Source organism: Ruegeria sp. G10, assembly GCF_056533645.1.
The window spans coordinates 55,767-166,825 of record NZ_JBQFOQ010000003.1 but is presented as its reverse complement, the minus strand read 5'-3'; the positions used below and the strand labels follow the sequence as shown (position 1 = coordinate 166,825).

At 61.1% G+C, this 111,059-nt stretch carries 116 protein-coding genes, 1 tRNA gene and 1 pseudogene (2 of these 118 cut by a window edge); 47 read left to right on the top strand and 71 right to left on the bottom strand.

What is annotated here, in order from left to right:
* A protein-coding gene (locus ACR0KM_RS07685) for an L-threonylcarbamoyladenylate synthase (protein WP_480860141.1) crosses the window boundary here: on the top strand, positions 1 to 513 show its 3' portion. 435 nt of this gene lie to the left of the window's left edge; the window shows 513 of its 948 coding nt (coding positions 436–948); its start codon lies beyond the left edge, outside the window; the stop codon is at positions 511 to 513.
* Here the strand turns inward: ACR0KM_RS07685 and ACR0KM_RS07680 are convergent.
* Positions 510 to 1,064 (bottom strand): YqgE/AlgH family protein, encoded by a 555-nt coding sequence (locus ACR0KM_RS07680; RefSeq protein WP_480860139.1) that lies wholly within the window; start codon positions 1,062 to 1,064, stop codon positions 510 to 512. The two genes, ACR0KM_RS07685 and ACR0KM_RS07680, sit on opposite strands and share 4 nt — an antisense overlap.
* Before the next feature lie 148 nt (positions 1,065 to 1,212).
* Between ACR0KM_RS07680 and ACR0KM_RS07675 the strand changes: the two genes are divergently transcribed.
* Entirely contained in the window at positions 1,213 to 2,025 is an 813-nt protein-coding gene (locus ACR0KM_RS07675; protein WP_480860137.1) for a protein-disulfide reductase DsbD domain-containing protein, read from the top strand.
* 5 nt (positions 2,026 to 2,030) lie between these two features.
* Positions 2,031 to 2,465 (top strand): NUDIX hydrolase, encoded by a 435-nt coding sequence (locus ACR0KM_RS07670; RefSeq protein WP_480860135.1) that lies wholly within the window; start codon positions 2,031 to 2,033, stop codon positions 2,463 to 2,465.
* Here the strand turns inward: ACR0KM_RS07670 and ACR0KM_RS07665 are convergent.
* The 6 genes from ACR0KM_RS07665 to ACR0KM_RS07640 all read right to left on the bottom strand — a co-directional run bounded on the left by ACR0KM_RS07665 (position 2,445) and on the right by ACR0KM_RS07640 (position 9,937).
* Positions 2,445 to 5,846: an efflux RND transporter permease subunit gene (locus ACR0KM_RS07665; protein WP_480860133.1), complete on the bottom strand. Its 3,402-nt coding sequence runs from the start codon at positions 5,844 to 5,846 to the stop codon at positions 2,445 to 2,447. The genes ACR0KM_RS07670 and ACR0KM_RS07665 overlap by 21 nt on opposite strands.
* Positions 5,847 to 5,851: 5 nt before the next feature.
* A complete protein-coding gene (locus tag ACR0KM_RS07660; RefSeq protein ID WP_480860132.1) occupies positions 5,852 to 7,303 on the bottom strand; it encodes an efflux RND transporter periplasmic adaptor subunit in 1,452 nt (483 codons plus the stop codon).
* A gap of 104 nt (positions 7,304 to 7,407) precedes the next feature.
* Entirely contained in the window at positions 7,408 to 7,950 is a 543-nt protein-coding gene (gene moaB / locus ACR0KM_RS07655) for a molybdenum cofactor biosynthesis protein B (RefSeq protein ID WP_480860130.1), read from the bottom strand.
* Positions 7,951 to 7,956: 6 nt separating this feature from the next.
* Positions 7,957 to 8,577, bottom strand: a complete 621-nt coding sequence (locus tag ACR0KM_RS07650; protein WP_480860128.1) for a LysE family translocator — start codon at positions 8,575 to 8,577, stop codon at positions 7,957 to 7,959.
* Positions 8,574 to 9,173 carry a metallophosphoesterase family protein gene (locus ACR0KM_RS07645; protein WP_480860127.1) on the bottom strand — a complete coding sequence of 200 codons (600 nt, stop codon included), beginning with the start codon at positions 9,171 to 9,173 and terminating at the stop codon, positions 8,574 to 8,576. The genes ACR0KM_RS07650 and ACR0KM_RS07645 overlap by 4 nt, the downstream gene beginning before the upstream one ends.
* A complete protein-coding gene (locus ACR0KM_RS07640; RefSeq protein WP_480860304.1) occupies positions 9,170 to 9,937 on the bottom strand; it encodes a uracil-DNA glycosylase in 768 nt (255 codons plus the stop codon). Before ACR0KM_RS07640 ends, ACR0KM_RS07645 begins: the two co-directional genes overlap by 4 nt.
* A 91-nt stretch (positions 9,938 to 10,028) precedes the next feature.
* Here ACR0KM_RS07640 and ACR0KM_RS07635 point away from each other — a divergent pair, with 91 nt between their 5' ends.
* The 9 genes from ACR0KM_RS07635 (at position 10,029) to ACR0KM_RS07595 (ending at position 16,114) form a co-directional block, all read left to right on the top strand.
* Positions 10,029 to 10,637, top strand: coding sequence for a scavenger receptor class F, member 2 (locus tag ACR0KM_RS07635; protein ID WP_480860126.1), 609 nt, complete (start codon positions 10,029 to 10,031; stop codon positions 10,635 to 10,637).
* A gap of 59 nt (positions 10,638 to 10,696) precedes the next feature.
* Positions 10,697 to 11,632: an aspartate carbamoyltransferase catalytic subunit gene (locus ACR0KM_RS07630; RefSeq protein WP_480860124.1), complete on the top strand. Its 936-nt coding sequence runs from the start codon at positions 10,697 to 10,699 to the stop codon at positions 11,630 to 11,632.
* On the top strand, positions 11,629 to 12,147 hold the full coding sequence (locus ACR0KM_RS07625) for a hypothetical protein (protein ID WP_480860121.1): 519 nt from the start codon (positions 11,629 to 11,631) through the stop codon (positions 12,145 to 12,147). Before ACR0KM_RS07630 ends, ACR0KM_RS07625 begins: the two co-directional genes overlap by 4 nt.
* Positions 12,132 to 12,518, top strand: coding sequence for a hypothetical protein (locus tag ACR0KM_RS07620; RefSeq protein WP_480860119.1), 387 nt, complete (start codon positions 12,132 to 12,134; stop codon positions 12,516 to 12,518). Before ACR0KM_RS07625 ends, ACR0KM_RS07620 begins: the two co-directional genes overlap by 16 nt.
* Positions 12,515 to 13,795, top strand: a complete 1,281-nt coding sequence (gene pyrC / locus ACR0KM_RS07615) for a dihydroorotase (RefSeq protein WP_480860117.1) — start codon at positions 12,515 to 12,517, stop codon at positions 13,793 to 13,795. Before ACR0KM_RS07620 ends, pyrC begins: the two co-directional genes overlap by 4 nt.
* Complete coding sequence (gene plsY, locus ACR0KM_RS07610; protein WP_480860114.1) at positions 13,795 to 14,400, top strand: glycerol-3-phosphate 1-O-acyltransferase PlsY; 606 nt, start codon at positions 13,795 to 13,797, stop codon at positions 14,398 to 14,400. The genes pyrC and plsY overlap by 1 nt, the downstream gene beginning before the upstream one ends.
* A complete protein-coding gene (locus ACR0KM_RS07605; protein ID WP_480823438.1) occupies positions 14,397 to 14,672 on the top strand; it encodes a hypothetical protein in 276 nt (91 codons plus the stop codon). The genes plsY and ACR0KM_RS07605 overlap by 4 nt, the downstream gene beginning before the upstream one ends.
* Positions 14,673 to 14,844: 172 nt before the next feature.
* The gene (locus tag ACR0KM_RS07600) at positions 14,845 to 15,321 is read left to right on the top strand and encodes a YHS domain-containing (seleno)protein (RefSeq protein ID WP_480823436.1); all 477 of its coding nucleotides are present in this window, start codon (positions 14,845 to 14,847) and stop codon (positions 15,319 to 15,321) included.
* Positions 15,322 to 15,580: 259 nt separating this feature from the next.
* Positions 15,581 to 16,114, top strand: coding sequence for an outer membrane protein (locus ACR0KM_RS07595; protein ID WP_480860112.1), 534 nt, complete (start codon positions 15,581 to 15,583; stop codon positions 16,112 to 16,114).
* Positions 16,115 to 16,153: 39 nt separating this feature from the next.
* Here the strand turns inward: ACR0KM_RS07595 and ACR0KM_RS07590 are convergent, their stop codons facing one another.
* Entirely contained in the window at positions 16,154 to 17,137 is a 984-nt protein-coding gene (locus ACR0KM_RS07590) for a quinone oxidoreductase family protein (RefSeq protein WP_480860110.1), read from the bottom strand.
* A 195-nt stretch (positions 17,138 to 17,332) separates the two neighbouring features.
* Here ACR0KM_RS07590 and ACR0KM_RS07585 point away from each other — a divergent pair, with 195 nt between their 5' ends.
* Complete coding sequence (locus tag ACR0KM_RS07585) at positions 17,333 to 18,190, top strand: DUF2189 domain-containing protein (RefSeq protein ID WP_480860302.1); 858 nt, start codon at positions 17,333 to 17,335, stop codon at positions 18,188 to 18,190.
* A 15-nt stretch (positions 18,191 to 18,205) separates the two neighbouring features.
* On the opposite strand, the gene ACR0KM_RS07580 is transcribed toward ACR0KM_RS07585, so the two are convergent.
* Both ACR0KM_RS07580 and ACR0KM_RS07575 read right to left on the bottom strand, forming a co-directional pair.
* Positions 18,206 to 19,192, bottom strand: a complete 987-nt coding sequence (locus ACR0KM_RS07580; protein ID WP_480860108.1) for an NAD(P)H-quinone oxidoreductase — start codon at positions 19,190 to 19,192, stop codon at positions 18,206 to 18,208.
* Between the two features lie 72 nt (positions 19,193 to 19,264).
* Complete coding sequence (locus ACR0KM_RS07575) at positions 19,265 to 19,957, bottom strand: COQ9 family protein (RefSeq protein WP_480860106.1); 693 nt, start codon at positions 19,955 to 19,957, stop codon at positions 19,265 to 19,267.
* 111 nt (positions 19,958 to 20,068) lie between these two features.
* On the opposite strand from ACR0KM_RS07575, the gene rpsU reads away from it, so the two are divergent.
* Together rpsU and ACR0KM_RS07565 are read left to right on the top strand one after the other, a co-directional pair.
* On the top strand, positions 20,069 to 20,275 hold the full coding sequence (gene rpsU, locus ACR0KM_RS07570) for a 30S ribosomal protein S21 (protein WP_005614280.1): 207 nt from the start codon (positions 20,069 to 20,071) through the stop codon (positions 20,273 to 20,275).
* 290 nt (positions 20,276 to 20,565) lie between these two features.
* Positions 20,566 to 21,780, top strand: a complete 1,215-nt coding sequence (locus ACR0KM_RS07565; RefSeq protein WP_480860104.1) for a CAP domain-containing protein — start codon at positions 20,566 to 20,568, stop codon at positions 21,778 to 21,780.
* 53 nt (positions 21,781 to 21,833) lie between these two features.
* Here ACR0KM_RS07565 and ppk2 read toward each other — a convergent pair whose 3' ends face one another.
* Both ppk2 and ACR0KM_RS07555 read right to left on the bottom strand, forming a co-directional pair.
* Entirely contained in the window at positions 21,834 to 22,751 is a 918-nt protein-coding gene (gene ppk2, locus ACR0KM_RS07560) for a polyphosphate kinase 2 (RefSeq protein WP_480823424.1), read from the bottom strand.
* Between the two features lie 454 nt (positions 22,752 to 23,205).
* A complete protein-coding gene (locus ACR0KM_RS07555; protein WP_480860102.1) occupies positions 23,206 to 23,664 on the bottom strand; it encodes an Lrp/AsnC family transcriptional regulator in 459 nt (152 codons plus the stop codon).
* A 137-nt stretch (positions 23,665 to 23,801) separates the two neighbouring features.
* Here ACR0KM_RS07555 and ald point away from each other — a divergent pair, with 137 nt between their 5' ends.
* Positions 23,802 to 24,920, top strand: coding sequence for an alanine dehydrogenase (gene ald / locus ACR0KM_RS07550; RefSeq protein WP_480860100.1), 1,119 nt, complete (start codon positions 23,802 to 23,804; stop codon positions 24,918 to 24,920).
* A 189-nt stretch (positions 24,921 to 25,109) separates the two neighbouring features.
* Here ald and ACR0KM_RS07545 read toward each other — a convergent pair whose 3' ends face one another.
* Positions 25,110 to 25,871: a mechanosensitive ion channel family protein gene (locus ACR0KM_RS07545; protein ID WP_480823680.1), complete on the bottom strand. Its 762-nt coding sequence runs from the start codon at positions 25,869 to 25,871 to the stop codon at positions 25,110 to 25,112.
* 267 nt (positions 25,872 to 26,138) lie between these two features.
* Between ACR0KM_RS07545 and ACR0KM_RS07540 the strand changes: the two genes are divergently transcribed.
* The gene (locus ACR0KM_RS07540; RefSeq protein WP_480860099.1) at positions 26,139 to 26,837 is read left to right on the top strand and encodes a glutathione S-transferase family protein; all 699 of its coding nucleotides are present in this window, start codon (positions 26,139 to 26,141) and stop codon (positions 26,835 to 26,837) included.
* A 45-nt stretch (positions 26,838 to 26,882) separates the two neighbouring features.
* Here the strand turns inward: ACR0KM_RS07540 and ACR0KM_RS07535 are convergent, their stop codons facing one another.
* The 10 genes from ACR0KM_RS07535 to ACR0KM_RS07490 all read right to left on the bottom strand — a co-directional run bounded on the left by ACR0KM_RS07535 (position 26,883) and on the right by ACR0KM_RS07490 (position 37,243).
* On the bottom strand, positions 26,883 to 27,329 hold the full coding sequence (locus tag ACR0KM_RS07535) for a YtoQ family protein (protein WP_480860097.1): 447 nt from the start codon (positions 27,327 to 27,329) through the stop codon (positions 26,883 to 26,885).
* An 81-nt stretch (positions 27,330 to 27,410) separates the two neighbouring features.
* The gene (gene pheT, locus ACR0KM_RS07530; RefSeq protein ID WP_480860095.1) at positions 27,411 to 29,807 is read right to left on the bottom strand and encodes a phenylalanine--tRNA ligase subunit beta; all 2,397 of its coding nucleotides are present in this window, start codon (positions 29,805 to 29,807) and stop codon (positions 27,411 to 27,413) included.
* 78 nt (positions 29,808 to 29,885) lie between these two features.
* A complete protein-coding gene (locus tag ACR0KM_RS07525) occupies positions 29,886 to 30,689 on the bottom strand; it encodes a CE1 family esterase (protein WP_480860094.1) in 804 nt (267 codons plus the stop codon).
* 241 nt (positions 30,690 to 30,930) lie between these two features.
* Positions 30,931 to 31,365: a hypothetical protein gene (locus tag ACR0KM_RS07520; protein ID WP_480860092.1), complete on the bottom strand. Its 435-nt coding sequence runs from the start codon at positions 31,363 to 31,365 to the stop codon at positions 30,931 to 30,933.
* Complete coding sequence (gene pheS / locus ACR0KM_RS07515; RefSeq protein ID WP_480860090.1) at positions 31,362 to 32,435, bottom strand: phenylalanine--tRNA ligase subunit alpha; 1,074 nt, start codon at positions 32,433 to 32,435, stop codon at positions 31,362 to 31,364. Before pheS ends, ACR0KM_RS07520 begins: the two co-directional genes overlap by 4 nt.
* Before the next feature lie 84 nt (positions 32,436 to 32,519).
* Positions 32,520 to 33,587 carry a Hint domain-containing protein gene (locus tag ACR0KM_RS07510; protein WP_480860088.1) on the bottom strand — a complete coding sequence of 356 codons (1,068 nt, stop codon included), beginning with the start codon at positions 33,585 to 33,587 and terminating at the stop codon, positions 32,520 to 32,522.
* Positions 33,588 to 33,713: 126 nt separating this feature from the next.
* The gene (locus ACR0KM_RS07505; RefSeq protein WP_480860086.1) at positions 33,714 to 35,084 is read right to left on the bottom strand and encodes a glutamate--cysteine ligase; all 1,371 of its coding nucleotides are present in this window, start codon (positions 35,082 to 35,084) and stop codon (positions 33,714 to 33,716) included.
* Between the two features lie 64 nt (positions 35,085 to 35,148).
* The gene (locus ACR0KM_RS07500; protein WP_480860085.1) at positions 35,149 to 35,676 is read right to left on the bottom strand and encodes a hypothetical protein; all 528 of its coding nucleotides are present in this window, start codon (positions 35,674 to 35,676) and stop codon (positions 35,149 to 35,151) included.
* Positions 35,673 to 36,521 (bottom strand): GNAT family N-acetyltransferase, encoded by an 849-nt coding sequence (locus ACR0KM_RS07495; protein WP_480860084.1) that lies wholly within the window; start codon positions 36,519 to 36,521, stop codon positions 35,673 to 35,675. Before ACR0KM_RS07495 ends, ACR0KM_RS07500 begins: the two co-directional genes overlap by 4 nt.
* A complete protein-coding gene (locus ACR0KM_RS07490; protein ID WP_480860083.1) occupies positions 36,518 to 37,243 on the bottom strand; it encodes a 16S rRNA (uracil(1498)-N(3))-methyltransferase in 726 nt (241 codons plus the stop codon). The genes ACR0KM_RS07495 and ACR0KM_RS07490 overlap by 4 nt, the downstream gene beginning before the upstream one ends.
* Positions 37,244 to 37,255: 12 nt before the next feature.
* Between ACR0KM_RS07490 and ubiA the strand changes: the two genes are divergently transcribed.
* The 3 genes from ubiA (at position 37,256) to ACR0KM_RS07475 (ending at position 40,512) form a co-directional block, all read left to right on the top strand.
* A complete protein-coding gene (ubiA, locus tag ACR0KM_RS07485; protein WP_480860080.1) occupies positions 37,256 to 38,218 on the top strand; it encodes a 4-hydroxybenzoate octaprenyltransferase in 963 nt (320 codons plus the stop codon).
* Between the two features lie 67 nt (positions 38,219 to 38,285).
* Entirely contained in the window at positions 38,286 to 40,190 is a 1,905-nt protein-coding gene (locus ACR0KM_RS07480; protein ID WP_480860079.1) for an OmpA family protein, read from the top strand.
* 1 nt (position 40,191) lies between these two features.
* Positions 40,192 to 40,512 (top strand): hypothetical protein, encoded by a 321-nt coding sequence (locus ACR0KM_RS07475; protein WP_480531758.1) that lies wholly within the window; start codon positions 40,192 to 40,194, stop codon positions 40,510 to 40,512.
* A 13-nt stretch (positions 40,513 to 40,525) separates the two neighbouring features.
* On the opposite strand, the gene ACR0KM_RS07470 is transcribed toward ACR0KM_RS07475, so the two are convergent.
* Genes ACR0KM_RS07470 through pgsA form a run of 3 tightly spaced genes read right to left on the bottom strand, consistent with a single transcriptional unit; the run spans position 40,526 to position 41,888 of the window.
* Complete coding sequence (locus ACR0KM_RS07470) at positions 40,526 to 40,969, bottom strand: molybdenum cofactor biosynthesis protein MoaE (protein WP_480860077.1); 444 nt, start codon at positions 40,967 to 40,969, stop codon at positions 40,526 to 40,528.
* A 1-nt stretch (position 40,970) separates the two neighbouring features.
* Positions 40,971 to 41,216 (bottom strand): molybdopterin converting factor subunit 1, encoded by a 246-nt coding sequence (moaD, locus tag ACR0KM_RS07465; protein ID WP_480823394.1) that lies wholly within the window; start codon positions 41,214 to 41,216, stop codon positions 40,971 to 40,973.
* 3 nt (positions 41,217 to 41,219) lie between these two features.
* Positions 41,220 to 41,888, bottom strand: coding sequence for a CDP-diacylglycerol--glycerol-3-phosphate 3-phosphatidyltransferase (gene pgsA, locus ACR0KM_RS07460; RefSeq protein ID WP_480860075.1), 669 nt, complete (start codon positions 41,886 to 41,888; stop codon positions 41,220 to 41,222).
* Between the two features lie 146 nt (positions 41,889 to 42,034).
* On the opposite strand from pgsA, the gene ACR0KM_RS07455 reads away from it, so the two are divergent.
* Entirely contained in the window at positions 42,035 to 42,919 is an 885-nt protein-coding gene (locus tag ACR0KM_RS07455; RefSeq protein WP_480860073.1) for a DMT family transporter, read from the top strand.
* On the opposite strand, the gene uvrC is transcribed toward ACR0KM_RS07455, so the two are convergent.
* The 7 genes from uvrC to ACR0KM_RS07420 form a co-directional block, all read right to left on the bottom strand.
* Positions 42,916 to 44,790, bottom strand: a complete 1,875-nt coding sequence (gene uvrC / locus ACR0KM_RS07450) for an excinuclease ABC subunit UvrC (protein ID WP_480860068.1) — start codon at positions 44,788 to 44,790, stop codon at positions 42,916 to 42,918. The two genes, ACR0KM_RS07455 and uvrC, sit on opposite strands and share 4 nt — an antisense overlap.
* Positions 44,791 to 45,080: 290 nt before the next feature.
* Positions 45,081 to 45,860 (bottom strand): SDR family oxidoreductase, encoded by a 780-nt coding sequence (locus tag ACR0KM_RS07445; protein ID WP_480823386.1) that lies wholly within the window; start codon positions 45,858 to 45,860, stop codon positions 45,081 to 45,083.
* Positions 45,861 to 45,881: 21 nt separating this feature from the next.
* Entirely contained in the window at positions 45,882 to 46,844 is a 963-nt protein-coding gene (locus ACR0KM_RS07440; protein ID WP_480823384.1) for a calcium/sodium antiporter, read from the bottom strand.
* Complete coding sequence (locus tag ACR0KM_RS07435) at positions 46,841 to 47,011, bottom strand: hypothetical protein (protein WP_480823382.1); 171 nt, start codon at positions 47,009 to 47,011, stop codon at positions 46,841 to 46,843. The genes ACR0KM_RS07440 and ACR0KM_RS07435 overlap by 4 nt, the downstream gene beginning before the upstream one ends.
* 1 nt (position 47,012) lies before the next feature.
* Positions 47,013 to 47,810: a S49 family peptidase gene (locus ACR0KM_RS07430; RefSeq protein WP_480823380.1), complete on the bottom strand. Its 798-nt coding sequence runs from the start codon at positions 47,808 to 47,810 to the stop codon at positions 47,013 to 47,015.
* 104 nt (positions 47,811 to 47,914) lie between these two features.
* Positions 47,915 to 48,676 carry an ABC transporter permease gene (locus ACR0KM_RS07425; RefSeq protein ID WP_480860067.1) on the bottom strand — a complete coding sequence of 254 codons (762 nt, stop codon included), beginning with the start codon at positions 48,674 to 48,676 and terminating at the stop codon, positions 47,915 to 47,917.
* Positions 48,673 to 49,602, bottom strand: coding sequence for an ABC transporter ATP-binding protein (locus tag ACR0KM_RS07420; RefSeq protein WP_480531736.1), 930 nt, complete (start codon positions 49,600 to 49,602; stop codon positions 48,673 to 48,675). Before ACR0KM_RS07420 ends, ACR0KM_RS07425 begins: the two co-directional genes overlap by 4 nt.
* Positions 49,603 to 49,756: 154 nt before the next feature.
* Here ACR0KM_RS07420 and ACR0KM_RS07415 point away from each other — a divergent pair, with 154 nt between their 5' ends.
* Entirely contained in the window at positions 49,757 to 50,851 is a 1,095-nt protein-coding gene (locus ACR0KM_RS07415) for a CaiB/BaiF CoA transferase family protein (protein ID WP_480865472.1), read from the top strand.
* A gap of 58 nt (positions 50,852 to 50,909) precedes the next feature.
* On the opposite strand, the gene hemE is transcribed toward ACR0KM_RS07415, so the two are convergent.
* Positions 50,910 to 51,944 (bottom strand): uroporphyrinogen decarboxylase, encoded by a 1,035-nt coding sequence (gene hemE / locus ACR0KM_RS07410; protein ID WP_480860768.1) that lies wholly within the window; start codon positions 51,942 to 51,944, stop codon positions 50,910 to 50,912.
* Between the two features lie 107 nt (positions 51,945 to 52,051).
* Here hemE and hemC point away from each other — a divergent pair, with 107 nt between their 5' ends.
* Positions 52,052 to 53,008, top strand: coding sequence for a hydroxymethylbilane synthase (gene hemC, locus ACR0KM_RS07405; protein ID WP_480823371.1), 957 nt, complete (start codon positions 52,052 to 52,054; stop codon positions 53,006 to 53,008).
* A 211-nt stretch (positions 53,009 to 53,219) separates the two neighbouring features.
* Here hemC and ACR0KM_RS07400 read toward each other — a convergent pair whose 3' ends face one another.
* Complete coding sequence (locus ACR0KM_RS07400; RefSeq protein WP_480860765.1) at positions 53,220 to 55,454, bottom strand: CHASE2 domain-containing protein; 2,235 nt, start codon at positions 55,452 to 55,454, stop codon at positions 53,220 to 53,222.
* Positions 55,455 to 55,494: 40 nt separating this feature from the next.
* Positions 55,495 to 56,358: a FecR family protein gene (locus ACR0KM_RS07395; RefSeq protein ID WP_480823367.1), complete on the bottom strand. Its 864-nt coding sequence runs from the start codon at positions 56,356 to 56,358 to the stop codon at positions 55,495 to 55,497.
* Positions 56,359 to 56,745: 387 nt separating this feature from the next.
* Between ACR0KM_RS07395 and ACR0KM_RS07390 the strand changes: the two genes are divergently transcribed.
* A tRNA-Ser gene (locus tag ACR0KM_RS07390) sits at positions 56,746 to 56,835 on the top strand.
* A gap of 30 nt (positions 56,836 to 56,865) precedes the next feature.
* Here the strand turns inward: ACR0KM_RS07390 and ACR0KM_RS07385 are convergent.
* Positions 56,866 to 57,756: a LysR family transcriptional regulator gene (locus tag ACR0KM_RS07385; protein ID WP_480823335.1), complete on the bottom strand. Its 891-nt coding sequence runs from the start codon at positions 57,754 to 57,756 to the stop codon at positions 56,866 to 56,868.
* Between the two features lie 110 nt (positions 57,757 to 57,866).
* Between ACR0KM_RS07385 and ACR0KM_RS07380 the strand changes: the two genes are divergently transcribed.
* Positions 57,867 to 59,417, top strand: coding sequence for a proton-conducting transporter transmembrane domain-containing protein (locus ACR0KM_RS07380; RefSeq protein ID WP_480860762.1), 1,551 nt, complete (start codon positions 57,867 to 57,869; stop codon positions 59,415 to 59,417).
* A gap of 14 nt (positions 59,418 to 59,431) precedes the next feature.
* Positions 59,432 to 61,840: a YbcC family protein gene (locus ACR0KM_RS07375; RefSeq protein ID WP_480860760.1), complete on the top strand. Its 2,409-nt coding sequence runs from the start codon at positions 59,432 to 59,434 to the stop codon at positions 61,838 to 61,840.
* Between the two features lie 165 nt (positions 61,841 to 62,005).
* Here the strand turns inward: ACR0KM_RS07375 and gyrB are convergent, their stop codons facing one another.
* Positions 62,006 to 64,423: a DNA topoisomerase (ATP-hydrolyzing) subunit B gene (gyrB, locus tag ACR0KM_RS07370; protein WP_480823329.1), complete on the bottom strand. Its 2,418-nt coding sequence runs from the start codon at positions 64,421 to 64,423 to the stop codon at positions 62,006 to 62,008.
* 102 nt (positions 64,424 to 64,525) lie between these two features.
* Positions 64,526 to 65,098: a TetR/AcrR family transcriptional regulator gene (locus tag ACR0KM_RS07365; RefSeq protein ID WP_480860758.1), complete on the bottom strand. Its 573-nt coding sequence runs from the start codon at positions 65,096 to 65,098 to the stop codon at positions 64,526 to 64,528.
* 101 nt (positions 65,099 to 65,199) lie between these two features.
* On the opposite strand from ACR0KM_RS07365, the gene ACR0KM_RS07360 reads away from it, so the two are divergent.
* Positions 65,200 to 65,766: a carboxymuconolactone decarboxylase family protein gene (locus ACR0KM_RS07360; RefSeq protein ID WP_480860754.1), complete on the top strand. Its 567-nt coding sequence runs from the start codon at positions 65,200 to 65,202 to the stop codon at positions 65,764 to 65,766.
* Here ACR0KM_RS07360 and recF read toward each other — a convergent pair.
* From recF to mutM, 6 genes are all read right to left on the bottom strand, one after another.
* On the bottom strand, positions 65,763 to 66,860 hold the full coding sequence (gene recF / locus ACR0KM_RS07355; protein WP_480860752.1) for a DNA replication/repair protein RecF: 1,098 nt from the start codon (positions 66,858 to 66,860) through the stop codon (positions 65,763 to 65,765). The genes ACR0KM_RS07360 and recF overlap by 4 nt on opposite strands.
* Positions 66,861 to 66,919: 59 nt before the next feature.
* The gene (gene dnaN / locus ACR0KM_RS07350) at positions 66,920 to 68,041 is read right to left on the bottom strand and encodes a DNA polymerase III subunit beta (protein WP_480860750.1); all 1,122 of its coding nucleotides are present in this window, start codon (positions 68,039 to 68,041) and stop codon (positions 66,920 to 66,922) included.
* A 226-nt stretch (positions 68,042 to 68,267) separates the two neighbouring features.
* Positions 68,268 to 69,647 (bottom strand): chromosomal replication initiator protein DnaA, encoded by a 1,380-nt coding sequence (dnaA, locus tag ACR0KM_RS07345; protein WP_480823319.1) that lies wholly within the window; start codon positions 69,645 to 69,647, stop codon positions 68,268 to 68,270.
* A 539-nt stretch (positions 69,648 to 70,186) separates the two neighbouring features.
* Positions 70,187 to 70,450 (bottom strand): 30S ribosomal protein S20, encoded by a 264-nt coding sequence (rpsT, locus tag ACR0KM_RS07340; protein ID WP_142638226.1) that lies wholly within the window; start codon positions 70,448 to 70,450, stop codon positions 70,187 to 70,189.
* A 228-nt stretch (positions 70,451 to 70,678) separates the two neighbouring features.
* The gene (locus tag ACR0KM_RS07335; RefSeq protein ID WP_480823317.1) at positions 70,679 to 71,455 is read right to left on the bottom strand and encodes an enoyl-CoA hydratase; all 777 of its coding nucleotides are present in this window, start codon (positions 71,453 to 71,455) and stop codon (positions 70,679 to 70,681) included.
* 66 nt (positions 71,456 to 71,521) lie between these two features.
* Positions 71,522 to 72,373, bottom strand: a complete 852-nt coding sequence (gene mutM / locus ACR0KM_RS07330; protein WP_480860748.1) for a bifunctional DNA-formamidopyrimidine glycosylase/DNA-(apurinic or apyrimidinic site) lyase — start codon at positions 72,371 to 72,373, stop codon at positions 71,522 to 71,524.
* 86 nt (positions 72,374 to 72,459) lie between these two features.
* Between mutM and ubiE the strand changes: the two genes are divergently transcribed.
* Both ubiE and ubiB read left to right on the top strand, forming a co-directional pair.
* The gene (gene ubiE / locus ACR0KM_RS07325) at positions 72,460 to 73,212 is read left to right on the top strand and encodes a bifunctional demethylmenaquinone methyltransferase/2-methoxy-6-polyprenyl-1,4-benzoquinol methylase UbiE (protein WP_480860746.1); all 753 of its coding nucleotides are present in this window, start codon (positions 72,460 to 72,462) and stop codon (positions 73,210 to 73,212) included.
* Positions 73,213 to 74,742 carry a 2-polyprenylphenol 6-hydroxylase gene (gene ubiB / locus ACR0KM_RS07320; protein WP_480860744.1) on the top strand — a complete coding sequence of 510 codons (1,530 nt, stop codon included), beginning with the start codon at positions 73,213 to 73,215 and terminating at the stop codon, positions 74,740 to 74,742.
* A gap of 98 nt (positions 74,743 to 74,840) precedes the next feature.
* Here ubiB and ACR0KM_RS07315 read toward each other — a convergent pair whose 3' ends face one another.
* Positions 74,841 to 76,016 carry an acetyl-CoA C-acyltransferase family protein gene (locus ACR0KM_RS07315; protein WP_480860742.1) on the bottom strand — a complete coding sequence of 392 codons (1,176 nt, stop codon included), beginning with the start codon at positions 76,014 to 76,016 and terminating at the stop codon, positions 74,841 to 74,843.
* Positions 76,017 to 76,128: 112 nt separating this feature from the next.
* Here ACR0KM_RS07315 and ACR0KM_RS07310 point away from each other — a divergent pair, with 112 nt between their 5' ends.
* The 6 genes from ACR0KM_RS07310 to ACR0KM_RS07285 all read left to right on the top strand — a co-directional run bounded on the left by ACR0KM_RS07310 (position 76,129) and on the right by ACR0KM_RS07285 (position 81,756).
* Positions 76,129 to 76,692: a helix-turn-helix domain-containing protein gene (locus ACR0KM_RS07310; protein WP_480860741.1), complete on the top strand. Its 564-nt coding sequence runs from the start codon at positions 76,129 to 76,131 to the stop codon at positions 76,690 to 76,692.
* A 109-nt stretch (positions 76,693 to 76,801) separates the two neighbouring features.
* Positions 76,802 to 77,989 carry a glycine C-acetyltransferase gene (locus tag ACR0KM_RS07305; RefSeq protein ID WP_480860739.1) on the top strand — a complete coding sequence of 396 codons (1,188 nt, stop codon included), beginning with the start codon at positions 76,802 to 76,804 and terminating at the stop codon, positions 77,987 to 77,989.
* Positions 77,986 to 78,936 carry a PLP-dependent cysteine synthase family protein gene (locus ACR0KM_RS07300; RefSeq protein WP_480860737.1) on the top strand — a complete coding sequence of 317 codons (951 nt, stop codon included), beginning with the start codon at positions 77,986 to 77,988 and terminating at the stop codon, positions 78,934 to 78,936. The genes ACR0KM_RS07305 and ACR0KM_RS07300 overlap by 4 nt, the downstream gene beginning before the upstream one ends.
* A 19-nt stretch (positions 78,937 to 78,955) precedes the next feature.
* A complete protein-coding gene (tdh, locus tag ACR0KM_RS07295) occupies positions 78,956 to 79,984 on the top strand; it encodes an L-threonine 3-dehydrogenase (protein WP_480860772.1) in 1,029 nt (342 codons plus the stop codon).
* 63 nt (positions 79,985 to 80,047) lie between these two features.
* Positions 80,048 to 80,926: a tryptophan 2,3-dioxygenase gene (locus tag ACR0KM_RS07290; RefSeq protein ID WP_480860735.1), complete on the top strand. Its 879-nt coding sequence runs from the start codon at positions 80,048 to 80,050 to the stop codon at positions 80,924 to 80,926.
* Positions 80,926 to 81,756, top strand: coding sequence for an alpha/beta hydrolase (locus ACR0KM_RS07285; RefSeq protein ID WP_480860732.1), 831 nt, complete (start codon positions 80,926 to 80,928; stop codon positions 81,754 to 81,756). Before ACR0KM_RS07290 ends, ACR0KM_RS07285 begins: the two co-directional genes overlap by 1 nt.
* A gap of 63 nt (positions 81,757 to 81,819) precedes the next feature.
* Here ACR0KM_RS07285 and infB read toward each other — a convergent pair whose 3' ends face one another.
* From infB to pip, 6 genes are all read right to left on the bottom strand, one after another.
* On the bottom strand, positions 81,820 to 84,294 hold the full coding sequence (gene infB, locus ACR0KM_RS07280; RefSeq protein WP_480823299.1) for a translation initiation factor IF-2: 2,475 nt from the start codon (positions 84,292 to 84,294) through the stop codon (positions 81,820 to 81,822).
* Between the two features lie 8 nt (positions 84,295 to 84,302).
* The gene (locus ACR0KM_RS07275; RefSeq protein ID WP_480860731.1) at positions 84,303 to 84,926 is read right to left on the bottom strand and encodes an RNA-binding protein; all 624 of its coding nucleotides are present in this window, start codon (positions 84,924 to 84,926) and stop codon (positions 84,303 to 84,305) included.
* A gap of 22 nt (positions 84,927 to 84,948) precedes the next feature.
* A complete protein-coding gene (gene nusA / locus ACR0KM_RS07270) occupies positions 84,949 to 86,562 on the bottom strand; it encodes a transcription termination factor NusA (RefSeq protein ID WP_480823295.1) in 1,614 nt (537 codons plus the stop codon).
* The gene (gene rimP, locus ACR0KM_RS07265) at positions 86,562 to 87,152 is read right to left on the bottom strand and encodes a ribosome maturation factor RimP (protein ID WP_152459779.1); all 591 of its coding nucleotides are present in this window, start codon (positions 87,150 to 87,152) and stop codon (positions 86,562 to 86,564) included. The genes nusA and rimP overlap by 1 nt, the downstream gene beginning before the upstream one ends.
* Positions 87,153 to 87,311: 159 nt before the next feature.
* The gene (locus ACR0KM_RS07260) at positions 87,312 to 88,124 is read right to left on the bottom strand and encodes an ABC transporter substrate-binding protein (RefSeq protein ID WP_480860728.1); all 813 of its coding nucleotides are present in this window, start codon (positions 88,122 to 88,124) and stop codon (positions 87,312 to 87,314) included.
* Positions 88,121 to 89,098 (bottom strand): prolyl aminopeptidase, encoded by a 978-nt coding sequence (gene pip, locus ACR0KM_RS07255; protein ID WP_480860725.1) that lies wholly within the window; start codon positions 89,096 to 89,098, stop codon positions 88,121 to 88,123. The genes ACR0KM_RS07260 and pip overlap by 4 nt, the downstream gene beginning before the upstream one ends.
* Positions 89,099 to 89,146: 48 nt before the next feature.
* On the opposite strand from pip, the gene ubiG reads away from it, so the two are divergent.
* Positions 89,147 to 89,893 (top strand): bifunctional 2-polyprenyl-6-hydroxyphenol methylase/3-demethylubiquinol 3-O-methyltransferase UbiG, encoded by a 747-nt coding sequence (ubiG, locus tag ACR0KM_RS07250; protein ID WP_480860723.1) that lies wholly within the window; start codon positions 89,147 to 89,149, stop codon positions 89,891 to 89,893.
* Positions 89,894 to 89,974: 81 nt separating this feature from the next.
* Here the strand turns inward: ubiG and ACR0KM_RS07245 are convergent, their stop codons facing one another.
* From ACR0KM_RS07245 to ACR0KM_RS07225, 5 genes are read right to left on the bottom strand one after another with little or no spacing between them, the layout of a single operon-like run.
* The gene (locus ACR0KM_RS07245) at positions 89,975 to 90,664 is read right to left on the bottom strand and encodes a hypothetical protein (RefSeq protein ID WP_480860721.1); all 690 of its coding nucleotides are present in this window, start codon (positions 90,662 to 90,664) and stop codon (positions 89,975 to 89,977) included.
* 36 nt (positions 90,665 to 90,700) lie between these two features.
* Positions 90,701 to 91,141, bottom strand: a complete 441-nt coding sequence (locus ACR0KM_RS07240; protein WP_480732813.1) for a MarR family winged helix-turn-helix transcriptional regulator — start codon at positions 91,139 to 91,141, stop codon at positions 90,701 to 90,703.
* A 15-nt stretch (positions 91,142 to 91,156) separates the two neighbouring features.
* Positions 91,157 to 91,987: a carbon-nitrogen hydrolase family protein gene (locus ACR0KM_RS07235; protein ID WP_480860719.1), complete on the bottom strand. Its 831-nt coding sequence runs from the start codon at positions 91,985 to 91,987 to the stop codon at positions 91,157 to 91,159.
* Positions 91,987 to 92,244, bottom strand: a complete 258-nt coding sequence (grxC, locus tag ACR0KM_RS07230; RefSeq protein WP_050605571.1) for a glutaredoxin 3 — start codon at positions 92,242 to 92,244, stop codon at positions 91,987 to 91,989. Before grxC ends, ACR0KM_RS07235 begins: the two co-directional genes overlap by 1 nt.
* A 37-nt stretch (positions 92,245 to 92,281) precedes the next feature.
* Positions 92,282 to 93,010, bottom strand: coding sequence for a ComF family protein (locus tag ACR0KM_RS07225; RefSeq protein WP_480860717.1), 729 nt, complete (start codon positions 93,008 to 93,010; stop codon positions 92,282 to 92,284).
* Positions 93,011 to 93,026: 16 nt separating this feature from the next.
* Here ACR0KM_RS07225 and ACR0KM_RS07220 point away from each other — a divergent pair, with 16 nt between their 5' ends.
* Both ACR0KM_RS07220 and hemH read left to right on the top strand, forming a co-directional pair.
* A complete protein-coding gene (locus ACR0KM_RS07220; RefSeq protein ID WP_480860715.1) occupies positions 93,027 to 93,857 on the top strand; it encodes a methyltransferase domain-containing protein in 831 nt (276 codons plus the stop codon).
* 56 nt (positions 93,858 to 93,913) lie between these two features.
* Positions 93,914 to 94,963, top strand: a complete 1,050-nt coding sequence (hemH, locus tag ACR0KM_RS07215; protein WP_480860713.1) for a ferrochelatase — start codon at positions 93,914 to 93,916, stop codon at positions 94,961 to 94,963.
* Positions 94,964 to 95,045: 82 nt separating this feature from the next.
* On the opposite strand, the gene ACR0KM_RS07210 is transcribed toward hemH, so the two are convergent.
* Positions 95,046 to 95,228 (bottom strand): hypothetical protein, encoded by a 183-nt coding sequence (locus ACR0KM_RS07210; RefSeq protein ID WP_480823278.1) that lies wholly within the window; start codon positions 95,226 to 95,228, stop codon positions 95,046 to 95,048.
* A 139-nt stretch (positions 95,229 to 95,367) separates the two neighbouring features.
* Positions 95,368 to 95,967: a L,D-transpeptidase gene (locus ACR0KM_RS07205; protein ID WP_480860711.1), complete on the bottom strand. Its 600-nt coding sequence runs from the start codon at positions 95,965 to 95,967 to the stop codon at positions 95,368 to 95,370.
* Between the two features lie 168 nt (positions 95,968 to 96,135).
* On the opposite strand from ACR0KM_RS07205, the gene dalA reads away from it, so the two are divergent.
* Positions 96,136 to 96,651: a divisome-associated lipoprotein DalA gene (dalA, locus tag ACR0KM_RS07200; RefSeq protein WP_480823274.1), complete on the top strand. Its 516-nt coding sequence runs from the start codon at positions 96,136 to 96,138 to the stop codon at positions 96,649 to 96,651.
* Between the two features lie 68 nt (positions 96,652 to 96,719).
* Here the strand turns inward: dalA and ACR0KM_RS07195 are convergent, their stop codons facing one another.
* The 8 genes and pseudogenes from ACR0KM_RS07195 to ACR0KM_RS07160 form a co-directional block, all read right to left on the bottom strand.
* Positions 96,720 to 97,184 (bottom strand): PTS sugar transporter subunit IIA, encoded by a 465-nt coding sequence (locus ACR0KM_RS07195; protein WP_480823272.1) that lies wholly within the window; start codon positions 97,182 to 97,184, stop codon positions 96,720 to 96,722.
* Between the two features lie 57 nt (positions 97,185 to 97,241).
* The gene (hpf, locus tag ACR0KM_RS07190) at positions 97,242 to 97,805 is read right to left on the bottom strand and encodes a ribosome hibernation-promoting factor, HPF/YfiA family (protein ID WP_039541074.1); all 564 of its coding nucleotides are present in this window, start codon (positions 97,803 to 97,805) and stop codon (positions 97,242 to 97,244) included.
* A gap of 252 nt (positions 97,806 to 98,057) precedes the next feature.
* Complete coding sequence (lptB, locus tag ACR0KM_RS07185; protein WP_480823268.1) at positions 98,058 to 98,816, bottom strand: LPS export ABC transporter ATP-binding protein; 759 nt, start codon at positions 98,814 to 98,816, stop codon at positions 98,058 to 98,060.
* The gene (locus ACR0KM_RS07180) at positions 98,816 to 99,307 is read right to left on the bottom strand and encodes an LptA/OstA family protein (protein ID WP_480860708.1); all 492 of its coding nucleotides are present in this window, start codon (positions 99,305 to 99,307) and stop codon (positions 98,816 to 98,818) included. The genes lptB and ACR0KM_RS07180 overlap by 1 nt, the downstream gene beginning before the upstream one ends.
* Positions 99,308 to 99,310: 3 nt before the next feature.
* Entirely contained in the window at positions 99,311 to 99,910 is a 600-nt protein-coding gene (gene lptC / locus ACR0KM_RS07175; protein WP_480860706.1) for an LPS export ABC transporter periplasmic protein LptC, read from the bottom strand.
* 12 nt (positions 99,911 to 99,922) lie between these two features.
* Positions 99,923 to 100,885, bottom strand: a complete 963-nt coding sequence (locus tag ACR0KM_RS07170) for a KpsF/GutQ family sugar-phosphate isomerase (RefSeq protein WP_480823262.1) — start codon at positions 100,883 to 100,885, stop codon at positions 99,923 to 99,925.
* Positions 100,833 to 101,057 (bottom strand): hypothetical protein, encoded by a 225-nt coding sequence (locus tag ACR0KM_RS07165; protein WP_480860770.1) that lies wholly within the window; start codon positions 101,055 to 101,057, stop codon positions 100,833 to 100,835. Before ACR0KM_RS07165 ends, ACR0KM_RS07170 begins: the two co-directional genes overlap by 53 nt.
* Positions 101,005 to 101,439, bottom strand: a pseudogene (locus ACR0KM_RS07160) (ribonuclease D); the annotation flags it as partial. The gene ACR0KM_RS07165 and the pseudogene ACR0KM_RS07160, both read right to left, overlap by 53 nt.
* A 190-nt stretch (positions 101,440 to 101,629) precedes the next feature.
* Here ACR0KM_RS07160 and ACR0KM_RS07155 point away from each other — a divergent pair.
* From ACR0KM_RS07155 to ACR0KM_RS07120, 8 genes are all read left to right on the top strand, one after another.
* On the top strand, positions 101,630 to 101,887 hold the full coding sequence (locus ACR0KM_RS07155) for a metal-sensing transcriptional repressor (RefSeq protein WP_480860704.1): 258 nt from the start codon (positions 101,630 to 101,632) through the stop codon (positions 101,885 to 101,887).
* A gap of 3 nt (positions 101,888 to 101,890) precedes the next feature.
* On the top strand, positions 101,891 to 103,210 hold the full coding sequence (locus tag ACR0KM_RS07150) for an MFS transporter (RefSeq protein ID WP_480860703.1): 1,320 nt from the start codon (positions 101,891 to 101,893) through the stop codon (positions 103,208 to 103,210).
* A 57-nt stretch (positions 103,211 to 103,267) separates the two neighbouring features.
* The gene (locus tag ACR0KM_RS07145; protein ID WP_480823258.1) at positions 103,268 to 103,696 is read left to right on the top strand and encodes an Lrp/AsnC family transcriptional regulator; all 429 of its coding nucleotides are present in this window, start codon (positions 103,268 to 103,270) and stop codon (positions 103,694 to 103,696) included.
* Between the two features lie 72 nt (positions 103,697 to 103,768).
* Positions 103,769 to 104,449: a lytic transglycosylase domain-containing protein gene (locus tag ACR0KM_RS07140; protein ID WP_480860700.1), complete on the top strand. Its 681-nt coding sequence runs from the start codon at positions 103,769 to 103,771 to the stop codon at positions 104,447 to 104,449.
* 9 nt (positions 104,450 to 104,458) lie between these two features.
* The gene (gene flhA, locus ACR0KM_RS07135) at positions 104,459 to 106,543 is read left to right on the top strand and encodes a flagellar biosynthesis protein FlhA (RefSeq protein ID WP_480860699.1); all 2,085 of its coding nucleotides are present in this window, start codon (positions 104,459 to 104,461) and stop codon (positions 106,541 to 106,543) included.
* On the top strand, positions 106,540 to 107,313 hold the full coding sequence (locus ACR0KM_RS07130; protein WP_480860697.1) for a flagellar biosynthetic protein FliR: 774 nt from the start codon (positions 106,540 to 106,542) through the stop codon (positions 107,311 to 107,313). Before flhA ends, ACR0KM_RS07130 begins: the two co-directional genes overlap by 4 nt.
* A complete protein-coding gene (gene flhB / locus ACR0KM_RS07125) occupies positions 107,310 to 108,398 on the top strand; it encodes a flagellar type III secretion system protein FlhB (RefSeq protein WP_480860695.1) in 1,089 nt (362 codons plus the stop codon). Before ACR0KM_RS07130 ends, flhB begins: the two co-directional genes overlap by 4 nt.
* Positions 108,398 to 108,757 (top strand): hypothetical protein, encoded by a 360-nt coding sequence (locus tag ACR0KM_RS07120; protein WP_480860693.1) that lies wholly within the window; start codon positions 108,398 to 108,400, stop codon positions 108,755 to 108,757. Before flhB ends, ACR0KM_RS07120 begins: the two co-directional genes overlap by 1 nt.
* A 14-nt stretch (positions 108,758 to 108,771) precedes the next feature.
* Here ACR0KM_RS07120 and ACR0KM_RS07115 read toward each other — a convergent pair whose 3' ends face one another.
* The 4 genes in view from ACR0KM_RS07115 to flgG are tightly spaced (at most 9 nt apart) and all read right to left on the bottom strand, a layout consistent with a single transcriptional unit that may run on beyond the window.
* Positions 108,772 to 109,287, bottom strand: coding sequence for a flagellar basal body-associated protein FliL (locus ACR0KM_RS07115; RefSeq protein ID WP_480860691.1), 516 nt, complete (start codon positions 109,285 to 109,287; stop codon positions 108,772 to 108,774).
* A gap of 9 nt (positions 109,288 to 109,296) precedes the next feature.
* Entirely contained in the window at positions 109,297 to 110,028 is a 732-nt protein-coding gene (gene flgH, locus ACR0KM_RS07110) for a flagellar basal body L-ring protein FlgH (RefSeq protein ID WP_480860689.1), read from the bottom strand.
* Entirely contained in the window at positions 110,028 to 110,441 is a 414-nt protein-coding gene (gene flgA / locus ACR0KM_RS07105) for a flagellar basal body P-ring formation chaperone FlgA (protein ID WP_480860687.1), read from the bottom strand. Before flgA ends, flgH begins: the two co-directional genes overlap by 1 nt.
* On the bottom strand, positions 110,441 to 111,059 hold the 3' portion of the coding sequence (gene flgG, locus ACR0KM_RS07100; RefSeq protein WP_480823240.1) for a flagellar basal-body rod protein FlgG. The gene runs 167 nt beyond the window's last position; 619 of the gene's 786 nt are visible here — the last part of the coding sequence; the start codon falls outside the window, past its right edge; the stop codon is at positions 110,441 to 110,443. The genes flgA and flgG overlap by 1 nt, the downstream gene beginning before the upstream one ends.

Sequence of the window (111,059 nt, the reverse complement as noted above, 5' to 3'; positions counted from 1 at the left end):
AATCCGTCGGGCCAGATCAGCCCCACCACCGCGGCCCATGTCCGGACAGGACTGGATGGGCGCATTGCCGCCATTCTGGATGATGGCCCCTGCGGCGTCGGGCTTGAATCCACCATCGTCGGACTGGCCGGTGCCCCTGCCCTGCTGCGCCCGGGTGGTGTTGCGCTGGAACAGATCGAGGACGTTCTGCAGACGGAACTGCATCACCACCAGCCCGGAGACCTGCTGACTGCGCCGGGGCAGTTGCAATCCCACTATGCGCCGGATGCGCCCGTGCGTCTGAACGCCGAATCGCGCCAAGGGGATGAAGTTCTGCTGGGCTTTGGTCCTGTTGCCTGCGATCTGAACCTGTCCGAAACGGCCAGTCTGCCCGAAGCCGCCGCCAATCTATTCGCAGCCTTGCATAAACTGAACGAAACTTGTCGCCCGATTGCTGTGTCTCCGATTCCCGATCACGGGCTGGGCGCAGCCATCAACGACCGCCTGCGCCGCGCCGCCGCGCCGCGCGACTAGGCGCGCCCTGCGCTGGCGGACAGCGTCAGCGGATCGACCCCGAGGGTCGCCAAAGCCGCCTCCCATTTCTCATCATCGGGCACGTCGAAGACCAATTTCGACGACGCCTCGGTCGTCAGCCAGCCATTCATCGCGATCTCATCCTCAAGCTGATCCGGCCCCCAGCCAGAATAGCCCAGCGTCAGCATCGAATTCAGCGGACCCTTGCCTGAGGCCAGATCCTCGAGCACATCCAGCGTCGCGGTCATACTAAAATCATCTGTGATCTGCATCGAATGCAGGTTCGCATCGTAATCCGAGCTGTGCAGGACAAAACCGCGCGACATCTCGACAGGACCGCCGAACTGCACCAGCCGTTCCCCAACGACAGGGATGGTGCAGGCAATATTGAGCTGTTCCAGCAGCGTCTTGATCCGCAGGTCCGAGGGCTTGTTCACGATCAGTCCCATCGCGCCATCGTCACCATGACTGCAGATATAGACGACCGAATGCTCGAATCGCGGGTCGCCCATGCCGGGCATCGCAATCAACAGTTTTCCCGTAAGGTCCATCAGCAGACATCTCTTGCGTTCTGGGTTGACCCTAGAATGACCCTGCGGAACCGGGAATGGCAAGAGATCAGCCCGCATTTCCGTGCATTTCAGCCGGGTGACCGGAACGTGACTTGGCATTCACCCTCGGAATGCGCATGTTCTGGCTATGAAAACGCTTTGCAAACCCGCCGCAGCGGCCCTTGCCGCCAGTCTTTGTCTTGGAGCCCCTGCCCTTGCGCAAGGGGTTGGCAATCTGGTGCAGCTTGAGGTGCTGGATGGCGGCAAGACCGCCAATGGCACCTATCAGGGGGCCTTGCGCCTGACGCTGAAAGACGGGTGGAAAACCTATTGGCGTGCCCCGGGCGATGCGGGCATTCCGCCGCAGTTTGACTGGAACGGGTCCGGCAATGTCGCCGATATCGCGATCACATGGCCCGCGCCCAGCGTGTTTGATCAGAACGGGCTGCGGTCAATCGGGTATGAGGATCAACTGGTTCTGCCGGTCGAGATCACGCCCAAGAACCCCGCCAAGCCCGTGCGCCTGCGCGGCGAGATGGATCTGGGCGTCTGCAAAGATGTCTGCGTGCCCGGTCAGCTGGATTTCGATCATACGCTGGACGCCAACGCCGGGCGCAACCCGGCCATTGCCGCAGCCCTCGCCCAGCGCCCGTTTTCCGAGCGTGAGGCCGGCGTGGCGAACGCAACCTGCCATCTGACGCCAACAGCCGACGGAATGCAGATCGAGGCGCATATCACCATGCCCTCGGCAGGTGGGGCCGAGTTCGCCGTGATCGAGCCGGGCAATCCGACGCTCTGGGCATCGCAGCCCGAGACGCATCGTCAGGGCAACACATTGGTTGCCAGCTCCGAAGTCATCAGCGCCTCGGGCGGGCCCTTTGCGCTGGATCGGTCCGAGGTGCGGATCACGGTTCTGGGCGCGAACCACGCGGTCGACATTCAGGGGTGCAGCGCAGGCTGACCGGGATGAACCAGACCCCAAAGATTGGTGCTTTGGCCGTTGTCCTTCACGACGGCCAAGTGCTGTTGGTTCAGCGTAACAAGCAACCCGATGCGGGGCTGTGGGGGTTTCCCGGCGGCCATGTGGAATGGGGTGAAACCGTTCTGGACGCCGCCGCCCGCGAGCTGCGGGAAGAGACCGGTGTGATTGCCGATCCTGTGACCTATCTCGACAATCTCGACCTGCTGCTGCGGGGGGAGGATGGGCAGGTACGGGCGCATTACCTGCTTGTGGGCGTCGCCTGCCGTTATGTCTCGGGCACACCGATTGCGGCGGATGACGCGCGGGATGCGCGGTGGTTTCCGGTGGATCAGATCATCACCGGCAGTCTTCCGATGAGCGACCGGGTGCCCGACCTGCTGCGGCTTGCGATCACCCGGTCAGGCCTCGGCCCGACCTGACAGGCGCGCATAGAGCAGGCTGGACAGCAGCACACCCAGCAGCAGGACCACGGTTGCCCCGGCGGCGAAAACGCCAAAACCCATCTGCAAAATACTCGGACCTTCGGCGGCTGGGTAAAAGCCGGAAAGCACTGCCAAGGGTGCCCCGGTCACAGCCGGCCACAGCATCGTCGCCGCCAGCCAGACCGCCAGCGCCGCAGCCATCGCGCGCACGGCATTGCGCACCACCCGATCCGGCGCGCGCAGGGCACGCCGCATCGACGTCATCGGGCGCGAGACATCATTCAGGATACCCAGCAACGCGGGCACCAGCAGCAGGATCAGGGCCATGCCAAAGCCCAGCCCATAGACCAGAGTGATCACCGTCGGCTTCAGAAACTGCGCCTGTTGCGAGCTTTCATACATAAGCGGCGTCAGCCCCAGCACGGTGGTCAGCGTCGTCAGCATCACGGGCCGCAACCGATCTGCCGTGCCCTCGACAATCGACGGCACCAGCCCGCGTTCCTGTTGGTATCCGTCGATGGTCGTCACCAGAACAATCGAGTCGTTGATGATGATCCCCGTCATGCCCAGCAGGCCAACAACGGTGAACATGCTCAGCGGCACACCCCAAAGGTAATGCCCCCAGATCGCCCCCACGAGGCCAAAGGGTATAATCGCCATGACCACCAAGGGCCGCGTCCAACTTGCGAAGACCCATGCCAGCACCAGATAGATACCGGTCAGACACAGGATCAGACCGGTACGGGCCTCGGTCAGGAATTCATCCTCTTGTTCGCTCAGACCTGCCATGCGCCATTCGACCTGACGTTCGGCAGCGATGTTGGGCAGGATTTCTTCCCGCATGGCACGAGCGATCTCGGCAGCCTGTGCCGGATCATCCTCGGAGATATCGCCATTTACCGAGATCACCCGCAGGCCATTTTCGCGCCGCACGGTCGAAAAGCCCGATTTGCGCTCGACCGACACGATATCAGCCAGCGGAACATAAACCCCATCGGGCGTGCGCATCAGTGTGCGTTCAAGGAAGTCGGCGGTCAGTTCACCCTCGGGTAGCTCCACGCGGATTTCGGCGCTGCGCGGGCCATCGGGGAAGGTCGCCGCCTCGATCCCGTTCAGACGGTTCCGCAGCACCCGGCCCAGCGTTTCGATGCGGAAACCCAGCGCCTCGCCTTGGGCGGTCAGGTCCAGAATGAACTCTTCCTTGTCATAGGCCAGATTGTCCTCGAGCGCCGAAACCTCGGTATATTTCGAAAGTTCGGTCTGCAAGTCTTCCGAGGCGGATTTCAACGTGTTCACGTCCGCGCCGTAGAACTGCACGTCAATCGCATCACCGCCCGGCCCCGAGCGCCAGCCACGGAAGCTGAGCAATTCGACCTTCGGATGACGGGGCACGAAATCCTGCAGTTCGCCCACGAACTCAAAACTGGAATAGGGGCGCAGATCGGCATCGATCAGCTCGATCGAGATGCCGCCCAGCAGGTCGTCATCCTTGCCATCGGCGGCGCGCAGGCCAAACCCGGCCGAGCCTCCGACCTCAGCCAGAACGTATTCGATGGGGTTGCGTCCGTGGCGTTCTTCGTAAATCTGGCCCAGTTCCTCGGTGGCCTGCTGGACCATACGCATCATTTCCAGCGTCTCGGCGCGGGTGGCGCCTTCGACCATGATGAAGTTACCGGTGACCGAGCCACGTTCGGGCGCGTTGAAGAACCGCCAGTTCACATCACCCCGGATGAACAGCGCGATCTGGCTGGCCAGAATGACCACCATCAGAGCGACCACCACATAACGCGCCCAGACCACCCAGGCGACCAGCGGGCGGAACAGGTGGTCACGCACCCAGCGGAAGCCCTTGTTCACGACGCGGTTGGGCCAGTCGTACCAATGTTCCTTGGCCGAATGCGCAATGGCATGGGCCATATGATTGGGCAGGATCAAAAAGCATTCGATCAGCGATGCGATCAGGACGGCGATCACAGTGAAGGGGATGTCTCGGATCAGTTCACCGAACCGGCCACCTATGGCAGTGAGGCCAAAGAAGGCGATGACCGTGGTGACGGTGGCCGCAAAGACCGGCATCGCCATCCGGCGGGCGGCGCGTTCGGCGGCCACCATAGGCGCCTCACCCAGACGGCGGGCGCGGAAATCGGCGTGCTCGCCCACGACGATGGCGTCATCAACCACGATGCCCAGCGTAATGATCAGCCCGAACAAGGACACCATGTTCAGCGACAGCCCGCCCAGATACATCAGCGCAATTGCCGCTGACATCGCCACCGGGATACCGGCGGCCACCCAAAACGCGATGCGGGCATTGAGGAACAGGAACAGCAGGCAGACCACCAACCCGAGGCCCACAAGGCCATTGTCGACGAGAATATCCAGACGGTCGGTGATGGCCTGCGCGCGCGTTCGGATCAGCTCGACCGTGATGCCTTCGGGCAGGCTGGCCTGCATCTCGGCCACCACATCTTCGACCGAGTGTTGGATGCCGATGGCATCGCCCAGATTGGACCGGTCAACGCGGATCGACATGGCCGGGTTGTCGCCCACGAAGTAGCTGCGATTGCGGGTGACACCCTCGACCCGGATCTGCGCCACATCGCCGACGACCAGTTTTGAACCATCGGCGAAGTTGCGCAGGGCGATGCCTTCGATCTCTTCGGGGGTGCGTTTTTCTATCCCTGTGCGGATGCGCGCATTCGCACCCGTCACATCACCCGCCGGATTCGCCGTGACCTCGGCGGCAATGGCCTCGGCAATGTCCGAGAGCGCAATGTCATTGGCTATGAGGCGCGCCGTAGGCACTTCGACCACGATACGCGGCGCGGCCAGACCCCGGATGGTGGTGCGTGTGACACCGACCGCAAACAACCGATTGATCAATTCGTCGGTGAACTTGGCCAGTTGCTCGGCCTCGATGGGGCCGGTGATGACCACATCAGTCACACGGTCGCGCCAGGCCCCGCGACGAATAGTGGGCTCTTCCGCGTCTTCGGGCAGGTTGGTGACGCCGTCTACGGCGGTGCGCACCTCTTCGACGGCACGCGACATATCCCAGTTTGGCTCAAACTCCAGCCGAACCTGCGCCGATCCCTCGCGCGACGTGGATTCTGTGCTGGCCACGCCTTCGACCGCCAGCAGCGCGGGTTCAAGCAGTTGGATGATACCATTGTCGACATCCTCGGGGCCCGCGCCCTCCCATTCGACATTCACATCGACGCGTTCAAGGATCACATCGGGGAAAAACTGCGCCCGCATGCTGGGGATCGCCGCAGCACCCAGCACCAGCATCACCAACAACAGCAGGTTGGCTGCCGTCCGGTGCCGGGTGAAGTAACTCAGGATGCCGCCTGCCGCGCTGGGAATGTCGCGGATCATGGCCCTTAACCTCCGGCCCGGGTTTCAAGGCGTCGGACCAGCGCCGCGGGCACTTTTTCCGCGCCGAGCTGCCCCAGAACCTTGGCCTTCTGGGCTTGAGGCATGCCTTCGCTGGCTTCAACCTGCGCCACAAGCTGCGCGCGCTTTTCATCCGAAAGCTCGACCATGCCCGCGGCTTCGGCGTTGGCCTCAACCCGCAAGGGCCGCACCCGCACGCCCGAGCCCAGCAGAGGCGTACGTCCGATCACCACCTCGCGGCCTTCCAGACCGTCACCGCGCAGCAACACCTCATCGCCCTGACGGCGGATCAGTTGCACGGCCAGCGGTTCCAGCCGATCATCAGGCCCCAGCACCAGCACATTGCCCGCCGCGTCCAGAACCGACGAGGGCAGGCGCACCACGTTGTCCAGCGGCTGCTCTTCGATCGACACCGTGACGAAATCCCCGGGCTTGAACCCCGGCGCATCGTCGAGACGGGCATAGACCAGACGCCCGGTCTGCCCTTCACCCGCTGCACCGCTGTCGCGGCTGATCCGGCCCGTTGCCGTCAGGTCGGTGCCCGTAACCTCAAGCGATACTGTCACTGGCGCCGCAATCAGGTCACCTCGCGCGTCCAGCAACCGAACGAATTGCGCGGTCGAGACACGGAACGCAACCTCAAGCGCGTTGGGGTCAACCAGTTCGGCCAGCTTTTCGTTGGCGGCAACCAATCGGCCTTCGACCAGTGTGACCTCTGTCAGCGTGCCGTCAAACCCGGCGTGGATTGTCATATCCTCCAGATCACGTTCTGCGCCTTCCAGGGCAATACGCGCCCGCGCCAGCAGGGTCGTTGCCTGATCGACACGCGATTCAGCCTGCGCCAAGGCAATCCGGCTTGACAGAATGGCCTGACGAGCCGAGGTCGCGGCCAATTCAGCCTCTTCGACACTGGCCGCAGCGCCGACACCGCGCTCTTGCAGATCCAGCTGCCGCTGCAGCGCCCGGTCGCGCAACTCGGCCTGTGCTTCGGCCGATTTCAACTCATCCTGCGCCAGCAGCAATGATCGTTCGGCATCGCGTTCTTCGAACTGAGCATCCAGCAGATCGGATTTGGCGCGATCCAGCGCCGATTGCATATCGGCGGGGTCCAGTTCCACCAACAGCTCACCGGCGGTCACGGTGCCGCCATCTTCGAAATCCTCGGCCAGCGATACCACGCGCCCGCCCAAAGCTGCGCGCAGTTCAAGACGGCGGCGGCTTTGCACCTGACCGAACGCTTCCAGATAGGGCGTGACAGTTTCCGCCTCGGCGGTGCGGACGCTCACCGCGAAAATCCGCTCTCGGGCCTGAGGGGGCTTGTCGTCCCGCGTCAGCACATCCTGCACCGCGCCCGAGATCATCTGAGCGGCCACGACCAGAAGGCCCAGCGTCAGAAACGCCAGAAACACCCCAACAAGGCTTTGCCGCAGAAATCGCATCGGTCGTCACCTTTGGTCGCACAAGCTGCCTTCCGCAAAGGTAGCCGGGTCACAAAAAATGCCAAGCCACAAAGCGGTTATGATGTGTTGAACGCAGACCCAGTCTACTTCCGTCGCAGATGTTCGTCCAATCTGGGCATTATTTCCACGAAATTGCAGGGGCGGTGGCGGTAATCGAACTGTTTGTCCAGAATCGCGTCCCAGGCATCCTTGCAGGCCCCCGGACTGCCCGGCAACGCAAACAGATAGGTGCCGCCCGCCACACCGCCCGTGGCGCGGGACTGGACGGCGGAGGTGCCGATCTTCTCCATCGAGACGATGGTGAAGACGGTGCCAAAGGCCTCGATTTCTTTCTCATAGACGTCCCGGTGTGCTTCAACCGATACGTCGCGGCCCGTAAGACCGGTACCGCCGGTCGAGATAACAACGTCAATGTCTGGATCGGCCACCCATGCGCGCAACTGGTCGGCGATCTGGTCGCGCTCGTCCTGAATGATCTTGCGATCCGCCACCGAATGCCCCGCCTTTTCGATCCGATCCACCAGCGTCTGGCCCGAACGGTCCTCGGCCAGCGAGCGCGTATCCGACACGGTTAGAACCGCAATGCGGACAGGAATGAACTCCATGCTTTCATCAATGCGTGACATATGGCGTCAGGCCCTTTCCATAATGGCAAGGCGGATGGCGAGGGCGGTAAAAATCGCTCCGGTCACCCAGCCCATGATGCGCGAGGCGCGCGGGTTTGAAATCAGCAACCGCCCGGCCCCGCCTGCAAACAATCCCACCAGCCCGTTCACCACAAAACCGCCCAGCGCGATGATCACGCCGAAGATCAGGAATTGCACCAGAACCGAGCCCTGCGCGGGATCGACAAACTGCGGGATGAAGGCCAACACGAACAGGATCACCTTGGGATTGGTCAGGTTCACGATCATCCCGTCGCGAAAGGCGAAATGCGTGGGCTTGGTGGGGGCATCGCCCGAAACCGCTCCGTTTCGGATTGCCCCCCATGCGAGATAGAGCAGATAGGCGACGCCCATCCACCGGATCACATCAAACAGCCACGGCAGCGCAGATACCAGCGCGCCCAGCCCCAGCCCTGCCAGCAGCACATGCACCATCAGGCCGACCGAGACGCCCGCGCTGGCCATCAGCGCCGGACGGGCACCGGACCGCAGGCCCTGCCCAAAGCAGAACATCATATCCGCACCCGGCGTGAAATTCAGCGCCATCGCGGCGGGGATGAAGGCCAGAAGGGTGACCGTGTCGATCATGTGTCCACCTCGAACCAATGCACTTTGGGGCCCAGATTGGCGATCTGGCTGCGACCGATGATGCCGCGATAGCCCCAGCTGTCGTGGATATGGCCGCAAAAGACATGACCCGGCTGAAGCCGTTCCACCGCGTCCCGCACGGCAACCGACCCCACGGACAGGCCTTGCGACGTGGTATCCCCGTGCCCCTTGGGCGGAGAATGCACGATCAGAACATCCGCAGCCTCGCAACGATCCAGCAGCTCGGCGGCCTCAGCCTCGGTCAGGTCACAGGACCAATCCCCAAAGGGCGTCACCGGCACACCGTAGCCCAGACCAAACAGGCGCAAGCCGTCCAGAGTCATGCCTGTCCCGTGCAGAACATGCGCCCCGTCAGGTGCGGCGGCGGTCAGTTCCTCGGCGCTTTCGGCATTTCCGGGGACCAGAACCATGGGTGCTGCAATGCCCGAGAGCATCCCTATCGCCTTGTCCAGACCCTGCCGCCCGTTGCAGAAATCCCCGGCCCCGATGACCAGATCGGCCTGCGCGCTGGCCGCGACCAGATCAGCGGCCCGGTTACGCGCCAGATGCAGGTCCGAGAAAGCCAGAACCCTCATACCCCGGCCCCCAGCCGCGCTTTCAGCTCCAGCAGATCGGCCCAGGCCTGCCGCTTCATCTGCGGTTGCCGCAGCAGGTAGGCGGGGTGGAACATCGGGATCACCGGCAGGCCCAGCGCCTGATCCCAGTTGCCGCGCAGCCGCGTGATGCCGCGTTTGCCCAGCACCGCCTGACAGCTGATATTGCCCATCACCACCAGAACCTCGGGCTTGGCCAGCGCCACGTGGCGTTCTAGAAAAGGCTTCATCATGCCAATCTCTTCCGGCTTGGGATCCCGGTTCTGCGGAGGCCGCCACGGCAGCACATTGGTGATATAGACGTTCTTGTGCCGGTCCAGATCAATCGCGGCCAGCATCCGGTCCAGCAACTGCCCGGCGCGTCCGACAAAGGGCTTGCCCTCGCGGTCCTCATCCCGGCCCGGAGCCTCACCAATGATCATCACCCGCGCGCCGGGGGTGCCGTCGGCAAACACAAGTTGCTTTGCGCCGCGTTTCAGATCGCACAGGCCAAACGCGTCCATCGCCGCCCGCAATTCCGCCAGCGACCCGGCCGCTTTCGCAGCGTGCTGCGCCACCTCTGCCGGATCGACCTTCTGCGCGGGCTCAGGCGCTGCCTGGACAGCAGCGGGCTTTTTCGCCTTCGGTGCCTTGTCGGGCAAGGCATAGCGGTCGACCGGCGCGTCGCCGATCGCATCCGTCACGCCCAGCTCAATCTGCCAATCCAGCAGAGCCCGCGCGGTATGATAGTTCAAGCCCGATTCCATAGCCCTCAATCTAACCAGCTTTTGACCGAGGGAAAGCGAATAGACCTTGCCACAACGCCGCCACAGGTCGACCATGCAGGAATTCATGTTGATGATCCTGCGAATCCTGCTGATCGGGCTGGTTCTGAACCTTGCCGGTAGCCCGATGCAAGCGAACCCCTTGGACCGGAATGGACAGTGCCGTCCCGGTCAATTGCAATGTGGCCGGGGATGCTGCCCGGCAGGCCAACGCTGCAGCTTTGACGGTCGCTGCATCCCTCCGGGCCACACGTATTGTGGCGGCGGCCGCACCTGCGGCCCGTTCGAACGCTGCGTGGCGCGCGGCACACGTTGCGCGCCTGCCGGGCTGAACAAATGTACATCGCGGCTGGATTGTCCGGGCGGCAGCTTTTGCAATGCGCGCGGCGAATGCGAAAGCACCAGGCCCGAGTTCGACCCCAGCCCGCCGCAAACCTGTGATGACGGGCTGACCTGCGCACGGGGTTCAACCTGCCTGCCGGGCGGCGGGTGCTCGCGTCCCGGCTGGTTCTTGTGCGAAGAAACCGGGTCGCAATGCCGCCCCGGATTCAAATGCTCGGCCCATCAGGGATGTGTGCCCATCAAGGCCATCGATTGCGGTTACGGCAAATGGTGCAAACCCGGCGAGCAGTGCCTGCCCGATGGCGGATGCGAGAAACTGCCCGACGGCACCGAACCTTAGGTTGCCTTGACCCGCGCGGCTTTCTATAAGCGGGCCGATTGTCAGACAGGAGCCCGCCCATGCGTTTCGCCCATCGTCACCTTCTTGGCATCGAGCATCTGTCGCAATCCGATATCACCGCCATCCTCGATCTGGCCGAGACCTATGTCGATCTGAACCGCCAATCGACCAAACACTCGGACGTGCTGTCGGGGCTGACGCAGATCAATATGTTCTTTGAAAACTCAACCCGCACGCAGGCCAGTTTCGAGCTGGCGGGCAAGCGGCTGGGCGCGGATGTAATGAACATGGCGATGCAGGCCAGCTCGATCAAAAAGGGTGAGACGCTGATCGACACCGCCATGACTCTGAATGCGATGCACCCTGATCTGCTGGTGGTGCGTCACCCGCATTCCGGCGCGGTGGACCTGCTGGCGCAAAAAGTGAACTGCGCCGTGCTGAACGCCGGTGACGGGCGGCATGAACACCCAACACAGGCGCTGCTGGACGCGCTGACGATCCGCCGCGCCAAGGGCCGCCTGCACCGCCTGGACATCGCGATCTGCGGCGATGTTGCGCATTCGCGCGTGGCGCGGTCGAACCTGATCCTGCTCGGGAAGATGGAGAACCGCATCCGCCTGATTGGCCCTCCGACACTGGTTCCGCATCAGTTCGCGGAGTTCGGGGCCGAGATTTACGACGACATGAACGAGGGCCTTAAGGACGTCGACGTTGTCATGATGCTGCGCCTTCAGCGCGAGCGGATGGATGGCGGGTTCATCCCGTCGGAACGCGAATACTATCACCGCTATGGTCTGGACGCCGCCAAGCTGGCGCTGGCCAAGCCCGACGCCATCGTCATGCACCCCGGCCCGATGAACCGCGGGGTCGAGATCGACGGCACTCTGGCTGACGACATCAACCGGTCCGTCATTCAGGAACAGGTCGAGATGGGCGTCGCGGTCCGCATGGCCGCGATGGACCTGCTGGCCCGCACCCTGCGAGAACCCGCATGAACGACCTGACCGTCGCCCCCCATGAACGCGGCGTGATCCGCCTGTTCGCGCTGGACATGCGCGCCGAAGAGGCCAAGTTCCTTCGCGAACCGGGTGCCGCCGATCAGGTGCTGGGGGTCGATGGGCTGGACCCGGCGCAGATCGACATATTTCCGGTCTCCGATCTCGAAGACCTTGGCCTTTATGGCTATCTCAACGAAGGCTGCGGCGTCTCCGACGACCAACTGGACCGCGCAGCGCTGGAGCGGATCGAGGGCTGGGTCATGGCCCTGCGCAGCGCCGCCTTTCAGGGCCGCCCGGCAAAGCTGAAGCCCGATCCGCGTCTGCGCCTGATCGGTCTGTTCACCGAAGAAGCGACCAACTGGTCCGGCGGCCCGATCGCAACCGAAAGCGCCAAGCCATTCTCGGCCCCGCACCCCCCGCAGGACGCGGGCAACGCGCGCCGCATCGGTTCATCCCTAATCGCCCTGCTGATCCTGATCGCTGTCGGAGGTGCCCTATGGCTGATCCTGTAACCTTCGCCCCCGACAAGGGTGCATACATCCGCACGAACACATGGATGGCTGCCTTTGCCATGGCCGCCGCGATGCTGGTCCTGTGGCTGATCGGGAACCCCTATGTCTGGACCGGAGCCCCCGCAGGCCTCGCCGCGATCGGCATCCGCGCATGGTATCTGGCCTCGGAAGAGCTGGCCGCCAATTGGGAGATGTCCGAGACCACCCTAACCGGCCCCGGCCCACGCACGGTGGCGCTGAACCAGATCGAGGCTGTCAACACCATGGGCAGCTTTATCCAGATCGTGACCAAGGGCGGCGATAAACACCTGATCAAGTATCAGGCAAACCCCGCCGCCACCAAAGCCGCCATCGAAAGGGCCATGGCATGAGCACTCTGATCTTCACCAACGCCCGCCTGATCGACCCCGAGGCCGGAACAGACACGCTTGGCTGGCTGCAGGTCACCGATGGCCGCATTACCCTGCGCGGCGAAGGCGATGCCCCGACCACGGACGCGCAGGTGGTCGATTGTGGCGGGCAATGTCTGGCCCCCGGCATCGTCGATATCGGCGTCAAGGTCTGTGAACCGGGTGAGCGGCACAAGGAAAGCTACAAATCCGCCGGTCTGGCTGCTGCTGCAGGCGGCGTCACCACTATCGTCACCCGCCCCGATACCCTGCCCGCTGTCGACACACCCGAAACGCTGGAATTCGCCACCCGGCGCGCACAGGCGGATGCACCTGTGAACGTGCTGCCGATGGCCGCGTTGACCAAAGGGCGCGACGGGCGTGAGATGACCGAGATCGGGTTCCTGCAAGACGCGGGCGCTGTGGCCTTTACCGACTGCGATCACGTCATCACCAACACCAAGGTCTTCTCCCGCGCGCTGACCTATGCCAAATCCTGCGGCGCGCTTGTGATTGCCCACCCGCAGGAACCGGGCCTGAGCAGCGGTGCCGCAGCCACCAGCGGCAAATTCGCAGCCCTGCGTGGCCTGCCTGCGGTTTCTCCGATGGCCGAACGCATGGGACTGGACCGCGACATCGCCCTGCTTGAGATGACCGGGGCAGCTTACCACGCCGACCAGATCACCACCGCCCGCGCTCTGCCCGCGCTGGAGCGTGCAAAGCGCAATGGGCTGGACATCACCGCTGGCACCTCGATCCACCATCTGACGCTGAACGAACTGGACGTGGCCGACTATCGCACCTTCTTCAAGGTCAAACCTCCGCTGCGGTCCGAGGATGACCGGCAGGCGGTGATCGAGGCCGTCCGCACCGGCCTGATCGACACCATCAGTTCAATGCACACGCCACAGGACGAGGAAAGTAAACGCCTGCCGTTTGAAGAGGCCGCCTCGGGCGCGGTGGCGCTGGAAACTCTTCTGCCTGCAGCGCTACGGCTCTATCATGCCGAGCAACTGGATCTGCCGACGCTGTTCCGCGCCATGGCCCTGAACCCGGCGAAACGGCTGGGATTGAGCTCGGGCCGTCTGGCCGAGGGTGCACCCGCAGATCTGGTCCTGTTTGACCCGGATGTGCCCTTTGTGCTGGACCGGTTCGCGCTGAAATCGAAATCTCAGAACACTCCGTTTGACGGACAGCGGATGCAGGGTAAGGTCACCGCAACCTATGTGGCCGGAAACGAAGTCTACCGGAGAGCCTGATGCCCTTTTTTGACAGCACAATGACCCAGCTGATCCTGTGGGCGGGTCTGGGGTACCTGATGGGATCGGTCCCGTTCGGGATGATCCTTGCCAAGGTCATGGGGCTGGGCAATCTGCGCAATATCGGCTCGGGCAATATCGGTGCGACCAATGTGCTGCGGACCGGTAACAAAGGCGCGGCGGCACTGACGTTGTTGCTGGACGGGGCCAAGGGCGCGGTGGCCGTGCTGCTGGCGCGGGCCATGGCCGGAGAGGACGCGGCGCAGGTTGCGGCCCTTATGGCCTTCCTTGGTCATTGCTTTCCGGTCTGGCTGGGCTTCAGGGGCGGTAAGGGGGTTGCGACGTTTCTGGGTCTGTGGTTGGCGCTGGACTGGCGCGTCGGGCTTGCCTGCTGCCTGACCTGGCTGGTGAGCGCAGCGATCTGGCGCATCTCGTCGGTGGGCGCGCTGGCGGCAGCAGCGCTGTCGACCACATGGATCATGGTGCTGACCGACGGCAGCACGTTCATACTGGGCATTGTGCTGACCCTGCTGGTCTATTGGCGCCACAGCGCCAACGTGGCGCGCATCAAGGCCGGGACCGAGCCCAAAATCGGCAAATCGTGAGCGCCGCAGACCGCGTTGCACGCGCCCTTGCCGATCTGCCAACAGGTACATTTACCGCAACCGCCGATCAGCGCCGCTATGTGGTGTCGCACCAGATCATGGCCGCAGGACGATCTCACAAGCTGGTCGCGCATCAGCTTGGCGGGACGGACTATATCAGCCTGAACCTCTATCTGACACAAGCCAGCGGAGCGCTGTTGCGCCCCTGTGAAATGCCTGCCGAAAAGGTCATACGCTTCGTGCTGGCTTTGGTCCCTGACGTGCGCGAATGAACAGGTGCCCTTCGTCAATACACATTCACAATTGATTGTTTTGAATGTGAGCGACGGCCTTCCCAACTGTGATTGCGTGGCAGCCAATTACCGGTGCCGCAACAACAAATCCGGTTCGCCGGAGCAAAATTCAGGTGCTCGAACGCGGGCCTTTTCACGAAAGGTGAACACAATGAACAAGTTCAAATCCCTCATCGGCGGTGTCGCGCTGTCTGTTGCAGTTGCAAGCACGGCTCTGGCCGCCGGCGTAGAACTGAACGCAAGCTCGACCGGCCTGGCGCTGCAGGGCTATGACCCGGTTGCCTACTTCACTGTTGGCGAAGCCACCAAAGGCGATTACCGCATCACCACACTGCACAACGATGCGCTGTACCGCTTTGCTTCGGAAGAAAACAAAGCAGCCTTTGAAGAAAACCCCGAGGCTTACCTGCCCGCATATGGCGGCTACTGCGCCTTCGGCACCGCGATGGGCTTCAAGTTCGATGGCGACCCGAACTACTGGAAGATCGTTGACAACAAGCTGTACCTGAACCTGTCGGCTGACATTCAGGAACGCTGGGAAGGCGATATCCCGGGCTTTAACGAGCGCGCCGACGCCAACTGGAAAGACATCGCAGACAAGACCCCTGCGGAGCTGCAAGAGCAATAATCCGCTGAAGACATTCAGTGCATCGGCGGCGGATCGTATCCGCCGCCGTTTGTCGTTTGAAGGCCTCTGACTCAGACCTACCTGTGGATCAGATAAGCGCCCGGTCGACCGGGCCCGCGCGTGCTGCCCTCTCAGGTCAGACGCACATCGTTCGGGACAGTTGAAAACGTGATGATCCGGAGCAGAAACCGGATCATTTTGTCGATACGAGGCCGTGCGTTAACACCCTGCGGCCGTTCTATGAGTTGAAGGAAAAAAGATGACAGCAAAACTGGTGATGTTCACGACTGTCGCGACTTTGGCGGCAGGCACTGCAATGGCACAGTCTTCGGGCAATTGGACAGGGTTCTACGGCGGCGCCCAATTGGGGTACGCCGATGCTGACACCAACCTGTCCGGCGTGGACGGCGACAGTGTGATCGGCGGTATTACTCTGGGATATGACTACGATCTGGGCGACTGGGTCGTTGGCGGCGGCTTTGACTATGACTGGACTGATGTGGATCTTTCTGGTGCCGCCACGGTCGAGCAGGTCTGGCGCATCAAAGCGCGCGCTGGGTACAAGGTGAACCCGCAGGGGCTGTTTTACGGCACCGCTGGCTATGCCGATGCCGATACAGATAACCTCGGCAGTGACGATGGCTGGTTCATTGGCGCGGGCTATGAACAGATCGTGGCGCCGAGTGTCAGTATCGGGGGCGAGCTACTCTATCACGAGTTCGACAATTTCAATTCCACCGGGGTGGACGTGGATGCCACGACGCTCCAGATCCGGGCCACCTATCGGTTCTGATGGCAGACTGGGCCCGGCGCATCTGCCGGGCCCAACCGCTCAGGGTTCCAGAACCGTGCTACCTGTGGTCTGCCGCGCCTCAAGCGCGCGGTGGGCATCGGCGACCTGATCCAGCGGGAATTGCTGATCAACGTGGATTTTGACCTCACGCCCCTCGACCTTGCCGAACAGCCGTCGCGCCATCGCCTGGCACACGGCATGATCAGCGATATGCGTAAACAGGGTGGGCCGCGTCATCTTGAGCGATCCGCGCTGCGCCAGCATCCCTAGATCAACCGGTGGCACCGGCCCCGAAGCATTGCCGAAGGATATCATCATACCCAACGGTTTGAGGCAGTCCAAAGAGCCTTCGAACGTATCCGCTCCTATCGAATCCATGACCACATCAACACCCTTGCCGGCCGTGATCTCGGCCACGCGCTCCACGAAATTCTCGGTTCGATAGTTGATGCAATGCGCAGCCCCGTTGAACTGTGCGAGGCTGCATTTCTCATCCGTTCCGGCGGTTCCGATCAAGGTAATGCCTTCGGATTTCGCCCATTGACAAGCGATCAGGCCGACACCCCCGGCGGCGGCGTGAAACAGAACTGTGTCGCCGCGCTTCAAAGGTGTGGTGCGGTGAAACAGATACTCCACCGTCATACCTTTCAACATCATTGCAGCCGCCGCCCGAAACGAGATGCCCTCGGGCAACGGGCAGACCTGCGCGGCGGGCATCACGCGCGCCTCGGTGTAGGCACCAGGAGGTCCAGCAGCATATGCGGCGCGCTGGCCGGGTTCCAGATGGGTGACGCCTTCCCCCACCGCTTCGATCACGCCAGCGGCTTCCATGCCCAGCGCGTGCGGCAAATCCAGCGGATAGAGCCCGCTGCGCTGGTAAACATCGATGAAATTCAACCCGCAGGCGTGATGACGAATTCGAACCTCACCCGGGCCCGGATCACCCAGCGGGCGATCCTCGATCCACAGGGCCTCGGGGCCGCCGGTTTCATGGATAACGACGGTGCGAGCGGTTTGCTGCATGGCTGCCTCCCTTGCCTTTGAGACAAAGCTAACATGCCTGTGCAGCAGGGCAATGGTTGTGGTCGCACAAGGGTGATCGGGCAGTTTTCTGCAAAATGTGCTATACTGATGGGGACGTTGCCGGTTGATCCGGTCACAGGCAATGCCCGCACCGGATGCATCCCGCAGCATATCCATGCCAAAGGGGGGATGATGATGGACAAGACAATCGGTAACCCAATCAGCTGGGCCGCCCGCCAGATGCGGGCGACCGGCGATCATGTGGCAGAGTCGGTCAGCGAGATCGGCAGCGCCGATACCGGAGTGATGCCAGTAGTGCATACGCTGACCCTGCAGGACCTGCGCGCCTGTCTGCGGGCGGGATATAGCGACTTTCTGGAGACCCGCGCGGATGCGGTGTTTGTAGTGCTGATCTATCCGATCGCCGGGCTTTTGATGTTCGGGATCGGACTGAACAAAGACATGGTGCCCCTGCTGGCCCCGCTGATCGCGGGTTTTGCGCTGGTCGGGCCGGTTGCAGCGGTCGGGTTGTATGAGATCAGCCGCAAGCGCGAACAGGGCGGCGAGGTGCATTGGCTGGACGCGTTCGGCGTGTTCCGCTCACCCTCATTCGGAGCCATTCTGGCGCTGGGGTTCTATCTGGTCATGCTGCTGCTGGTCTGGTTGATGGTGGCGCAGAGCATCTATGCGCAGACCCTCGGGCCGGAACCGCCTGTCTCGGCCATGGGGTTTGTGACCGAGGTGTTCACCACCAGCGCGGGCTGGACGATGATCCTGACCGGAACCGCCACGGGATTTGTCTTTGCGCTGGTTGCATTGGCGCTGAGCGTGGTCAGCTTTCCGCTGCTGTTGGACAAGAAGGTGGGTGTGCCGATCGCCGTTGTGACCTCGGTCCGGGTGTTGCGGCACAATCCGCGCGTGATCCTGACATGGGGTGCCATCGTCGCGGCCCTGCTGGTGCTGGGCGCGATCCCGATGCTGCTGGGGCTGATCGTGGTGATGCCGATCCTTGGCCACGCCACGTGGCACCTGTATCGCCGGGCGGTCGCCTGACCTCCCGGCATCCGCTTACCCGGCGACCTTGAGAACGATCTTGCCGATATGCCCCGAGCTTTCCATCCGCGCATGGGCTGCTGCGGCATCGGCCAGATCGAACTCGGAATCCATCACCGGCGCGACCTTCCCCGCCTCTAGCAGCGGCCAGACCGCCTCGCGCAGGTCCTGCGCAATGCGCGCCTTGGCCAGATCGCTTTGCGGACGCAGAGTGCTGCCGGTCAGGGTCAGACGTTTGACCATCATCAGGGCAAAGTTCAATTCAACCACAGGACCTTGCAGAAAGGCGATCTGAACCAGCCGCCCGTCCTCGGCCAACGCCTTGACGTTGCGCGGGATGTAATCGCCGCCCACCATATCGAGGATCAGGTTCGCGCCGCCTTCTGCGCGCATCGCGGCCACGAAATCCTCGTCGCGATAGTTGATCGCCTTCTCGGCCCCCAGCTTGACACAAGCCTCGCATTTCTCAGCCGATCCGGCGGTGGCGAACACCCGCGCGCCAAAGGCATTGGCCAGCTGGATCGCGGTCGTTCCGATACCGCTGGAGCCACCATGCACCAGAAACCGCTCGCCCGCTTTCAGGCCACCACGGGTGAAGACGTTGGACCAGACGGTAAAGAAGGTCTCAGGCAGGCAGGCGGCCTCTTTCATCCCCATCCCTGCAGGCACCGGCAGGCAATGCGCGGCGGGCGTGGCGACGTATTCGGCGTAGCCTCCGCCCGGCAGCAGAGCGCAGACCTGATCACCGACGGCCAGACCCTCGATGCCCGAACCGATGGCCACAACCTCACCCGACGCCTCTAGCCCCGGCAGATCGCTCGCGCCCGGAGGCGGGTCGTAGGCCCCTGCCCGCTGCAAGGCATCGGGACGGTTCACCCCGGCATAGGCGACTTTCAGAACCACCTGACCCTCGGCCGGTTCCGGCATCGGGCGTTCAGTCAGTTGCAGAACGTCCGGGCCACCCGGTTGGCTGATCTCAACAGCGCGCATTGTCTGGGTCATGGGCATATCTCCTTTGCCTCCTGCCTAGCAGGCAGTAGCGCGGAGGCCCAGCAGCAAGTGGAAGCAGCGCGACTATTTCCCCGATGACAGCGAACCCGGCAGGTTGTCAGGCATCTTCATGGGGGCCTTCACCTGACCCGCCAACCAGTTGGGTACCGCCAAAAACGGTTTCAGCAGCGGGTTGCCATTCACCTGCGCCTTGAGCTTTTCGAACTGCATCACGCCTTCGATCCGGCGATCAAGGAATTCCCACGTGCTTTGGTGATCCGGGCTGTCATCCCCCAGCCAATACAGCAGCGTCGAAGAATACACGCCCGATAGCGTGGCACGTTTGGTGTACCAATTCACGTCGTCCGAGGTGTCACCCAGCGCATCCCAGATCAGATCGCAGGTGCCCCAGACCGCCTTGGCCCCATCAGCGGCATAAATCGGCAGCGCAAACAGGGTCACGCCCCGGCGCACGGCCTCTTTGTCCTCGACCGCCTGCAGGCGGAAGCGCACGGCAGCGGCGATCTTGTCGCGAAATTTCAGCCCGCTCAGATCCTCGGTTCTGATCCGCTCCAGCATCGCCTTGTCGCCGCGCGCATGAAATGCCAGCGCCAGATCGACCGCGCCGCGCGGGCAGATGGCACGAGCCAGCGCCACCTCCAGACCGCAATCGGAAATCGCCGCGCGAAAGCTGATTTCCGACCAGCCGTCAAATGGCACATGGTCCAGAATCGCGTTCAGCAATTGCTCTTTGGTGTCTTCATAATTGGCGGTCATGACGGTCCTCCGGGTTCTTGCACCAGTACTAGACAAGATAGCGGCGCTTTGCTATACGGCCACTTCCTGCAATTTCCTTGCAACTCTATCTAGAAAGGTGGTGACAACCACATGCAGGTTAGTGTTCGCGACAATAACGTCGATCAGGCGCTTCGTGCCCTGAAGAAAAAGCTGCAGCGCGAAGGCGTGTTCCGTGAAATGAAGCTGAAGCAACATTTCGAGAAACCGTCCGAGAAAAAAGCGCGCGAGAAGGCTGAAGCGATCCGCCGTGCCCGTAAACTGGCACGTAAGAAAGCGCAGCGCGAAGGTTTGCTCTAAGCACCTGACGCTCGTCCAGCTTTGGATGACACTATTTGACGACCCCCGAGGCCCCGCCCGGGGGTTTGTCGTTTAAAGGACAGGTTGCTGCGCCAATTGTGGCCACATGAAGGCAGCAATACGCCGATCCCTGTCAGGCCCGCATGATCGGCGTGTTCCAGCGCAAGGAATCGCGGTGCAGTTGCATTCCCTCGCCGAAAAATGCCCGGAATGACCACCGCTCTATCAACCGCCGCCAAGTCGCTCGTATCAGAGGCTGTCCACTCAGACACAACAAAACGGAGGCACTGATGTCGACAGCAAGCACGGTCGAGCGGGAAATGCTGGCGCTGATCAACCAAGAGCGCACATCCCGCGGGCTAGACCCCCTGCAACTTGAGACTCAATTGAACGAATCGTCCGAGGATCACAGCGAATGGATGCTGGAAACCGACCGGTTCAGTCATACAGGCCAGGGCGGTTCAACCGCGACCCAGCGGATGCAGGCGGCGGGCTTTGACCTGTCGGGCAGCTGGCGCACCGGCGAAAACATCGCCTGGCAATCGGAACGCGGCGCGCCGGGGATCAGCGATGATGTGGCCCAGCTGCACCAGAACCTGATGAACAGCCCCGGCCACCGCGCCAATATCCTGAATCCCGACTTCAAATATATCGGGATCGGGATCGAAACCGGCGACATGCAGGGTTTCGATGCGGTCATGGTCACCCAGAACTTTGCCACCACTCAGGCCCCTGTGATGCTGGATACGGCCCAAGCCGAGGCACCGGCAACACCGCCCACCGAAGATGTGGCCTTGCCAGAAGAAGAGGTCATCGCACCACCCGCGCCAGAGGAAACACCCATCGCTGAAGCGCCAGCGCCCGAAGAGCCCGTCGTCGAAGCCCCTGAAACAGACGTGACGGAAACCGAGGCGCCTTTCGAAGAGGACACGCCCGAAACTGACATGGCCGAAACCGAGGCCCCGTCAGACGAGACGCCGGACGCGGATGTGACCGAGGAGCCCTCGGATGACGCGCCGGATACGGATGTGACCGAGGTTGAGGAACCGGAACCCCAAACGCCCGTCGCCGAGGTGGAAGACCCTGAACCCGAGGTGCCTGAAACCGATGTGGCCGAGGTTGAGGAACCGGAATCCGATATCACCGAGGTCGAAGAACCTGTCGACAAGGTTGAAGAACCCCAGACAGACGTCACGGATGTCGAAGCACCCGAGGTCGAAATCGCCGAACCAGACATGCCCGAGCTTGCCTGCTTTGACGTTCAGGCCTTTCTGGCCGAGATTCAGTCTTTCGTGACAGCGCTTCAGGCCCGGCTTGATCAATTTGACTGGGCCCCGGTTCAGACGGTCGATGCAGCACCAGAGATGGATGATTTTGACCTGATGCTGGGCCGCAATATCGCCGAAGATGTGATTGAAACCGTTGATGTCGCCATCGAAGAGGCGGCCGACGATTTCTGCGGTGTCTTTGTTTTCGAGATGAACTGCGGATACGACTTCGGCTGACAAGACAGCCAAGGTGCGGGGATCACGTTCCCGCACCGCCTCTCACAACATGATCAATAAATCTTAGGCACGTACAGCTCATCAGGCAGGATGCGGCGTTCGTATTCCGGATTATAGCGCCGGTCAGGAAGGTCTACCTTTTCCTGAGGGACATCATCGTAGGGGATCTTGGTCAGCAGGTGTTCGATACAGTTCAAACGTTCGCGTTTCTTGTCATTGCCCTCGACAATGTACCACGGGGCCTCTGAGATATTGGTGCGGAAGAACATATCTTCCTTGGCCTTGGTATAGGCCTCCCACCGGATGCGGGATTCCAGATCCATGGGCGACAGTTTCCACTGTTTCATCGGATCATGGATACGCATCAGGAATCGCAACTGCTGTTCTTCGTCGGTGATCGAGAACCAGTATTTCAGCAGGATGATCCCCGACCGCACCAGCATCCGCTCAAATTCGGGAACGTCCTGAAAGAACTGTTCAACCTGATCTTCATTGGCGAAACCCATCACGCGTTCAACCCCGGCGCGGTTGTACCACGAGCGGTCGAATAGCACGATCTCTCCGGCCGCGGGCAGGTGCGGCACGTAGCGCTGAAAATACCACTGGCTTTGTTCGCGACGGCTGGGCGCAGGCAGCGCGACCACCCGGGCCACGCGCGGATTCAGGCGCTGGGTGATGCGCTTGATCACGCCGCCCTTGCCCGCACTGTCGCGGCCTTCGAACAAAATGCAAACCTTTGCCCCGGTATGCTGCACCCAGTCCTGTACCTTGATCAGTTCGGCCTGAAGGCGCAGCAGATTGCGGAAATACACCTTGCGGTCCAGCATGTCAGGGTGCTGATCCTTGTAGATCTTGCGCACTTCCATCGAGAGCATGGGTTCGCTGAACTCAATCTCAAAATCCTCGTCCAGCGTGTCTTCCAGCTCGGCTTCCAGCCAGTCTTTGGGGGCGCGGTCGTTTTCGTAGGCCAAGGTCTGCTCCTTATCATTTACCGGGACCGGACAATATCGGGGCTGTGTAACCGGCGGATGTCATGATCCGCTTTGATCGTACAATAAACGAAACAGGCGGTTGCGGGGTCTCCGGGCCCTGAATAATCGCGCGGTCTGGCCCGGGTTACAAGCGTCTGAATTGCCGCAACACAGGCGCACCCCGAATTTAGGTCTCTGCCGCCTGCAATATCGGCACTTGCCGTTTCGGCAGCACCCTTCGCATCAATACCCTGCACGACAGTAGAGGATCCATAAGCCATTTCTTGCCCCTGATTCCGGCGCTCTGACCGTGCTTGTTGCTGGTTGCAGTCCTGATCACACTGCTCAGTGGTCGGCTTATAATCGCGCGTCGGAGGGCCTGCCGCTGATGCATTTTGGCTTCAACATGGCGCATCTGCTGTTGTTCACCTATCCCGGCCCAACCTGACTCCGTTCAAACCGGCAGCGCGGTCGTCTTGAAAACGGTCCGCAGCGCGAACGAGCTTTGCATCTGCGCCACTCCCGGCAAGCGGGACAGATATTGCCGGTGAATACGAGCGAAATCCTCGGTGTTTTCGGCCACAACCTTCAGGATGTAATCTGCCGTACCGGCCATCAGGTGGCACTCCAGCACATCCGGTATCCGCGCCACGGCTTTCTCGAACGCCTCCAGAACCTCTTCGGCTTGGCCCTGTAGCGTGATCTCGACAAATACGGTGGTCGGCACGTTTAGCTTGCGCGCATCCAGCAGGGCGACGTAGTCCTTGATATACCCTTCGGCCTCAAGCCGTTGCACCCGCCGGTGGCAGGCCGAAGGCGACAGATTCGCCTGATCCGATAGGTCCGCATTCGACATGCGTCCTTTGCGCTGCAGCGCCGCCAGAATCTTTCGATCAGTTGCGTCTAATGTCATTCGCGCACATCCATTGCATATTTTTGTCAGTTCTTCGGATAATTTCCCACAGTTTCAGCAATTGGCAAGTGGGGTTTCACAGAAATTGCACAGCAACCTGCCCATAATTTAAGCAGTTTATGAATGGAGTCTCTCTCATGAAAATCGGCTGCCCCAAGGAAATCAAACCTCAGGAGTTCCGCGTCGGCATGACCCCGAACGCCGCGCAGGAAGCGGTGGCGCGCGGTCACGAAGTGATCATCGAAACCGGCGCCGGTATGGGCTCTGGCTTTGACAACGAGGCCTATCTGGCCGCCGGTGCCCGCATTGTCGACACCGCGGAAGAGGTCTTTGCCACCGCTGACATGATCGTCAAGGTCAAGGAACCGCAAGCGGTCGAGCGCAAGATGCTGCGCGAAGGCCAGCTGCTGTTCACCTATCTGCACCTCGCCCCCGACCCGGACCAGACCCATGATCTGATCGCATCCGGCTGCACGGCGATTGCCTATGAGACCGTGACGGACTCCAACGGCGGCCTGCCCCTGCTGGCCCCGATGTCCGAGGTTGCGGGCCGTCTGGCGCCTCAGGTTGGATCTTGGACCCTGCAAAAAGCCAACGGCGGGCGCGGCGTTCTGATGGGCGGCGTTCCGGGCGTTGGTCCGGCCAAAGTGGTCGTGATCGGCGGCGGTGTTGTTGGCACCCACGCGGCCAAGATTGCCGCGGGCATGGGTGCGGATGTGACCGTTCTGGACCGCTCGCTGCCGCGTCTGCGCTATCTGGACGATGTGTTTGGCGGCCAGTTCAAGAACCAGTACTCGACTGCCGGCGCAACTGCCGAGCTGATCCGCGACGCCGACATGGTGATCGGCGCGGTTCTGATCCCCGGTGCCGCCGCCCCCAAACTGATCACGCGTGAGCAGCTGTCGACGATGAAACCCGGCGCGGTTCTGGTGGATGTGGCGATCGACCAGGGCGGCTGTTTCGAGACCTCGAAGGCCACCACCCATGCCGATCCGATCTATGAGGTCGACGGCATCATGCATTACTGCGTCGCCAACATGCCGGGTGCGGTCGCGCGTACTTCCACCATCGCATTGGGTAACGCGACGATGCCGTTCATGCTGTCGCTGGCGGACAAGGGCTGGAAACAGGCCTGTCAGGACGACCCGCACCTGCTGGCGGGTCTGAACGTCCATGCCGGTCAACTGACCTATTACGCGGTGGGCAAAGCTCTGGGCATCGACGTGGTTGCCCCCAGCGTAGTGATCAAGTCGTAAACCCTCCCGCCCCTGAAAGCGCTCTCTGACGAGAGCGCTTTACAGCGTTGGGCCAAGCGCCGCGCCTGTGGCGCGTCGCGGTCTCGCCTGACGCAGGCCATCAAAAAACAAAGGCGCCGAGCAGAATGCGAGGCGCCGGGCCCAACCAGAGAAGGGCATTTCCAATGCCCGCCCGTCGGGCGGGAGCCTTTAGCCCTCTTTGTGAATTTCCACAGAATGCGGATAGGGGATCGATACGCCCTTGGCGTCAAAGGCCTCTTTGATCGCTTTGGTCAGTTCAAACTTCACATCCCAGTAATCCGCCGCCGCACACCACAGGCGCGCCGTCAGGTCTACCGAGCTGTCGCCCAGATTGGTCACCCGCACCCATGGTTCAGGATCACCCATAATCCGGGCGTCCGCCTTCGCCACATCCAGAATGATGCCCATCGCCTCGTCCGCGCTGTCGCCATAGTCGATGCCAAACACAAGATCGACCCGACGGGTGTCATGGGCCGAGTAATTGGTGATCACCGACCCCCAGGCCTGACCGTTGGGCACGATGATCTGCACGTTGTCTGGCGTCACCAGTTCGGTGGTGAACAGGTTCAGGTCCTTCACCGTACCCGCCGTGCCACCGATATCAACATACTGACCCAGCTTATAAGGCCGGAACACCACCAGCATCACCCCAGCAGCCAGATCGCTGAGCGTACCCTGCAAGGCCAGACCAATCGCCAACGAAGCCGCACCCAGAATGGCGACGATACTGGTCGCCTCGATCCCAAATATGCCCAATACGGCGACAAAGACGATCGCCAGCAGGACCCATTTCACAAGGCTTGCGACAAAGTTCCCCAGCGTCGGGTCAATATGCGGCGTCGCGTTAATGCGCCGCCGCACCAGCCCGCTTATCGCTCCGGCCACGATCCAACCCAATATCAGAACGATCAAGGCCTTGATCGCGCTCATGATCAGCGGGGCGAATGCACCCACCTGTGTTACGACGTCGTCCACGCGTCTCTCCTTTGCAGCAACAACAAACCCGCGCGTTAAGCGCGGGGATCACGGGAAAGTGTGCTTTAAATCAAACCATAGGTCTAGGTGCTGGATACGCGAGTTTTCCCCCGTGCTGTTCTTCAGCAAACAACCTCTGTCCAGCCCTGCACACTGAAACACCTGACTTTCCGGTGCAAAGCCACCACATTTGCACAAACTGCATCGTTTCAGGAGCTCATCATGCTGGACACCGCCGCATTCCCGATCATGGCCAAATGGCCGCCTCAGTTTCCCGACCGCATCCAACTCTATTCCTTCCCCACACCCAACGGCGTGAAGGCTTCGATCATGCTGGAAGAAACCGGCCTGCCCTACGAAGCACATACCGTGACGCTGGCCGATGCCGATGTCAAAAGCCCAGAGTTTCTGTCGCTGAACCCCAACAACAAGATCCCGGCGCTGATCGACCCCAACGGGCCTGACGGCGAACCTCTGGGTCTGTTCGAAAGCGGCGCGATCCTGCTGTATCTGGCCGAGAAAAGCGGCATGCTGCTGGGGCAGAGCAAGGCGGACAAACATCGCGTCACCCAATGGCTGATGTTCCAGATGGGCGGGCTGGGGCCGATGTTCGGCCAGCTGGGCTATTTCCACAAATTCGCCGGCAGCGAGATCGAAGACCCCCGCCCGCGCAAACGCTATGTGGCCGAGGCCAAGCGGCTGCTGAACGTGCTGAACACGCAGCTGGACGGTCAGGACTGGATCGCCGGAGATTACTCAATCGCCGATATCGCCATCGCGCCCTGGCTGCGCGGGCTGGATTATTACGGGGTCAAAGAGGTGATCGGCTGGGACGACCACAACCATGTGAACGCCTATCTCGACCGCTTCCTTGAACGACCGGCGGTACAAAAGGGCCTGACCATCCCCCCGCGGGACTGACCCGAGACAAGGGCTGCGGCGCTGAAACGCCGCGACCGCCCTGCATCAACCGGGCAACACGCCCGTCTGGACATAGCGCAGAATTTCAACCACCTGCGCGGGGTCCTCTGCCACGGCCAGCGCGGCCGCGTCGACCTCTTTCAGCGCATGCTGATGGTCGGGGCCGTGCAGCACGATGATCGACTTGCCCAAAGCCGCCGCATAACCGGCATCAAAGGCGGCGTTCCACTGCTTGTACTTGTCGCCGAAGCGCACAACCACGATATCCGCGTCCGAAATCCCCTTGCGGGTCCGGATCGCATTGACCATCGCACCCTTTTGATCGTGCCAATACTTGTTGGGCTCCGCCCCCAGGATCGCCACACCGCAATCGTCCGAGGCCGCGTGATCGGTCACCGGACTGCTGAACACAACGTCCAGCCCCTCGGCTCCCGCAATGATCTGCTCACGCCAGTCCGTGTGAATCTCACCGGACAGATAAACCTTCAACATCTTCTTCTCCTCCCATGAAAAAGGGGCGCGACCGCCCCTTCATCTTTTCAAAAAATACTCCCGCCGGAGGCGGAAACACCCTCAGCCCCGCAGCACGCCGCCGGTGGCTTTCGTCACCTTTTCGACGATCTTGGCGCTGACCACTTCGATGTCCTTCTCTTTCAGCGTCGCATCCGACGGCTGCAGCCGCACGGTGATGGCCAGAGATTTCTTGCCCTCACCCAGACTGCCGCCGATGAATTCGTCAAAGACGCGTACATCCTCGATCAGCGCCTTGTCCGCACCAGCTGCGGCGTTGACCAGCGTCAGCGCCTCGACATCCGCGTCAACGACAAAGGCAAAGTCCCGCTCGACCGCTTGCAGATCGCGCAGCTCTAACGCGGATCGGGTCGCGCCAGACTTGCGCGGCATCGGCACTTCATCCGGCCAGATGGTGAAGGCCATCGCCGGGCCCTTGATATCCATCGCTTGCAAGACGCGCGGATGCAGCTCTCCGAATACACCCAGAACCTTCTTCGGACCCAGACAGATCTTGCCGTGCCGCCCCGGATGCCACCAGCCATCGCCGCCACGCATGATCTGAACCTTGGCAGGCGCGCCTATGGCCGCCAGCACCGCCTCGGCATCCGCCTTGGCGTCGAACAAATCGACCGGGCGCGATGCGCCATGCACATCCTTGGGGCCGTCACGCCCGACCAGCAGCCCCGCGATCTGGGTCCGCTGCTCTCCGGGTTCGCCATCGTGGAACACCGGGCCGACCTCGAACAAAGCCAGATCCGCATAGCCGCGCGCCTGATTGCGGGCCGCAGCCTGCAGCAGACCGGGCAGCAGATCGGGGCGCATATGGCTCATCTCGGACGAGATGGGGTTTTCCAGCATCGTCTTGTCGTCACCGCCATCAAACAGCGCCGCCGAGGCCTGATCGATGAACGTATAGGTCACGCATTCATTATACCCCAGCGCCGCACAGGTCCGCCGCGCCATGGACTGACGGCGTTGCGCAGGCGTCATCACCGGTTTAGGGATACCATCCGTCATGCGCGGCAAAGGCTTGCCCTGCAGCTTGGTCAGGGACGCGATCCGCGCGACCTCTTCCACCAGATCGGCCTCGCCCATGACATCGGGGCGCCAGCTAGGCACATGCGCCATCTCGCCATCCAGACGGAAGCCCAGACGGGTCAAGGTCTGGCGCTGCTCGCTTTCCGGAATATCCATCCCGACCAGAGACTGCACCCGCGCCGCGTCCAGCTTATAGGCGCGCGCATGGTTCGGGGCCTTGCCCGCCTCGACCACGTTCGAGGCCTCACCGCCGCAGATATCCAAAATCATCTGCGTCGCGTGTTCCAGCCCTTCGCGGGTGTATTCGGGGTCGACACCGCGCTCAAAGCGATAGCGCGCATCGGAATTGATCTTCAGCGCCCGCCCGGTCAGCGCGATCTGCACATGATCCCAGAACGCGCTTTCGAGGAAGACGTTCACGGTCTCAGCGGTACAGCCGGTCTCTTCCCCGCCCATGATGCCCGCAATCGATTCCGGGCCTTTGTCGTCCGAAATCACCATCATGCCGGGCTGCAGAGTGTATTCTTTCTCATCCAGCGCCACCAGTTTCTCGCCACCTTTGGCGCGGTGCACCCGCAGGTTGCCCTGCACCTTGTCGGCATCGAACACATGCAGCGGGCGGTTCTGGTCGAAGGTCATATAGTTGGTGATATCCACCAAGGCCGAAATGGGCCGCAGACCAATCGCTTTCAACTGATCCTGCAGCCATTGCGGGCTGGGGCCGTTCTTGACGCCCTTGATCAGTCGGCCAGTGAAATGCGGCGCACCGTCCAGCGTATCTTCGTCAATCGTCACCTTGATCGGGCTTTCGAAATCTCCCGGCACCGGCGCATAGTCGCGCTGTTTCAGCGTACCCACACCGCGCGCAGCCAGATCGCGCGCGATGCCCGCCACACCCAGTGCGTCGGGGCGGTTGGGGGTGATGGCGATGTCGATCACCGGGTCGATCTTCGAGGGCTCGTTCTCGGCCAGCCAGTCCACAAACCGATCCCCCACCGCGCCCGAGGGCAGCTCGATAATGCCGTCATGCTCGTCCGACAGCTCCAGCTCACGTTCCGAGGCCATCATGCCAAAGCTCTCAACGCCTCGGATTTTGCCGACGCTGATGGTGATATCCAGACCGGGGATATACATGCCCGGTTTGCAGACTACGACGGTGATCCCTTCGCGGGCGTTGGGCGCACCGCAGATGATCTGCAGATCGCCCTCGTCGGTCTCCACCGTGCAGACGCGCAGCTTGTCGGCGTCGGGGTGTTTTTCCGCGTGTTTCACATGGCCCAGCGCAAAGCCTGCCAGCCGGTCCGCCGGGTTAACGATCTCTTCGACCTCAAGGCCAAGGTCGGTCAGCGCCTCGGCGATCTCGTCAACCGACGCATCCGTATCGAGGTGGTCTTTCAGCCAGGACAGAGTGAATTTCATTGCTCGGGGCCTTTTTTGGCAGATATCCAGTCGGCACAGGCAATGGCAAAGATTGCGCCAAGGTGCAAGCGCCGCGCGTCAGGGATAGGTCGGGGTGCGGCCCAAAAGCTCGTCCAACTGCCGCCCGATCCAGCCATGGGGGATGAAATGCCCGCCGGGATGGGTGTCCAGCGTGACCTGCCCGCGCGCGCAATCGGTCCATTCAACGCGGCTGAGAGTCAGGATCGGCACCACGCTCCAATCCCCGCGCGGGGTGGCGTCATGACAGTCATAGGCCGAACGCCAAAGCGACACCGGATAGGTCGTGTCGCCATTCTCGCCATAAGGAAAATCCATCACCGTATCGCTCAGCCCATGCACATGCCGCGCCTCACGCGGGGCCTCAGGGCAGTGCTCGGTCTGACGGATGCTGCCCGCGACGGCCAGCAAGGCGGCGATGTCATTGCCCGACTGGCAGACATAACGCCAAGCCATTGCGCCGCCGAAGGAATAGCCCGAGACATAGATGCGTTCGGGATCAATCGGATAGCGCTTTGCCACATCCTCTAGCACCGCATTCGCAAACGGCACATCCCGCGTGTCTGCCCGCCAGAAATCCCAGCTTTTGCCCAGCCCGTTCGGGGCCACCAGCAGCACCCCCCGCAGCTTGGTCGCCCCGGCAATGCGCTCATGGTTCACCACCACGGTCCCCTGCCGCGCCCAGCCGTGGAAATGCAGCAACACGGGCAGAGGCGTTTCGCCGTCCCACCCCTCGGGCTCCAACACATGGTACGAGCGGTCGCCGACCTCGCAGGCCGTATCGCCATGGCAGTCGGTTTTCCAAGGCCCCATGGCGAATGCCGGGGTAGCGGTGAGCAGCAGGAAAAGCAGTCGGTATATCATAGGCCGGAGCCTAGCCACCTGACGCCAACTGTCACGTCACAACCCTGTGGGAACCTGTAACAAGCCGTGCTGTCGCCAGACCGCGGGATGGCGATCCTTGGTCTATATTGGGCACTTTATGCCAGCCAAATCCGCGTACTGTACGAGCGGTGCGCTGACGGAGACAAACCGCCAGCCCGTCCGGGCGGTCTGGCGATAGCGCGGCGGCCTATCGGCCTTTGCTCCGCGCTTTTAGCGTGAGTTATTCATCACGAAGAGAACGACCATACGGCGTAACAGTTATAAGTTCTTCATTGGTGATAACTGTCCCGCCAAGGTTTTCTTTTCGGATTGCCTTCATCAGCTTCGAAAGCAAATCATCGAATTCCTCATGAGGAACCTTAGCTCCAGAGGTAATTCGCTGATCAAAAGCAACAAACTTCTTCATGGTCGCGTCGGAAGCAACTACCGCAAACTTCATCTTTGCCGTTGCATACTTCGAAAGCGCGTCATCTTTTCCTATGCCGCCACGATTATGCGAATTCGCCAATTCGCATATCGCATCAAGCATCTCGATATAAATCTCAAAGTGCCGCGCTCTGATTTGTTCGCGTCGGTCAAAGTGCTTCTGAAACAAATATGCTACGATACCGAGCCAAAAAGTAAGAAACGCTAAGAGCAACGCCTCCAAGTTCACCGCGACAAACCACCATGCAGGTTCGGCATATCCAGCGCCGCGAACCCATAGTGCCGCAACCAGCGCAGGTCTGAATCAAAGAACGCTCGCAGATCCGGAATACCGTATTTCAGCATCGCCAGACGGTCGATGCCGATGCCAAAGGCAAAGCCCTGATAAACCTCAGGATCAATCCCACCGGCGGCGATCACCTTGGGGTGGACCATGCCAGAGCCCAGAATCTCCATCCAGTCGTCGCCCTCACCGATCTTCAGCTGACCATTGTCCCAGGAACAGCGGATATCGACCTCGGCCGACGGCTCGGTGAAGGGGAAGTGCGAGGCGCGGAAGCGCAGTTCGACATCGTCGACCTCGAAGAACGCCTTCACGAACTCTTCCAGAACCCATTTCAGGTTCGCCATCGAGATGTCCTTGTCGATGGCCAACCCCTCGACCTGATGGAACATCGGCGTGTGGGTCTGGTCATAGTCGGCGCGGTACACACCGCCCGGACAGATCACGCGGATCGGCGCGCCCTGTTTCTCCATCGAGCGGATCTGCACCGGAGACGTATGGGTCCGCAGCACATGCGGCGGGCGGTTATCGCCCTCGGTGCGGTGCATGTAGAACGTGTCCATCTCAGCCCGCGCAGGGTGGTGGCCGGGGATATTCAGGGCGTCGAAATTGTGCCAGTCGGTCTCGATCCGAGGCCCTTCGGCCACGGAAAAACCCAGTTCGGCAAAGATCGCGGTCAATTCCTCGGTCGCCTGACTGACCGGGTGGATCGAGCCCTGACGGCGCGCGCGGGTCGGCAGGGTGACGTCCAGCCATTCGGTGCGCAGACGCTCATCCAGCGCAGCATCGGCCAGAGCGGCCTTTTTGGCGGCCAGCGCCGAGTTGATCTCATCCTTCAGGGCGTTCAGCGCAGGGCCTGCGACCTGACGCTCTTCGGGCGTCATCTTACCCAGCTCGCGCATCTTCAGCGCGACCTCGCCTTTTTTGCCGACAGCTGCGACGCGGATCGCCTCAAGCGCGTTTTCGTCGCCCGCTTCGGCGATTTGCCCCAGATATTTTGCCTTAAGATCGTCCATGACGCTTACCGAAACCGGCCCCTGACTTTTGCTTTGGACCTGCTATCACAGCAGCCCGCGAAAGCAAGAGGGGCAAGCCCGCGATCAAAGCGCGTGCAGCACCGATGCCTCAGACACGGTTTTGACCGGTCTTGAAGTTTGGCCATACAAGTCCGGCTGCTCGCGCAGGTCAGGAAACAGGGCAAACAGCTCGGACGCGGCGGCGGCATCCAAACCCCCGACACCTTGTTGGCCCGGGAAAAAGCTCTCGGAAATCAAGCCCGAGGTCGACAGCAATTGGTGGCGGTCGAAGAACAGGTGGATGTAACGCACGATGTCACAGGGGGCGCGGGTGATGGTGGTTCCGTTGACAAGCGATTTTGCCGAGACCAGAACCTCATCCTCGCCGAACAGCAACTGCGCCTGCCATCCGGAAATCAACAAGCGATGTTGTGGCGACACAAAGATGTCGCGCGTGGCCCCCAGGACCCCTGCACTGATCTGGACAGGGCTGAAAATACCCATGCCCCGAACCGTGCGGCCGCCCACCCAACGCACCGGGCAGGCCCCATCGTCGACAGTCATCACCAGATCACCCGGCCTGATCGTTTCGACACGGCGCGGCCCATCGGGCGTGTCCACAAGGGTCCCGGCCACAAAACAGGGGGCCCCGCTGTCACCGGGTGACAGCGGCCCGTTGACCTGCGTATCCGGGTTTGGCTGATTGAACTGGATCGAGCTTGTGGTCTGGCCAGGGTTGGTCAGCACCGGCAGGTTCACCGACGTCGCACCCGCAGCCGCTCCGTCAACGGCCAGGATATTCTGCGTCCCGCCGCCGATATCGTAGAAGTCGATCACTTCGCCGGTCGTGGTGTTCGTCAGCGCGAAGGCCTCAAAGTTGGTGGGGCTGCCACCGTCGGGATCGGTCAGCTGGATCGGGAAATCATCTGCCGAGATGACAAAGACCTGCTCGTTATTGTCGGGGTCGATAAAGGTCTGAACCGCGGGATCATCCAGCGGGATTTCTATTCCGACGGTACCATCGGCCTGATAGAAGGACACGGTGAAATCCGCCGGGTTCTCGGTTGACCCGAGCGAGACCTCAAGAAACTCGGCCACGCCTGATTGTGCGGCAAAGGCGTTTGAGTAGTGCAGTTCGCTGATACGGGCCATGCGCTCATCGGTGCTCAGGGGTTTGACGTGATTATATCCGCCAAACCGCCCATGAAACCCGTCTTGTGAGGAATTGCTGGCTTAGGATCACCTATTTGCAACAATCGCCCGCTGCGCACAGTACATTCAATAGCTGTATTGCTGATAAATCCGGGTCAGATCGCCCTGCCAGTCGCCATGGTAGTGCCCCAGCAACTCATCCGCCGGGACCTGACCGGATTCGATGCTGTCTTTCAGCGCATTGAGGAAATGCGTTTCGTCCGGGACCAAACCACCGGCGCCGGGACGCGCGCGTGATTTCAGGCCTGCATCGGCAATTGATACGACCTCGCGCGCCAGATCATGCATGTTGATATCGCCGACCCGCGCCTGAAGGCCGTCTTTTGCGGCCTCGACCCGCAGCGCCTCACGCGTCTCGGCATCCCAGCCCTTGACCAGATCCCAGGCCGCATCCAGCGCGCCCTGATCATAGGTCAGGCCAACCCAGAAGGCGGGTAAGGCGCAGAGCCGTCGCCATGGGCCGCCGTCGGCACCGCGCATCTCCATGTATTTCTTGATGCGGGCCTCGGGGAAGGCGGTGGTCAGGTGATCGGCCCAATCCGACAGGGTTGGCGTTTCACCCGGCAGCGCGGGCAGTTTGCCCTGCAGGAAATCGCGGAAGGACATGCCCAGCGCGTCGATATATTGCCCGTCGCGATAGACGAAATACATCGGCACATCGAGCGCATATTGCACGTAGCGTTCAAAGCCAAAGCCGTCCTCGAACACAAACGGCAGCATGCCCGTGCGCGCATCGTCCAGATGCCGCCAGATATAGCTGCGCCAGCTTTTCTGGCCGTTCACCTTGCCCTCGAAGAACGGAGAATTCGCAAACAACGCCGTCGCCACCGGCTGCAGGGCCAGGGCGACGCGCAGCTTCTGCACCATGTCGGCCTCGGACCCGAAGTCGATATTGACCTGCACCGTACAGGTGCGCCGCATCATTGCGCGGCCCATGGTGCCGACTTTTTCCATATAGTCGTTCATCAGCCGATAGCGGCCCTTGGGCATCAGCGGCATCTCATCATGGGTCCAGATCGGAGCGGCGCCCAGACCGATGAAGCCCACGCCGATCTCGTCGGCGATATCCTTCACTTCGCGCAGGTGGGTGTTCACCTCGTCACAGGTCTCGTGGATGGTCTCAAGCGGGGCACCCGACAGTTCCAGCGCACCGCCGGGTTCGAGGCTGACATTCGCCCCGTCCTTTTCCAGCCCGATCAGCTTGTCGGCCTCGCGCACCTCGGCCCAGCCGTGGCGGTCGCGCAGGCCCTCAAGCACGGCGACGATCGAGCGGGTCCCCTCGAACGGCAGAGGTTTCAGCGTGTCCTTGCAATAGCCGAACTTCTCATGCTCGGTGCCGATGCGCCAATCGGATTTGGGCTTACAGCCCGATTCCAGATATTCGGCCAGTTGCTCATGGCGTTCGATCGGCCCGCCGCCGGATTGGGGGATGGACATGAACCGGTCTCCGATCCTGCTGTGTCTGTCTTTGGGTCAGTCGTGGGGGGAAATGCCGCCAGTGTCAATGCAGGCGCAGATGCGCCGGGCGCGATGGCGTCTTCTCCCAGATCACCACGGGATGCGCCGCACCACCGTTGAGTTCCGACAGCATCTGTTCGGTTTTCAGCCCCGGCAGGTTCGAGAATACGTCAAACAGAGCCTCGGCCCCTTCGGCGTTCACCGGAATGTGAAGGGTCGGCTGACCGGGTTGGTCCAGCACCCACAGCGCCGGGCGTGAGGTCGGGTCGAGCGCCAGCCGCTCGATCTCGCGCGTGGCGATGATGCCACCGTCCAGCGGACCAAGATAGGTGATCTGGCCTTCATCAATGGTCACAACGCCGGGTCCACCCGCGCCGGTGCGGAACCGTGCGCGCTGCACGCCGATGATCGCCAGCGCCGCCGCGACGACAACCAGCACCCAGCCCATCCAGCCCAGCAGCCCGCCGGGGCCGTTGATCCAGCTGAGACCCAGCAGCAGGACAAACCCCGCCACCAGCACCTCGCGCCAGCGCCACAGAGCAAGTTTGGCTTCGGGTCGGATGAAACTCATGCCGTGTCCTTTGGATTGGTGAACAGGATCAGCGAGTAGTGGCCCGCAGGTTTGAACCCGATGCCGATATAGGCACGCGCAGCGGAATCGGAAGCGGCAAACAGAACGGCGCGAGAGACCCCGGCGTTTCGCGCCTCAAGCAGATGCAGGGCAACGGCGCGGCGGGCATGGCCGCGCCCGCGCAAAGCAGGCGGGGTGTAGACGCCGCCGATCTGCACGATCTCAGGCAGACGGGCGTTGAACCCGGTCATGGCGACGGGTTCGCCATCAACCAGAAGCACCCGATGGGAATCGCGTGCCGTGTAGGCCTCGAAGTCTTTACCGGCCTGATCGGCGGCGCGCGCGGGATCGAAATCCATCGCCTCGATCAAATAGTCCCGCCGCCACCCTTCGGTGACCGAGCGATCCAGATCACCGATCGGCACCAGACGCGCTCCGGTGAGGTCGGGCAGCACAAGCTGGTTCAGATCCAGCGCAAACCCCGGCTCATCACTGTTGAGCGTCGCCGGTCGGTCTTCCCAACCGGCGAGCTTCATGATCCGTCGCGCCTGCCCAGCCTTGGCGGCAAGGCCGAACAATGGGTGCCCCCGGATCAGTTCAATCGCCCCGGCCAGCTCATGCTCCGAGCAATTGGGGCATTGCGGCAGCACCATGCCTTCGTTGGTGATGGCGAAGACGGCACGTGGATCATCGCCCAGCGTCCACGCCTTTAAGGATCGGGGATGCGGGCCGTTCAGACCGAAGTCGCGAAGGTTGGCCAGCGGGAACATCGAAGTCTGGATGTGCTGAGACAGAAACCTGTCGATCAGCGGCACATCGCTGTCCTCAGCGGCGCGCCACGTCATGCCCAGTCTCCTAGCGCCTGCTGCCATATGGTCATGGCCGCAACCGCCGCCGTATCCGCGCGCAGGATGCGGGGGCCGAGGCTGACCACATGAGCGAAAGGCAAGCCGCTCAACCGCTTGCGTTCGCGCTCGGAAAATCCGCCCTCGGGGCCAATCAGAATGGCCCAGGGCTGACCCTTCTCATGCGCGGCCAGACGCAGGGCCGAGCCGACCTCAGCCTCGTCACAGAACATCAGCTGACGACCCTCGGGCCATGCGTCCAGAACCCGGTCGAGCCGCTGCAGATCGGCGACCTCGGGAACAAAAGTGCCACCGCATTGCTCAGCGGCCTCGACCGCGTGGGCCTGCAGACGGTCCTGCCGGATGCGTTCGGAATTGGTGAACTCGGTCTGCACTGGCATGATCCGCGCGGCCCCCATTTCCGCCGCCTTTTCAACAATGAAATCGGTGCGCGCCTTTTTGATGGGCGCGAACAACAGCCAAAGATCGGGCGGCATCTGCAGCACCTTGGTCTGCTCGAAGCAGGTCAGTGACCCGCCGCGCTTCCCGGCCTCGGCCACATCGGCCAGCCATTCGCCATCGCGCCCGTTGAACAGCGCCACCTGCCCGCCCACAGACAGGCGCATAACGCCGAAAAGGTAATGCGCCTGTTCGCGCGTCAAAGGAACCGATTGCCCCTGACCCAATGGGTGCTCTACATACAGTCTGATCTTCGCAGTCATGAGACCCTACATATGCAAGGCAATGCCCCAACACCAGACGGTCAGGTCGCGGATGCGGTCAGCGGCAACTGGGTCGACACCCATGCCCCGGCCTTTGCCCGGCCGTACCTGAGGCTCAGCCGCGCGGACCGGCCCATCGGCACATGGCTGCTGCTGATTCCCTGCTGGTGGGGTCTGGCGCTGGCGATCCTCAGCGATGGATCGCCGCGATGGGAGGACCTGTGGATCGCCATCGGCTGCGCCATCGGGGCGTTCCTGATGCGCGGTGCGGGCTGTACGTGGAACGACATCACCGACCGCGACTTTGACGGGCAGGTCGAACGCACCCGCTCGCGTCCGATCCCTTCGGGTCAGGTCAGCGTGCGGCAGGCGGTGATCTGGATGGGGCTGCAATGCCTGCTGGCGCTGGTGATTCTGCTGACCTTCAATCGGGCGGCCATCGCCATGGGCGTGCTCTCGCTGCTGCCCGTCACGATCTACCCGTTCGCGAAACGGTTTACATGGTGGCCGCAGGTCTTTCTGGGGCTGGCCTTCAACTGGGGCGCTTTGCTGGCCTGGGCCGCGCATACCGGCACCATCGGCTGGCCTGCGATTACGCTTTATCTGTCGGGCATCGCATGGACCCTGTTCTATGACACGATCTATGCCCATCAGGACGCCGAGGATGACGAACTGATCGGCATCAAATCCACCGCCCGGCTGTTCGGGACCGATACCGCCCGGTGGCTCAAGTATTTTCTGGTCGGCACGGTCAGCCTGATGGGGCTGGCGATCATCGACGCGGCGATGCCGCAGGCGTCGGTTCTGGCGCTGGTGGTCGCCTTGGGTGGGCCGTGGGCGATGGGCTGGCATATGGCGTGGCAATTGCGCGGCCTCGATACCGAGGACAACGCCAAGCTGCTGCAGCTGTTCCGAGCCAACCGCGACACCGGCCTGATTCCGCTGATCTTCCTCTGCGTCGCGCTTTTCCTCTGATTGCACCTCTGGTTCTGGCTCTGTATGAGTCCGCTACCAACCCGCCCGAGAGGTCTCGAACCCGCCCATGCGCCTGCCTTACGCCCTTGCCGTTGCGTTGATCTTTGCGGTGTCTGCCGTGCTGTCGCTGGTGGCTGCCGGATTTGCGGTCAGCAAGATCGAGGATGCTTCGGAACTGGCCGTGCGCCGCGCGCTGAACCTGCAGGGGCACGACTGGGCCGAGGTCGAATCCGACGGGTTGCGCGTTGTCCTGACCGGCATGGCCCCGGATGAAGCCACGCGGTTCAACGCCCTGACCGCCGCCGGGACCGAGGTCGACACCTCACGCGTCATCGACGAGATGGAGGTCGCGCCCACCGCCGACCTGACCCCGCCTCGCTTCTCGGCCGAGATCCTGCGCAATGACAGCGGCATCTCGATCATCGGGCTGGTCCCCGCCAGCGAGGACCGCGACGACCTGATGGACCGGCTGCAGCGGCTGGACCGGGACGCAATGGTCTCGGACCTGATGGAAAGCGCGGATTATCCCAAGCCCGAGGGCTGGGATACGGCGCTGACCTATGCGATTCAGGCGCTGTCCGATCTGCCGCGCGCCAAAATCTCGGCCAGTCCCGGGCTGGTGCGCATCACCGCCATCGCTGACAGCCAGCAGGAAAAAGACCGGCTGGAACAGGACCTGAGCCGCGCTGCGCCTCCGGGCCTGCGGATCGGCCTTGCGATATCTGCCCCGCGTCCCGTGATCACGCCGTTCACCCTGCGCTATCTGATCAACGCAGAGGGCGGGCAGTTTGATGCCTGTTCCGCGCAGGACGAGGATGCGCGCGACATCATCGTCGAAGCCGCACAGCAGGCCGGGCTGACCGGACCTGCGTCCTGCACCATCGGGTTGGGCGTGCCGTCGCCGCGCTGGGCCAACGCGGCGCAACTCAGCATCCGGGCGCTGGCGGAACTGGGTCAGGGCTCGGTCACGTTGTCGGATGCGGATATCACCCTGGTGGCCGCGCAGGACACCAGCCCGCTGCTGTTCGACCGTGTCGTGGGCGAGTTGGAAAACACGCTGCCCGACGTCTTCGTTCTGCACGCCATCCTACCTGAACCCGAGCCCGACGACCCAACCGGCCCTGTCGAATTCGTCGCCACCCGCAGCCCCGAAGGGCTGGTGCAACTGCGCGGGCGAGTCAGCGACGAGACCCTGCGCGACATGACCGACAGCTTTGCGCGTGCCGCTTTCGGCTCGCTACAGGTACACACGGCGACCCGTATCGCACCGGATCTGCCTGCGGACTGGCCTGTGCGCGTTTTGGCCGGACTTGAGGGACTGTCGCAACTGCATAACGGGGCGCTGACCGTGACCCCGGATTCGGTGACGCTGTCGGGGCTCAGCCATGATCCCGATGCAAAGGCCCGGATCGCGGGGCTGTTTTCCGACAAGCTGGGCGATGCGCAGGATTTCACCCTGTCGATCACCTATCAGGAACCGCCCGAACCCGAGGACGCCTTGCCCGATCCCGAGCTTTGCGAGGAACAGATCGTTGCCGTTCAGGCGGCCAGCAAGATCGCATTCGAGCCGGGCTCGGCCACCGTCGCCGCCGATTCACGCGATGCGCTGAACCAGATCGCCGACATCCTGCGCGACTGCGGCCCGATCCGTCTTGAGATTCAAGGTCACACCGACAGTCAGGGCCGCGAGGAAATGAACCAGCAGCTCAGCCAGTCGCGCGCGCAGTCGATCCTGAACGAACTGCGCGGGCGACGAGTGCCGACCTCAAGCTTCTCGGCGGTCGGCTATGGCGAAACGCAGCCCATCGCCGACAATGGAACCGAGGAAGGCCGCGAGGAAAATCGCCGCATCGAATTCCGTCTGATCCGCCCCGAGCCCGTGGCCAACACCGAAACCGCGCTTGAGGCGATGGAGACCGAGACCGAGACCCCAGAAACCGACGCAACGGATGCGGGCGCAGAGGACCAGTAAGTTGAACAGAACCGAATTCATCATCGCCACCGCCGTCATCCTGTTCGCCGCCTTCTGCATGGGCTGGTTCGCCAACTGGCTGGCCCATCGCCTGTCCCGCGTCCGCCAGAGCGACGTGGCCGATCTGGACCGCATGAGCCAGGAGTTGCACGAGGCCGAGGAAACCCGCGATCAGGCCATCACCTATCTGCAGCAGCGCGAGGCCGAGTTGACCAACCAACTGACCCAGACCGAGGCCGAACTGGATGCGGCCATGGAAGGCCTGCGCGCGGCGCGGCAAGAGGCTGAGGAAATGCGCGGGCGGATCAACAACGCGGATTGAATCGACCGCGTATCTACCAGCGGGTCAGCGCGTCTTCGTCCTCGTCCTTGGCGGCCACCCATTCGGCCCCCGAGGTGGTCAGCTCTTTCTTCCAGAACGGGGCGCGGGATTTGAGGTAGTCCATCAGATACTCCGCCGCCTCGAACGCATCCTTGCGATGGGGCGCGGCAGTGGCGACCATCATGATCCGGTCGCCCGGAGCCAGCCGTCCATGCCGGTGGATCACCAGCACATCGCCCAGCGACCACCGGTTCTGTGCTTCTTCTGCGATCTTGGTCAGGGCGCGCTCGGTCATGCCCGGGTAGTGCTCGATCTCCATCACATCTAGATCGCCTGTTGCCAGATCACGCACCACGCCGGTGAAGGTCACGATGGCCCCGTTGGCGGCATCGCCGTCGGCAAACGCATTTGCCTCGGCCCCCAGATCAAACGGGGCCTCTTGCACGACAATCCGCATATCAGCCGCCCGTCATAGGCGGAAAAAACGCCACTTCGCGGACGCCGGTCAGAGACGCATCAAAGTCCGACAATTCCTGATCCAGTGCCACGCGCAGGGCGGACAGATCGGCAAAGGCCGCGGCATAGCGGTCTTCGCGCGCGCTGAGTTCTGCGACCAGATCACTGACCGTTGCGGCCTGCGTTTCGACCTTTTCCTTCGGCAGGCCGATGCGTTCGCGCACCCAGGCGAAATACAGCACGTCCATCCTTTAGCTCTCCTTCAGGTGGGGCATAGCTTTACGTAGGTAGTCATAGCCGGTGATCAATGTCAGCGTTGCGGCGATCCACAGCAACCACAAACCGATGCGACCCGACCAGAACATGCCCTCAAGATGCCAACGGATATGGTTCAAGTCCTCTGACTGCCCCGAGAGCACCTGGTCGATAATCGTCGGGTCCATACCGAATGTGGCCATCACGAAGTAATGCTCGAAAATCCCCTGCGAAAACAGGATCGCAATCGCCACCATCTGCGCTGTTGTTTTCCACTTGGCCAGCTTGGTGACTTTCAGCGTTCCGGCCACGTCACCCAGATATTCGCGCAGGCCCGAGACAAACACCTCGCGGAACAGGATCACGGTGGCGGGCAGCACCAGCCACGGGGTCCAGTGTTCGGTCGAATAGCCCACTAGGATCATCAGTGCGATCACCACCATCGCCTTGTCGGCAATCGGATCCAGCATCGCCCCGATCTTTGTTTCCTGCTTCCATGCACGGGCCAGATAGCCATCGAACCAGTCGGTGATTGCCGCAGACAGGAACAGGATCAGCGCGAACCAATCGGCGTAAGGCCTCGTGAAATACAGAAACATCACGGCCAGACCGGGGGCGGCCAGCAGGCGCAGCACGGTCAGGATATTGGGCAGGTTCCACTTCATGGCCCGACCCTACATCGCGCGCGCAAGACAGAAAAGACAGGGTGTCGAAAAACATCACCAATCACAGCACCTTGGTCAATGCGCCGCAGCCCTTGGCCTTTGTGCGGTTTGCGGTCAGATTGCGCCGCAGACCAAAGGTGAAGCCCATGACCACTCATATCCGGACCGACCCAAGATCAAACCTGCTGGGCAGCGCCTGGATGGTGGGCGCGATGGCGGTATTTGCGGTCGAGGACGCGCTGCTGAAATCCGCCGCCGCAGGTCTGCCGATCTGGCAGGTGCTGATCCTGTTCGGGCTGGGCGGGTCAATGATCTTTGCCACTGTCGCAGCCCTGCGCGGTACCCGGCTGTTTCACCCCGACGTGCTGTCGCGCCCCATGCAGGTACGCGCCTTTTTCGAGATTCTGGGCCGGATGTTCTATGTGCTGGCCATCGCCTATACGCCGCTCTCTTCAGCGACGGTGATCCTGCAGGCCACGCCTCTGGTCGTTGTCGCCGGGGCAGCGCTGTTCTTTGGCGAAACCGTCGGCTGGCGACGCTGGTGCGCCATTCTGATCGGTCTGATCGGCGTGGTGATCATCGTGCAGCCCACGGGCGACAGTTTCTCGGCCCTGTCGATTCTGGCGGTCCTTGGCATGATCGGGTTCGCAGGCCGCGATCTGTCCAGCCGTGCCGCTCCGGCATCGCTGAGCACCGAGGTGCTGGGGTTCTACGGGTTCATCTGCGTCATCATCGCTGGGGGTCTGTTCTGGCTGTTCGAAGGCGGCACTTTTGTTGCGCTCAGCCCCAGCCACAGCCTCTATGTTCTTGGCGCGGTGTCCTGCGGGGCGGTCGCCTATGCCTCGCTGATGAAGGCGATGCGCACGGGCGAAGTCTCGTCGGTGACGCCGTTCCGGTATTCACGCCTGCTGTTCGGGGTCGGGCTGGGCGTGTTGTTCTTCGGAGAACGCCCGGATCAGACCATGTGGATCGGCAGCGCGCTGATCGTGGCCTCGGGGCTTTATATCCTGTGGCGCGGGCGGCGGGCCTAGCCCTTGTCGTGGAAGAAATCATAGACCTTCTGCGCCAACCCGGCTGATATCCCCTCGACCGCTTTCAGATCTGCCAGATTGGCGCGGCTGACCGCCTTGGCGCTGCCGAAATGAGTCAGCAGGGCGCGTTTGCGCGCAGCCCCCACGCCGGGGATTTCATCCAGCGGCGTTGCTCCAACCGCCTTGGCGCGTTTGGCCCGGTGGGTGCCGATTGCGAACCGATGCGCCTCATCCCGCAGACGCTGGATGAAATACAGCACCGGGTCGTTGCGTTTCAGAGCAAACGGGCGCTGGCCAGTTCGGTGGAATTCCTCTTTGCCATGATCCCGGTCGACGCCCTTGGCGACGCCGACCATGGGGATGTCCTCGACCCCGTGCTCGACCATGATCTCATGCACCGCACTGACCTGGCCCGCGCCGCCGTCGATCAGCAGCAGGTCCGGCCACAGGCCCTTGTCACGATCCGGGTCTTCCTTTTGCAGGCGGGTGAAACGGCGGGTCAGGACCTCTTTCATCATGCCAAAGTCATCGCCGGGTGTCAGGTCGTCGCCCCGGATGTTGAACTTGCGATAGGCGTTTTTCATGAACCCCTCGGGGCCCGCCACGATCATGCCACCCACCGCATTGGTGCCCTGAATATGGCTGTTATCATAGACCTCAATCCGCACGGGCGGTGCGTCCAGCTCAAAAGCCTCAGCCACGCCGCGCAGCAGCTTGGCCTGCGTCGCGCTTTCGGACATGCGGCGGGCCAGCGACTCGCGCGCGTTCCGCAACGCTCCGGCGACCAGTTCCTGCTTTTCACCGCGTTGAGGGACAAGGATTTCAACCTTGCGGCCCGCCCTCTCGGACAACGCCTCTTGCATCAGATCGGCGTTTTCGATCCCGTCCGACAGGATCAATTGCCTCGGCGGTTCCTTGTTGTCGTAGAACTGACCCAGAAAGGCCTCCATCACCTCGGCAGGGGATACGTCGGCCCCGACCCGAGGGTAGAAGTCCTTGTTTCCCCAGTTCTGGTTGGCCCGGATAAAGAACACCTGCACGCACGCCTGCCCACTGTCCATATAAAGCCCGATCACATCCGCCTCGGCCACGCCGCGCGGGTTGATGCCCTGAGATGTCTGCACCTGCGTCAGCGCCCGAATGCGGTCGCGCAAACCGGCGGCACGTTCGAACTCCATCGCCTCAGACGCGGCCATCATTTGTTCGGCCAGATCTTCCTGCACCTTGGTCGAGCGGCCCGACAGGAACCGTTCCGCATCGCGCACGCTTTCGCGATACCCCTCTTCCGAGATCAGCCCGACACACGGCCCCGAACACCGCTTGATCTGATAGAGCAGGCAGGGCCGCGTCCGGCTGTCGAACATGGAATCCGAGCAATTGCGCAGCAGAAAGGCCTTCTGCAACTGGTTCAGCGTCCGGTTCACGGCACCGGCGCTGGCGAAGGGGCCGAAATAGGCGCCCTTTTCCTTTTTCGCGCCGCGATGTTTCTTGATCTGCGGAAAGGCGTGATCCTTGGCGACCAGAATGTTGGGAAAGCTTTTGTCGTCGCGCAACAGCACATTGTACTTCGGCTTGAGCTGCTTGATCAGGTTCTGCTCCAGCAGCAGCGCCTCGGTCTCGGTCCGTGTGGTCAGAAACATCATCGAGGCGGTCGCGGCAATCATCTTCTCGATCCGCCCCGAATGGCCCGGGCGGGTATAATTCGACACCCGCGCCTTCAGGTTCCGCGCCTTACCGACGTACAGAACCCGGCTGTCCGCATCCAGCATCCGATACACGCCGGGCGAGCTGTCCAGCGTTTTCACATAGCGCTGGATGCACGTATAGCCGGTCTGTTGCGGGGTGGGGTCTGGTGCGCTGCTGGCGGTCATGGCTTTCAGATATGATTCTCTGACTATGGCTGCAATCTTGCGCGACCCAGATCAAGAGGAAACAAATCCACGACTTCTGTGGATAAGTGTGCAGATAACTTTCCCATCATCGTGATTTTCCCTTAAATCATTAAGCATTCCTTGATTTGCGTAAAAAATAGGCAGCAAACTAAGTATTTGATTTGTAGTTATATTTTTTGTGATCTGAGACAAGTGTATGAAAAACAATACAATTTTGTAACGGCTTGGTAACAGAAATGAGAGCGGTGCAAAACTTACACTGAATATACTTATTCTACGCCCAACACATCCGGCGTTTGCCAGCCCAGATGCTGCCCCCCATCGACGCACAGAAGCTGGCCAGTGACGGCGTGGGCATCCAGAAAATAGCCGAGCGCAGCGGTGATATCCGACGGGTTCGCCCCGCGCTCTAATACCGTGTTCTGGCGCTGTGCCATGAAATGCTGCTCGCTTTGACGATGGCCCTGCAGGGTCGGACCCGGCCCGATTGCATTGACACGGATGGCCGGTGTCAGGGCCTGCGCGGCGGTTCGGGTCAGCGCCCATAACCCCATCTTGGCGATGGTGTATGACATGAACTCAGGCGTCAGCTTGCGCACACGCATATCGACCATGTTGACGATCAACCCCGTGGCCTGGGGCTCTCCCATCAGGTCCGTTTCCGCAGTCAGCCCCTGTTCGGCCATCGCCTGCGTCAAAACAAATGGAGCGCGCAAGTTGCTATCAAGGTGACGATCCCAGCTTTGGCGGGTCGCTGTATGGATGTTGTCGTATTCGAAGATCGAGGCATTGTTGACCAGACAGGTGATCGGACCACCCAAGCCTTCGGCAGCGCGCGGCAAAAGGGTGGTGACTTGCGCCTCATCCAACAGGTCGGCGGGCAGTGCGATTGCCTTGCGGCCCAGAGCCTCAATCTCGGAAACGGTCTGCTGGGCGGCGTCGCCTGAGGTCGCGTAGTGAACCGCCACATCCATGCCGCGCCGGGCCAGGTAAACGGCCATTGCGCGCCCAAGCCGTATTCCAGCGCCGGTTACCAGAGCTCGGGTCATAGGTCGCATCCTTCCGTCAAATCACGCCAGCAAACTGACTATGTATACGACGTAGAGCAAGGTCAGGATCATTCCCCAGACGCGTGTTATGTCTTTCTTGAAAAACACGAACGGGATCAGCAGCAAGGATGCGCCCAGCATAACCCAAAGATCAAACCGCAGGAATTCGGGATCCACCGGAATACGTCCGAACAAGGTCGCGATCCCGATAATGGCGAGCAGGTTGAACATATTCGACCCGATGACATTGCCCAAGGCCACATCCGCCTGCCGGCGCAGCGCCGCCATCACGGTGGTGGCCAGCTCAGGCAAAGAGGTGCCCACCGCGACCAAGGTCAGGCCGATCACCGTTTCACTGATCCCATAATCGCGCGCAATGATTGTCGCATTGTCGACCAGAAGATGCGCACCGGTGGGCAGACCGATCAGGCCCAGCACCAGATACATCCCGACCTTCCAATAGGGCATATCGGGATCGGCTTCTTCCAGCCCGTCAAGCTCATCCTCGTCCGCGCAGGCCTCGCCACAGGCTTTGCGGTGTGCGTTGGCCTCACGGAAGGCGTTCATCAGAACCAGCGCCAGCCCGGCCAGCAATATTGCACCGCTGAGCAGATTGAACACGCCGAAGAAGGCCAGTGCGATAAACAGGACCGAGGCCATCAGCATGAAGACATAGTTCTTGCGGCTGTCGCATTCGCTTGTGTGCAGCGTCGCCAGTAGCGCAGGCAGCCCCAGCACCAGCAGGATATTCGCAGTGTTCGATCCCACCACATTGCCCAGCGCAATGCCCGGAGCGTTTTCCTGAATCGCGCTGATCGCGATCAGCAGCTCGGGGGCCGAGGTGCCAAAGGCCACGATGGTCAGACTGACGATCAGCGCCGGCACGCCCAGCCGCAGGCTCAGGTTCACTGCCCCACGGACCAGTGCATCCCCGGCCAGCAGAAGGATCAGCAGACCCAGACCTGAGAACAGCCACGCGGTCATCCACGTCCCCTCTTGTCACAGGGGCATGGCCCCTTGCCGATGCGAAACCGCCCGCAGCGTGGACATTTGGCCGAGCTCAGCCGTTTCTGCCCCGGAAAGCGCAGCTTTCCGAACATGGCCAGTACGCCCATGGCAATCAGGAACAGAGTGACGGCTTTGATGATCACGTTACAACCCGAACCGCGCAAAGGCCGCGCGTTCCTCAAGCCCGGCGATGGCGTCTTCGGCGAACGAAGCGCCAAACCGCGACCAGATGGGTTTGCGCATCCCGTAACGGCGGAATTTGATCTTGTCGCCGAACCGCTCTTGCATCTTCGGTTTCAGATGCGCGATCCCATCGATCAGACCCAGTTCCTGCGCGCGGCGCGCCAGCCAGACCTCGCCATTGAACAGATCGGTATTGGCGTCCAGCTTGCCCTCGCGCCGGGTTTTGACATGAGTGATGAAATTCTCATGAATGTCGCCCAGCAGCACCTTGAGCCGCGCGACGTCCTCTTTCTTCTCGGGCGCAAAGGGGTCCAGCATCGATTTCGACGTGCCTGCCGTATGCACGCGCCGCTCGAACCCCTGCCGGGCCAGAAAAACATGCGCGCCAAAACCCGACGAGATCACCCCGATCGAGCCCAGAACCGAGCTGTCATCGGCATAAATCTCATCCGCCGCAGCCGCCAGCCAGTACCCGCCCGAGGCGGCGACATCCTCGACAAAGGCATAAACGGGGATGTTCAACTCATCCGCCAGCCGCCGGATCCGCGCGCCTATCAGGGAACTTTGCACAGGAGAGCCGCCGGGCGAGTTGACCTCAAGCGCGACGGCCACGGGCTTGCCTTTGCGAAAGGCTTTCTCAAGCACCGGTGCCAGCGCGGTGGCATTCATCGACCCACGCCCGGCCATTCCGATGGCGCCAGACAGACGGACAACGGCCACAAAGGGCTGCTTTTTCAGGAACGGCAGGCTCAGTTTCATGGATGCCGATGTAGAGCGCGCCCGAGCCGTTAACAAGGGACCGACATTGCCATAAACGCGACGTGAACCAATTTCCCACACCCGATGGGCAAAAATGCAACGCCCTAGCTGCGGATGCGCCAGCCGCTTTTGAAGATCCAGCCAATGACCGCAAGGCACAGACCAGTGAAGCCCAGGATGGCCAGAAGGCTCCAGAAAATCGGCACATCTGCGATGCCGTAGAAAGACCAGCGGAAGCCGGAAATCAGATATACGACCGGGTTGAACAGGGTGATCGTTTGCCACACGGGCGGCAGCATCGAGATGGAATAGAATGTTCCCCCCAGAAAGATCAGGGGCGTGACGATCAGTTGCGGGATCAGCGACATCTGTTCGAAATTGCTAGCCCAGATGCCGACGATGAAACCCAGCAGCGAAAAGCTGAGGCAGGTCAGCACCAGAAAGGCCACCATCGCCAATGGGTGCTCGACCCGTATATCCACAAAGAATGTGGCGGTGATCAGAATCACCACCCCTACGAACAGGGCCTTGGTCGCCGCTGCCCCGACATAGCCGATCACGATCTCAATGAAATTGACCGGGGCCGAGAGCAGCTCATAGATCGTACCCAGAAACTTGGGGAAATAGATGCCGAACGACGCGTTCGAGATCGCCAGCATCACCACCGACAACATGATCAGCCCCGGCACGATGAACGCCCCGTATGAGACCCCCTCGACCTCTTGGATGCGGCTACCGATGGCGGTACCGAAGACGACGAAATAGAGCGACGTGGACAAGACCGGCGACAGAAAGCTTTGCGCCAGAGTGCGGAAGAACCGGGCCATTTCGAACCGGTAGATGGCGGCAATGGCGGACCAGTTCATGCGGGCTCTCCCGAGACAAGGTTGACGAAGATCTCTTCCAGGCTCGACTGCCGGGTCTGTACATCTCGCAGCACCAGCCCGGCCTGCGCGACATCGTTCAGCAGCGTGGTGATACCCGTGCGTTCGGCATTGGTGTCGTAGGTATAGATCAGCACATCCCCCTCGCCGTTCAGCGTCAGCTGGTGTTCTGAAAGGCTGTCGGGAATGGCTGGGATCGGGTCGGTCAACATCACTTCGATCTGCTTTTTGCCCATCTGCGCCATCAGGGTATCCTTGTCCTGCACCAGCAGCAGTTCACCCTTGTCGATGACGCCAACGCGGTCGGCGATGGCCTCGGCCTCTTCGATGTAGTGGGTGGTCAGGATGATGGTCACGCCCGCCTGTTTCAGCTCGGCCACGATCTCCCACATATCCTTGCGCAGCTCGACATCGACCCCGGCGGTGGGTTCATCCAGGAACAGCACGCGCGGCTCATGCGCCAGCGCCTTGGCGATCAGCACCCGGCGTTTCATCCCGCCCGACAGTTCCTTGATCGCATTGCGCCGCTTGTCCCACAGCGACAGCTTGCGCAGGATTTCCTCGATCCGGGCATTGTCGCGCCCGTGGCCAAACAGACCGCGCGAGAAACGGACAGTGTTCCAGACCTTCTCGAACGGCTCCAAAGCGATTTCCTGCGGCACCAGCCCGATCATCTTGCGGGCGGCGCGGAACTCGGTCTGGATATCATGTCCACCCACAGTCACCGACCCCGAGGTCGGCGTGGTAATCCCGCACACCGTCGAGATCAGCGTCGTCTTGCCCGCGCCATTCGGCCCCAGCAGCGCCAGAATCTCACCTTCCTCAATGTCCAGAGTCACGCCTTTGAGCGCCTCAAAGCCATCGGCATAAGATTTGCGCAAATCCCGGATCGATAGAATGGTTGTCATGTGGCCCCTCGTTCTGACCTCGCAACCTATCGCGCCGGGCAGGCCGGGAACAGCCCTTTTGCGCACAGCACGCTACGCGCTGACGCAGGGATCCGAACAGTCTGCACTTGCATTCAAACGTTCATCGCGAAACCCTACACATCAGGAGGATCCCATGCTGGCAGGTTTGCGTATCATCGAATTCGAAGGCCTCGGCCCCGCCCCGTTTGCCGCGATGATGCTGGCCGATATGGGGGCCGACGTCATCACCATCCACCGCAAAGGCGGCGCGATCACGCCCGGTATGCCCGAACGCTCGCTGCTGGATCGCGGCAAACGCTCGATCGCGCTGGACCTGAAAGATCGCGAAGACCTGAGCATCGCCCGGCGCCTGATCTCCACCGCCGACGCGCTGATCGAAGGCTTCCGCCCCGGCGTGATGGAGAAGCTGGGCCTCGGCCCCGAGCCCTGCCACCAGATCAACCCTAAACTGGTCTATGGCCGCATGACCGGCTGGGGGCAGCACAGCCCTCTGTCTGAAACCGCTGGCCATGATCTCAACTATATCGCCCTATCCGGCGCGCTCTGGTACGCCTCACAACCGGATCAGCCGCCACAGACACCGGCCACACTGGTCGGCGATATCGGCGGCGGCGCGATGTATCTGGTCGCCGGTCTTCTGGCCGGGCTGCTCAACGCGCAGCGCACCGGCAAGGGTACGGTGGTCGACGCCGCCATCTATGACGGCTCAGCCCATATGATGAACCTGCTGATGAGCCTGCGCCAAACCGGCAATCTGTCAGACACCCGAGGCCAAAGCCTGCTGGACGGCCCGCATTGGAGCCGCACCTATACTTGCGCCGATGGCGGCCATATCTCGGTTCAGTGCCTGGAACCCAAGTTCTACGCCTGCTTTCTGGACTTGCTGGGCCTCTCAGAAGACCCCGACTTCGCCCAACAATACGACCCCGCTTACTGGCCCCGGCTGACAGACCGACTCAAGTCCCTGTTCGCCAGACAACCCCGCGACCACTGGACAGCCCTCTTCCACGGCACCGACGCTTGCGTCGCCCCTGTCCTGTCCCCGAACGAAGCGCAAGCGCATCCGATGAATACCGCCCGCCAAACATGGATCGACTCCGACGGCACCAGACAAGCCGCCGCCGCCCCACGCTTCTCAACCCACGACTGGCACCCCAAACCCAGCCCCAAACGCGGAGAGCACACGTACGAAATCCTGAACGAACTCCCGCCCGCTTCATCTGGCTAAAAATATCCCGGGGGTGAATTGGCCACAGGCCAAGAGGGGGCTGGCCCCCTCACCTGGCTCACCGCCCGCGCACCGTATCGATCATCAACTGAACATTCTCAGGGTTTGCATCCGGCGTAATCCCATGCCCCAGATTAAAGATATGAGGGCCTTTCGAGAATGCCTCAACAATCGCGCGCGTCTCATCCACCAGCGCCTGCCCGCCGGTCACCATATGGGACGAGGCCAGATTGCCCTGCACACAACCATCCACCTGTACATTCGCAGCCGCCCAGTCTGGCGACACCGAATTGTCCAGCGCCACGCAATCGACACCCGTGGCCTTGGCAAATCCGACATAACCTTCACCCGCTTCACGCGGGAAGCCGATCACTGGTATACCCGGATGCCGCGCCTTGATCGCTTGTGTGATCACCCGGCAGGGCTCAACAGCGTATTTCTGGAACGCCTCGCCCTTCAAAGATCCCGCCCAGCTGTCAAAGATCTTCACCACCTCGGCCCCGGCCTCGATCTGCGCAGACAGATATTCGATCGTTGCCAGAGTAATCCGATCCAGCAGAGCCTCGAACAAGGCGGTGTTCTCTTCCCGCAACGCATGGGCTGGCCCCTGATCCGGCGTACCACGCCCAGCGATCATATAGGTGGCCACTGTCCACGGGGCACCCGCGAAACCGATCAGAGTGGTCTCAGACGGTAATTCTCGCGACAGGATGCGCACGGTCTCATAGACGGGCGAGAGCGTCTCGTGGATATGCTCAACCGGTTTCAGCGCATCGAAATCCGATTGCTGCGTGATCTTCGAAAGACGGGGTCCTTCACCGGTGACAAACCATAGATCAGCGCCCAGCGCTTGCGGCACCAACAGGATGTCGGCAAACAGGATCGCCGCATCAAAGCCATAGCGGCGAATGGGCTGCAAGGTGACCTCGGCCGCCAGCTCGGGGTTGTAGCACAGCGACAGGAAATCCCCCGCCTGCGCACGGGTGGCGCGATATTCGGGCAGATAGCGCCCGGCTTGACGCATCATCCAGATCGGCGGAACGTCCTGAACCTCGCCCGCCAGCGCCCGCAGCAATGTCTTTGTTTCGGCCATACCTGCCCCCAATCTTCCGGTCTGGCGTCACGCGTCGGCCTTCAGTGGCAATTTGTCAAGCTCTGCCCCCATTGTCAGGGCAATGTGACGCGACTAAAGCTGTGCGCATGAGTCTCACATTGCCCACCCCCGCCTCGCCTCTCAAAATCGGTACCCGTGGATCGCCGCTGGCGCTGGCACAGGCACATGAAACCCGCGCGCGTCTGGGCAAGGCGTTCGGCCTGCCCGAAGACGCGTTCGAGATCGTGGTGATCAAGACCACCGGCGACAACCGCGCCATGATCGATGCGGATCGCCCGCTGAAAGAGATCGGCAACAAGGGCCTGTTTACCAAGGAAATTGAAGAGGCAATGCTGAAGGGCGAGATCGACATCGCCGTACATTCGACCAAGGACATGCCGGTGGAACAGCCCGAGGGGCTGGTGCTGGACACGTTCCTACCGCGCGAGGATGTGCGCGATGCGTTTATCTCTCCCAGCCTGAACTCCATTCACGATCTGCAGCAGGGCGCTGTGGTCGGCACCTCGTCGCTGCGGCGTCGGGCGCAATTGCTGAACCGCAGGCCCGATCTGAACGTGGTCGAATTTCGCGGCAACGTGCAAACCCGCCTGAAAAAACTGGCCGATGGCGTGGCCGATTGCACCTTTCTGGCCATGGCCGGGCTGCGCAGGCTGGATATGAAAGACGTCCCCGCCACTGCCATAGCACCCGAAGATATGCTGCCCGCCATCGCCCAAGGCACCATCGGGATCGAACGGCGCAGCGATGACAGCCGCGCCGCCGATATGCTTGCGGCGATTCACCATGTAGAAACCAGTCAGCGCCTTGCAGCCGAACGCAGCCTTCTGGCCGGGCTCGACGGGTCCTGCGAAACCCCGATTGCCGGGCTGGCCGAGATTCGCGACGGACAGTTGCATTTGCGCGGCGAGGTTCTGCGCCCCGATGGGTCCGAGGCGATCAGCGAAGAAGCGACAGGCCCCGCCGAAGACGGGCGCGAACTGGGCCACGCCATGGCCGAATCCCTGTTGAAACAGGCCGGTCCGGGTTTCTTCGACTGGCGTTAATTTACTAATTTCTCGTTAATGTGAACTGCTTCACTGTCGCCCATCAGATGATGGTGCAGTATGGCTTTATTCCGATGAGGATAGAGATCAGTCTCGAATATATCGAAAGTTTTAGCCCGTTTTGTTTTAGATAGTATTCGAGGGGGCGAGATTGATCTTTCTGTCCGATTGAGGCGGGGCGCGGTTTAACGATCGCGTCCCGCTCTCTTTTTTACTCTGCAGCCTTTTCGACGCCATTGTGATGGCTGAAGATCACAGGACCGGATCGCGCCTCGGACCGGAAATCCACGGTGCGCCCGTGAAGCGCCTGATAAAAGCTGGCAAGGCCGTGCTCGACCTGCGGCGCCTGGGTCAGACATTCGTTGCACAAGGCCGTGACCACGTGCTGCGGAGACCGGTCGCGAATGGTCTGCAGCAGCAGCTCGTGCGTGGCCTTCAGGGCCCGGAACGCGGCCGTCTCGGCCAGCGCTCGGTCGCCAACCAGAATGAATACCGGCTCGGGTTCACTTTTGCCCTTCAGATCGACAAACCCGGCCTCAAGCAACGCCAGGTCCGCCCCTGCGGCCTGCCGCACCCCCTGCGAGACAAGGATATCGTAATCCACATGGCGGCAATTCTGCTCGATTCTCGCCGCCACATTCACCACGTCACCAATCACCGTATAGTTGAACCGGCTACGCGATCCGATATTGCCCACACAGGCCGACCCGGTCGCACAGCCGGTCGCCAGCGCGATCTGAGGATGCCCCCGCATGATCGGCGAGGCGTTGAAGGCCCGCAGCGCATCGCGCATCTTCAGCGCAGCCCAGGCGGCGCGACAGGGGTGATCCTCGACCGGCAGCGGCGCGTTCCAGAACGCCATGACCGCATCGCCGATAAATTTGTCGATCGTTCCCCTCTCGATCAGAATTTGATCGCCGATTTCCGAGAACAGCTCGTTCAGAAGGGCCACCAGATCCGTGGCCGAGACCGACTCGGACAGAGGCGTAAAGCCCCGGATATCCGAGAACATCACGGTGATTTCCTGCGATTCCCCGCCCAGTTGCAGCTGGTGGCCGTTGGCCTCCATCTCGTCCAGTATCTCGGGCGCAACGTAATGCGAGAAGGTCTGCCGGATCACCCGCTTTTCGCGTTCGGTCGAGACGAACAGGTAGCCTGCAAGCAATCCGAAATTGGCCATGCCCCCGGCCAGCGGGAAGGTGGCATCGAACAGCACCGACTGGTTCTGAAACGCCAGCCAGCTGATCGCGATCACGACGCCAGCGGCAGCACCGCCCGCAACGAATGAAGCCACCGCGCCAAAGCTGGACATAACCACCGTGACAACGACTCCGAGGATGACAAAGGCCAGCAGCTCCAAAGCGGCGGTCACATCCGAACGGCTGAGCATATCGCCAAGGATGACCTGTTCGATGATCTGGGCGTGGATCGAGACACCGGGAACGGATTCGCCCAAAGCGGTCTCTCGCATATCGAACAGACCGGCGGCAGAGGTGCCTACCAGAATGATCCTCCCCTCGATCTCAGCCCGCAATGCCGGATCATCGCCACGTTGCATCACATCATCGGCAGACAGGTAAAGCCGGGGATCGTCGCGCCTGTAGCGCACCCAGATCTCACCGTTTTCCGTGGTAGGCAACAGCAGATCACCGATGCCGACACCCAGCATGATGCCCGCCTCATCCTGCGCGCCTTCGGCGAAAAGAACGGGTGCGCCCATTGCAACCCTCAGGGCTTCGATCCCGAGTGCCGGTAGAACACCATCCGGCCCGGCCCACAGTATCGGCACGCGCCGCACCACACCCAAACCGCCAAAGGGTGAGACATTTACTCCACCAATCCCGGCGGCATCCTCGGCCAGAGGCGGGGCCAGCCCTGTCCAGTGACCCACATGCACAAGTCCGGCTGCCGGGTTCTCTCCAATCTCGACCAGTCCCGCTTTGGGAACGACCGTGGCGCCGCTGGCGGTTTGCCGGGCAGCCACCCCCAGAACCACCGGCCAATTGGCGATCTCGTTGCCAAACACCACATCGTTGTCCAGATTCGTTGCTGACCGGTCCACCCGAAGGATTCCCGACAACTGAGGATCCTTCAGCAACCGGGATGGCGAATATCGGTCGGGTTCGGCGAACAGCACATCAAAGGCAATCGCCGCCGCGCCATACTGCCCCAAACGTTCGACCATCTGCGCTAGCTGAGTCCTCGGCCACGGCCATTGACCCCACTCGGTCAGAGACCGTTCATCGATATCGACCACACGCACGGGCAAATCCGGGTCGTAGGCGCGTGGGGATAGGCGCTGCAGAGCATCGAAATAGATCAGACGCGACATTTGGACAGGGTACGGGTCGGCCACCCGGACAAAACAACCCAGCAGAATCAATCCCAGACCTACCAGCCGGAAAATCAGTCTTCGCCCAATTTTTTCTTTTATCCTGCCAACCACGGTCGCCTCTCCGGCGTTGGGAACAGTCGATGCTCTGGGCTTATCGTCCTGCCGTTGCGGTCACATTGCCTGCCGTCGCTGTCGCCCGGGCGCCAGAGCCACCGCCGGACGGGCTGGCCGACACATTCAGGCCGCCTCCAGAGCGAACGCCCGACCTTGAGGAAGAGTTTCCAGCTTCCGACCGCGCACCTGGGTTATCAGCCCTTTCACCAGATGGTCCTTCCGATCCGGACCGCGTCTCGGCCCGCGCCACATCCCGGGATGTACCCGAGCTGCGGTCAGGTCGTTCAGATTCGGTCGAAGGCGCACTGGCCGCACGTTCCGAGCATCCCCCCGCATTGAACCGAAGCGGGGGCAGCAAAGCATTCTGAGACAGGACAAACGGAAAGCCCCCTTCCAGCGCCTTGTCATACTGGGCCTGATCGGCAGGTCGCCCGACCTGCCCTCCGGCGTTGGTTGCAAACATGCTGCACTGACGGCTTGCGGACCGACACGATCCGCGCCGACCGCACATCTGGACCGTGCCTTCAAGAACCAGCATCGCGCTTTGTCGCTGCGATGTGATCCACATATCAAAAGTGGTGCCCCGCACCGCCATCGTGGCAGACGGTGTTTTGATCGAATAGGCCCGCTTGCGGCTTTTGCCCGAGATGAACCGAAAACTGCCGCCCAGCGCCTGTACCGTAAAGCTCTTGGCCTTTCGGTTGCCCCGTAACATGGACACATCCAAAACCATCTGCGCGTTCGGTCCAACGGCAATTTTGGTCTCATCGACAAACAACAGCTGAACGACACCTGTCCGGTTTGTCGTGATCATATCGCCCGAGACCACGTCCATTCCTTCGCGCAGACGAATCTTCTTGCCGTCCCGCACCACATCGGCGCCGGGTTTGGCGCTCAACACTTTTCCGATCGATGCAAAAGCCGACGCTGGCAGCACGGACAAGGATATGAAAACAAAAAACAACTTCAACCAGGCCAAAACCAAGTCCCCTTCCCCCAAAGGTTCCCATCGAGGGTCTAAACTTCCCCCGCGCCCGATATCTGTCGCCTCAGAATGCTAAATCTGAATAGTCTTGCAATGTATTAAATCTGCACAAATATGCGCTGAAACAGGGGTATTTTGCAAGCATTCCCTTTTTTGAAGATCACCGCCGACTGCGCCGAGCCTTTCAAGCCGCGACAACGGCGAAGCGCGCGTGCTGAATTTACGAACCGGTCGCCATAAAATTTCACCTTGCATCGAAAATCGCCTTGTATCCCGCCGACCGGCAAGGATATACCCGCCAACGGAGACGTGGCCGAGTGGTCGAAGGCGCTCCCCTGCTAAGGGAGTAGGCGGGAAACCGTCTCGAGGGTTCGAATCCCTTCGTCTCCGCCACCCACTTTTCAATACAGCCTTCGCCGGACGTTATGACAAAAACGCTGGGCCAGCGTTTTGTTCTAGGATTTCCTGCACCAAAGGATTGGGAAAACGGCGTCGCAGTGTGATCGCGAAAAATGTCTCCTTTATCCGCGGGTGCTCATTCGCTTCCTTTAGCCGGCCAGAGTTCAACTCATCTGTCACAACAATCGGCGCAACAAGGGCAAGGCCGATATCCTCACGTGCCAGCAGCCGCATCATTGCCATGTCATCGACCTCGGCGGCGATCTGGGGGCGGACCGAATAGCGGCTGGCCATCGCATCGAAAGCCGTGCGGACACTGCTGTCTGTTGTCGGCAAGATAAAAGGCTGTTCTGTCAGAAGCTGCTGGATCGAACGCTCGTTCTTCAGACGTTCCGGAGTACCGACGATGCTGACCTCCTGTTCGCCGATCTGATGGGTTTCATAGGGCGTCAGACTGTCATCGGGTGGTGGACGGTTCATCAGAACCAGATCAAGGTTAAGCGCCTCCAGCCCCTCCAGCAACTCGGTTGGGCTGCCGGATCGCAGGATGACCTCGACATCAATGCGCGACAGGATCGGCCTGAGAAAACCGATCTGAAAGTTGCGCGATAGCGTCGCCAAAGCGCCCACGCGCAACGCTTTGCGGGTCTGGACCGTGCCGGTCAGCGTCGCGACAAGCTCTTGCCCTGTCGAGAAAATCGCATCGGCATGATCCAGGGCGATACGTCCCGCTTCGGTCAGATGCAGTTGCCGACCGCGGCGTTCGAACAGATCGTGGCCAAGTCTTTCCTCAAGCTGCTTGATCTGAACCGAAAGGGCCGACTGAGACAGGTTCAGCCGCTGCGCGGTTCGTGTCAGATTTCCATCATGCGCGACAGCCCAAAAGTATCTCAGGTGGTGATAGTTCAATGGCATATCATTCTTATTAATAGAACGTAAAGTCCAAAACAATGAATTTTTATTGTCACAGCTTCTGCCCTAGTTCCGATGCAGAGCCGTTGGCTTTGAAACTGAAGGACACCGATATGGCATATCTCTTTCTTCCCTTACTTGCTCCGCTGATCCTGGTCGCAGCAGCGCAGCTGGCGCGCCAACGACCCGCGCAACACTTCGGGTCCGCCCCGGCGCTGGCTGAGGCCGCAGCGTTTGGTGCGTTCCTGGTTTCGGCGCTGGCGGCGGCGTTACTTGTGATCAACGGGTCCGGGACGTCCGCTCTGATCGGGCTGTTTGGCGTTGGCCTGTCGGTGCGCCTTGATGCTGTCAGCGCGATCATGCTGGTTCTGGTCAGCTTCATCGGCTGGGTCGTGCTGCGTTATTCCAAGACTTATATGGACGGAGAGCCCCGGCAGGGCATGTTCACAAGCTGGATGGCGGCGACGCTAGCGGCGGTTCTGTTGCTGGTCATGTCGGGCAATCTTGTTCAGCTTTTTGTCGCCTGGACGCTTACCAGCCTGTCCCTGAACCGCTTGCTTCTGTTTTATTCCGAACGCGCCACGGCGCAGCGCGCGGCGCATAAGAAAGCGATCGTCGCCCGGCTGAGCGAAGTCGCTCTGGCCGGAGCCTTTGTTTTGCTGATCATCGCGACAGGGACCACCGACATACAGTCGATCCTTGCCACCGCACAGCCCACTTGGCTGGTGATGGCCGCTGCCTTGTTGATCGCCATCGCGGCAGTGCTCGCCTCGGCGCAGTTCCCGCTGCACGGCTGGCTGACCGAGGTGATGGAGGCTCCGACGCCCGTGTCGGCGCTGCTGCATGCAGGTGTGATCAACGCGGGCGGGTTCCTGCTGATCCGGTTTGCAGACGTGATGCTTGCTGCGCCGGGGGTAATGGCGCTGCTTGTCATGCTGGGCGGCTTTACCGCTTTGTTTGGCGGGCTGGTCATGCTGACCCAATCTGCCGTGAAGACATCACTCGCGTGGTCGACGATTGCGCAGATGGGGTTCATGGTCATGCAGTGTGGTCTGGCGTTGTTCCCACTTGCACTGCTGCATATTGTTGCCCACTCACTTTACAAGGCGCACGCGTTCCTCAGCGCCGGCGAGGCCGTTCGAAATGTGGCTGCAATCAAACGCCCGGGGCCGATCGCGGTGCCCAGCGCGCGGAATGTGCTGCAGTCTTTCGTGATCGGCATCGTCATTTATGGCCTTGTAGGCACGATCATCGGGTTCGATGGCAAGTCAATTCAGGCCATTGCCCTGGGTGTGATCCTGATTTTCGGCGTCGCCTATCTGCTGGCGCAGGGCTTTGCGGATGCAGCACCACGGGCACTGATGCAGCGCACCGTAATGTACGCGCTTGTGACCTCGGTCAGCTACTTCGCGCTGCAGGTCGTCGCCCAAGAACTGACCGCCGGAGCGCTGCCTGCAACACCCGCACCCGGGCCGCTTGAATGGGCGTTGATCGTGCTGGCGCTGGTGAGTTTTGGCTGCGTGGCGGTGGCACAGGCGACGTTCCCACTATGGGCATCGCACCCGGCCGCTGCGGGCCTGCGCGTCCACCTGACCAACGGCCTTTATGCCAATGCAATCTTTGACAAGCTTCTGGACGGCTGGTCCAGACGGTCTGTCGCTTGAAAGGAACGGATCTGATGTTTGCCAAACTGGAAGCCTACCCCGCCGCACTGCTGGAACTGGTTGCCGAGGCCAATGCCTCTGCCAAAGCGATCCCGCCGCTGTTCCCGCTGTCATCAAGCGTTGCAGTAAACCCTTTTCTGGGTCAGACCGCAGAACCCCTTGCTGTGACTGCCGCCCGTTTGGGTCGTGTCGGCGGCACCCGGATCACGCCACGGCGCGCGCACTGGGCCGCTAAGATAAAGTCGGGCGAGGTTACAGAAGCGGATCTGCTGGATGCCCTGGCGGCCACCGAAGGGCGCTTCGGCGCGCCCGGACTGCAGGATATCAAGGCGGCAATCGAGGTTGAAACGCCCGCGCCCCAGGCTTTGCCAACAGTGGCGGAACTGGCGGCGGATGTATCGGGGATCGACTGGCCCGGCCTGATCGAAGACCGCATCGGAGCCTGGGCCGCCGGGCATTTCGATCAGGGTCAGGCACTTTGGCAGCAATCCGGCGCCAACGGTGCTTTCCAGTCCTGGCGCGATTTTGCAGGCCGCGACCTGACGCCCGAAATTCAGGGGCTCAAGGGCTTTTGCGCCTTTGTGGCCGAGACCAACCGCTCGCACTGGCGCGCATTGGGTCGCGCGTCCGAACGGCTGGGTGTCGATACCGCAGCAGCGGAAACTGCGTTCCACCGCTGGCTGACAACACTGGGCGGCTGGGCACAATATGCGCGCTATCATTTGTGGCAGGCCGAACTGGAAGGCGCACAAGACAGCACCGTGGTCGAACTGTTGGCGATACGTATGGTGTTCGATGAAGCCTTGTACTCGCTTTACGAAACGCAGATTGCAGCGCGTTGGGCCGAGGTGGTCGCGGCGCACCGCGCTCCGGTTACCCCGGACACAGACCTTGTGATCGACGCGATCCTGCAGGATGCGGGCGAGCGTGCGCAGCAGCGGCACTTGGCCGATAAACTGCTGAACGGACAGCAACGTCCTGCGCAAGGCCGCCCCATCGTCCAGGCAGCTTTCTGCATCGACGTTCGGTCCGAGGTATTTCGCCGCGCACTGGAAGCACAGGACGCCGGAATTGAAACCGTTGGCTTTGCGGGCTTCTTCGGCCTCGCCAGCGCGCACAAGGCTGCGGGATCAGATGTGACCGAATTGCGCGGCCCCGTGCTGCTGCAGGCCGGTGTGCATTCCCATGCCAGTGAACCCGAACAGGCCGATCTGAGCCGCCGCTACACCGCGCGCGCCAAACGCGCTTGGGGCCGGTTCAAACTGGCTGCCGTATCCTCGTTCGCCTTTGTCGAAGCGACCGGGCCGCTCTATGCCGGGAAACTGGTCCGGGATTCTCTGGGGCTGAGCGGCGCGGCATCGGCCGAACCCGCGCCAAGATTTGATCCGGCGCTCGACCTCGAAACACGGGTCGAAATGGCAAAGTCCGTGTTGTCGGCGATGTCACTGACTCGCGACTTTGCGCCCGTCGTTCTGCTGGCGGGTCATGGTGCGGATGTGACCAACAACCCGCATGAAAGCGCATTGCAATGCGGCGCCTGCGGCGGATACGCGGGTGACGTCAACGCGCGGCTTCTGGCCGGTCTTCTGAACGATCAAGAGGTTCGCCAAGGCTTGCGCAGCGCAGGGATCGAGGTGCCGTCCGACACCGTTTTCCTTGCGGCGCTGCATCACACCACAACCGACAAGGTTACTCTGTTTGATCAGGACCTGCCGGCCGGTACATCTTTGGCAAGCTTGAAACAGATCAAAAGCTGGCTTGCAGCCGCTGGCGATCTGGCCCGCGCTGAGCGTGGGCAAAGGTTGCCGCGAGCGGATGGCGCGCAGGATGTACTGCGCAGATCGCGCGATTGGGCCGAAACGCGCCCGGAATGGGGCCTTGCTGGATGCCGTGCCTTTATTGCCGCGCCGCGCGGTCGCACAGATGGCGCCGATTTGGCGGGACAGGCGTTTCTGCACAATTATGACTGGCGTCGAGACGACGGGTTCGGCGTGCTGGAACTGATCATGACCGCCCCGGTGGTGGTCGCCAGCTGGATCAGTCTGCAGTATTACGGCTCGACCGTTGCGCCCGATCTTTTCGGTGGCGGCAACAAGCTGCTGCATAATGTTGTAGGCGGTATCGGTGTGCTGGAAGGCAACAACGGCGCGCCACGCGCCGGCCTGCCGTGGCAGTCGGTCCATGACGGCACCAGCCTGCAGCATGATCCGCTGCGCTTGTCCGTGGTCATCGAAGCCCCGCGCGAGGCAATGACGGATATCCTTGCACGCCATGCGCATGTACGCGAGTTGTTCGACAATGGATGGCTGCATCTGATCGCCATGGATGACAATGGTCGGCTTGCGTGGCGCTACGACGGCGATCTGACGTGGAGCCGCTTCAACGACCCGCAAACCGACGAACAAGCCATCGCGGCCGAGTGATCGCCCAGAGGCGCATGAACCCTTACATCCAGCGCGGTCGCGGCGGCCACCGTGCTGGATAAATCAGCCGCTGAAGCGGGTTGATACCAAATACGTTGACTGCAGGCGTCTGGTCAGTGTGTCTGCAGCACACAAACGGACGGTCTGAAACCCGCTGCGATCGCCTTAGAAATCCAAATTCTCAACGCTCAGCGCATTCTGCTGGATGAACTCTCGGCGTGGTTCGACCACATCGCCCATAAGCTTGGTGAACAGATCGTCCGCCTCGACCATATCATCGACGCGCACCTGCAGCAGCGTGCGCGCATCCGGATCAAGCGTGGTTTCCCAAAGCTGGTCGGGGTTCATCTCGCCCAGACCTTTGTAGCGCTGCAGAGACAGGCCCTTTTCACCCTCTTCCAGAATGGCGCGCAGCAGGTCCAGCGGGCCATGTATGGCCTGAATCCGGTCGCGACGGATCAGGGTGGCGGGGGTGTTGTAAACCTCTTGCAGGCTTTGGGTGAAGCTGCCCGTTTTGCGGGCCTCGCCCGAACGCAACATGGGGCCATCCAGCGTGCGAACCTCTTCAACACCACGCAGGATGCGAGCGAGGCGGATACCGTGATCCTGCGTGATCCGGCCCTGCCAGCCGCGCTCGTATTCGAGTGCGATCAGGTCCAGACGCGCTGCGACCTTGTCGGCCACACCCTGCAGGTCGGCATCAACCGCACCGGGCACGAAGGCCCCCGCGACTGCAGCCTGTTCCAGAATGTGGCGCGGGTAATGCGTCGGGAAAGCGTCCAGAACTCGTTTCAACTGCCGGGCCTCATCCACCACACGGGTCAGGTCCTGCCCGACGATCTCCTCGCCCGAGCCCAGTTTCAGCACCGCGCCTTCGACACCCTGATTGATCAGGTAGTCATCCAAGGCGGTCTGATCCTTAAGATAAACCTCTGATTTACCGCGCGAAACTTTGTACAGAGGCGGCTGCGCGATGTAGAGATATCCGCCCTCGATCAGTTCCGGCATCTGGCGGTAGAAGAAAGTCAGCAGCAGGGTTCTGATGTGCGCGCCATCGACATCAGCATCGGTCATGATGACAATCTTATGGTAGCGCAGCTTTTCGATGTTGAATTCATCGCGGCCAATGCCCGTACCCAGCGCCATCACAAGGTTGCCGATCTCCTGGCTCGACAGCATCCGGTCGAACCGAGCGCGTTCGACGTTCAGAATTTTCCCGCGCAGGGGCAGAACGGCTTGGGTCAGACGATCGCGGCCCGTCTGGGCAGAGCCGCCCGCCGAGTCACCCTCGACAAGGAAGACTTCGGTTTTGGACGGGTCTTTCTCAGAACAATCTTTCAGCTTCCCGGCCAGATAGTTCACGTCCATCGCCGTTTTGCGGCGGGTCAGCTCACGCGCCTTTCGGGCCGCTTCACGGGCCAATGCGGCCTCGATGATCTTTCCGACGATCCCCTTGGCTTCATTGGGGTTTTCTTCGAACCACTCGGCCAGCTTTTCGTTCATCAGACCTTCGACTGCAGGGCGGACTTCGGACGACACCAGCTTGTCTTTGGTTTGCGATGAGAATTTTGGATCGGGCACTTTCACCGACAACACACAGGTCAAACCCTCACGCGCATCGTCGCCGGTAAAGCTGACCTTTTCCTTCTTCGCGATCCCGCTGGACTGCGCGTAGTTGTTGATTGTCCGGGTCAGAGCGCCCCGGAAACCCGCCACATGGGTCCCGCCATCCCGCTGTGGGATATTGTTGGTAAATGGCAGCACCGTTTCGTGGTAACTGTCATTCCACCACATGGCGATTTCGACGCCAATGTCGTCCCGCTCGCCCTTGATATAGATCGGCTCGGGCATGGCCGGGGTTTTCGACCGGTCGAGGTATTTGACGAATTCCTTGACGCCGCCCTCATAGAACAACTCGGTCTCCAACCGCTCGGCAGGGCGTTCGTCGATCAGGATGATCCGCACGCCCGAGTTGAGGAAGGCCAACTCACGCAGACGCTTTTCCAGCGTCTCAAACGAGTATTCAAGGTTCGAGAACGTATCGGTCGAGGCCAGAAAGCGCACCTCGGTCCCGGTGCGGTCGCCGCACTCGCCCACGACTTTCAGGTGCTCAGCAGTCTCGCCACCCTCAAAACGCGCAACGTGCTCTTTACCTGCACGCCAGATGCGCAACTCAAGCCAATCGGACAGCGCATTCACAACCGACACGCCCACACCGTGCAGACCACCCGACACCTTGTACGAGTTGCTGTCGAACTTACCGCCCGCGTGCAGCTGAGTCATGATGACCTCGGCCGCCGAGACGCCCTCTTCGGGGTGAATATCCACCGGGATGCCACGGCCGTTGTCACTGACTGAAACACTGGAATCGGCGTGAATTTTCACAGTCACATGGTCGGCATGACCAGCCAGAGCCTCGTCAATTCCGTTGTCCACAACCTCATACACCATGTGGTGCAGACCCGAGCCATCGTCCGTATCCCCGATATACATACCGGGGCGTTTGCGAACTGCTTCTAAGCCTTTGAGAACTTTGATGGAATCTGCGCCGTATTCCTGGGGTGCCTGTGCGTCTTCGGACATGCCGTTAGTACCTATATTATTTTGGTAACTTATACGTTTTCTGGTGGGGATTGTCACGCGCTCCCCCAACATTTTGTGCTATCAGCCGTCGCTTGTGGTGGATCAGAGTCGATCCAGATCCGCGGCGATATCCGCTGCGATTTCCGTCGCATCCACATCATCGCGTTCTGCCGAAAGGCGCAGTCCCAGGATGTCAGACTGATAGCGCGCCGCCAGCCGGTCGGGATCATGCTCAGGACCAATCTCTCCGGCCTGCTGCGCACGGCGGAACAGCGTCGCAAAACACCCTTTCATCTCGGCCATATGATGCCCCGCTTTGCCGGCCAGCTCATGCCCCTTGGATTGCAATTCGGCGTAGGTTTTGGCCAACATACACGCCCGTGCTGGCGTCTCGCGTTCGTCAATCACAACGTGCGGCTGCGCCTTGAGCGCCTGCAACGGCCCCATTTCCTCGGCCATTGCCATTAATCGCGCCACGCCGTCATTCGCATATCGCTCCAACGTCAACGCATACAGCGCATCCTTGGATCCAAACGCGGCGTAGAAGCTTCCGGGCTTCAGGTTCAACTCACGCTCGAGGTCTTTCAGCGACGTTCCCGCCCAACCCTGCCGCCAAAAGATATCTCTGGCCTGCCCGATAAGCGCGTCACGGTCGTAAGAAGGTTTGCGAGGCATCGTATTCACCAATTTTTTGAGCGTTCGCTCAAATATATACTTGAGTGATCGCTCAATAAACCCTAAATACGACTCATCGCGCCAGAAACAGGAGTTTTGACATGGCTAATTTCCCGTCCCACGACCTTGATTCCGCCCCCGAAGGGTCCAAGCCGCTGCTTGAGAAATCGCAAGCCGCCTTTGGCCGCCTGCCCGGCCTGCACAAGGTGATGGCGGAAAGCCCGCAACATCTGGAAGGCTATCAGGTTCTGCACGGCCTCTTCCTGCAAACCGATTTCGACAATGACGAGAAAACCGTCGTCTGGCAGACCATCAACGTGGAAAACGAATGCCACTATTGTGTCCCGGCCCATACCGGGATCGCCAAGATGATGAAGGTCTCGGACGACATCACCGACGCTCTACGCAACGAAACCCCGCTGCCCTCGGCCAAGCTTGAGGCGCTGCGCACCTTCACCCTGCAAGTGATGGAAACCCGAGGTAACCCGACCGAAGAACAATTGCAGGCGTTCTTTGACGCAGGCTATTCGCACCGCGCCGTTCTGGATGTTGTTCTGGGCCTCGCACAGAAAACCATGTCGAACTACGTCAACCACATGGCCAAAACTCCGGTCGACGAAGTCATGCGCGGTTTCCTGTGGGAACGTAAAGTGGGCGAACCGGCCTAAGCCGACACGACCGAGCCCTCATCGCCTTCGGTAACAACCAGCGTTTGGGCCCGGTCGCCCAATTCCGCAAACAGCTCAGGCCCGGTGCCCGTCATCCAGGCCTGAGCACCCAGAGCACAGATCTCATCATAGAGCGCTGCGCGCCGCCCGGCATCCAGATGCGCGGCCACCTCGTCCAGCAATACAATCGGCGGCGCGCCAACCATTCCCGCCAGCGCCCGTGCGTTTGACAGGATCAGCGACACCAGCAACGCCTTCTGTTCCCCGGTCGAACAATCCTTGGCCGGAACGCCCTTGGCCGCGAACACGCCATACAGATCCGACCGATGCGGCCCCACCAAGGTCCGGCCCGCCGCCAGGTCCCGAAACCGGTTTTCATTCAACGCCTCGCGCAGGTCGTCCTCGGTCTCGGGCATCGCACCCTCGGTCTGCACCAACTCCAGATCAGCAGAGGGAAACGCCGTTTCCGCCTGATCCTGCGCCCCGCGCAAATGCTCCAACGCCTCCAGACGGGACGCATGAATGCGGTGTCCCGTCTCGGCCATCTGCCCCTCTAGCGCCGCATACCAATGCGCGTCCCGCACCTGCTCTTTCAGCAGGCGGTTGCGTTCCCGCATGGCTTTTTCATAGGTCAGAGATGCATCGGCGTGCGAAGGATCAAAGCTCAGCGCGATGCGGTCCAGAAACCGCCGCCGCCCCTCGGCCCCCTCGATCCAGAGCCGGTCCATCGACGGGATTAACCAAACAACCCGCGCCAGCCGCCCCAGATCAATCTGTGTCGCAGACTTCTCATCAATCCGAACCTGCCGCGCCGCACCGCCCTCAGACCACGTCTCGATCTCATAGGCCTGCCCCTGCACCTGCAACAGTCCCGACAGCTTCCAGCCCAACGCCTCGGGCCGCCGCGTCATCTCAGCCGCGCTGGCCCGCCGCATCCCGCGTCCGGGCGAGAACAAAGACACGGCTTCCAGAATATTGGTCTTACCGGCTCCATTCGGCCCATGGATCGCCACCGGTCGCCCATCCAATGACAACCGCGCCAATTTATGAGACCGAAAATGCGAGACCGTAAGCTCGGTCAGGGCCAATCCCATGACCCCTCCCTTCATCTTTTCAAAAATACTCCCGCCGGAGGCATCGCGCGCCAGCGCGATCAGACGCGCATCGGCATGACCACATAGACTGCGCTCTGATCATTGCCTTCGCGCATCAGCGTTGGATCACCCGCCGAGTTGAACATGAATACCGCATTCTCGCGATCCACCTGAGACGCAATCTCCAACAGATACTTGGCGTTGAAGCCGATCTCCAACCGCTCATCGCCATAGGCCACGGCCAGTTCTTCTTCAGCCGCACCGCTGTCCGGCGCGTTCACCGACAGCACCAGCTTATCACCGTCCAACTGCAGCTTGACCGCGCGCGAGCGTTCGGACGAAACAGTCGCCACCCGGTCCACGGCCTGCGCGAACTCGGCGGCGTCCACCTCAAGCTTGCGGGTGTTGCCCTGCGGGATCACGCGGGTGTAATCCGGGAAGGTGCCGTCGATCACCTTGGACGTCAGCGTGATATCGGGCGTCGCAAACCGCACCTTGGTTTCGCTGACCGACACGGCAATGTCCATTTCGTCATCTTCCAGCAGCTTGCGCAGCTCACCCACGGTTTTGCGCGGCACGATCACGCCCGGCATATCCGCAGCACCTTCCGGCAGATCCGCATCGATCCGCGCCAGACGATGGCCATCGGTGGCCACGCAACGCAAAACCTTGCCGCCCTCGGACCCATCCGCAACATGCATATAGACACCGTTCAGATAATACCGCGTCTCTTCGGTGGAAATCGCAAATTTCGACTTGTCGAACAAGCGCCGCAGCAGCGCCGCCGAGGCGGTAAAGTTCGACGCATATTCCGAGGACGCCATGACCGGGAAATCCTCTTTCGGCAGCGTCGCCAGCGAGAAATTCGACCGACCCGCCTCGACCGTCAGACGCCCCGCAGCACTATCGGCGGTCAGCGTCACCAACGCGCCATCGGGCAGCTTGCGGACAATCTCGTGCAGGGTGGTTGCCGCCACGGTTGTCGCCCCGGCCTTCTCGACCTGCGCAGGGGCCTTGTCGACCACCTCGATATCCAGATCGGTGGCGCGGAACTGCACCTGATCGCCTTCGGCCTCGATCAGCACATTGGCCAGGATCGGAATGGTGTTCCGGCGCTCAACCACGGATTGGGCCTGCGAAACGGCCTTGAGAAGGGTGCCGCGTTCGATGCTGATCTTCATACCCTCTGTTCCTTTGACTTGCGTGCCGAAAATGGGCGGGACTGGCACGTTAGCGTCTCAGCCCTGAGGCACAAGGATTTTTTATGGATTTCTGGGTCGGAATACCCCTAGCGTCAAGGGGTGCATGTCCGGCAGGGCTCAGTTCCCGTCCGACCGTGGACTAATGCGCACAAGAAAACGCCCCGGCGTGAGGATCCGGGGCGTTCTTGAAAAAATCAGACAGACCTCAGGCTTCAAGCGAGCGGCGCAGCATCTCGACATCTTCGGCGATCTGGCCGTCGGTTGTTTTCAACTCTTCGATCCGCTTGACGCCATGCATCACGGTGGTGTGGTCGCGGCCACCGAAACGGCGACCGATCTCGGGCAGCGACCGGCTGGTCAGTTGCTTGCACAGATACATCGCCACCTGACGCGGGCGCGCGTATGAGCGCAGGCGCTTGGGGCCGATGATATCGCTGAGGCGAATGTTGTAATACTCGGATACCTTGCGCTGGATCTCTTCGACGGTGATCTTGCGCTCGGACATGCGCAGCACATCGGCCAGACAATCCTGCGTCAGGTCCATGTCAATCTCACGGCCCACCAGCGAGGCGAAGGCAAAGAGACGGGTCAAAGCCCCTTCCAGCACGCGCACATTGGTCGAGATCCGCTGGGCGAGGAATTCCAGCACCCCATCCGCAATGGTCAGATCGGGATAGGTGGTGGCGTATTGCTGCACCTTGTTCTGCAGGATGCCCAGACGCAATTCGTAGTCGGTCGGGTGCAGATCAACGACCAGACCGCATTGCAGGCGCGACTTCACGCGGTCCTCAAGATCCTTGATCTCACCGGGTGCGCGGTCGGCCGAGATGATGATCTGTTTGTTCTGATCGACCAGCGCGTTGAAAGTGTGAAAGAACTCTTCCTGTGTGGAATCCTTACCGGCGATGAACTGGACGTCATCCACCATCAGCACGTCGACCGAGCGGAACAGATGTTTGAAATCCATCATCCGACGCTCACGCAGGGCCTGAACAAAGCGGTACATGAACTGTTCCGCCGACAGGTACAGCACGTTCAGCTCGGGGTGTTTGGTTTTCAGCTCCCACGCGATGGCGTGCATGAGGTGGGTCTTACCAAGGCCGACGCCGCCGTACAGAACCAGCGGGTTGAAGGTAACCGGACCACCCTCGGACACGCGGCGCGCGGCGGCATGGGCCAACTCGTTGGGCTTGCCGACGACGAAACTGTCAAACGTGAAACGCGCATCCAGCGGGGCCGCCTGAAGCGCCTCAAGGGTAGAATTGGCGACCTCAACGACGGGAGGCTGCGGCGCAACCTCGGCGGCGGGCAGGTCTGCTTGCTGCGTTGGACGCGCTGGGGAATTCGCTGCCGTTCTGAAGGCCAGCCGCTGAACATTCTCGCCCGACGTGTTCAGCTCGTATAGAATGCGGTCCGCGAAATTCTGACTGACATAGTTGCCCATGAAATTGGTCGGCGCAGAAAACACCGCCACTCCGTCCTGCAGCTCTTCGAATTTCAATGGTTCGATCCAGGTGGTGAAGTTGTTCTTACCAACAGCCTTCATCAACTTGTTTCGCAATTGTCCCCATTTCTCTTGTGTCATTCGCGCCTCACGCATCCCATCTTTATTGGCCCAGCAGCCTTATTAATCTGTCCCGGTTTCCGGGTCGTATGACGTTCACACACAAGGGTACCAGCACCAGACCACATGGTCTGGCGGGTGCTATCGAAGATCAGCGCAGGCCGACAAAGCCATACCCCATAAAGGGGGCACACCCGAGCACTCGGGATGCGCGTGACATTCCAATTTTCGACAGGGCCGAGGTTATCGGATAAACCGAAACCCAGAGCAGATTGTCCATCCGACCGAAGCCGGTTTTCGAACATTCGTTCCTTTGATCGTTCTGATGCCCGTCAGTCAGATCGCTGGAACAGCCTGTCCCCCCAAGCGAGTGAATCGCTGATACAGTGGTAACAACAGGCCGCCCTGCCGGGCAACGAAACTCTGATATTGACTCGGCGTTCTTGGCGAAAGAATCTCTCGGCTTCGTGAAGACGCGGCTTTCGCGCAACAATGAAAAAGGCGCCGCACTTGGCGACGCCTTTTTTACAGATCAACGCTTGACGCGCTTTCCCACAGAATCAGCCCAGCGCTTTGACGCGGGCCGACAGGCGGGACATCTTGCGCGATGCGGTGTTCTTGTGGAAGACGCCTTTGGTGACGCCGCGCATCAGCTCGGGCTGGGCTGCGCGCAGGGCTGCGGTGGCCGCATCCTTGTCGCCGGATGCGATCGCTTCTTCGACTTTACGCAGATAGGTGCGGATGCGCGAACGGCGCGCTTTGTTTACGGCGAAACGCTTTTCGTTCTGACGGGCGCGTTTCTTTGCCTGGGGCGAATTTGCCATGTGACTTTGACCTTTGTTCGGTACGGTTATCTAGGGTTGCGCGCCACGGACATATCCGCACCGGATCAGAAATCACGAGTGTGAGTCGGGCCAGGCGGGCCGCACGCGCATGTATAGCGGCGCTTACTATCCAAGTTGCCCGACTTTGCCAAGCGGATTCTTGAGCGCGCGGCGCAGGCATGAGAAAGGCGGGCAAAAGCCCGCCAGATCGCCCCTGTTTAGAGCAGCTTACTTGTCGCGGAACTGAGCGGCCCGTTTTTCCAGAAATGCTGCCATGCCCTCTTTCTGGTCCTCAGTGGCAAACATCGAATGGAACACGCGCCGTTCAAACAGCATCCCTTCGCTCAGCGGCATCTCATAGCTACGGTTCACCGCTTCTTTGGCGGCGATTGCCGTCAATTGCGACTTCTCGGCAATCTTCTGTGCTGCGCTCACAGCCTCTTCCACCAGCTTCTTGGCGGGGACCACACGGCTGACAAGCCCTGCGCGCTCGGCCTCTTCAGCGTCCATGAACCGGCCGGTCAGGTTCATGTCCATCGCTTTGGATTTGCCAACAAAGCGCGTCAGGCGCTGCGTACCGCCCAGACCGGCAATGACACCCAGATTGATTTCGGGCTGACCAAACTTGGCGGTGTCCGCCGCGATGATGAAGTCGCACAACATCGCCAGCTCACAGCCACCGCCCAGCGCATAGCCTGCCACCGCAGCGATGATCGGCTTTCGGATGCCCGAGATGCGATCGTTAGCTTCGGCGAAAAGGTTTACGTTGAAGACGTCGACAAAGCTCATCTCGGACATCTCTTTGATATCCGCGCCGGCGGCAAAAGCCTTGTCCGAGCCGGTGATGACGATGCAGCGCACCTTGTCGTTGCTGTCCGCATCCTCCAGCGCGGCACCCAACTCTTCCAGCAACTGGGTGTTGAGCGCGTTCATCGCGTCGGGGCGGTCGAGTTTGATAAGGGCGACGTGGTCTTCGATTTCGACGATGATCGTCTCAAAAGCCATGAGGTGTAAGCTTCCGGTTGTTCCGTTCAGATACGATTCATTATCACGCGCAAAAGCTGGATCAAGCTATCTTTGGCATTGCGCACAGTAGAAGGATGAGCGACCGGACTGGGTGATTCTCTTGATCGACGCGCCGCATCCTTCGGTCCGGCAGGGCTCGCCTTCGCGCCCGTAGACGTCGAAGCTGTGCTGAAAATATCCAAGTTCTCCATCGGCTTGACGGAAATCCCGCAGCGACGATCCTCCGGCCTCGATGGCATCCTGCAGCACCTGTCTGATGATCGGCACCAGCGCCGCGACACGCGGTGCAGAAATCTGTCCGGCCTTGCGACGTGGCGACACCTTGCCGCGAAAAAGCGCCTCGCAGACGTAGATATTGCCCAATCCCGCAACGATTCCCTGATCCAGAAGCGCCGATTTGACCGGGGTGTTCTTGCCTTTGAACGCTTCAATCAGGTGCTGTTCGTGGAAGTCATTGCCCAAGGGCTCGGGTCCCAGAACCGAGAGCAGCTTGTGCTGCTCCGCCGATGCCGTCGGCAGCAGATCCATCGCACCAAACCGGCGCGGATCATTGAAGGTAATCCGTGCGCCGTTGGCCATATGAAACACCACATGGTCGTGCTTTTGCACCGCCGGATGGTCATGCACGAACTGCCCCAATGGGTCTCCGGACACCGTCATCCGCCCCGACATGCCCAGATGGATCAACAGGGTCTCTCCGCTGCTGAGATCGGCCAAGATGTATTTTGACCGCCGCCGCAGGCGCTGAACCGTCTGCCCGGTCAGCCGCTCGGCCATCCGCTTGGGGAACGGCCAGCGCAGATCGGGCCGGTTCACGTTTGCCCGTTCGATCACCACCCCCTCCATCGCAGGGGACAGGCCGCGTCTTACTGTCTCGACCTCGGGCAATTCGGGCATTAGATGGCTCCTATTCCAAAGGGCCGCATTGTGCCCGCCTCTCATGGCCCTATAACAGAGGCGAAATTCGACGAACGGCAAGGCAAATGTCCGACAACAGTGACAAGACCACTCATTTCGGGTTCGAAACCGTGCGCGAGGCTGAAAAGGCCGGTCGCGTGCAGGGCGTGTTCAACTCGGTCGCCTCGAAATACGACGTGATGAACGATGTCATGTCGATGGGCATCCACCGGGTCTGGAAAGACGCGATGATGGACTGGCTCGCCCCGCGACCCGGTCAGCGCCTGCTGGACGTGGCAGGGGGGACCGGAGACATCTCCTTCCGATTCCTCAAACGCGCAGGCCACGGCCATGCCACCGTTCTGGACCTGACCGAGCCGATGCTGGTCGAAGGCCGCCAGCGCGCCGAGGCCGACCAGATGGCCGACAGCCTGAACTGGGTGGTCGGTGATGCGATGTCCTTGCCGTTCGAGGACAACACGTTCGACGTCTACACCATCTCGTTCGGCATCCGGAACGTCACCCGCCCGCAGGAGGCGCTGAACGAGGCCTACCGAGTGCTGAAACCCGGCGGTCGCCTGATGGTGCTTGAGTTCAGCCAATTGCCCAATGACGGGTTGCAAAAGCTCTATGATCTCTACAGCTTCAACGTCATCCCCCGCATGGGCAAGCTGATCGCCAATGATTACGACAGCTACCAGTATCTGGTGGAATCGATCCGCAAATTCCCGGATCAGGAGACCTTCCTGAACATGATCCGCACCGCCGGATTCGAGAACGCCAAATACCGCAACCTGAGCATGGGCATCGCCGCGCTGCATTCCGGCTGGAAGATCTAGATGCGCGGCCCTCACAACATCATCCGCCTGATCCGCACAGGCGCCACTTTGGAGCGCACCGGCGCCATGAACGTGGTGCTGGATGCGTTCGAGGCCCCACGCGCCCTGCGCATCGTGGCGCATACCCTCGGCAAGCCCTTCCAATGGCTGGGCTACAAGGGCGACCCCGAGATGCCGCCCGCAACCCGCGCGCTGACGGCATTGGGCCCGGCCTATATCAAGTTCGGGCAGGTGCTCTCGACCCGCCCCGATGTGGTCGGCGATGAGTTGGCCGCGCAATTGCGTGTGCTGCAGGACAAACTGCCCCCCTTCTCCAAAGCCGAAGCCATGGCCGAGGTCGAACGCGAACTGGGCCAACCCGTCTCGGAAATCTTCAGCGATTTCAGCGAACCCATCGCCGCCGCCTCGATCGCGCAGGTTCACAAGGCCAAACTGACCAGCACTGGCGAGGATGTTGCCGTCAAAGTCCTGCGTCCCGGCATCGAACGTGCCTTCCGCAAGGACGTCGACGCCTTCTATTTCGCCGCCCGCATCGTCGCGCTCTGCGCCCCCGGTGCGCGCCGCCTTAGGCCGATGGAGGTGATCGAACATTTCGACGGCGTAGTGCGCGGCGAGCTTGACCTGCGCCTAGAAAGCGCCGCCGCCTCGGAATACGCCGCGAACACCAAGGACGACGCAGGTTTCTGGCTGCCCCCCGTGGTATGGTCCCTGTCCGCGCGCCGGGTGATGACCCTCAGCTGGGCGGACGGCATCCCACTCGGCGACAATGACGCGCTGGACGCCGCAGGCCACAACCGCCGCGATCTCGCGGAACGTGTGTTGCGCTTGTTCCTGCTACACGCCCTGCGCGATGGCTATTTCCACGCCGACATGCATCAGGGCAACCTCAAGGTTGCCGCCAACAGCGATATCATCGCCTATGACTACGGCATCATGGGCCATATCGACGAATACACCCGCCGGGTCTATGCCGAGATCCTCTTTGGCTTCATCCGCCGCGACTATAAACGCGTGGCCGAGGTGCATTTCGAGGCCGGTTACGTCCCAGCCAATCAAGACGTCGATGAATTCGCCCGCGCCCTGCGCGCAGTCGGGGAACCCATCTTCGGCATGGACGCCTCACATATCTCCATGGGCCGCCTGCTGAACTACTTGTTCGAAGTCACCGAGCGTTTCGGCATGGAAACACGCACCGAGCTGATCCTACTGCAACGCACCATGGTGGTGGTCGAAGGCGTCGCCCGGTCGCTTGACCCGCATATGAACATCTGGGAAGTCGCCCGCCCGGTGGTCGAGGACTACATCAAGAAATCCATCGGCCCTCGTGCCGCGTTGCGCGATTTCGGGAAAACAGCCCTCGTGCTGGCCCGCTTCGGTCCACGCCTGCCAGCGCTGGTCGAAGACGCCCTGATCGCCCAAACGCAAAAGGACGACCCAAAAGCCCACAGCGTCAGCGCACACCTTATTCCGGCGGCCGTGGGTGCAGCTGCAGGAGTTGCTCTAACGCTTCTGGTTATGGCGCTCGGCTGACACCAAGCCGCCCGCTTCATCTGGCTACAAATATCCTCGGGGGGAATCGCGCCTCAGGCGCGATGGGGGGCAGACAGCCCCCCTACCCAGGCTCGAAATCAGAGCTGTTCTATAGCGATCGCAATCCCCTGACCGCCGCCAATGCACATGGTAATCAGACCTTTCGATCCGCCCGTGCGCTCAAGTTCGTACAAGGCCTTCAGCGTGATGATCGCGCCGGTCGCACCCACCGGATGACCCAGGGCGATTGCTCCGCCATTGGGATTGACCTTGGACGCATCCAGACCCAGCTCTTTGTTCACAGCAAGCGCCTGCGCCGCAAAAGCCTCGTTGCTTTCGATCACGTCAAAATCGTTCACTGACAATCCGGTTTTGGCCAGCAGGTTCTGCACTGCCGGGACAGGACCGATCCCCATGACCTCGGGCCGGACACCGGCATGCGCGTACCCCAGAACCCGCGCCTTCGGTTTCAGACCGGCTTTCTCGGCCGCATCTGCCGTTGCAAGCACCATCGCAGCCGCACCGTCATTGATGCCCGAGGCATTCCCCGCCGTCACACGGCCTTCTTTCTTGAACACCGGTCGCAGCCCAGCCAGAACCTCGGCTGTGGTCGCCTTGGGATGCTCATCGACCTTGAAGTCCACCATGTCCCGCTTGACCTTCACCTGAACCGGCGCGATCTGAGTTTCAAAATGTCCGGCCTCGATCGCGGCCGCAGCACGGCCCTGGCTGGTCACGGCAAAGTCGTCCATCTGTTCACGCGTGATCTGGTGTTCGTCGGCCACGTTTTCTGCGGTCACACCCATATGCCCGGTTCCGAAAGGGCAGTTCAGCGCACCCAGCATCATGTCCAGCGAGGTGATGTCACCCATCTTCGCCCCCCAACGCGCCTGCGGAACGATATAGGGGCTGCGCGACATGCTCTCGGCGCCGCCCGCGACGGCAAAATCAGCGTCACCCAACATCAACGACTGCACAGCCGACACAATCGCCTGCGCCCCGGAACCGCAAAGCCGATTCACGTTCATCGCTGGCGTACCATTAGGAATCCCCGCCTGTATTGCAGCCACGCGGGACAGGTACATGTCGCGGGGTTCGGTGTTGATGACATGGCCAAAAACCACATGACCTACCTGAGCACCTTCCACACCCGAACGCTCCAGCGCCGCTTCTGTGGCAACTGTCGCCAAATCAATCGGCGCGGTTGAGGCCAAAGCGCCGCCAAAAGTGCCTATGGCCGTGCGCGCACCATCCAAAATCACTACGTCAGTCATGTTCTCTCCTCCAAATTCATGCCCATTATGCGCTTGCGGCATGATCTTCATATTAGACTCTCTGTCACGTGCGGAATTGACATTACGTAGCGCAACACGCATGGATTCCGTCATGACGGAAGATACAGACGATATCCTGAACCGCCTGCCTTCGCGCCTGAAAGAGGCACGCCGGGCCAAAGGGCTGTCCTTGGAGGCCGTGGCGAATCTCAGCGGGGTATCCCGTTCCATGGTCAGCCAGATCGAGCGTGGCGAAAGCAGCCCAACCATCTCGACGCTTTGGAATCTCACCCGTGCTTTGCAGGTCGATTTTGCCGGTCTTCTCGAAGACAACACGACCACCGATCAAATCGAGACCCTGCGGAAATCGGAAGTGCCCAGCATCGACAACATGGGCGAAAAATGCCGGATCCGTATCCTTTCACCCCCCGAAGAAGCAGGCGGGCACGAGGTCTATGACATCAGACTTCAAGCAGGTGGAAGCCTGAACAGCCAACCCCACGCACGAGGCGCGCGCGAGCAACTGACCGTGTTGCATGGCGCCGTCCGCGTCACCTCGGGGACAGCCGTCAGCAACCTGCAACAGGGGGACACCGCGCGCTATGCCGCCGATATCGTGCATTCCATCTCTGCTGATGAACCAGCCCGGGTCTTCCTGATCGTCAAGAACGCCTGATCCGGCGAACTTCCGCCTTCACGGATTTTTTTCCTTCATCTTGTATTTCTCCTATTTGGGAATTTCATCCGCTATGTTAGACACGCGACTCAGATGAACGGAGGTCGCCATGGCAGATGCATTCCTGTCCCAAATTTCTGACACGCTCGCGCAGATCGAATCGGAAGGTTTGTATAAACGCGAACGCATGATCACCTCGCCTCAGGGCGGCGAGATCACGGTGGGCGACAAACAGGTCATCAACCTGTGCGCCAACAATTATCTGGATCTGGCCGATCACCCCGCGCTGATCGACGCCGCCAAGGCCGCGATGGAGCCCAAAGGGTTCGGCATGGCCTCGGTCCGGTTCATTTGCGGGACGCAGGATATTCACCGCGAGTTGGAGCAGAAGCTGGCGCAGTTCCTGAACAAGGACGACTCGATCCTGTTCGCCGCCTGTTTTGACGCCAATGGTGGATTGTTCGAGCCTCTGCTGGGACCCGAAGACGCCATCATCTCGGACAGTCTGAACCACGCCTCGATCATCGATGGGGTGCGGCTATGCAAGGCCAAGCGCTACCGCTATCTGAACAACGACATGAACGACCTCGAGGCTTGGCTGAAACAGGCGCGCGAGGACGGGGCACGGCACATCATGATCGCCACCGACGGCGTGTTTTCGATGGATGGCTATCTGGCCAACCTGCCAAAGATCCGTGAACTGGCCGACAAATACGACGCCATCGTCATGGTGGATGACTGCCACGCCACCGGCTTCATGGGTCCGCGTGGTGCGGGCACGCCGGACCATTTCGGCGTCGACGTGGACATTCTGACGGGAACCTTGGGCAAGGCACTTGGGGGGGCAATCGGCGGTTATATCGCCGGGCCGCAGCCAGTGATCGACCTGCTGCGGCAGCGGGCGCGGCCCTATCTGTTCTCAAATTCGCTGCCGCCGTCCATCGTCGCCGCCGGACTGGAAGCGATCCGTCTGGTCGAACAGGGCGACATGCTGCGCGCACAGCTGTTTGGCAACGCCAAATACTGGCGCGCGGGGCTGGAAAAGCTGGGCTTTGACCTGCTGCCCGGAGAACACCCGATCATCCCGGTGATGCTGGGCGAGGCGCAACTGGCACAAGACATGGCCGCCAAACTGTTCGACGAGGGCGTCTACGTCTCAGGCTTTTTCTTCCCCGTCGTTCCGCGCGGTCAGGCGCGGATAAGAACGCAGATGAACGCGGCCCTGACCCGTGATGAACTGGACCGCGCGCTGGTGGCCTTTGGCAAGGTCGGTAAAGAACTCGGGGTGATTTCGTGATTCTGCCCTCTGCTATCGATGCAATTGGAAACACGCCGCTTGTTGACCTATCGCGCATTTGTCAGCGACTGGACCTGGACGGGCGCATTCTGGCCAAACTGGATTACCTGCTGCCTGGATTCTCGAAAAAGGATCGGGCAGCAAAGTCCATAGTCGAGCTGGCGCGCGCCGACGGCACATTGTCGCCGGGCCAGACAGTCGTCGAGCTGACTTCGGGCAACATGGGCACCGGTCTGGCAATCGTCTGCGGTATTCTTGGCCATCCGTTCGTCGCCGTGATGAGCGCCGGAAACTCGATCGAACGTGCGCGGATGATGCGCGCGCTGGGCGCGGAGGTTGTCATTGTCCCGCAAGCCGAGGGCAGCAAACCCGGCGAGGTTTCGGGCGCGGATCTGGCGTTGGTGGACGAAGCCGCGAAACGTATCACCGCCGAGCGCAAGGCCTTTCGGGCTGATCAGTTCGGCCATTCCGGCAATCCCAAAGCCCATACCACCGGTACCGGCCCCGAAATCTGGGAACAATCCGGCGGCACCGTCACGGCCTTTTGCGATTTTGCAGGCTCCGGCGGCACCTTGGCCGGGGCCGCAGCCTATCTGACACCGCTCGGAGTGCGCTGCTATGCGGTGGAACCCGAAGGCGCGCGGGCCATCGCGGGCGAAGCCATCAGCACCCCGGATCACCCAATTCAAGGTGGTGGCTACGCGATGAGCGATCTGGTCCATCTTATCGGCATCTCACTGGCCGGGCATCTGTCGGTCTCGGGCGACGCCGCGCGGGATGGCGCGCGCCTGCTGGCCCGGACCGAAGGCATTTTCGCCGGCTACTCGGCGGGCGCGAACCTTGCTGGCGCGATTGAGCTGTTGCGTGGTCCGGAAAAAGGCGGCTGCGTGGCGATTGTGATGTGTGACAGCGGTCTCAAATACCTGTCCACCAATTTGTGGGAGTGATCCGATGCGACCCAATACCATGAAAGCGCTCGAAAAGACGAAACCCGAAGAGGGCCTGTGGATGGTGCAGGCACCTGTCCCGGAAATCGGCCCGGATGAGGTTCTGATTCGCATCAACAAGACGGGCATCTGCGGTACCGATATACATATCTGGAACTGGGACGAATGGGCGGCCCATACGGTTCCGGTGCCAATGATCACGGGCCACGAGTTCGCCGGTGAGATTGTCGAGGTCGGGCGCAATGTAACCGGTCTGGAAATTGGCCAGCGCTGTTCAGGCGAAGGGCACCTGATCACACCCGACAGCCGCCAAAGCCGAGCCGGCAAGTTCCATCTGGATCCCGGCACGCGTGGTATCGGCGTCAACGAACATGGGGCTTTTGCGCAATACCTGAAACTGCCCGCCTTCAACGTCGTCCCCCTGCCGGATGATGTCCCCGATGAAATCGGCGCAATCCTCGACCCGCTGGGCAATGCCGTACATACCGCGCTCAGCTTTGATCTGCTGGGCGAGGACGTGCTGATCACCGGTGCTGGCCCCATCGGCATCATGGCTGCCGCCGTCGCCCGCCACGCAGGCGCGCGGCATGTGGTCATCACCGACATCAACGCCGACCGTCTGAAACTGGCCACCCATGTGGTGCCCACGGTGCGCACCGTGGATGTCACCACCGAGGACCTGCAGGACGTCATATCCCAGCTTGGCATGTCGCAGGGCTTTGACGTGGGGCTTGAGATGTCGGGCTCGCAGGCCGCGCTGGACCAGATGGTCGAGGCGTTGGTGATGGGCGGCAAGATCGCGCTGCTGGGCATTCCGCCGGGCAAATCCCCGGTCGACTGGTCGCGCATCGTGTTCAAGGCCATCACCATCAAGGGCGTCTACGGCCGCGAGATGTTCGAGACCTGGTACAAGATGATCGCCATGCTGCAGAATGGTCTGGATGTCAGCCGCGTCATCACGCACCGGTTCGGGGTCGATGACTTTGCCGAAGGCTTCGCCGCGATGAAATCGGGCCTCTCGGGCAAAGTCGTTCTGGATTGGACCTGACGCTCTGGAAAGTTGCAAAATGAGGTCCTAAACAGGGGCAGCACACCACCTGAGAGGGACCTCATGAGCGACAAGGACGACCGCTTTCTGGAACGCGGGATCGAAGACACGCTGGTCACGGATTTCGCGGAAACCCACCGCAAAAGCTATGGCGACTTCCTGCAGCTCAAGACACTTTTGAACCTGCAAAAGACCTTTCAAGACCCCGCTGAACCCGATGAGATGCTGTTCATCATAATCCATCAGGTCAGTGAGCTGTGGCTGAAACTGATGCATCACCAACTGGTCGAGGTCCGCCGCTTCCTGCAACAGGACGACTTCGGCCCGGCGATGAAGAACCTTGACCGGGTCAAGGCGATCCAACGGCAGTTGATTGCAGCGTGGGAGACGCTGCTGACCATGACCCCCGCCGATTACATGACCTTTCGGCAAGCATTGGGCAATTCCTCGGGCTTTCAAAGCTATGGCTACCGTCAGATCGAGTTTATTCTGGGCAACAAAGATGTCTCGACCCTGAAGGTCCACGAACACGACGCGGAAGTGATGGAGATGCTGAACGCCGCGCTCACCAAACCCTCGCTGTATGACGAGGTGCTGCACATGCTGGCCCGTCAGGGGTTCGACGTGCCGCAGGACCTGATCGAGCGCGACTATGCGCAGCCCTATTCCGGCGACCCGCGCATCGTGAAAATCTGGACCGAGGTGTTCCGTAACACTGACAAATACTGGGACCTCTACGCGCTGGCCGAAAAACTGATGGATGTGGAATCGCTGTTCCAGCGCTGGCGGTTCGACCATGCCACCGCCGTGGAACGGGTGATCGGGATGCAGCCCGGCACCGGCGGCTCCAGCGGTGTGGCCTTTCTGCGCAAGGCGCTGGAGTTGCGGTTCTTCCACGACCTTTACGACATGCGCACCGAACTGATGTATGCGGGGGACTGATGCTGTATCGCGGATTTTCACAAGGCGAACTGGAGCAGGAATATGCGCCCAGTTCGATGGTCGGCGGCGATCTGACGCCTTATCTGGCCAGCTATGCGGCCCTTAGCGCGCAGGCGCGAGCCGATCTGGAGGTGCAGGAAAACCTCGCCTATGGGGACAGCCCGACACAGGTGCTGGACTATTTTCCTGCCGCCGGTGCCAAGGCCCCGCTGCATGTGTTCATTCATGGCGGCTATTGGCAGGCGCTCAGCCAGCGCGACTCGGCGCTGATGGCCCCGGTGCTGCACGAGAACGGGCAGGCTTTTGCCACGCTGAACTATACGCTCGCGCCCGATGCCCGGTTGGGGCAGATGGTCGAAGAATGCCGCAATGCCCTGCTGTGGCTGGCATCGCAGGCCGAAACGTTGGGGTTTGATCCGTCGCATGTCACGCTTTCGGGCCACAGCGCCGGGGCGCATCTGGCGGCGATGGTGATGGCGACCTCATCGAACGCGCTGGCACAGGCCGCGCTGCGGGTACGCAATGTGATCCTGATCAGCGGGGTGTATGATCTTGAGCCGATCAGCCTGACCCCAGTGAATGATCCCTTACAACTGACGAAGGTCGAAATTCACGACCTTTCGCCCTGCCTGAACCTGCCCGCGCCGGGGCCACGTTACCGGGTGACGGTGGCCGAACGCGACACGCCCGAGTTCATCCGTCAAAGCCGCGACTATGCGGAGTTGCTGCGCAAGGCCGGGCATTCGGTCAGCTTCGATCTGCAGCGGGGCAAGCATCATTTCGACATCATCATGCCCTCGGGCACGTTTCTGTCGTCGCGCAGCGAATAGACCCCATCAAATGAAAACAGCGGCCCGATAAGCCGCTGTTTCTATGTTCGATTTTACCAGAGCTTAGTCGAGCGTCCGGGTGACTTCTTCGCGCTCGAAAATCTCGATCACGTCGCCCGCGCGGATATCGTCGTAGTTCTCGAACGCCATACCGCATTCCTGACCCGACTGAACCTCGTTCACTTCGTCCTTGAAGCGTTTGAGCGTTTTCAGCGTGCCTTCGTGGATCACCACGTTGTCGCGCAGCAGACGGACGCCTGCGGAGCGGCGGGCAACGCCTTCGGTGACCAGACAGCCAGCAACCTTGCCGACGCCGGTGACCTTGAAGACTTCGCGGATCTCGGCGTAACCGATGAACTTCTCGCGGATCTCGGCGCTTAGCAGGCCGGATGCGGCGGCTTTCACGTCATCCACGAGGTCATAGATCACCGAGTAATAGCGGATCTCGACACCCTTCTGGTTCGCGGTGTTCCGCGCCGATGCGTTGGCACGGACGTTGAAGCCAAAAATCGGCGCGCCAGAGGCTTCGGCCAGTCCCACATCCGTTTCAGTGATCGCACCAACACCCGAATGCAACACCCGCACGCGCACCTCGTCGTTGCCGATCTTCTCCATCGCCTGAACGATGGCTTCGGCCGAACCCTGCACATCCGCTTTCATCAGAATCGGCAACTCGGTGACGTTTTCGTCTTCCTTGGCCTTCTGCATCAGCTGCTCAAGGGTAGTCGCGGCACCGGCGGCGGCGCGTTTGTCCTTGGCGGCTTGCTCACGATAGGCAGCGATCTCACGCGCCTGCGCTTCGGTCTCGGTCACGTTCAGAACGTCGCCCGCCTCGGGCGTGCCGTTGAGACCCAGAACCTCTACCGGAACCGAGGGGCCAGCTTCCTTCACGCGGTCGCCCTTGTCGTTGATCAACGCACGGACCTTACCGTATTGCTCACCCACAACGAAGATATCGCCCTGACGCAGAGTACCGTTCTGAACCAGAACGGTGGCAACGGGGCCGCGGCCCACATCCAGCTGTGCCTCGATCACGGCACCTTGGGCGGCGCGGTCGGGGTTGGCTTTCAGTTCCAGAATCTCGGCCTGCAGCGCGATGGCTTCCAGCAGTTCGTCCAGACCCTGACCGGTGATGGCGGACACTTCGACGTCCTGAACCTCACCCGACATTTTCTCGACAATGACTTCGTGCTGCAGCAGATCGGTGCGGACCTTGTCCGGATTCGCATCAGGCTTATCAACCTTGTTGATCGCCACGATCATCGGCACCCCGGCCGCCTTGGCGTGGTTGATCGCCTCGATCGTCTGCGGCATCACCGCGTCGTCAGCCGCAACCACCAGAACCACGATATCCGTGACCTGAGCACCGCGCGAACGCATCGAAGTAAAGGCCGCGTGGCCCGGGGTATCCAGGAAGGTCAGCGTGGTGCCGCCATCGGTTTTCACCTGATAGGCGCCGATATGCTGGGTGATGCCCCCGGCCTCACCTGCCACAACGCGCGCGTCGCGGATTGCATCCAGCAGCGAGGTTTTACCGTGGTCAACGTGGCCCATGATGGTGATGACCGGCGGACGCGGCTGAAGGTCCTCGTCCTTGTCCTCGACCTCTTTGATGACGTCTTCCACGTCCGAATCAGAGACGCGGGTGACCTTGTGGCCAAATTCTTCGATGATCAGCTCGGCGGTATCAGCGTCGATGGTCTGGTTCTGCGTGACCATCATCCCCATCTGCATCAGCGATTTGACAACGTCAGCGACACGCTCGGCCATACGGTTGGCCAGTTCCGAGACCATGATCGCCTCGGGCAGCTGCACGTCGCGGATCACCTTTTCCCGCTCGACCGTGCCGCCCATGGCTTTCTGACGCGCACGCTCCTGCTTGCGCTTCATCGCAGCCATCGAGCGTTGGCGGTTGCCTTCGCCGCCGGTGGCCTGACCCAGTGTCAGCTTGCCCGAGCGGCGGTTGTCGTCGCGACCTTTGCCGCGGCCACGCTGCTCACGCTCGCGATCCTGCTTGCGCGGAGTCGCTGCGGGGGCCGGCTTATTGGCCGGCGCGCGTGCGGCTTTGGGCTCTTCTGGCGCAGGGGCCGCAGCAGCACGTTTGGCAGCTTCTTCTGCCTCAACGCGCTTGCGCTCTTCTTCCTCGGCCTTGGCGCGGGCCTTTTCTTCAGCCTCGCGCTGCTCGCGCTCTTTGGCCTCTTGCTCGGCCCGGCGGCGGGCGCGTTCTTCTTCACGCGCCTTTTCTTCAGCCTCGCGGGCGGCGGCCTCTTCGGCCTCACGGGCCTTGGCGGCCTGCAGCGCCTTCAGGCGGCGGTTCATCTCGGCGTCGGAAATCCCGGCAGGACGGCGCGACGGATCACCCGAAGGCGTTGCACCGCCGCTCGGCTTTCCGGCACCCGGCTTGGGGACCACCACGCGTTTGCGCTTGGTTTCCACCACGACATTCTTGGTGCGTCCGTGGCTGAAACTCTGTTTCACATTTCCGGGGCGTGCCCCGCCACGAAGACCCAATGTCTTTTTGCCGTCACTATCGCTCATAAAGCTTCTTACCCTTCCGCGCGGCTCTTGCCGCCGTCATCCTTTTCGCGCAAGCCACGCAGGCGCTGCGCTTCCTCTACAACACGTTTGGCGAGTCCGCCAGAGGCCAAGGCCGCATGAATCACCGTTTGGCGCCCAAATGCCGCCCCAAGCTCGTCCGCGGTCAACCAGCCGATGTATTTGCCGAAGTGCGGCGTGCTAAGTTTCGACTTACCGCGCCCCGACCCATCGCTGGCCTGAATCAGCACGCTTGCCTCTTCCCGGTCCAACCACGTCTTGACCTTTTCATACCCGGCAACCGCGTCACCGGACTTGCGCGCCAGGCTGAGCAATTCAACCACACGGCGCGCGATCTGTTTTTCGACCTCATCCGTCAGGTCCTTCGACGCGCTGACCTGCGCCTTGAACCCGCGCGAGAACAGTTTCTTGCCGACGGCCTTATCCAGCGCGGCGCGATCCGCCGCCACATAAACCCCGCGCCCCGGCAGTTTCGCCGCGACATCCGGATAGACCTGACCATCCGGCCCCGTCACAAAGCGGATCAGCCCGTATTTGGGCTGAACCTCGCCCGTGGCGATGCACTTGCGCTCGGGGCCTTCCGACCGATCCTTATGGACGCCACCGCGACCCATGTGCGCCACCCGAGGCCTGAGATCAGGCCTCGACCTCCTCGTCTGTTGCTTCGCCGTCTTCTTCGGCCTGCTCCAGTTCAGCCGGATCGACCCAGCCCAACATGATGCGCGCCGTCATGACCAAGTCCTGAGCTTCTTCCAGCGTCACGCCGAAAGGTTCCAGAACACCATCATCCTTGATGCGCTCGCCATCAACTGTGGTCCAGCCACCGGCCAGTTCCCAGTCGGCACAGGTTGCGAAGTCTTCCAGCGTCTTCACATCGTCCTTGGCCAGCGCTTCTACCATCTGGGGCGTCAGGCCTTCAAAGTCAATAAGGCTGTCTTCGGCACCCAATGCACGCGCCGCATCAAGCGCCGCCTTGGCCTGTGCTTCCAGGAATTCGCGCGCGCGGGTCTGCAGTTCCTGCGCGGTGCCTTCGTCCACACCGTCGATGACCAGCAGTTCGTCGATTTCGACATAGGCCACCTCTTCGAGGTTGGTGAAACCTTCCGAGACCAGCAGCTGGGCAAAGAATTCGTCCAGATCCAGCGTTTCCATGAACAGCTGGGTGCGGGCTTCGAATTCCTTCTGACGACGCGCCGATTCTTCGGCTTCGGTCATGATGTCGATGTCCAGACCGGTCAGCTGGCTGGCCAGACGCACGTTCTGACCACGACGGCCGATGGCGAGGCTCAGTTGCTCTTCGGGGACCACTACTTCGATCTTGCCGGCCTCTTCGTCCAGAACCACCTTGGAAACCTCGGCTGGCTGCAACGCGTTCACCAGGAAGGTCGGCTGATCTTCGTTCCACGGGATGATGTCGATCTTTTCGCCCTGCAGTTCGTTCACAACGGCCTGCACACGGCTGCCGCGCATACCAACGCAGGCACCGACGGGGTCGATTGAGCCGTCATAGGAAATCACGGCAATCTTGGCGCGCGAACCGGGGTCACGGGCCACGGCCTTGACCTCGATGATGCCGTCATAGATTTCCGGCACTTCCATCTTAAACAGCTCGGCCATGAATTCCGGCGCGGTGCGCGACAGGAAGATCTGGTGGCCACGCACCTCGCGGCGCACTTCTTTGATATAGGCGCGCACGCGGTCGTTGGGGCGATAGCTTTCGCGACCGATCTTGTCGTTGCGGCGCAGAACGGCCTCGGCACCGCCCAGATCGACGATGACATTGCCAAACTCTTCACGCTTGACCGCACCGTTGATGATGGTGCCTGCGCGATCCTTGAATTCTTCGTACTGACGATCCCGCTCGGCTTCGCGAACCTTCTGCAGGATCACCTGCTTTGCGGATTGGGCGGCAATCCGGCCCATTTCGACCGGCGGGACTTCTTCCACGAAAACGTCACCGACCTCGGGGTTTTCCATGTACTGCTTGGCCTGTTCGACGGTGAACTCGGCCTGATAGTTCTCAAGCTCTTCATCCTCTACCACGGTGCGCACACGGGTAAAAGTCGCCTTGCCGGTCTTGCGGTCGATGGAGACACGAATGTCCATCTCGGCGCCGTAACGGCTCTTGGCGGCACGGGCGAGCGATTCCTCCATCGCTTCGACAACCAGACCGGGGTCGATCATCTTTTCGCGGGCCACGGCCTCGGCGGTCTGCAACAGCTCCAGCTGGTTGGCTGAGGTGATTGCCATCAGTTCGTCTCCTCTTCGGACCCTTCGGTCTCAATCTCGTCGAAAGCGTTTTCGTTCAGAGCACCGGCGTCTTTGCGCTGGCGCAGCATTTCCTTGATCAGATCATCGGTCAGGACCAGCTTGGCGTCGCTCAGCCAATCGAATTGCAGACCGATGGTGATCGTCTCGTCCCCTTCGGGGATGTTGATAAGAACCTCGTCCCCCTCGATCCCGGCCAACTCGCCCTTAAAGCGACGGCGACCATCGATCAGCTCGGCGGTCTCAATCTTGGCCTCATACCCTTCGAAGGTCTCAAAATCCTTGAGACGGGTCAGAGGCCGGTCGATACCGGGGCTGGATACTTCCAGCGTATAGGCGTCCAAAATAGGATCCTCGACATCCAACGTGGCGCTGACCGCGTTGGAAATCTCGGCGCAATCATCCACTTCGATGCCGCCATCGGGCTTGTCGGCCATGATCTGCAGCGTGGTCTGCTTGCCGCTCATCAAACGGATGCGCACCAGCTCATACCCCAGATCCTCAATCACGGGGGTGATGATCTCGGCCAGTCGCCGGTCGATGGCAGCTTTGGCTATCAGGTCGTTTGTCATTCGGGTCTCTACCCTGTCGTCGGGCACAAAAAAACGGGCGCGCGGCCCGTCGTATTTTCCGGTGGAGCCTTGGACCAGAAGTCCAACGCGCCGCTGTTGCAGATGCATATACGCAGGAGTTCCCGAGTCTGCAACCCCCGGCGTAAAACGTGATCGGATTTACGCCAGCCACCACCGTTCGGCGATGCGCCCGTCGTCCAGCGCAGCCTTACCAATCTGGCGCGGCATCCCGACATGGGCGGCAACAGCCAGTGCCATGTCGGCCTGCGATGGATGATACCGCAGGCCACGCTGCGCGATCAGGTCCTCGCCAGCAGGCAGTGCCGCGATATCCACGTAGCCATCCCGCAACGCCTCGGCCCGCACCTTGGCGTCAGGGATCACGATGATCTCGATCGTGTCGGCCCAACCCGCCGATCCGGCCTTGTAGTGATCGGCCACGCGCCGCGCGCGCAAATGACGCTCATCCTCGGCCCGCTCGACCCGGTAACAGCCAGTACCGTTGGCTTGCGCCAGCGGCGTCACGCCATGGCGCGCGATGACGAACTGGGACTCTGACAACAGGAATGGCAGGCCCGGATTGCTCTCAGCCAATTGCAGCCGCACCTGGTGCGGAGCGATGACCTCGGCGCGGCCAACCTCACCCAGAACGGCCAGAACATCTGTGATATCCAGCTTGGTGCCATCATGGAACACGACATCATCGCGCAGATCGAAACTCCAGACCCGGGCGTCCGCGTCGGTTTGCCAACCCGTCGCAAGCTCTCCGCGCAACGTGCCGTCAGGTGCAATCTCGGTCAGCGTGTCAAAGACCGCACCACGCGCCACGCGTTCCAGACTGTTGTCACGCGGCACCGCCAGTCGCAGCGCGCCGCCCTGTTTCGGCGTATCCGCCAAAGATGCCCCTGTGGCCGCCAGCAAAGCGGCAGCCGCACCTGAGGCAAACAACGCACGACGGTCGATCCGGGTCATGTCACCCCCTCGGCCACGCGATCCATGATCCGGACCAGCTCGGCGCTGATGCCGGGTTCAGACAGGGCGTGGCCTGCATGGCGCACCATCTTCAGCTCGGCATTGGGCCAGCGCTGCGACAGGTTCCACGCGGCCTGCGGCGGGCAGATCATGTCATAGCGCCCCTGCACGATATGGCCGGGGATACCGGTGATCCGGTCCATCTGATCCAGAATCTGGCCGTCATATTCAAGGAAGGCGGCATTAGTGAAATAGTGATTCTCAAGCCGGGCAAAGGTGCGTGCATATTCCCCCGGGCTTTCGCCCACCGACCCGTTGGTGTGGATCGAGGCCAGCGCGTTTTCCCAATGTGACCACGCACGCGCATACAGTATCTCGGTCGCGCGATCCCCCGAGAACAGGCGTTTGTTGTAGGCGGCAATCGCGTCGCTCACCTCATGTTCGGGTAGCAGCGAGGTGAACTTGGCCCACTGCTCGGGCCAGAACTTGCCCGCACCGCCGCCATAGAACCAATCCAGCTCGGCCTGCGTGGCCAGAAACACACCGCGCAGCACGAGACGGTTGACCCGGTCAGGATGGGTTTGCGCATAGACCAGCGCCAGAGTCGCCCCCCAGCTGCCGCCGAAGACGATCCAATCCTCAATGTCGAACAATTTGCGCAGACGCTCGATATCCGTCACCAGATGCCAGGTGGTGTTGTTTTCGACCGAAGCCGTGGGCCGCGACCGCCCACATCCGCGCTGATCAAACAGAATCACCCGATAGGCTTTGGGATCGAAATACCGCCGCATCGCCGGGCTGCAGCCGCCGCCGGGGCCACCATGCAGGATGACCACCGGAATCCCCTCGGGATTGCCGCATTGTTCCACATAAATGCGGTGCCCATCGCCCATATCGACCATCCGCTGATCGAAAGGATCGATCGGCGGGTACAGATATTGAACTGCGCGCTTTTGGTCCGGGTACTTGTCCATTATGGCCCTATATAGTCCTTAAGCGTAAAAGAGCACACGGAGACAGGAATGCAAGCGCATCCGAACACGGTAGACCCGTCCGAGATCGCAAAATTTGAGGCGATGGCGGCGGAATGGTGGGATCCTCACGGGAAATTCAAGCCGCTGCACATGCTGAATCCGTGCCGTCTGGACTATATCACCCAGCAAATCGCGGGGGAGTTTGACCGCGATCTGAAGGCAACCAAGCCATTTGACGGCCTGCGCTTGCTGGATATCGGTTGCGGCGGCGGGCTGCTAAGCGAACCGATGGCGCGTCTGGGTGCCACGGTCGTGGGCGCCGACGCCGCCGAGCGCAACCTGCCCGTCGCCCGCATCCATGCCGAGCAATCAGGGCTGGACATTGACTATCGCCACACCACCGCCGAGGACATGGCCGCCGCGGGTGAACAGTTTGATGTGGTGCTGAACATGGAGGTGGTCGAGCATGTGGTCGATCCACTTGGTTATCTCACAGCCACGCAACAGTTGCTAAAACCCGGCGGGTTGCAGGTGTGCTCGACCATCAACCGCAACCCGAAATCCTATGCCATGGCCATTTTCGGAGCCGAGGTCGTCATGCGCTGGCTGCCCCGCGGCACGCATGAATGGAACAAGTTCATCACCCCTGATGAGCTGTTCGACCTGTTGCGGCAGGCCGGTTTGGACCCGGTGGACCGCAAGGGGTTTGTGTTCAACCCAATCCTGTGGAGCTGGTCGATCTCGGACCGGGACCTGAGCGTGAATTATGTGACGGCGAGCGTGAAGCCGGGGTAGGATGGGTTTTCAACCCATCTTGCAAAGGTTTTCGATCTTGAGCGATGGGTTAGAAACCCATCCTACGCTTGCTATTCTTGCTTATTTTGCGGCCAAACGGTGAAGGCTGAAAGCTGGCGCAAACCCGGCTTCGTCCAGCACGTGTTTGAGATGCCCATTCAGAAAAACACGACGTGGCACACTTGGGTCTCGCCAGATGTCGATCCCGGATGCGGCCTGTGCATTGCCGACAACGTCCCCCGGCTTGGCATCCTTCCATAATGGAAGTCGGAATAAATCATCCCGATCGGGCCGAGCTCTTCGAAGACCTTTTGACTCTTCGATGTTTAGCGTGCCGGGTTTATTTGCGATCCAAAAGATCGAGTAGTTCTGTTCAATCGGTGTGATCTTGTCTTTTTTAAACAGGTTGACGGGATAAAGCCCTCCTTGCCCCAGGTCGAATTTCTGAAGGACATCGGCGACATCTGATCGAACCGCCAGAATACCTGCCAGATCGATGACAGGAGAGTATTTACCGTAATATGGTTCAAAATCATGATCCTCAGGCGCAACCTTTTGAAAGAAATTCGGCAAGATATCCTGCTGCTCCAGCGGTTCTCCGAGATTCTGCCAACGCGCCAGATTCTCATGATAGCCTAGGCTAGGATGCCATCCAAAAGCCTTGAAGCGCTCACTTGGTTCCTCAGGAAAATCATTAGGAACGAGCGCCCGAAATGGCCTCTGCAGATCAAGTTCAACGGTTATGTCGGAAACCCAAATTTCATCCGTCATCTGTTGCGATCCTTTGGCGCAGTTGGCGCAAAGCCCTTACTCCCCCTCCAACTGCAACCGCAAATCCCGCAGTACGGGCAGCGTGCTGCGGACGCGTTCCAGACCCAGCTCTCCGACCACGCGGTTGATCAGCGGGGCGATCGAGGAAATCGCCTGATCACGTGCGCGGCGGCCGGCGGGGCTGATGGCGACCATCTTGCGGCGCGCGTCGTCCCAGTCGGGGCGGATGTGGATGTACCCGGCCCATTCCAGCTTGGCCAAGGTGTTGGTCATCGCTCCGCGCGTGACGTGGAAGGTGCTGGCCAGTTGTGCAGGCGTCCGCTCGTCGCCTACATATACAAGGTGGTTCAGTACCGAGAAGTGCGAGATTTCCATGCCCTTGGGCAGCACCCGGCTCAGCCGGTTGCGCAACAATTGGTCTGCAGTCAGAATCTCGCTGAACAGCGTGACCGCAAGGGCGTTTTTCTCGTCCGTCATTAGTCCGGTTCTGGATCAGGGCCCGTCAAAGGGCCGCAGGTGAGTCAGTGAGGGCACGCGGCGGCGCGCCTCTGTCACAGAACTATCATCCAAATCGAAAATGTGAATGCCCGGATCGGTGCCTGCGTCGATCAGCACCTCTCCCCACGGGGCGACAACCATGCTGTGGCCGTAGGTATGGCGGGTCTTGCCGCGCGTTTTCGGGTGCTCTCCGGTCTGGGCGGGGGCCAGCACCCAACAGCCAGTCTCAATCGCCCGCGCCCGCAGCAGAGATTGCCAATGCGCCGCGCCGGTCACGGGCGAAAACGCGGCCGGAACCGTCAAAATCCGGGCACCTGCCTGCGCCAGCGCGGCGTAGAGATGCGGAAAGCGGATATCGTAGCAGATGGTCAAACCGACCTTGCCGAAATCGGTCTGCGCAATCACAGCCCGGTCGCCGGGGCGGTAGTTCTTCGATTCGCGGAAGGTCTCGGATTCTGTGACCTGCACGTCGAACATATGGATCTTGTCATATCGCGCCATGATCTGCCCCTGCGGGTCGATCATGAAAGAGCGGTTGGCAAAGCGCCCATCGGCGTCGTGGGTCTTGATCGCCAGCGAGCCGATCAGCAGCCACACGCCCAGCGCAGCGGCCTGATCACGCAGGCCCGCCAGCGTGATGTCATCTTCTTCGTGCTGCAGAACCTCGCGCTGTCGCGTGGTGCTGGTCGAGACGCAGTTCGTTACTTCGGGCGTCAGGATAAAGCGCGCGCCCTGATCTGCCGCCTCGGCCATCAGGGCGCGCACCGTATCCAGATTTTCAACCGGGTCGTCCGACGAGGTGATCTGCAGCAGAGCGGTCTTCATCAGGCCGCCAGCAAACGATCCAGTTTACCCTGACGCTCAAGCTCATAAAGGTCATCGCAGCCGCCTACGTGCTGCGTACCGATGAAGATCTGCGGCACGGTGCGTTTGCCACCCGCGCGCTGGATCATCTCGGGCTTGCGTTTGGGGTGCATCAGCACGTCGACTTCCTTGAACTCGACGCCCTTCTGTTTCAACAGGCGTTTGGCCGCGTGGCAAAAACCGCAGAGCGGCGAGGTATAGATTTCTACGGGTTTCATATTCCGTCCCTTCGCGTTTCGCACAATCTTGGGCGAATTAGGCATCCTTGGCAACGCGCGCCAGAGCCAACACGAAAATATGATTTGCCCCTGCGGCCTGACACACACGGGTGCATGCCGCCAAAGTCGCACCCGAGGTCATCACGTCATCGACCAGCAAAACATCCCGCCCTCTGATGTGGCGTGTTCGTCGCGGGTGGATTGAAATGGCATCCTGCAGGATCGCCGCCCGCTCTTGCGCGGTTTTTCCGTCCAGAACCGGCGTATGACGGGTACGCTGCAGAAGATCAGGTATGCAGTCCAGCGCAACCTCTTGCGCAAGATGCTGCGCCAACAGAGCCGATTGGTTGTAACGCCTTTTCAGCAGACGCGACCAATGCAGCGGAACCGGAGCGATCAGCATATCGGGGCGCAGCAACGCCTGTCCTGCCTGCGCCAGCCACCGCGCTGCGGGGCGCGCCAGTTCCGGCCGGTCACCATGCTTCAGCGCCAGTATCAGGGACCGTGCCTTGCCCTTGTACAGCAGTGCCGCCCGCCCCGCGCGCCATGGCCGGGATGCCCCGATACAATCATCGCAGTCGATCCGAAACCCGTCCCGTTCCCCAATAACCGGTACACCACAGCTTTCGCAAACTGTGCCGCCAATAAACGGCGTATCGCGCCAGCAAGGTCCGCAGAGACCGAAATCGGTACCCGTCAGCGCACCGCACCCCATGCATCGGGGTGGGTAGATAAGCTGGATAGCGGTTTGAATCCGCCGCGCCATGCGATACTTGCGAGCTATGAAACTGCCCGAACCCACTGCACCCTCGTTGTTTGACCGCGCCGCCATTCGGCTGCGCCGCGCGCGCGCGCGCGACGAAGCCTTGTTCCTGCACCGCGCCGCCGTCGATGAGGTGCAGGATCGGCTCTCCATGGTTAACAAAGTGTTTATGGCCCCTGCGATCGTGAGTCCTTTTCCGCAGGTCTGGTCCGGTGTTTTTCCCGATGCGGTGAATGTCGAGGATGAAGATGTGCTGGCCCTGCACCCCGGCACACGTGATCTGGTGATCCACGCGATGGCGCTGCACAGCGCCAATGATCCAGTGGGGCAGATCATCCAATGCCACCGCGCCCTGAAACCCGACGGCCTGTTGCTGGTCCTGTGCCTGGGCGGAGAGACCCTGCACGAGTTGCGCGCCGCGCTGGGACAGGCCGAGATCGAGGTGTCCGGTGGCCTGAGCCCCCGAATCGCACCCATGGGAGAGCTTCGCGATCTTGGGGCTCTTCTTCAGCGGGCCGGGCTGGCGCTGCCGGTGGCAGATGCCGTCCCCCTGACGGCGGAATACCGCGATCTCTGGCACCTGATGCACGACCTGCGCGCCATGGCAGAAACCAACGCCCTGTCAGGCCGGCTGAAAAAGCCGACACGGCGCGCGGTCTTCGACACAGCTCAGCGCATCTATGCCGATCACTTCACCGCGCCCTCGGGGCGGCTGACCGCTACATTCGAGATGATCTGCCTGACCGGCTGGTCCCCCGATGACAGCCAACCCAAACCCCTGCGCCCCGGATCGGCCCAGATGCGTCTGGCGGATGCACTGAAAACCGAAGAAGGCAAACTGCCCGATTGACGACCGGACATTTCCCGTTATCTCAGCCCGGAACACGAAAATTCAGGAAGCTTCATATGTTTGACGCCACTCGCCCGATGCATGCACCGACCGACCACCCAAAGGTCAAGATGGGGCGCGTCGGCATTCTACTGGCCAACCTGGGCACGCCGGACGATTACACCTATTGGCCCATGCGCCGGTATCTGAACGAGTTTCTTTCGGACAGGCGGGTGATCGACTATCCCGCCTGGAAGTGGCAACCGATCCTGCAGGGGATCATCCTGACCAAACGGCCGTTCAGTTCAGGTGCCGCCTACAAGTCGATCTGGAACCACGACAAGGGCGAAAGCCCCTTGATGACGATCACCAAAGACCAGACCGCCAAGCTGCGTCACGCCATGCAGGAGCGGTTCGGAGATCAGGTCATGGTCGATTTCTGTATGCGCTACGGCAACCCTTCGACCCCTTCGAAAGTCCGCGAGATGGTGGCCGCAGGCTGCGACCGCATCCTGTTCTTCCCGCTCTACCCGCAATATGCCGGGGCCACGACAGCGACGGCTAATGATCAGTTCTTTCGCGCCCTGATGGCTGAACCATGGCAACCGGCCAGCCGAACGGTTCCCGCCTATTTCAGCGAACCGGCCTATATCGACGCGCTCGCAGGCTCGGTCGAGCGCGCATATGCACAGATGGACACAAAGCCGGATATCCTGGTGTGTTCCTATCACGGAATGCCCGAGCGCTATCTGAAACAGGGCGACCCCTATCACTGCCAATGCGTGAAAACCTCGCGACTGCTGAAGGAACGGTTGGGATGGTCGGATGATCAGTTGATCTCGACCTTCCAGTCGCGGTTCGGACCCGAGGAATGGCTAAAACCCTATACCGTCGATCACGTGGCCGATCTGGCGCGACAGGGGAAGAAGAACATTGCGGTCATTGCCCCTGCGTTTTCCGCCGATTGCATCGAGACGCTGGAAGAGATCAACGAAGAGATCAAAGAAAGCTTCGAAGAAGCGGGCGGCGAATCGTTCACCTATATTCCCTGCCTCAACGACGACGACACGCATATCGCGGCACTGGGTAAGGTGATCGAGGATAACCTGCGCGGATGGCTCGACTGACGCGTTCCGCGATGTGTTATGCGGACATGAAAAAAGGCGGTGGAAAGCTCCACCGCCTTTTCTCTGGTATAATGCTCGTCAATTAGCTTGCGGCAACAGCTGCAGCAACGATAACCAGCAGGATCAGCGGCAGGATGATGCCCTGCGACGAACCTTGGGTTTCTTCGACGACAACAGGTGCTTCAACAACCGGCTCTTCCAGGTTGCCAGCATATGCGGTCGAAGCAGCAGCAGTCAGAGCAGCGGCGAGAACGAGTTTCTTCATATTAACCTCCAGAATTTGCACGATTCCAAATAGCGAAACCGCACATCTAAGACTTACCTCGTGAGTTTTTCTAATCAGCTATCCCCATGGATTGCAATTGTAACTTGCGCCACAAGCGGGTTCGTGCGCGAAAATGTCGTCAAATTAGCAACACTTGCGTGCCAACATTGGCCATTCCGAACAGCTCGGCGATGTCTTCGTTGAACAGCCCAATGCACCCGTTTGACGATCGACGCCCGATTTTGCGCGTATCATGCGTGCCGTGAATGCGATAATACTTCCAGCTTAAGTACAAAGCGTGCGTTCCCAATGGGTTATCCGGCCCCGGAGGAATGTAGTCCGGCCATTCGGGGTTGCGTTTTTTCATCGACGGCGTGGGCGACCAGCTTGGCCCTTCGACCTTGCGGATGACGCTTGTGCGTCCACGGCGGGTCAGTTCTTCGGTCAGTGGAACCGAAGAGGGGTAGAGTTTGTACACTGTTTGGTCTTCTGACCAATAATGCAGCGCCCGCGAAACGGTATCGACCAGAATGGCGCCATTCCGGGTGTTCGAGAAATAGGGTTGCCAGTCCAGAGCGCGAAAACCCGAGACGTTGCGGCGTACGGGCGGCTCAGGTTCGGCGGCGGGGCGCAGCGGGTCGCCGGGTATGTACTGTGCCAGCGCGGGTGACGCGAGGCTGGCCGAAGCTGCCGCCATGAATGCGCGGCGGGTCGGGGTCACAATCGGTTTCTTGACCATGTCGAACGGTCCTTTGCTAAGGTCAAATGCAAATTCTGGCACATTTTATGGCCAGAATGCTTCAGTCGCAAATCAAACCGGCAGATTCACGCAAGCTGAGGCGATTGTGCATTTGCCCCCGGCCTGTAAGCGCGGTATTTCCCTTGAAACACAGAATTCAGGCCGATCATGACACGTATTCTTTCTCTTCTGACGATTTGCATCCTCGCTTTGGCCGCTTGTACCGATTCGAGCACGACCGCGATTGGCGCGGATGGCAGACCGCTTCCATCCGTCTATAAAATTCGCGGAAACCCCGAGAAACTGCAGTTCCGCATGTTGGACTCGGTAAACGCACTGCGGCAGGCCTCGGGGCTGCAACCTGTACAGTTGAACGCACAGTTGAATGCGGCGGCGGCCACCCATTCCAAGGATATGGCGCGTCAGAACCGCCCTTGGCATTTCGGGTCGGACGGGTCATCACCCATCGATCGCGCCGCACGCGTGGGCTATTTCGGAACCTTCCTGGGCGAGGCGATCTCGGAAACCTTTGAAACCGAGACCGAAACACTGGCAGCCTGGATGCAAGAGCCCGGACCGCGATCGGTCATCATGGACCCCAAAGCCACTCAGATGGGATTTGCCTGGCATCAAGAGAGCGGCGGCAAAATCTGGTGGACCCTTGAGATGGGCACCGGTGGCTGAAGACCCGCAGCAGAAAATGACAAAGCCCCCGACGATCCGGGGGCTTTTTTTCGTCCTGTAGCCTGCGTTTAGGCAGCCTGCATGGACTGTGCTTCGGTCAGAATCGCATAGAGTTTCACCGGATCTGGGTTGGCTCGCAGCTTGGCGCAGACAGTCTGTTCGCGCAGCGTGCGCGACACCAAGGCCAGCGCCTTGAGATGCTCAACGCCCGCCTCTTCGGGGGCAAAAAGCGAAAAGGCCAGATCTACCGGCTGCCGATCGACCGATCCGAAATCGATGGGTTTTTCCAACATCACGAATACGCCGGAAACCGCTTCAAGTTCGGACAATCTGGCATGCGGCAAGGCCACACCGTGGCCAACACCTGTGGGCCCCAGACTCTCGCGTTCAAGCAAGCTATCGACAACGGCTTGCGCGTCCAGTCCCAGCGTCGCGGCGGCGACATCACCGATTTCCTGAAACAACCGCTTTTTGCTGGACGCGGCGGATAGCACGCGCACGGCTTCGGGCTTCAGAATGCTCGAAAGCTCCATCATTTTGCTCCTGGGCCATGCCCCCGCAGCCGGGGGCAGGCCAATAGTTCTTGCCTGTTACGGATCAATCCACCCGATATTACCGTCCTCTCGACGATAAACGACATTCAATCCGTCCTTATTCTCATTCCGGAACACCAGCACCGGGGCACCGGCCAGTTCCATCTGCATAACGGCTTCACCAACACTCAGCGATGGGATCTTTGTTTCCATCTCAGCCACAATCATTGGCTGCAGCGATTCGGGTTCGTCGGCCGTCTCCGATTCGTCAGAAGCGAGGATATAAGAGGACGCGCCAAAGAGTTCAACCGGCTCAGAGCGATCCTTGTGGTGGTCCTTCAAACGGCGCTTATACCGCCGCAATTGTGTTTCCATCTTGTCACAGCAGCCCTCGAACGCCGCATAAATCTCGGTCGCATGGGCCTTGGCCTGTGCGGTGAGGCCGGTCGACAGATGCACGGTGGTTTCGCATACATATTCATGCGCCGAACGGGAAAAGACGACGTTGGCGTCCGTCGGTCGCTGGGCGTATTTGCCTACAACCTCGCCCAGTTCGGTCTGCACATGGGTCTGCAGGGCCGCACCGATGTCGATCTGTTTTCCGCTGATTTGGTAACGCATGTGATCTCCTTCACAATTCACACCCATTCTGACGCCACGGTACGCGGCTGACTTGTTTTTATCGGGTGGGGGGTCGCAGCACTCTGTGCGGTTGCCGCTGATCCTGCCCTTCGATGAAGGGGCATCGCGATCCAGACTGGAACCGAAGATGTGCCATAACCCAATTGAGCCAAGAGGCGACGGAAGAGTCAATCAAAACAGGTGTGTATATACCAGATTTCCGCCATGCACCCGGCGCAATTCCGCGTAAACCTATGAAATACGGAAATTTTCGCCCAGATACACCCGGCGCACATTTTCGTTTTCCACCACCTCGTCGGGGGTGCCTGACATCAGAACCTGACCGTCATGCAGGATATAGGCGCGGTCCACGATCTCGAGCGTTTCGCGCACGTTGTGGTCGGTGATCAGAACTCCGATTCCGCGCTTTTTGAGGTCTGCCACCAGCAGGCGAATGTCACCGACGCTGATCGGATCAACGCCCGCGAAGGGCTCATCCAGCAACAGATATTTCGGATCAGCTGCCAAACAGCGCGCGATCTCGACCCGGCGGCGTTCACCGCCCGACAAGGCCAGCGCAGGCGCGCGGCGCAGGTGTTCGATCGAGAAATCCGACAGGAGCTCCTCCAGCCGTTCTTTGCGGCGGTGGGCGTGTTTGACGGTGATGTCCAGCACCGAGGCGATGTTGTCCTCGACGCTCATACCGCGGAAGATCGACATTTCCTGCGGCAGATAGCCGATGCCAAGACGGGCGCGGCGATACATCGGCAGAGTGGTCACATTCTGCCCGTCGATGGTCACTGTCCCGGCCTCAGGAAACACCAGCCCGGCAACCGAATAGAAAGTCGTGGTCTTGCCCGACCCGTTCGGACCCAGCAGCGCCACCACCTCAGACCGGTCCAGCGTCATCGAAACGTCGCGGATCACGGTTTTCTTGCGATAGGATTTCCGCAGCTTTTCGATCTTCAGGCCAGACATCCCTTGGGCGACAGACAGGTTCGGGCGGTTCATCAGTTCTGACCCTGCTGCAGGATGGTTTTGACGCCCCCCGACATGGTCGCGGTGCCAGTGGTCAGGTTCGCAATCATCTGGTCCCCGCTGATGATACTGGGGCCTTGGGTCAACAACACGTTGCCGCGCATCTCAATCACACCGGACTCGATCGTATATTCGGCCCAATCGCCTTCGGCTGCGTCCGGAGGGCTGACCAAAACCACATTTTCCGTGGCTTCCAGCCGTTCTATGGCCGATCGCTCCTCATTATAGATCACCAAAACGCGCTCGGCGGTCAGGCGCATCTCACCCTGGATGACGATCACATCACCCAGAAACTCGGCGGAGCCATTTTCCTGATTTACGTTCAGCGTCTCCGACGTCACCTCGACCGGCAGGGTCGGATCGGCTTTGACGGCTCCGAAGGCAACCTGCGCCTCTTGCGCCGAAGCGGGTGCGATCGTGAGGGTCAGAGCGAAACACAAAGAGGCGGCACGAAAATCAAACACGGGTTATCTTTCAGCTTTTTGCGGCTCGTATATCAGCTTCACGCCATCTGTAAAAAGAATATGGACCGGGCCGTCCTTTTTTTCCGTTCCGAACGTCATGCGCCCTGCCGTAAAGTCACCAATCGGGCCGGTGCCGTCAATCTGTCCCGGGCTATCACCGCGTATTTCGTCCAGCGATGTGTTCAACAGATCGGTGGTGACCTGAATGCCGTCCGCGGTGGTGATGACCACATTACCAGAGAACGTTGCGGTGCCCTTGTCGGGCCTGACCATACCAGTGTTGGATTCCAGCGTAATCTCTCCCCCGTTGCTCAAGCCAAAGCGACCGTGAACATCGGCGGCGGTCGGGTTATCGCCCTGACCGACCTGACTGGCGCGGCGCGCTTCGACGCGAATTTCCTCACCTTTGCGGGTGACGCCCCTATAGTCGGGCCGAGTGATCACCTGATCGGTCAATCGTTCGTCAATTTCCTGACCGGTGAACGGGACAGAGACATTGGTGTCGATGCTGCGCGACAAAAGGAACACGGTGGACAGCAGCAGGATAGCGGCCAAAGGCAGAACCACCTTCAGAAACTGTACCCATCGGGAATGGTGGTCCACCGGCGTGCCCCCTCAGCCCAGCCCGACGCGCAGGCAGTCGTGGATGTGCAACAGCCCCTGTACCGGCCCCGGCGCTTCGGGGTCTACGACGAACAGCGACGTGATCTTACGGTCGTTCATGACCGCAACCGCCTCTTCTGCCATAGCATTTGGCGCAATGGTCAGTGGGTTTTCGGTCATCACTTCTTCGGTGGTTTTATCCAGCAAACCGTCCATGTTCCGGCGCAGGTCGCCATCGGTAACGATGCCCAGCAGGCGGCCTGCTGCGTCAGTCACGCCAACCACGCCAAAGCTTTTCTGGCTCATGACCAGCAAGGCATCGCTCATGGGTGTCCCGGCAGAAACCAGCGGCAAATCCTCGTGCATTAGATCGCGCACAGTGGAAAGTTGCGCCCCAAGCTTGCCGCCGGGGTGATAGGCGCGGAAATCTTCGGGTTTGAAGTCCCGATACTTCATCAGCGCAATCGCCAGCGCGTCGCCCATCGCCAGCGTCAGAGTAGTTGAGATCGAGGGCACCATGCCGAACCCGCAAGCCTCACCCAAAGACGGGATCAGCAGATGCACGTCAGCCTGCTTCATCAACGTGCTTTCGGGTTTGCTGGACAGGCCAATCAGCGGGATGCCAAAGCGGCGGGTAAAAGCCAGAAGATTGGCCAGTTCCGGCGCCTCGCCCGAGTTCGAGATCGCCAGAACCACGTCACCCTTGGACACCATGCCCAGATCGCCATGGCTCGCCTCAGCGGGGTGCACGAAATAGGCAGGTGTCCCGGTGCTGGCGAGCGTCGCCGCGATCTTGTGGCCGATATGGCCCGACTTGCCGATACCACTGACGATGATGCGGCCCGTGGCCTGCAGGATCAGTTGCACGGCCTCGGCAAAATGTTCGTCCAGCCCTTCGGCCAGCACGTCCAGCGCGCGGGCTTCATCGGTGACAACCTGTCGGGCGGTTCTCAGAAATGCTTCGGTATCGGTCATGAGTGCGCAAAAATATCCGTTTCGGGCCAACCGGCGAGGTCCAGCTTCGCGCGCATCGGCAGGAAGTCAAAACAGGCCTGCGCCATCTCGGTCCGGCCCTCGCGGGCCAGACGCCCCTCCAGCGCGTCCCGCAGGCGATGCAGGTACAAAACGTCCGATGCGGCGTATTCAAGCTGCGCGTCGGTCAGCGTTTCCGCGCCCCAATCGCTCATCTGCTGTTGCTTCGAGATATCGACGCCGATCAGTTCCTGACACAGGTTCTTCAGCCCGTGCCGGTCGGTATAGGTGCGCACCAGACGGCTGGCGATCTTGGTGCAATAGACGGGTGCGGCCAGCGCGCCAAACGTGTGGTACATCGCGGCAATGTCAAAGCGGCCAAAGTGGAACAGCTTCAGCACATTCGGGTTTTCCAGCATCGCACACAGGTTCGGAGCCTGAGTCTGCCCCTTCTCGACCTGCACGATATGGCTGTTGCCGTCGCCGCCCGACATCTGGATCACACACAGGCGGTCCCGATGCGGGTTGAGCCCCATGGTTTCACAGTCAATGGCCACGACCGGGCCCAGATCCAGCCCGTCCGGCAGGTCATTCTTATAAAGGTGGTTCGCCACTGGGATATCCTTCAAGCGCTTTCGCCCCCGAGATAGGGGGTTTCGCAGACAAACTCAACGTCGCCGGGCCCGCAGGGCCGTTACGCGCTCATCGGCTTTACATCATCCCCAAGGGGGGGATAAGGATATGATCATGACGACTCATACCCATGCCTCACATCCGCAGATCACCGCGCGACTGAAACGAGCCCATGGCCATCTGGCCAAGGTCATCACCATGCTGGACGATCAGGCCCCATGCGGGGACATCGCCCAACAGCTTTTCGCCGTCGAGAAAGCCATCACCAACGCCAAGCGGGCGCTGATCCACGACCATGTCGATCACTGCCTGTCTGCCGGGGCCGATGGCGACAGTATCGACGATTTCAAATCCATCACGAAATACCTCTGACCCATGCTCAGCGTCCTGAAAAACCGCACCTATCGGCACCTGCTGGCCGCGCAGATAGTTGCGCTGTCCGGCACTGGGTTGGCCACCGTGGCGCTGGGTCTGCTGGCCTTTGATCTGGCAGGCGAGGCCGCCGGGCTGGTGCTGGGCACCGCGCTGACCATCAAGATGGTGGCCTATGTCACCGTCGCGCCACTGGCCGCTGCCTTTGCCGAGCGGCTGGACCGTCGGAAGATGCTGGTGGCACTGGATCTGGTGCGGGCGGCTGTGGCGCTCTGCCTGCCATTCGTGAGCGAGATCTGGCAGGTCTATGTGCTGATCTTTGTGCTGCAATCTGCCTCGGCCGGGTTCACCCCGACCTTTCAGGCCACCATCCCCGACGTGCTGACCGACGAGCAGGACTATACCAAGGCCCTGTCCCTGTCGCGGCTGGCCTATGATCTGGAAAGCCTGCTGAGCCCGATGCTGGCGGCTGTCCTCTTGCTGCTGGTCAGTTTCGACAGCCTGTTTCTGGGCACCAGCCTTGGGTTTGTGGCCTCGGCCCTACTGGTGGTCTCCGTCGCTCTGCCCTCGCCCAAACCCACCGCGCGGCGCGGCATCTATGACCGGACCACGCGCGGCATCCGCATCTATCTGAAGACCCCCCGCCTGCATGGGCTGCTGGCGCTGAGTTGGAGCGCGGCGGCGCTCAGCGCGATGGTGATCGTCAACACGGTGGTGATCGTGCGCGCCGATCTGGGCCTGTCCGAAAGCGCCGTGGCGGTCGCACTGGCCGGGTTCGGCGGCGGGTCCATGCTGGCCGCCTTCACGCTGCCCCGTTTGTTGGAACATATCCCCGACCGTCAGGTGATGCTGAGCGGCGCAGCTCTCGCGACCGGAGCCATGGCCACCGCCGCCCTGCTGTCCGCTACCTTACCGATGACTCTCATGCTGCTGACACTGATCTGGGCCGCCGTTGGCTTTGGCTACTCGGCCACACTGACGCCGTCGGGCCGCTTGCTGACCCGCTCGGCCCACCCTGAGGACCGCCCCGCCCTCTTTGCTGCGCAATTCACGCTATCGCATGCCTGCTGGCTGGTGCTGTACCCCTTGGCCGGGTGGCTGATGACCCGCTTCGGGGCCACGGTCGTGATGGCCGCAATGGCGACGGCTGCAGTGCTGGGCGTTGCGCTGGCGATACGGGTCTGGCCTCGTGACAGCCGCTCGGCGGTCGCGCACAGCCACCCCGACCTGCCCGCAGATCATCCGCATCTGGCCGGGCCGGGGCCACACGCCCACCCCATCGTGATTGACGAGTTGCACCCACGTATCCCGCGCCAGCCTTGAGCCCGCCCCATAAACTGCCGTAAACCGGGGCACATCCAAAAGACGCCCGGAGCCCGCATGGATCAGCTTGACCGTCGCATCATCGCCGCCCTGCAGCACAACGCGCGCGATTCCACCACGCGCATCGCCGCAACGCTTGGGGTCGCCCGAACCACGGTCCATGAGCGGATCAACCGCATGGAAGAACGCGGCATCATCGCAGGTTATTCCGTCGTCCTGCGCGAAACCGAGGATACCCCCCGCGTTCAGGTCGTTGTCCTGCTGGAGGTGCAGCAAAAGGAAACCACACGGATCATCAAGCGGCTTGAGGCTTACCCGGAGGTCAGGCTGTGCCTGTCGATCAACGGCGAATTCGACCTGCTTCTGTCCGCCGAGGCCCCGAGGATCGAGGATCTCGATGTCCTCGTTGATGAACTGGCCCGCATACCCGGCGTCTTGCGCACCAACACCAGTGTGGTTTTTGGCCGCAAAATCGACCGGACCTGAGGGGCGCTAACTCTCTGTAAACCCATACGTGGCTAGCTTGGCCAGGATTGATCAGAATCCCGGACCGGCAGAATGCCCTATCGTGAAATCCTGTTTGCGCTGTTTGTGGCGCATCTTGCGCTGGTGCCGCCCGGCCACGCAGCGCCCGGCGTTGAAACGGCGGCTTTGTGCGATCAGGCCGCGCAACGGGCTGCACGGGCGGAAGGCGTGCCTCTGGACATTCTGCGCGCCATCACGCGGGTTGAAACAGGCCGAACGGTTGATGGTGCGCTGCACCCCTGGCCCTGGGCTGTCAACCGTGAAGGGCAGGGATATTGGTTCGCGTCGGCGGCTGAGGCGAAATCCTATGTGTTCAACATCTTCAAATCCGGTGTCCGCAGCTTTGATATCGGCTGTTTCCAGATCAATTACCGTTGGCACGGCAAGGCCTTCCGCTCGATCGACGCAATGTTCGACCCGGATGAAAACGCCGCCTACGCCGCCCGCTTCCTGAACGAACTCTACGCCGAGCTCGGATCATGGCCCGCCGCCGCCGGGGCCTATCATTCCCGGACCGAAAGTCTTGCGGCTTCTTACAGCAACCGCTTTCAGGCAGTGCTGGCGCAACTGGAAAGCCCGCGCGCGACCGGCGACCCGTTTACCATGTCTGCCGCCCCGTTGATCCCCCTGTCGCCCAAGCCCGCCAGCCGCACCGCTCTGGGCTCACTGGTGCCCCATACCGCCGCCGCCACCGCGTTCATCCCCTTCAACTAAGAGGTCCCCGTGCCCCGGATCGACATCCGTACCCTGTTTTCCCCGACCATCCTGCTGGCGCTGGCGCTGATGACGGTGATCGTGATGATGATCCTGCCGATGCCCGCATGGGTGCTGGATGTGGGGCTTGCGGCCTCGTTCGCGCTGGCGATCCTGATCTTCACCCTGACCCTGTTCATCGAACGGCCGCTGGATTTCTCGTCCTTCCCAACGATCCTGCTGGCCTCGCTGATGCTGCGGCTGTCGCTGAACGTCTCCTCGACCAAGCTGATCATCGGGCAAGGGCACACCGGCACAAACGCGGCTGGCGACGTGATCGAAGGCTTCGCGCAATTCGTGATGAGCGGCAGCATCTTTCTGGGCCTCGTGGTGTTCGGCGTACTGCTGATCGTCAATTTCATGGTCATCACCAAAGGCGCTGCCCGTATGGCCGAGGTTGGGGCGCGTTTTGCGCTGGACGGGATGCCCGGCAAACAGCTGGCCATCGACAGCGATATGTCCGCCGGGGCCATCGACCACCAGCAAGCCAAGGAACGGCGCGAGCGTGAACAGCAGGAGACCACGTTTTTCGGCTCGCTCGACGGCGCGTCGAAATTCGTCAAGGGCGATGCCATTGCCGGGCTGCTGATCACATTGCTGAACCTGGTGATGGGTCTGGTGATGGGTGTGATCGTGCACGGAATGCCGGTTTCATCCGCGTTTGAGACTTATGCGATCTTGACCGTCGGCGACGGGCTAGTCTCACAAATCCCGGCGGTGATCATTTCAATCGCCTCCGCCCTGCTGCTGGCCCGGGGTGGCACGCAAGGAGCCACCGACAGCGCCATTTTCTCGCAACTCGGGCGGCATCCGGCGGCGCTGGCCACGGTTGCGGTGCTCATGGCGCTGTTTGCGCTGGTGCCCGGATTGCCATTTCTGCCCTTCATGCTCGGCGCGGCGGCGCTGGGATACGCCGCCTATGCTGGCCTGAAAAAACGGAACACCGAAGACATCCCCGAAGATACCGCGCCCGAGGCCGACACCCCCGTCTCCCAAGCCATCGGCGACGTGCTGGATCTGGACGACGTGCATCTGGAGTTCGCTCCTGACCTGGTCAGCATGGTGCTCAACCCCGGCACCGGGCTGGATGCGCGGATTGCAAATATGCGAACCTATGTCGCCTCAAGCTTCGGCCTGATCCTGCCTGATATCCGCCTGACCGACCGCGCCGACCTGCCCACCGGGACATATGTGATCAAGGTGCAGGGCGTGGAACAGGCGCGCGGGGTGCTGAATTCGGAACTGGTGCTGGCGCTGGTGCAGGACGGGCAGGACCTGCTGCCCGATGGCACCGACGTGACCGAGCCGGTCTATGGCGCCCCCGCCCGCTGGATTCTGCCCAAGGATCAGGAAGCCGCCGCCATGAATGGGGCCACCATCGTAACCCCGCCCGAGATTCTGGCCACACATTTGCTTGAGATCATAAAACAGAATTTCTCGCGCCTGCTGACGCTGAAATCCCTGCGCCGCCTGCTGTCCGAGATGACCCGCCTCAGCGATCCGGGCCGGGCCGAGGCCAACCGCAAGCTGCTGGACGAACTGATCCCCGACAAGGTACCAATCGACACCTTGCATGCGGTGCTGCGCCTACTGCTCGACGAACGGGTCTCGATCCGCAACATGGCGCTGATACTGGAAAGCGTAGCCGAGGCGCGGTTGACCACAACCCAGCCCGAAGGCATCTGCGAACTGGTCCGCCAACGGCTGGGTTTTCAACTGGTGGCCGATATGAAGCGCGAGGACGGATCGATCCCGCTGATCCAGCTGGCCCCGGAATGGGAAGACACCTTTGCCAGCTATCAGATCGACGCGCCCAATGCCGGACTGGACGTGGCGCTGCCGCCGAACCTGTTCAACAAGCTTGCCGACGGGGTGAATGACAGCGTCACCAAATCCGCCGACCACGGGCTGTTCCCAGCCGTGGTGACCTCGACCCGGAGACGGCGGTTGTTGCGCACCATCATGCACGCCCGCGGCATCGCCAATCCGGTTCTGTCCTTCGAGGAAATTGGGCTCGAGGCGCGCCCAGCGCTGGTGGGAACGGTGCCCGCGTGATCACCCTGCCGCCCGAGCTGTTGCCCCATCTGGGGCAGACCCTGTGGCATCTCTTCGCCATTTTCCTGCGCGTCTCGACCATGGTATCGCTGCTGCCCGCCTTTGGCGAGCGCAGCATCCCGGTGCGCGTCAAGTTGGGTTTGGCTGTAGCGTTTTCACTGATCGTGGCCCCTGCGGTGCCAGATGCCGAAGCCGTGCCCGGGTTCGGGCGCATGGTGGCGCTGACCGGCACCGAAATCGCGACGGGGTTGGCGTTGGGCGTCGGCCTGCGCCTGTTTGTGCTGGCACTACAAACCGCCGGTTCCATCGCCGCGCAGGCGACATCTTTGTCGCAAATTCTGGGCGGCGCAGCGGCCGAGCCCGTGCCCGCGATGGGCTACATGCTGACACTGGCCGGGCTGGCGCTGGCCGCCTTGCTGGGCCTGCATGTCCGTGCCGCGCAATTCATGATCCACAGCTATACGCTGTTCCCGATGGGCACGCTGCCGCTGGCCCCGGATCTGACACAATGGGGCGTTACACAGATATCACGCAGCTTTGGGCTGGCCTTTGCGCTGGCAATGCCCTTCGTCATCGCCTCGCTGATCTACAATCTGGCGCTGGGCGTCATCAACCGCGCCATGCCGCAGCTGATGGTCGCGTTTGTGGGCGCCCCCGCGATCACCTTCGCCGGTCTGTTTCTGCTGTTCGCAGGTACGCCGCTGATCCTGTCCGTCTGGTCCGACGCACTGTTTGCGTTTCTGCAGAACCCGATTGAGAGCGCAAGATGAGCGGGCAGGACGATGACAGCGACAAGTCTTTCGAGGCGACACCGCAGAAACTTGAGAAAGCCCGCAAGAAGGGCGAAGTCGCCAAGTCCAACGATCTGTCGGTGGTGGCTGCCTATTCCGGATTGCTCATCGCGCTGCTGCTGGCGGGACAGTATACGGCGGAACAGCTTGGCACCCTGTTTGTGGTTCTGATCGACCAATCGGATCGGCTGGCGGATCTGCTGACCGAAGGCCCGGCCACAGCCCCGGTGACGGGCATCCTCCGCTCGACGCTGGTGCCGGTCGCCGCCCTGTTCGTGGTGCCCGCGGTCGCGGTAGTGCTCAGCCTGATCGCTCAGCGCGCCCTGATTTTTGCCCCCGATAAGCTTAAGCCCAAAACCTCGCGAATCTCGATCCCCTCGAATGCAAAGAACAAATTCGGGCGGGGCGGCCTGTTCGAATTCGCAAAGAGCTTTGTAAAGCTGCTGATCTACGGGGCCTGCCTGGCCCTGTTTCTGCGCGCGAACCTGCCCGAGATCCTCTCGGCCAGCGCCGCACCCGCGCGCGCGTCCATCCTGCTGATGATGAACCTGTTGTTTCGGTTCCTGTTCATCGTCATCACAATCGCGCTGGCCATCGGTGTGGTCGACTATCTGTGGCAACATGCCGAGCATCTGCGCAAGAACCGCATGTCCCGCAAGGAAATTCAGGATGAAACCAAGGACTCCGAAGGCGACCCGCATGTCAAACAGCAGCGCCGCCAGCGCGCGCAGGACATTGCCACCAACCAGATGATGGCGGATGTGCCCAAGGCCGATGTGGTGATCGTCAACCCAACCCATTACGCGGTTGCTCTGAAATGGTCGCGCACCAGCGGCACCGCTCCGGTCTGCGTCGCCAAAGGGGTCGACGAGGTGGCAGCAACGATCCGCACAGCGGCGGGCGAGGCCGGGGTGCCCATCCACTCAGACCCACCGACCGCGCGGGCGTTGCATGCCACGGTCGAGATCGGCCACGAAATCGCCGAAGAGTATTACCGCCCGGTCGCCGCCGCGATCCGCTTTGCCGAAGCCATGCGCAAGCGTGCCAAGGGACAGGTCACCTGATGCGCAACCGGCTGAAAGACCTGCAAACCGTGACCGAAGCCGCTTATCAGCACGAGTACCACAAGCTGCGCCCCTTGCTGCAGCAAGAAGCAAAACTGCTACAGCAACTGACCCGACTGGATAGCCAGCTGGCCGAGGTCAAGTCACAATCTGCGCGGACCGAAGGTTACCGGATCACCGGCACCGATCTGCTATGGCAGGGCTGGGAATCGGCCACGCGGCGGCAGTTGAACACCGAGCTGGCGCGGCTGCGGTCGCAAAAGCTGGTCGCGATGGACGAGCTACGTCAAGCCTTCGGGCGCAAACAGGCCGTCACAGAGCTGACGCGGCGCCCACAGCAAAGCAAGCGCCGCACGTGAATTGAGACAGGCGGTCAGGTATCCTGACGACTGATGCTCATGATCAGAACCTTTGAGACGTCCTGCCCCAGATCCTTCTGCGCAACCTCAAGCAACGCCTTGCGCAGGACTGCCAAATTGTCCGACCGGGTAAACGCCCCGTCAAAACCGCCAGTGTTGGCGTGATCGAATAGGACCTGCAGAAACCGGTCTCTCAGCTTGGGTTCGATCTCATAGAAAATATCCTCGATGCCCGGTCGCACTTCGAGGCTGAGGGACATGGTCACCAGTGCAGAAATCTCAGCCTCAGACACCACTGGCACCACAAATTGCTTGGTAAGCTTCAGATATTCCTGAGTCTTCTCTTCATCCTTTTTGCCGGATTCCTTGGCCTTTTCCTTACCCTTCTCAGGTTTGGGTTTGGCGGGCTTGGTCTCGGCCTGGTCCCCGGTTTGCTCAGATTTCCCAGATGGCGCCAGCATAACGCCGGCGCCAACACCTGCGGCAAGACCCACCACCAGGCAAATGATTGGCAACAGCTTTCCCATCACATCCTCGCTTTAAAACGGCAAAACGGTATCAAGAACCTGCTGCCCGTATCGCGGTTGCTGCACATCAGTGATCTGACCGCGACCGCCGTAGGACACACGCGCAGACGCGATCTTGTCATAGGTGATTTCGTTCTGACGTGAGATATCCTCGGGGCGGACATAGCCCGCGACCAACAGCTCGCGCAGTTCGAAATTCACCCTCAACTCCTGAGAGCCGGTGATCGACAGCACACCATTGGGCAACACGTCGACAACCGTGGCGGCCACGCGCAGCGTCAGTTTCTCTTTGCGTTTGACCGACCCCTTGCCCTTGCTGACCGAGGCCGAATCTATCGATACAGCCTCATCCAGAGAGGCCCCCGCAGGCAGGCGTTCCGCCGCCCGTTGCGGCAAGCCGAAAAGGCCCGGCACCGACAGGCTTTCGGACCCGGCCCGAGAGCGGTTGGTGTCGTTAGAAATCTCGGCCTTTTCATCCAGTTCAATCACCACGGTCAGAATGTCACCCTTTTTCATTGCCCTCTGATCCCCCAGCAACGAATGCTGGCCGCCGCTCCAGAGTGAGGCACGATCCACGGTGCGCTGTGGTTGACTGTGCAGGGGCAGACCGGGCCAGAGCATCGCGACATGCTCTGGCGACTCCGTATTGGGCGTTAGGCTGGGCGGTTTGCCCAGATGGTCCAGCCGACCGCACGCGGCAATACCCAGAACAGAGAGAAGCAGGAATTTCGTTAGGTTTGACATCACTTGACCTCGATTTGACCATCGGCGCGGACCACGCCCGTTACCGTTGTGCGCGACGACAGGTTCATCACCCGGATACGCTCTCCCGCGGCGCCACGCCCCAGCGCGCGACCCTCCGCGGTGATCGACAGCGCAGTGCGATCAAAGATCAGCGTCACCAGATCATTGCGGTCGACAATCGCAGGCGGGCCGATATCGGACGGGCGGATCGGTCGGCCCGGATAGAGCGCGACGCGGGCCTCTTGCCCGATCAGGTCCGAAAGCTGTTGCACAGCACCCGCTGCATCGATTGCCTTGACCTCGACATCCGAGGCGGCGATGACCTCTTTCGCGCGGATCGTTCGGGTGGGGACAACGATCTCGGCCAAAGCCGCAAGGGGGGTCAGGGCAAGAAGGCAAATGAGAAATCGCATCACCGCACCTGTGTGGTGGCGCCCATCATCTGGTCCACGGCGGAAATAACCTTGGCGTTCATCTCATAACCGCGTTGCGCCTCGATCAGTTCGGTCACCTCGCGCACCGCATCGACCGAGCTGTCTTCGAGATAACCCTGCCGCAGCGTGCCCAACCCATCCTCGCCCGGGGTGCCGACCACCGGCGGGCCCGAGGCTTCGGTTTCCTTGAACAAGTTGCTGCCCACCGCCTCAAGCCCCTTGGCATTCGAGAAACTGGCCAGTGTGAATTCGCCAAGCAACTGCCCCTCGGCCGTGTCGTCGAAATAGGCATAAACCTCGCCCGCAGCATTGATCGAGATCGATCTTGCATCATCCGGGATGGTGATTTCCGGCGCGACGGCAAACCCGTCCGAGGTGACAATCAGCCCCTCGGCAGAGCGTTTCAGACTGCCATCACGGGTAAAGGCGGATTGGCCGTTGGGCAAGGTCACCTCAAGATAACCGCGCCCTTCGATGGCCACGTCCAGATCGCTGCCTGTGGCCGACAGACCGCCCTGTTCCAGCTGCACCGTTACGGCCGAAGGCCGCACGCCAAGACCCAGCTGAATGCCGGTCGGCAGCACGGTCCCGTCCGAG

Coding starts and splice junctions, on each gene's coding strand:
- ACR0KM_RS07680 (WP_480860139.1), bottom strand. CDS start 1,064: ATGGACCTTACGGGAAAACTGTTGATTGCGATGCCCGGCATGGGCGAC.
- ACR0KM_RS07675 (WP_480860137.1), top strand. CDS start 1,213: ATGAAAACGCTTTGCAAACCCGCCGCAGCGGCCCTTGCCGCCAGTCTT.
- ACR0KM_RS07670 (WP_480860135.1), top strand. CDS start 2,031: ATGAACCAGACCCCAAAGATTGGTGCTTTGGCCGTTGTCCTTCACGAC.
- ACR0KM_RS07665 (WP_480860133.1), bottom strand. CDS start 5,846: ATGATCCGCGACATTCCCAGCGCGGCAGGCGGCATCCTGAGTTACTTC.
- ACR0KM_RS07660 (WP_480860132.1), bottom strand. CDS start 7,303: ATGCGATTTCTGCGGCAAAGCCTTGTTGGGGTGTTTCTGGCGTTTCTG.
- moaB (WP_480860130.1), bottom strand. CDS start 7,950: ATGTCACGCATTGATGAAAGCATGGAGTTCATTCCTGTCCGCATTGCG.
- ACR0KM_RS07650 (WP_480860128.1), bottom strand. CDS start 8,577: ATGATCGACACGGTCACCCTTCTGGCCTTCATCCCCGCCGCGATGGCG.
- ACR0KM_RS07645 (WP_480860127.1), bottom strand. CDS start 9,173: ATGAGGGTTCTGGCTTTCTCGGACCTGCATCTGGCGCGTAACCGGGCC.
- ACR0KM_RS07640 (WP_480860304.1), bottom strand. CDS start 9,937: ATGGAATCGGGCTTGAACTATCATACCGCGCGGGCTCTGCTGGATTGG.
- ACR0KM_RS07635 (WP_480860126.1), top strand. CDS start 10,029: ATGATCCTGCGAATCCTGCTGATCGGGCTGGTTCTGAACCTTGCCGGT.
- ACR0KM_RS07630 (WP_480860124.1), top strand. CDS start 10,697: ATGCGTTTCGCCCATCGTCACCTTCTTGGCATCGAGCATCTGTCGCAA.
- ACR0KM_RS07625 (WP_480860121.1), top strand. CDS start 11,629: ATGAACGACCTGACCGTCGCCCCCCATGAACGCGGCGTGATCCGCCTG.
- ACR0KM_RS07620 (WP_480860119.1), top strand. CDS start 12,132: ATGGCTGATCCTGTAACCTTCGCCCCCGACAAGGGTGCATACATCCGC.
- pyrC (WP_480860117.1), top strand. CDS start 12,515: ATGAGCACTCTGATCTTCACCAACGCCCGCCTGATCGACCCCGAGGCC.
- plsY (WP_480860114.1), top strand. CDS start 13,795: ATGCCCTTTTTTGACAGCACAATGACCCAGCTGATCCTGTGGGCGGGT.
- ACR0KM_RS07600 (WP_480823436.1), top strand. CDS start 14,845: ATGAACAAGTTCAAATCCCTCATCGGCGGTGTCGCGCTGTCTGTTGCA.
- ACR0KM_RS07595 (WP_480860112.1), top strand. CDS start 15,581: ATGACAGCAAAACTGGTGATGTTCACGACTGTCGCGACTTTGGCGGCA.
- ACR0KM_RS07590 (WP_480860110.1), bottom strand. CDS start 17,137: ATGCAGCAAACCGCTCGCACCGTCGTTATCCATGAAACCGGCGGCCCC.
- ACR0KM_RS07585 (WP_480860302.1), top strand. CDS start 17,333: ATGGACAAGACAATCGGTAACCCAATCAGCTGGGCCGCCCGCCAGATG.
- ACR0KM_RS07580 (WP_480860108.1), bottom strand. CDS start 19,192: ATGACCCAGACAATGCGCGCTGTTGAGATCAGCCAACCGGGTGGCCCG.
- ACR0KM_RS07575 (WP_480860106.1), bottom strand. CDS start 19,957: ATGACCGCCAATTATGAAGACACCAAAGAGCAATTGCTGAACGCGATT.
- rpsU (WP_005614280.1), top strand. CDS start 20,069: ATGCAGGTTAGTGTTCGCGACAATAACGTCGATCAGGCGCTTCGTGCC.
- ACR0KM_RS07565 (WP_480860104.1), top strand. CDS start 20,566: ATGTCGACAGCAAGCACGGTCGAGCGGGAAATGCTGGCGCTGATCAAC.
- ACR0KM_RS07555 (WP_480860102.1), bottom strand. CDS start 23,664: ATGACATTAGACGCAACTGATCGAAAGATTCTGGCGGCGCTGCAGCGC.
- ald (WP_480860100.1), top strand. CDS start 23,802: ATGAAAATCGGCTGCCCCAAGGAAATCAAACCTCAGGAGTTCCGCGTC.
- ACR0KM_RS07545 (WP_480823680.1), bottom strand. CDS start 25,871: ATGAGCGCGATCAAGGCCTTGATCGTTCTGATATTGGGTTGGATCGTG.
- ACR0KM_RS07540 (WP_480860099.1), top strand. CDS start 26,139: ATGCTGGACACCGCCGCATTCCCGATCATGGCCAAATGGCCGCCTCAG.
- ACR0KM_RS07535 (WP_480860097.1), bottom strand. CDS start 27,329: ATGTTGAAGGTTTATCTGTCCGGTGAGATTCACACGGACTGGCGTGAG.
- pheT (WP_480860095.1), bottom strand. CDS start 29,807: ATGAAATTCACTCTGTCCTGGCTGAAAGACCACCTCGATACGGATGCG.
- ACR0KM_RS07525 (WP_480860094.1), bottom strand. CDS start 30,689: ATGATATACCGACTGCTTTTCCTGCTGCTCACCGCTACCCCGGCATTC.
- pheS (WP_480860090.1), bottom strand. CDS start 32,435: ATGGACGATCTTAAGGCAAAATATCTGGGGCAAATCGCCGAAGCGGGC.
- ACR0KM_RS07510 (WP_480860088.1), bottom strand. CDS start 33,587: ATGGCCCGTATCAGCGAACTGCACTACTCAAACGCCTTTGCCGCACAA.
- ACR0KM_RS07505 (WP_480860086.1), bottom strand. CDS start 35,084: ATGTCCATCCCCCAATCCGGCGGCGGGCCGATCGAACGCCATGAGCAA.
- ACR0KM_RS07500 (WP_480860085.1), bottom strand. CDS start 35,676: ATGAGTTTCATCCGACCCGAAGCCAAACTTGCTCTGTGGCGCTGGCGC.
- ACR0KM_RS07495 (WP_480860084.1), bottom strand. CDS start 36,521: ATGACGTGGCGCGCCGCTGAGGACAGCGATGTGCCGCTGATCGACAGG.
- ACR0KM_RS07490 (WP_480860083.1), bottom strand. CDS start 37,243: ATGACTGCGAAGATCAGACTGTATGTAGAGCACCCATTGGGTCAGGGG.
- ubiA (WP_480860080.1), top strand. CDS start 37,256: ATGCAAGGCAATGCCCCAACACCAGACGGTCAGGTCGCGGATGCGGTC.
- ACR0KM_RS07480 (WP_480860079.1), top strand. CDS start 38,286: ATGCGCCTGCCTTACGCCCTTGCCGTTGCGTTGATCTTTGCGGTGTCT.
- ACR0KM_RS07470 (WP_480860077.1), bottom strand. CDS start 40,969: ATGCGGATTGTCGTGCAAGAGGCCCCGTTTGATCTGGGGGCCGAGGCA.
- moaD (WP_480823394.1), bottom strand. CDS start 41,216: ATGGACGTGCTGTATTTCGCCTGGGTGCGCGAACGCATCGGCCTGCCG.
- pgsA (WP_480860075.1), bottom strand. CDS start 41,888: ATGAAGTGGAACCTGCCCAATATCCTGACCGTGCTGCGCCTGCTGGCC.
- ACR0KM_RS07455 (WP_480860073.1), top strand. CDS start 42,035: ATGACCACTCATATCCGGACCGACCCAAGATCAAACCTGCTGGGCAGC.
- uvrC (WP_480860068.1), bottom strand. CDS start 44,790: ATGACCGCCAGCAGCGCACCAGACCCCACCCCGCAACAGACCGGCTAT.
- ACR0KM_RS07445 (WP_480823386.1), bottom strand. CDS start 45,860: ATGACCCGAGCTCTGGTAACCGGCGCTGGAATACGGCTTGGGCGCGCA.
- ACR0KM_RS07440 (WP_480823384.1), bottom strand. CDS start 46,844: ATGACCGCGTGGCTGTTCTCAGGTCTGGGTCTGCTGATCCTTCTGCTG.
- ACR0KM_RS07430 (WP_480823380.1), bottom strand. CDS start 47,810: ATGAAACTGAGCCTGCCGTTCCTGAAAAAGCAGCCCTTTGTGGCCGTT.
- ACR0KM_RS07425 (WP_480860067.1), bottom strand. CDS start 48,676: ATGAACTGGTCCGCCATTGCCGCCATCTACCGGTTCGAAATGGCCCGG.
- ACR0KM_RS07420 (WP_480531736.1), bottom strand. CDS start 49,602: ATGACAACCATTCTATCGATCCGGGATTTGCGCAAATCTTATGCCGAT.
- ACR0KM_RS07415 (WP_480865472.1), top strand. CDS start 49,757: ATGCTGGCAGGTTTGCGTATCATCGAATTCGAAGGCCTCGGCCCCGCC.
- hemE (WP_480860768.1), bottom strand. CDS start 51,944: ATGGCCGAAACAAAGACATTGCTGCGGGCGCTGGCGGGCGAGGTTCAG.
- hemC (WP_480823371.1), top strand. CDS start 52,052: ATGAGTCTCACATTGCCCACCCCCGCCTCGCCTCTCAAAATCGGTACC.
- ACR0KM_RS07385 (WP_480823335.1), bottom strand. CDS start 57,756: ATGCCATTGAACTATCACCACCTGAGATACTTTTGGGCTGTCGCGCAT.
- ACR0KM_RS07380 (WP_480860762.1), top strand. CDS start 57,867: ATGGCATATCTCTTTCTTCCCTTACTTGCTCCGCTGATCCTGGTCGCA.
- ACR0KM_RS07375 (WP_480860760.1), top strand. CDS start 59,432: ATGTTTGCCAAACTGGAAGCCTACCCCGCCGCACTGCTGGAACTGGTT.
- gyrB (WP_480823329.1), bottom strand. CDS start 64,423: ATGTCCGAAGACGCACAGGCACCCCAGGAATACGGCGCAGATTCCATC.
- ACR0KM_RS07365 (WP_480860758.1), bottom strand. CDS start 65,098: ATGCCTCGCAAACCTTCTTACGACCGTGACGCGCTTATCGGGCAGGCC.
- ACR0KM_RS07360 (WP_480860754.1), top strand. CDS start 65,200: ATGGCTAATTTCCCGTCCCACGACCTTGATTCCGCCCCCGAAGGGTCC.
- recF (WP_480860752.1), bottom strand. CDS start 66,860: ATGGGATTGGCCCTGACCGAGCTTACGGTCTCGCATTTTCGGTCTCAT.
- dnaN (WP_480860750.1), bottom strand. CDS start 68,041: ATGAAGATCAGCATCGAACGCGGCACCCTTCTCAAGGCCGTTTCGCAG.
- dnaA (WP_480823319.1), bottom strand. CDS start 69,647: ATGACACAAGAGAAATGGGGACAATTGCGAAACAAGTTGATGAAGGCT.
- rpsT (WP_142638226.1), bottom strand. CDS start 70,450: ATGGCAAATTCGCCCCAGGCAAAGAAACGCGCCCGTCAGAACGAAAAG.
- ACR0KM_RS07335 (WP_480823317.1), bottom strand. CDS start 71,455: ATGGCTTTTGAGACGATCATCGTCGAAATCGAAGACCACGTCGCCCTT.
- mutM (WP_480860748.1), bottom strand. CDS start 72,373: ATGCCCGAATTGCCCGAGGTCGAGACAGTAAGACGCGGCCTGTCCCCT.
- ubiE (WP_480860746.1), top strand. CDS start 72,460: ATGTCCGACAACAGTGACAAGACCACTCATTTCGGGTTCGAAACCGTG.
- ubiB (WP_480860744.1), top strand. CDS start 73,213: ATGCGCGGCCCTCACAACATCATCCGCCTGATCCGCACAGGCGCCACT.
- ACR0KM_RS07315 (WP_480860742.1), bottom strand. CDS start 76,016: ATGACTGACGTAGTGATTTTGGATGGTGCGCGCACGGCCATAGGCACT.
- ACR0KM_RS07310 (WP_480860741.1), top strand. CDS start 76,129: ATGACGGAAGATACAGACGATATCCTGAACCGCCTGCCTTCGCGCCTG.
- ACR0KM_RS07305 (WP_480860739.1), top strand. CDS start 76,802: ATGGCAGATGCATTCCTGTCCCAAATTTCTGACACGCTCGCGCAGATC.
- tdh (WP_480860772.1), top strand. CDS start 78,956: ATGAAAGCGCTCGAAAAGACGAAACCCGAAGAGGGCCTGTGGATGGTG.
- ACR0KM_RS07290 (WP_480860735.1), top strand. CDS start 80,048: ATGAGCGACAAGGACGACCGCTTTCTGGAACGCGGGATCGAAGACACG.
- ACR0KM_RS07285 (WP_480860732.1), top strand. CDS start 80,926: ATGCTGTATCGCGGATTTTCACAAGGCGAACTGGAGCAGGAATATGCG.
- infB (WP_480823299.1), bottom strand. CDS start 84,294: ATGAGCGATAGTGACGGCAAAAAGACATTGGGTCTTCGTGGCGGGGCA.
- ACR0KM_RS07275 (WP_480860731.1), bottom strand. CDS start 84,926: ATGGGTCGCGGTGGCGTCCATAAGGATCGGTCGGAAGGCCCCGAGCGC.
- nusA (WP_480823295.1), bottom strand. CDS start 86,562: ATGGCAATCACCTCAGCCAACCAGCTGGAGCTGTTGCAGACCGCCGAG.
- rimP (WP_152459779.1), bottom strand. CDS start 87,152: ATGACAAACGACCTGATAGCCAAAGCTGCCATCGACCGGCGACTGGCC.
- ACR0KM_RS07260 (WP_480860728.1), bottom strand. CDS start 88,124: ATGACCCGGATCGACCGTCGTGCGTTGTTTGCCTCAGGTGCGGCTGCC.
- pip (WP_480860725.1), bottom strand. CDS start 89,098: ATGGACAAGTACCCGGACCAAAAGCGCGCAGTTCAATATCTGTACCCG.
- ubiG (WP_480860723.1), top strand. CDS start 89,147: ATGCAAGCGCATCCGAACACGGTAGACCCGTCCGAGATCGCAAAATTT.
- ACR0KM_RS07245 (WP_480860721.1), bottom strand. CDS start 90,664: ATGACGGATGAAATTTGGGTTTCCGACATAACCGTTGAACTTGATCTG.
- ACR0KM_RS07240 (WP_480732813.1), bottom strand. CDS start 91,141: ATGACGGACGAGAAAAACGCCCTTGCGGTCACGCTGTTCAGCGAGATT.
- ACR0KM_RS07235 (WP_480860719.1), bottom strand. CDS start 91,987: ATGAAGACCGCTCTGCTGCAGATCACCTCGTCGGACGACCCGGTTGAA.
- grxC (WP_050605571.1), bottom strand. CDS start 92,244: ATGAAACCCGTAGAAATCTATACCTCGCCGCTCTGCGGTTTTTGCCAC.
- ACR0KM_RS07225 (WP_480860717.1), bottom strand. CDS start 93,010: ATGGCGCGGCGGATTCAAACCGCTATCCAGCTTATCTACCCACCCCGA.
- ACR0KM_RS07220 (WP_480860715.1), top strand. CDS start 93,027: ATGAAACTGCCCGAACCCACTGCACCCTCGTTGTTTGACCGCGCCGCC.
- hemH (WP_480860713.1), top strand. CDS start 93,914: ATGTTTGACGCCACTCGCCCGATGCATGCACCGACCGACCACCCAAAG.
- ACR0KM_RS07210 (WP_480823278.1), bottom strand. CDS start 95,228: ATGAAGAAACTCGTTCTCGCCGCTGCTCTGACTGCTGCTGCTTCGACC.
- ACR0KM_RS07205 (WP_480860711.1), bottom strand. CDS start 95,967: ATGGTCAAGAAACCGATTGTGACCCCGACCCGCCGCGCATTCATGGCG.
- dalA (WP_480823274.1), top strand. CDS start 96,136: ATGACACGTATTCTTTCTCTTCTGACGATTTGCATCCTCGCTTTGGCC.
- ACR0KM_RS07195 (WP_480823272.1), bottom strand. CDS start 97,184: ATGGAGCTTTCGAGCATTCTGAAGCCCGAAGCCGTGCGCGTGCTATCC.
- hpf (WP_039541074.1), bottom strand. CDS start 97,805: ATGCGTTACCAAATCAGCGGAAAACAGATCGACATCGGTGCGGCCCTG.
- lptB (WP_480823268.1), bottom strand. CDS start 98,816: ATGAACCGCCCGAACCTGTCTGTCGCCCAAGGGATGTCTGGCCTGAAG.
- ACR0KM_RS07170 (WP_480823262.1), bottom strand. CDS start 100,885: ATGACCGATACCGAAGCATTTCTGAGAACCGCCCGACAGGTTGTCACC.
- ACR0KM_RS07155 (WP_480860704.1), top strand. CDS start 101,630: ATGACGACTCATACCCATGCCTCACATCCGCAGATCACCGCGCGACTG.
- ACR0KM_RS07150 (WP_480860703.1), top strand. CDS start 101,891: ATGCTCAGCGTCCTGAAAAACCGCACCTATCGGCACCTGCTGGCCGCG.
- ACR0KM_RS07145 (WP_480823258.1), top strand. CDS start 103,268: ATGGATCAGCTTGACCGTCGCATCATCGCCGCCCTGCAGCACAACGCG.
- ACR0KM_RS07140 (WP_480860700.1), top strand. CDS start 103,769: ATGCCCTATCGTGAAATCCTGTTTGCGCTGTTTGTGGCGCATCTTGCG.
- flhB (WP_480860695.1), top strand. CDS start 107,310: ATGAGCGGGCAGGACGATGACAGCGACAAGTCTTTCGAGGCGACACCG.
- ACR0KM_RS07120 (WP_480860693.1), top strand. CDS start 108,398: ATGCGCAACCGGCTGAAAGACCTGCAAACCGTGACCGAAGCCGCTTAT.
- flgH (WP_480860689.1), bottom strand. CDS start 110,028: ATGTCAAACCTAACGAAATTCCTGCTTCTCTCTGTTCTGGGTATTGCC.
- flgA (WP_480860687.1), bottom strand. CDS start 110,441: ATGCGATTTCTCATTTGCCTTCTTGCCCTGACCCCCCTTGCGGCTTTG.